This window comes from Paractinoplanes deccanensis (genome assembly GCF_016862115.1).
Taxonomy (GTDB): Bacteria; Actinomycetota; Actinomycetes; order Mycobacteriales; family Micromonosporaceae; genus Actinoplanes; species Actinoplanes deccanensis.
Genome location: NZ_BOMI01000186.1, coordinates 1 through 109557 on the forward strand (window position 1 = coordinate 1; position 109557 = coordinate 109557).

General features: G+C 72.6%; 82 protein-coding genes and 3 pseudogenes. 46 read left to right on the forward strand and 39 right to left on the reverse strand.

Annotated features, from left to right (window positions below; all coding sequences use genetic code 11):
• The 5 genes and pseudogenes from Ade02nite_RS43720 to Ade02nite_RS43740 all read left to right on the forward strand — a co-directional run.
• Window positions 1–360, forward strand: a pseudogene (locus Ade02nite_RS43720) (2-oxoacid:ferredoxin oxidoreductase subunit beta); the annotation flags it as partial.
• Window positions 357–1688, forward strand: a complete 1332-nt coding sequence (locus Ade02nite_RS43725; protein WP_203777067.1) for a methylmalonyl-CoA mutase family protein — start codon at window positions 357–359, stop codon at window positions 1686–1688. The pseudogene Ade02nite_RS43720 and the gene Ade02nite_RS43725, both read left to right, overlap by 4 nt.
• Window positions 1685–3829 carry a methylmalonyl-CoA mutase gene (scpA, locus tag Ade02nite_RS43730; protein ID WP_203777069.1) on the forward strand — a complete coding sequence of 715 codons (2145 nt, stop codon included), beginning with the start codon at window positions 1685–1687 and terminating at the stop codon, window positions 3827–3829. Before Ade02nite_RS43725 ends, scpA begins: the two co-directional genes overlap by 4 nt.
• Window positions 3826–4824 (forward strand): methylmalonyl Co-A mutase-associated GTPase MeaB, encoded by a 999-nt coding sequence (gene meaB / locus Ade02nite_RS43735; protein ID WP_203777071.1) that lies wholly within the window; start codon window positions 3826–3828, stop codon window positions 4822–4824. The genes scpA and meaB overlap by 4 nt, the downstream gene beginning before the upstream one ends.
• 45 nt (window positions 4825–4869) lie before the next feature.
• Window positions 4870–6201 (forward strand): cation:proton antiporter, encoded by a 1332-nt coding sequence (locus tag Ade02nite_RS43740; RefSeq protein WP_203777073.1) that lies wholly within the window; start codon window positions 4870–4872, stop codon window positions 6199–6201.
• Window positions 6202–6665: 464 nt separating this feature from the next.
• Here Ade02nite_RS43740 and Ade02nite_RS43745 read toward each other — a convergent pair whose 3' ends face one another.
• From Ade02nite_RS43745 to Ade02nite_RS43755, 3 genes are read right to left on the reverse strand one after another with little or no spacing between them, the layout of a single operon-like run.
• The gene (locus Ade02nite_RS43745) at window positions 6666–8057 is read right to left on the reverse strand and encodes a glycosyltransferase (RefSeq protein ID WP_203777075.1); all 1392 of its coding nucleotides are present in this window, start codon (window positions 8055–8057) and stop codon (window positions 6666–6668) included.
• On the reverse strand, window positions 8054–9055 hold the full coding sequence (locus tag Ade02nite_RS43750) for a GDP-mannose 4,6-dehydratase (protein ID WP_203777076.1): 1002 nt from the start codon (window positions 9053–9055) through the stop codon (window positions 8054–8056). Before Ade02nite_RS43750 ends, Ade02nite_RS43745 begins: the two co-directional genes overlap by 4 nt.
• Before the next feature lie 26 nt (window positions 9056–9081).
• Window positions 9082–10296 (reverse strand): class I SAM-dependent methyltransferase, encoded by a 1215-nt coding sequence (locus tag Ade02nite_RS43755; protein ID WP_203777078.1) that lies wholly within the window; start codon window positions 10294–10296, stop codon window positions 9082–9084.
• Window positions 10297–10706: 410 nt separating this feature from the next.
• Here Ade02nite_RS43755 and Ade02nite_RS43760 point away from each other — a divergent pair, with 410 nt between their 5' ends.
• Window positions 10707–11777 (forward strand): thiamine pyrophosphate-dependent enzyme, encoded by a 1071-nt coding sequence (locus Ade02nite_RS43760; RefSeq protein WP_203777080.1) that lies wholly within the window; start codon window positions 10707–10709, stop codon window positions 11775–11777.
• Entirely contained in the window at window positions 11774–12751 is a 978-nt protein-coding gene (locus tag Ade02nite_RS43765; RefSeq protein WP_203777082.1) for an alpha-ketoacid dehydrogenase subunit beta, read from the forward strand. The genes Ade02nite_RS43760 and Ade02nite_RS43765 overlap by 4 nt, the downstream gene beginning before the upstream one ends.
• A gap of 5 nt (window positions 12752–12756) precedes the next feature.
• Here the strand turns inward: Ade02nite_RS43765 and Ade02nite_RS43770 are convergent, their stop codons facing one another.
• On the reverse strand, window positions 12757–13503 hold the full coding sequence (locus tag Ade02nite_RS43770; protein ID WP_203777084.1) for a thioesterase II family protein: 747 nt from the start codon (window positions 13501–13503) through the stop codon (window positions 12757–12759).
• Between the two features lie 184 nt (window positions 13504–13687).
• On the opposite strand from Ade02nite_RS43770, the gene Ade02nite_RS43775 reads away from it, so the two are divergent.
• From Ade02nite_RS43775 to Ade02nite_RS43790, 4 genes are read left to right on the forward strand one after another with little or no spacing between them, the layout of a single operon-like run.
• Window positions 13688–14719: a ketoacyl-ACP synthase III family protein gene (locus Ade02nite_RS43775; protein ID WP_203777086.1), complete on the forward strand. Its 1032-nt coding sequence runs from the start codon at window positions 13688–13690 to the stop codon at window positions 14717–14719.
• Complete coding sequence (locus Ade02nite_RS43780) at window positions 14719–19866, forward strand: type I polyketide synthase (RefSeq protein WP_203777088.1); 5148 nt, start codon at window positions 14719–14721, stop codon at window positions 19864–19866. The genes Ade02nite_RS43775 and Ade02nite_RS43780 overlap by 1 nt, the downstream gene beginning before the upstream one ends.
• A 1-nt stretch (window position 19867) precedes the next feature.
• On the forward strand, window positions 19868–21283 hold the full coding sequence (locus tag Ade02nite_RS43785; RefSeq protein WP_203777090.1) for a glycosyltransferase: 1416 nt from the start codon (window positions 19868–19870) through the stop codon (window positions 21281–21283).
• Window positions 21284–21298: 15 nt separating this feature from the next.
• Window positions 21299–22333, forward strand: a complete 1035-nt coding sequence (locus Ade02nite_RS43790; RefSeq protein WP_203777092.1) for a GDP-mannose 4,6-dehydratase — start codon at window positions 21299–21301, stop codon at window positions 22331–22333.
• Window positions 22334–22393: 60 nt separating this feature from the next.
• Here the strand turns inward: Ade02nite_RS43790 and Ade02nite_RS43795 are convergent, their stop codons facing one another.
• From Ade02nite_RS43795 to Ade02nite_RS43805, 3 genes are all read right to left on the reverse strand, one after another.
• Window positions 22394–23980, reverse strand: coding sequence for an MFS transporter (locus tag Ade02nite_RS43795; RefSeq protein ID WP_239169488.1), 1587 nt, complete (start codon window positions 23978–23980; stop codon window positions 22394–22396).
• Window positions 23977–26328 carry a HelD family protein gene (locus Ade02nite_RS43800; RefSeq protein ID WP_203777094.1) on the reverse strand — a complete coding sequence of 784 codons (2352 nt, stop codon included), beginning with the start codon at window positions 26326–26328 and terminating at the stop codon, window positions 23977–23979. The genes Ade02nite_RS43795 and Ade02nite_RS43800 overlap by 4 nt, the downstream gene beginning before the upstream one ends.
• A gap of 148 nt (window positions 26329–26476) precedes the next feature.
• Complete coding sequence (locus tag Ade02nite_RS43805) at window positions 26477–26737, reverse strand: hypothetical protein (RefSeq protein ID WP_203777096.1); 261 nt, start codon at window positions 26735–26737, stop codon at window positions 26477–26479.
• Between the two features lie 387 nt (window positions 26738–27124).
• On the opposite strand from Ade02nite_RS43805, the gene Ade02nite_RS43810 reads away from it, so the two are divergent.
• Together Ade02nite_RS43810 and Ade02nite_RS43815 are read left to right on the forward strand one after the other, a co-directional pair.
• The gene (locus Ade02nite_RS43810) at window positions 27125–27925 is read left to right on the forward strand and encodes an SAM-dependent methyltransferase (RefSeq protein ID WP_203777098.1); all 801 of its coding nucleotides are present in this window, start codon (window positions 27125–27127) and stop codon (window positions 27923–27925) included.
• 110 nt (window positions 27926–28035) lie between these two features.
• On the forward strand, window positions 28036–28614 hold the full coding sequence (locus Ade02nite_RS43815) for a hypothetical protein (protein WP_203777100.1): 579 nt from the start codon (window positions 28036–28038) through the stop codon (window positions 28612–28614).
• A 1-nt stretch (window position 28615) separates the two neighbouring features.
• Here Ade02nite_RS43815 and Ade02nite_RS43820 read toward each other — a convergent pair whose 3' ends face one another.
• From Ade02nite_RS43820 to Ade02nite_RS43830, 3 genes are read right to left on the reverse strand one after another with little or no spacing between them, the layout of a single operon-like run.
• The gene (locus Ade02nite_RS43820; protein WP_203777102.1) at window positions 28616–29779 is read right to left on the reverse strand and encodes an ABC transporter permease; all 1164 of its coding nucleotides are present in this window, start codon (window positions 29777–29779) and stop codon (window positions 28616–28618) included.
• Entirely contained in the window at window positions 29776–30447 is a 672-nt protein-coding gene (locus Ade02nite_RS43825) for an ABC transporter ATP-binding protein (protein WP_203777104.1), read from the reverse strand. Before Ade02nite_RS43825 ends, Ade02nite_RS43820 begins: the two co-directional genes overlap by 4 nt.
• Complete coding sequence (locus tag Ade02nite_RS43830) at window positions 30444–31553, reverse strand: efflux RND transporter periplasmic adaptor subunit (RefSeq protein WP_203777106.1); 1110 nt, start codon at window positions 31551–31553, stop codon at window positions 30444–30446. The genes Ade02nite_RS43825 and Ade02nite_RS43830 overlap by 4 nt, the downstream gene beginning before the upstream one ends.
• Window positions 31554–31643: 90 nt before the next feature.
• Between Ade02nite_RS43830 and Ade02nite_RS43835 the strand changes: the two genes are divergently transcribed.
• The 3 genes from Ade02nite_RS43835 to Ade02nite_RS43845 all read left to right on the forward strand — a co-directional run bounded on the left by Ade02nite_RS43835 (window position 31644) and on the right by Ade02nite_RS43845 (window position 34509).
• Window positions 31644–32339 carry a response regulator transcription factor gene (locus tag Ade02nite_RS43835; protein ID WP_203777108.1) on the forward strand — a complete coding sequence of 232 codons (696 nt, stop codon included), beginning with the start codon at window positions 31644–31646 and terminating at the stop codon, window positions 32337–32339.
• The gene (locus tag Ade02nite_RS43840; RefSeq protein ID WP_203777110.1) at window positions 32336–34099 is read left to right on the forward strand and encodes a sensor histidine kinase; all 1764 of its coding nucleotides are present in this window, start codon (window positions 32336–32338) and stop codon (window positions 34097–34099) included. Before Ade02nite_RS43835 ends, Ade02nite_RS43840 begins: the two co-directional genes overlap by 4 nt.
• Window positions 34100–34200: 101 nt before the next feature.
• Window positions 34201–34509, forward strand: a complete 309-nt coding sequence (locus tag Ade02nite_RS43845; protein WP_203777112.1) for an STAS domain-containing protein — start codon at window positions 34201–34203, stop codon at window positions 34507–34509.
• A gap of 17 nt (window positions 34510–34526) precedes the next feature.
• Here Ade02nite_RS43845 and Ade02nite_RS43850 read toward each other — a convergent pair whose 3' ends face one another.
• The 3 genes from Ade02nite_RS43850 to Ade02nite_RS43860 all read right to left on the reverse strand — a co-directional run bounded on the left by Ade02nite_RS43850 (window position 34527) and on the right by Ade02nite_RS43860 (window position 38967).
• Entirely contained in the window at window positions 34527–35528 is a 1002-nt protein-coding gene (locus Ade02nite_RS43850) for a sensor histidine kinase (RefSeq protein WP_203777114.1), read from the reverse strand.
• A 218-nt stretch (window positions 35529–35746) separates the two neighbouring features.
• Window positions 35747–38206 carry an ABC transporter permease gene (locus Ade02nite_RS43855; RefSeq protein WP_203777116.1) on the reverse strand — a complete coding sequence of 820 codons (2460 nt, stop codon included), beginning with the start codon at window positions 38204–38206 and terminating at the stop codon, window positions 35747–35749.
• Complete coding sequence (locus Ade02nite_RS43860) at window positions 38206–38967, reverse strand: ABC transporter ATP-binding protein (RefSeq protein ID WP_203777118.1); 762 nt, start codon at window positions 38965–38967, stop codon at window positions 38206–38208. Before Ade02nite_RS43860 ends, Ade02nite_RS43855 begins: the two co-directional genes overlap by 1 nt.
• Window positions 38968–39099: 132 nt before the next feature.
• Here Ade02nite_RS43860 and Ade02nite_RS43865 point away from each other — a divergent pair, with 132 nt between their 5' ends.
• The gene (locus Ade02nite_RS43865) at window positions 39100–40224 is read left to right on the forward strand and encodes an acyltransferase family protein (protein ID WP_275409993.1); all 1125 of its coding nucleotides are present in this window, start codon (window positions 39100–39102) and stop codon (window positions 40222–40224) included.
• Here Ade02nite_RS43865 and Ade02nite_RS43870 read toward each other — a convergent pair.
• Both Ade02nite_RS43870 and Ade02nite_RS43875 read right to left on the reverse strand, forming a co-directional pair.
• Window positions 40187–40876: a response regulator gene (locus Ade02nite_RS43870; protein ID WP_203777122.1), complete on the reverse strand. Its 690-nt coding sequence runs from the start codon at window positions 40874–40876 to the stop codon at window positions 40187–40189. The genes Ade02nite_RS43865 and Ade02nite_RS43870 overlap by 38 nt on opposite strands.
• Complete coding sequence (locus Ade02nite_RS43875) at window positions 40873–42087, reverse strand: sensor histidine kinase (RefSeq protein WP_203777124.1); 1215 nt, start codon at window positions 42085–42087, stop codon at window positions 40873–40875. Before Ade02nite_RS43875 ends, Ade02nite_RS43870 begins: the two co-directional genes overlap by 4 nt.
• A 151-nt stretch (window positions 42088–42238) precedes the next feature.
• Between Ade02nite_RS43875 and Ade02nite_RS49990 the strand changes: the two are divergent.
• Window positions 42239–42649: pseudogene (locus tag Ade02nite_RS49990) on the forward strand (DedA family protein); the annotation flags it as partial.
• A gap of 121 nt (window positions 42650–42770) precedes the next feature.
• Here Ade02nite_RS49990 and Ade02nite_RS49995 read toward each other — a convergent pair.
• Both Ade02nite_RS49995 and Ade02nite_RS43890 read right to left on the reverse strand, forming a co-directional pair.
• Entirely contained in the window at window positions 42771–44327 is a 1557-nt protein-coding gene (locus Ade02nite_RS49995) for a serine/threonine-protein kinase (protein ID WP_239169489.1), read from the reverse strand.
• 119 nt (window positions 44328–44446) lie between these two features.
• Window positions 44447–47302, reverse strand: coding sequence for a M4 family metallopeptidase (locus tag Ade02nite_RS43890; protein ID WP_203777128.1), 2856 nt, complete (start codon window positions 47300–47302; stop codon window positions 44447–44449).
• A 189-nt stretch (window positions 47303–47491) separates the two neighbouring features.
• Here Ade02nite_RS43890 and Ade02nite_RS50525 point away from each other — a divergent pair, with 189 nt between their 5' ends.
• Window positions 47492–48535, forward strand: coding sequence for a helix-turn-helix domain-containing protein (locus Ade02nite_RS50525; RefSeq protein WP_203777130.1), 1044 nt, complete (start codon window positions 47492–47494; stop codon window positions 48533–48535).
• A gap of 74 nt (window positions 48536–48609) precedes the next feature.
• Here the strand turns inward: Ade02nite_RS50525 and Ade02nite_RS43900 are convergent, their stop codons facing one another.
• From Ade02nite_RS43900 to Ade02nite_RS43910, 3 genes are all read right to left on the reverse strand, one after another.
• Window positions 48610–52293, reverse strand: a complete 3684-nt coding sequence (locus Ade02nite_RS43900) for a SpoIIE family protein phosphatase (protein WP_239169490.1) — start codon at window positions 52291–52293, stop codon at window positions 48610–48612.
• 156 nt (window positions 52294–52449) lie between these two features.
• A complete protein-coding gene (locus tag Ade02nite_RS43905) occupies window positions 52450–52845 on the reverse strand; it encodes a hypothetical protein (protein ID WP_203777132.1) in 396 nt (131 codons plus the stop codon).
• 29 nt (window positions 52846–52874) lie between these two features.
• A complete protein-coding gene (locus Ade02nite_RS43910) occupies window positions 52875–53321 on the reverse strand; it encodes a MarR family winged helix-turn-helix transcriptional regulator (protein ID WP_203777134.1) in 447 nt (148 codons plus the stop codon).
• Between the two features lie 86 nt (window positions 53322–53407).
• Here Ade02nite_RS43910 and Ade02nite_RS43915 point away from each other — a divergent pair, with 86 nt between their 5' ends.
• On the forward strand, window positions 53408–54124 hold the full coding sequence (locus tag Ade02nite_RS43915) for an SDR family NAD(P)-dependent oxidoreductase (protein WP_203777136.1): 717 nt from the start codon (window positions 53408–53410) through the stop codon (window positions 54122–54124).
• A 48-nt stretch (window positions 54125–54172) separates the two neighbouring features.
• Here Ade02nite_RS43915 and Ade02nite_RS43920 read toward each other — a convergent pair whose 3' ends face one another.
• A complete protein-coding gene (locus Ade02nite_RS43920) occupies window positions 54173–55051 on the reverse strand; it encodes an aldo/keto reductase family oxidoreductase (protein ID WP_203777138.1) in 879 nt (292 codons plus the stop codon).
• A 115-nt stretch (window positions 55052–55166) separates the two neighbouring features.
• On the opposite strand from Ade02nite_RS43920, the gene Ade02nite_RS43925 reads away from it, so the two are divergent.
• Entirely contained in the window at window positions 55167–55616 is a 450-nt protein-coding gene (locus tag Ade02nite_RS43925; protein WP_203777140.1) for a winged helix-turn-helix transcriptional regulator, read from the forward strand.
• Here Ade02nite_RS43925 and Ade02nite_RS43930 read toward each other — a convergent pair.
• The gene (locus Ade02nite_RS43930) at window positions 55537–57192 is read right to left on the reverse strand and encodes an MFS transporter (protein WP_239169491.1); all 1656 of its coding nucleotides are present in this window, start codon (window positions 57190–57192) and stop codon (window positions 55537–55539) included. The genes Ade02nite_RS43925 and Ade02nite_RS43930 overlap by 80 nt on opposite strands.
• Window positions 57193–57285: 93 nt before the next feature.
• On the opposite strand from Ade02nite_RS43930, the gene Ade02nite_RS43935 reads away from it, so the two are divergent.
• The gene (locus Ade02nite_RS43935; RefSeq protein WP_239169492.1) at window positions 57286–57915 is read left to right on the forward strand and encodes a helix-turn-helix domain-containing protein; all 630 of its coding nucleotides are present in this window, start codon (window positions 57286–57288) and stop codon (window positions 57913–57915) included.
• An 8-nt stretch (window positions 57916–57923) separates the two neighbouring features.
• Here Ade02nite_RS43935 and Ade02nite_RS43940 read toward each other — a convergent pair whose 3' ends face one another.
• Window positions 57924–58871 carry an aldo/keto reductase gene (locus Ade02nite_RS43940; RefSeq protein ID WP_203777144.1) on the reverse strand — a complete coding sequence of 316 codons (948 nt, stop codon included), beginning with the start codon at window positions 58869–58871 and terminating at the stop codon, window positions 57924–57926.
• On the reverse strand, window positions 58868–59920 hold the full coding sequence (locus Ade02nite_RS43945) for an NAD-dependent epimerase/dehydratase family protein (protein WP_239169493.1): 1053 nt from the start codon (window positions 59918–59920) through the stop codon (window positions 58868–58870). The genes Ade02nite_RS43940 and Ade02nite_RS43945 overlap by 4 nt, the downstream gene beginning before the upstream one ends.
• A 123-nt stretch (window positions 59921–60043) precedes the next feature.
• Here Ade02nite_RS43945 and Ade02nite_RS43950 point away from each other — a divergent pair, with 123 nt between their 5' ends.
• Window positions 60044–61303, forward strand: a complete 1260-nt coding sequence (locus tag Ade02nite_RS43950) for an endo-1,4-beta-xylanase (RefSeq protein WP_203777148.1) — start codon at window positions 60044–60046, stop codon at window positions 61301–61303.
• Window positions 61304–61307: 4 nt separating this feature from the next.
• Here Ade02nite_RS43950 and Ade02nite_RS43955 read toward each other — a convergent pair whose 3' ends face one another.
• The 3 genes from Ade02nite_RS43955 to Ade02nite_RS43965 form a co-directional block, all read right to left on the reverse strand.
• The gene (locus Ade02nite_RS43955; RefSeq protein WP_203777150.1) at window positions 61308–61646 is read right to left on the reverse strand and encodes a hypothetical protein; all 339 of its coding nucleotides are present in this window, start codon (window positions 61644–61646) and stop codon (window positions 61308–61310) included.
• Complete coding sequence (locus Ade02nite_RS43960; RefSeq protein ID WP_203777152.1) at window positions 61643–67546, reverse strand: polymorphic toxin-type HINT domain-containing protein; 5904 nt, start codon at window positions 67544–67546, stop codon at window positions 61643–61645. The genes Ade02nite_RS43955 and Ade02nite_RS43960 overlap by 4 nt, the downstream gene beginning before the upstream one ends.
• 179 nt (window positions 67547–67725) lie before the next feature.
• Entirely contained in the window at window positions 67726–68436 is a 711-nt protein-coding gene (locus Ade02nite_RS43965; RefSeq protein WP_239169494.1) for a polysaccharide deacetylase family protein, read from the reverse strand.
• Between the two features lie 121 nt (window positions 68437–68557).
• Here Ade02nite_RS43965 and Ade02nite_RS43970 point away from each other — a divergent pair, with 121 nt between their 5' ends.
• The 11 genes from Ade02nite_RS43970 (at window position 68558) to Ade02nite_RS44020 (ending at window position 78275) form a co-directional block, all read left to right on the forward strand.
• On the forward strand, window positions 68558–68761 hold the full coding sequence (locus Ade02nite_RS43970) for a hypothetical protein (RefSeq protein ID WP_203777154.1): 204 nt from the start codon (window positions 68558–68560) through the stop codon (window positions 68759–68761).
• Window positions 68762–68857: 96 nt separating this feature from the next.
• Entirely contained in the window at window positions 68858–69271 is a 414-nt protein-coding gene (locus Ade02nite_RS43975; protein WP_203777156.1) for a hypothetical protein, read from the forward strand.
• 20 nt (window positions 69272–69291) lie between these two features.
• Window positions 69292–70407: a sensor histidine kinase gene (locus tag Ade02nite_RS43980; protein ID WP_203777158.1), complete on the forward strand. Its 1116-nt coding sequence runs from the start codon at window positions 69292–69294 to the stop codon at window positions 70405–70407.
• Complete coding sequence (locus Ade02nite_RS43985; protein ID WP_203777160.1) at window positions 70404–71063, forward strand: response regulator transcription factor; 660 nt, start codon at window positions 70404–70406, stop codon at window positions 71061–71063. The genes Ade02nite_RS43980 and Ade02nite_RS43985 overlap by 4 nt, the downstream gene beginning before the upstream one ends.
• 10 nt (window positions 71064–71073) lie before the next feature.
• The gene (locus Ade02nite_RS50875; protein ID WP_369076685.1) at window positions 71074–71373 is read left to right on the forward strand and encodes an AfsR/SARP family transcriptional regulator; all 300 of its coding nucleotides are present in this window, start codon (window positions 71074–71076) and stop codon (window positions 71371–71373) included.
• Window positions 71374–71500: 127 nt separating this feature from the next.
• The gene (locus Ade02nite_RS43995) at window positions 71501–71944 is read left to right on the forward strand and encodes a formate dehydrogenase subunit gamma (protein WP_203777164.1); all 444 of its coding nucleotides are present in this window, start codon (window positions 71501–71503) and stop codon (window positions 71942–71944) included.
• The gene (locus Ade02nite_RS44000) at window positions 71941–73563 is read left to right on the forward strand and encodes a formate dehydrogenase beta subunit (RefSeq protein WP_203777166.1); all 1623 of its coding nucleotides are present in this window, start codon (window positions 71941–71943) and stop codon (window positions 73561–73563) included. The genes Ade02nite_RS43995 and Ade02nite_RS44000 overlap by 4 nt, the downstream gene beginning before the upstream one ends.
• Entirely contained in the window at window positions 73560–76361 is a 2802-nt protein-coding gene (fdhF, locus tag Ade02nite_RS44005; protein ID WP_203777167.1) for a formate dehydrogenase subunit alpha, read from the forward strand. Before Ade02nite_RS44000 ends, fdhF begins: the two co-directional genes overlap by 4 nt.
• Complete coding sequence (locus tag Ade02nite_RS44010; RefSeq protein ID WP_203777168.1) at window positions 76361–76564, forward strand: formate dehydrogenase subunit delta; 204 nt, start codon at window positions 76361–76363, stop codon at window positions 76562–76564. Before fdhF ends, Ade02nite_RS44010 begins: the two co-directional genes overlap by 1 nt.
• Before the next feature lie 15 nt (window positions 76565–76579).
• Window positions 76580–77389 carry a hydroxypyruvate isomerase family protein gene (locus Ade02nite_RS44015; RefSeq protein ID WP_203777170.1) on the forward strand — a complete coding sequence of 270 codons (810 nt, stop codon included), beginning with the start codon at window positions 76580–76582 and terminating at the stop codon, window positions 77387–77389.
• A 1-nt stretch (window position 77390) separates the two neighbouring features.
• The gene (locus Ade02nite_RS44020) at window positions 77391–78275 is read left to right on the forward strand and encodes a 2-hydroxy-3-oxopropionate reductase (RefSeq protein ID WP_203777172.1); all 885 of its coding nucleotides are present in this window, start codon (window positions 77391–77393) and stop codon (window positions 78273–78275) included.
• Here Ade02nite_RS44020 and Ade02nite_RS44025 read toward each other — a convergent pair.
• A complete protein-coding gene (locus tag Ade02nite_RS44025) occupies window positions 78267–79424 on the reverse strand; it encodes a molybdopterin molybdotransferase MoeA (RefSeq protein WP_203777174.1) in 1158 nt (385 codons plus the stop codon). The two genes, Ade02nite_RS44020 and Ade02nite_RS44025, sit on opposite strands and share 9 nt — an antisense overlap.
• 43 nt (window positions 79425–79467) lie before the next feature.
• On the opposite strand from Ade02nite_RS44025, the gene Ade02nite_RS44030 reads away from it, so the two are divergent.
• Window positions 79468–80859, forward strand: a complete 1392-nt coding sequence (locus Ade02nite_RS44030; protein ID WP_203777176.1) for an MFS transporter — start codon at window positions 79468–79470, stop codon at window positions 80857–80859.
• A complete protein-coding gene (gene fdhD, locus Ade02nite_RS44035) occupies window positions 80847–81692 on the forward strand; it encodes a formate dehydrogenase accessory sulfurtransferase FdhD (protein WP_203777178.1) in 846 nt (281 codons plus the stop codon). Before Ade02nite_RS44030 ends, fdhD begins: the two co-directional genes overlap by 13 nt.
• A gap of 102 nt (window positions 81693–81794) precedes the next feature.
• Here the strand turns inward: fdhD and sucD are convergent, their stop codons facing one another.
• Together sucD and sucC are read right to left on the reverse strand one after the other, a co-directional pair.
• Entirely contained in the window at window positions 81795–82670 is an 876-nt protein-coding gene (gene sucD / locus Ade02nite_RS44040) for a succinate--CoA ligase subunit alpha (RefSeq protein WP_203777180.1), read from the reverse strand.
• 2 nt (window positions 82671–82672) lie between these two features.
• A complete protein-coding gene (gene sucC / locus Ade02nite_RS44045; protein ID WP_203777182.1) occupies window positions 82673–83851 on the reverse strand; it encodes an ADP-forming succinate--CoA ligase subunit beta in 1179 nt (392 codons plus the stop codon).
• 264 nt (window positions 83852–84115) lie between these two features.
• Between sucC and frc the strand changes: the two genes are divergently transcribed.
• The 5 genes from frc (at window position 84116) to Ade02nite_RS44070 (ending at window position 90766) form a co-directional block, all read left to right on the forward strand.
• Window positions 84116–85345 (forward strand): formyl-CoA transferase, encoded by a 1230-nt coding sequence (gene frc / locus Ade02nite_RS44050; protein WP_275409994.1) that lies wholly within the window; start codon window positions 84116–84118, stop codon window positions 85343–85345.
• A gap of 27 nt (window positions 85346–85372) precedes the next feature.
• Window positions 85373–87526 (forward strand): acetate--CoA ligase family protein, encoded by a 2154-nt coding sequence (locus tag Ade02nite_RS44055; RefSeq protein ID WP_203777186.1) that lies wholly within the window; start codon window positions 85373–85375, stop codon window positions 87524–87526.
• Between the two features lie 263 nt (window positions 87527–87789).
• The gene (locus Ade02nite_RS44060) at window positions 87790–89193 is read left to right on the forward strand and encodes an Nramp family divalent metal transporter (protein WP_203777188.1); all 1404 of its coding nucleotides are present in this window, start codon (window positions 87790–87792) and stop codon (window positions 89191–89193) included.
• Between the two features lie 20 nt (window positions 89194–89213).
• Window positions 89214–89765 (forward strand): hypothetical protein, encoded by a 552-nt coding sequence (locus Ade02nite_RS44065; protein WP_203777190.1) that lies wholly within the window; start codon window positions 89214–89216, stop codon window positions 89763–89765.
• The gene (locus tag Ade02nite_RS44070; protein WP_203777192.1) at window positions 89762–90766 is read left to right on the forward strand and encodes a TerC family protein; all 1005 of its coding nucleotides are present in this window, start codon (window positions 89762–89764) and stop codon (window positions 90764–90766) included. The genes Ade02nite_RS44065 and Ade02nite_RS44070 overlap by 4 nt, the downstream gene beginning before the upstream one ends.
• 7 nt (window positions 90767–90773) lie before the next feature.
• On the opposite strand, the gene Ade02nite_RS44075 is transcribed toward Ade02nite_RS44070, so the two are convergent.
• On the reverse strand, window positions 90774–90983 hold the full coding sequence (locus tag Ade02nite_RS44075) for a hypothetical protein (protein ID WP_203777194.1): 210 nt from the start codon (window positions 90981–90983) through the stop codon (window positions 90774–90776).
• Window positions 90984–91460: 477 nt separating this feature from the next.
• Between Ade02nite_RS44075 and oxc the strand changes: the two genes are divergently transcribed.
• Window positions 91461–93197, forward strand: a complete 1737-nt coding sequence (oxc, locus tag Ade02nite_RS44080; protein ID WP_203777195.1) for an oxalyl-CoA decarboxylase — start codon at window positions 91461–91463, stop codon at window positions 93195–93197.
• A 44-nt stretch (window positions 93198–93241) separates the two neighbouring features.
• Window positions 93242–94603, forward strand: coding sequence for an NAD-dependent succinate-semialdehyde dehydrogenase (locus Ade02nite_RS44085; protein ID WP_203777197.1), 1362 nt, complete (start codon window positions 93242–93244; stop codon window positions 94601–94603).
• A 2-nt stretch (window positions 94604–94605) separates the two neighbouring features.
• Here Ade02nite_RS44085 and Ade02nite_RS44090 read toward each other — a convergent pair whose 3' ends face one another.
• The 5 genes from Ade02nite_RS44090 to Ade02nite_RS44110 form a co-directional block, all read right to left on the reverse strand.
• The gene (locus tag Ade02nite_RS44090; protein WP_203777199.1) at window positions 94606–95364 is read right to left on the reverse strand and encodes a GntR family transcriptional regulator; all 759 of its coding nucleotides are present in this window, start codon (window positions 95362–95364) and stop codon (window positions 94606–94608) included.
• 108 nt (window positions 95365–95472) lie between these two features.
• Entirely contained in the window at window positions 95473–97197 is a 1725-nt protein-coding gene (gcl, locus tag Ade02nite_RS44095; protein WP_203777201.1) for a glyoxylate carboligase, read from the reverse strand.
• A 4-nt stretch (window positions 97198–97201) separates the two neighbouring features.
• Window positions 97202–98173: a 2-dehydropantoate 2-reductase gene (locus tag Ade02nite_RS44100; protein WP_203777203.1), complete on the reverse strand. Its 972-nt coding sequence runs from the start codon at window positions 98171–98173 to the stop codon at window positions 97202–97204.
• 98 nt (window positions 98174–98271) lie between these two features.
• Window positions 98272–98973, reverse strand: coding sequence for a TetR/AcrR family transcriptional regulator (locus Ade02nite_RS44105; protein ID WP_203777205.1), 702 nt, complete (start codon window positions 98971–98973; stop codon window positions 98272–98274).
• An 86-nt stretch (window positions 98974–99059) separates the two neighbouring features.
• On the reverse strand, window positions 99060–101561 hold the full coding sequence (locus Ade02nite_RS44110; RefSeq protein ID WP_203777207.1) for an AAA family ATPase: 2502 nt from the start codon (window positions 101559–101561) through the stop codon (window positions 99060–99062).
• Window positions 101562–101672: 111 nt separating this feature from the next.
• Here Ade02nite_RS44110 and Ade02nite_RS44115 point away from each other — a divergent pair, with 111 nt between their 5' ends.
• Window positions 101673–102908 (forward strand): MFS transporter, encoded by a 1236-nt coding sequence (locus Ade02nite_RS44115; RefSeq protein ID WP_239169495.1) that lies wholly within the window; start codon window positions 101673–101675, stop codon window positions 102906–102908.
• On the opposite strand, the gene Ade02nite_RS44120 is transcribed toward Ade02nite_RS44115, so the two are convergent.
• From Ade02nite_RS44120 to ilvC, 3 genes and pseudogenes are all read right to left on the reverse strand, one after another.
• Window positions 102863–104374 (reverse strand): GMC family oxidoreductase, encoded by a 1512-nt coding sequence (locus Ade02nite_RS44120; protein ID WP_203777209.1) that lies wholly within the window; start codon window positions 104372–104374, stop codon window positions 102863–102865. The genes Ade02nite_RS44115 and Ade02nite_RS44120 overlap by 46 nt on opposite strands.
• Window positions 104371–104874 carry a nitroreductase family deazaflavin-dependent oxidoreductase gene (locus tag Ade02nite_RS50005; protein ID WP_307871256.1) on the reverse strand — a complete coding sequence of 168 codons (504 nt, stop codon included), beginning with the start codon at window positions 104872–104874 and terminating at the stop codon, window positions 104371–104373. The genes Ade02nite_RS44120 and Ade02nite_RS50005 overlap by 4 nt, the downstream gene beginning before the upstream one ends.
• Window positions 104854–105846 (reverse strand): annotated as a pseudogene (gene ilvC, locus Ade02nite_RS44125) (ketol-acid reductoisomerase); the annotation flags it as partial. The pseudogene ilvC and the gene Ade02nite_RS50005, both read right to left, overlap by 21 nt.
• Before the next feature lie 190 nt (window positions 105847–106036).
• Between ilvC and Ade02nite_RS44130 the strand changes: the two are divergent.
• Window positions 106037–106792 (forward strand): SDR family oxidoreductase, encoded by a 756-nt coding sequence (locus Ade02nite_RS44130; RefSeq protein ID WP_203777213.1) that lies wholly within the window; start codon window positions 106037–106039, stop codon window positions 106790–106792.
• A gap of 66 nt (window positions 106793–106858) precedes the next feature.
• The coding region (locus Ade02nite_RS44135; RefSeq protein WP_203777215.1) for an AAA family ATPase at window positions 106859–109557 on the forward strand (2699 nt) is incomplete at its 3' end.

Consider the following 109557-nt stretch of genomic DNA (forward strand, 5'->3'; position numbering starts at 1 on the left):
AAAGACGCGAGCAGCCGCGACGACCACCTGATCCGCCTGGAACACGGCCAGCCGGTGACCTTCGGCACGCGAGGCCAGTTCGCGGTGACTCACCCCGAGGGCGCTTTCGGCCTCGCGGTCGAGGAAGGCGGAAAGCCCATCATCCACGACGCCACCAGGGAAGACCCCGCGTACGCGTTCGCCCTGACCCGCCTCTCCGGCTCCGACCTGGGCACCACGCCGATCGGCGTGTTCCGTGACGTGCGCCGGCCCACCTACGACGAACTGCTGCCCCAGCAGCCGGCCGGCGGCACCCCCGACGAGATGCTCGCCGACCTCCTGACCAACGCGGACACCTGGATGATCCGGAGCATGCCATGACAGTCGAAGAACGCTCCGGCGACCTGCACGCCTGGCGTGCCCTGGCGCTCGCCGCGCTCCGCAAGGCGGGACGTGCCGGGCCGGACAGCACGGAAGCCGACGCCGAGCGGCTCCTGACGACCACCACGGACGACGGTATCGAGATCGCGCCGCTGCACGTCTGCGGCCCGCCGGCGCCGGAGCTCGCCGCGCGCGACGGCCGGGACTGGGACGTCCGCCAGCAGCACGACGGCTCGGACCCGGAGGAGCTGCGCGACGCCGTCGCGGACGACCTGGCCGGCGGCGCCGGATCGATCTGGCTCACCGGTACGGAGCCCGCCGCCCTGCCGGAGATCCTGGCGACCTTTCCGTACGACCGGGCGGCGCTCGTCCTGGACGCCGGCCGGCACACCGAGGAAGCCGCCGCCGCGCTGTTCGCCGCGGAGGTGCCCGCGCCGCGCGGCAATCTCGGCGCCGACCCGCTGGGGATCAGCGCCCGCACCGGATCCACACCGGACCTGACGGCGCCGGCCCTGCTCGCCGTGCGATGCGCCGCCGGCCACCCCGGCCGCCTCCGCGCGATGACCGTGGACGCCACCGCCTACCACGAGGCGGGCGGTGGTGACGCCGAGGAGCTGGCCTGCGCCCTGGCCACGGCGGTCGCCTACCTGCGCGCGCTCACCGGCGCGGGCCTGTCCGTCGGGGCGGCCTTCGACCAGATCGAGTTCCGGTACGCCGTCGGGCCCGACCAATTCCTGTCGCTGGCCAAGCTCCGCGCCGCCCGCCTCCTGTGGGCCCGGGTCGCCGAGACGTGCGGCGTGCCGTCGGCCCGCCAGCGTCAGCACGCGGTCACCTCGTGGGCGGCGATGACCGTGCGGGCGCCGCTGAACAACGTCGCCCGGGCGACCTCGGCCGCGTTCGCCGCGGTGGCCGGCGGCGCCGACGCGGTGACCGTCCTGCCCTACGACGCGGCGCTCGGCCGGCCGTCCCCCGAGGCGCGCCGCCTGGCCCGCAACACCCACGCCATCCTGCGGGTCGAGGCGCACGCCGCGCGCGTGCACGATCCGGCAGCCGGCTCCTGGTACGCGGAGCGGCTGACCCGCGATCTGGCCGTGTCGGCGTGGGAGTGGTTCCAGAAGATCGAGGTCAACGGCGGCATGGCCGCGTCGCTGGCCGACGGCATGATCGGTGAACGGCTCGCGGCGACCGCCCGGCGACGCCGGGCGGACCTGCGCCACCAGCGGCGCACGGTGGTCGGCGTGACCGAGCTCGCCGGTGCCGGCCTGCCACGGCGGCGCTACGCCGAGGAGCTCGGCGACCTGCCCGGCCAGGTGGGAGCCGCGCGATGATCCCCGACTTCGCCCGGGTCGACCTCGGCACGCCCGCGCCGGCCCGCGCCTCGGCCGGGGAACCGCTGCCCACCCCGGAGGGCATCGACGTGGCGCCGTACTACACCGCCGCCGACGTGGCCGGCCTCGACCTCGGCGGCCTGCCGGGCGTGCCGCCGTACCGCCGGGGACCGTATCCGACCATGTACACCACGCAACCGTGGACCGTCCGGCAATATGCGGGGTTCTCCACCGCCGAGGAGTCGAACGCCTTCTACCGGCGCAACCTCGCGGCCGGGCAGACCGGTCTCTCGATCGCCTTCGATCTGCCCACCCACCGCGGCTACGACTCCGACCACCCCCGGGCCGCCGCGGACGTGGGTATGGCCGGGGTGGCGATCGACTCCCTGCTCGACATGCGGGTGCTGTTCGACGGCATCCCGCTCGACCGGACCAGCGTCTCGATGACGATGAACGGCGCGGTGCTGCCGGTGCTCGCGCTCTACATCGTCGCCGCGGAGGAGCAGGGCGTGCCGCCGGAGAAGCTCACCGGCACGATCCAGAACGACATCCTCAAAGAGTTCATGGTGCGCAACACCTACATCTATCCGCCCGGCCCGTCGATGCGGATCGTCGCCGACATCTTCGCCTACACCTCGGCGCGGATGCCCCGGTTCAACTCCATCTCCATCTCCGGCTACCACATGCACGAGGCCGGCGCACCCGCCGATCTCGAGCTGGCGTACACCATCGCCGACGGCATCGAATACCTGCGCGCCGCCCGCGCCGCCGGGCTCGGCATCGACCGCGTGGCGCCCCGGCTCTCGTTCTTCTGGGCCGCCGGCATGGACTTCTTCATGGAGGTCGCCAAGCAGCGGGCGGCGCGGCTGCTCTGGGCCGAGACGGTCCGCGGGCTCGGCGCCGAGGACGCACGCTCGATGAGCCTCCGCGCGCACACCCAGACCTCCGGATGGTCGCTCACCGCGCAGGACGTGCTCAACAACGTGGTGCGCACCTGCGTCGAGGCGATGGCCGCCACCCAGGGACACACCCAGTCGCTGCACACGAACGCCTTCGACGAGGCGCTCGCCCTGCCGACCGACGACTCCGCGCGCATTGCCAGGGACACGCAGCTGGTGCTGCGTCACGAGACCGGGATCCAGCGGGTCGTGGACCCGTGGGGCGGCAGCGCCTACGTCGAGCGGCTCACCGCCGACCTGTGCGCGCGGGCGCGCGTCCACCTCGCCGAGATCGAGGAGGCGGGCGGGATGGCCCGGGCCATCGCCCAGGGCCTGCCGAAGGCGCGCATCGAGGAGGCGGCGGCGCTCACCCAGGCGCGCATCGACTCCGGCCGGCGGCCGGTCGTCGGCCTCAACCTTCACCGGGCCGGCGGCGAACGGCCGGTCGACGTCCTCAAGATCGACAATCGGGCGGTACGCCGCGCGCAGCGGGAGCGGCTGCGCCGGTTGCGGGCCGAGCGCGACGAGGCGGCCTGCTCCGCCGCGCTGGCCGGGCTCACGGCGGCGGCCGGAGAGCCGACCGGCGCCGGCAACCTCCTCGACCGCGCCGTGGCCGCGGCCCGGGCCGGCGCGACGGTGGGGGAGATGTCGGCCGCCGTCGAGCGGGTCTTCGGCCGGTACGCGGCCACCCCACGCATCGTCGGCGGGGTCTACCACCGCGAGGCCGGCGACGACGACGCCGTCCGGAGGGCGCGCGCCGAGGTGACCGCGTTCGCGGCCCGCAACGGCCGGCAACCCCGCATCCTCGTCGCGAAGGCCGGGCAGGACGGACACGACCGGGGCCAGAAGGTGGTCGCCACCGCCCTCGCCGACCTGGGCTTCGACGTCGACGTGGGCGCCCTGTTCCAGACACCGGCCGAGGTCGCGCTGCAGGCGGTCGATGCGGACGTCCACGTGGTCGGGCTGAGCTCGCTGGCCGGCGGCCACCTCACGCTCGTGCCCGAGCTGCGCCGCGAACTGGCATCCCTCGGCCGTGCCGACATCCGGATCGTCGTCGGCGGCGTCGTGCCGCCCGGCGACCACGCGGCCCTGCGCGAGTCCGGGGCGGCGGAGGTCTTCGGACCCGGCACGGCCATCGCCGCGATGGCCGTGCGGCTCCTGTCGCTGCTCGGCGAGGCCACGCCCGCGGAGCCCGCCGGATGAACCTCGACGACTGCGCGGCCGGGGTGACCGCCGGGTCGCGGGCCGACCTCGGCCGGGCGATCACCCTGGTCGAGTCGACCGCTCCGGCCGACCGTGCGGCGGCCCGGGCGCTGCTGGCGAGGCTGGCGCCGTACGCCGGGAACGCCCACCGCATCGGCATCTCGGGGGTGCCCGGAGCCGGCAAGTCCACCCTCATCGACGCCCTCGGCTCGCTGCTGACCGACCGCAAGCACCGGGTCGCCGTGCTGGCCGTCGACCCGTCCTCGGAGCGCACCGGCGGCAGCATCCTCGGCGACGCGACCCGGATGAGCCGGCTGGCCGGCCGGCCCGGCGCGTACGTGCGCGCCTCGCCCTCGGCCGGCGCCCGCGGCGGGACCGGCCCGGCCACCCGCGCGGCCATCACCGTGGTGGAGGCGGCCGGATACGACGTGGTCCTGGTCGAGACCGTCGGGGTGGGACAGACCGAGGCCGCCGTGGCCACGATGGTCGACACCTTCGTCCTGCTCGCCCTGATCGGCGCGGGCGACCAGCTGCAGGGCATCAAGATGGGAACGCTGGAGTTCGCCGACGTCGTGGTCGTCAACAAGGCGGACGGCCCGCGCGTCACGGCGGGCAGGAACACCGCGCGTGAGCTGTCGGCCGCCCTGCACCTGCTGCCGGCCGGCGCGGACCGCCCGGCCCCACGGGTGATGACGTGCAGCGCCGCCGAGGGCACCGGCGTCGCCGAACTGTGGGAGCACATCGCCGACCGGTTCCGCGACCGCACCGCCTCCGGGGAGCTGACCCGCCGTCGCGGTGAGCAGGACGTCCAGGCGATGTGGTCGAGCGCCCACGCCATGCTCGCGGACGCCTTCACCACCGATGCGCGCACCGCCGCCCGCGCCGCGGCGCTCGGCGCGCGGGTGGCCGACGGCTCGGCGACCGCGTCGGACGCCGCCCGCCGGCTCGTGCGGGCCTTCCTCAGCGACAGCCACGACAACCGGGAGGAACAATGAACCGCATCGATCCTGACGTCCGCCGGCGGAAGGGCTGAGGCGTCGATGGGGTCACCGGCAAGCCACTCCGAACTGCTGATCGCCACGGTGCTGCTCGACATCGCGCTGGTGCTGGTGGCCGGCACCCTGCTGGGCCGATGGGTGAGGCGGCTACGCCAGCCGGCGGTGATCGGGGAGATCCTCGCGGGGGTCGCGCTCGGGCCCAGCCTGCTCGGGCTGCTGCCCGGCAACCCGACAGCGTGGCTCTTCCCGGCCGAGGCCCGGCCGTTCCTGTCCACCGTCGCCCAGATCGGCCTGGCGCTGTTCATGTTCCTGATCGGCTGGGAGTTCAACCCCGCCCAGCTGCGCAGCCACCGCGGCACCGCCGCCGCCGTGTCGATCGGCTCGATCGCGGTCTCGTTCGGCCTGGGCGTCGCGCTGGCGACGCTGCTGTACCACCGCCACGACACGGTCGGCGCCGACCGGGTCGGCTTCACGGAGTTCGCGCTCTTCCTCGGCGTCGCCATGTCGATCACCGCCTTCCCGGTCCTGGCGCGCATCCTCGCCGAGCGGCGCCTCACCGGCACGCGGGTGGGCAGCATCGCCCTGATCAGCGCGGCGATCGACGACGTGCTGGCCTGGTGCCTGCTGGCGGTGGTGACGGCGATCGTCACCGCGAGCGGACCGTTCGACCTGATCCGCATGCTGATCCTGCTGGCGGTCTTCCTCGTGGTGCTGCGGACCGTCGTACGCCCGTTCCTGGTCTTCCTGACCCGGCGCCACGCCACGACGTACCTGCTGGTGGCGGTGGTCGCCCTGGTGTTCCTGGCGGCGTACGTCACCACCTGGATCGGGTTGCACGCCATCTTCGGCGCGTTCTGCGTCGGCCTCGTCATGCCCCGCGACCCAGCGCCCGAGCTCGGCGAACGGGTGCGCCGGCCGTTGGAGCACGTGAGCGTGGTGCTGCTCCCGGTGTTCTTCATCGTCACCGGCCTCGGCGTCGACATCGGCGGGCTGACCGGCGCGAACCTCCTCGAGCTCGCCGCGATCGTCCTGATCGCCACCTGCGGCAAGCTGATCGGCGCGATCGTGCCCGCGGTGTCCTTCGGCATGTCCTGGCGCGACGCCGGCACCCTCGGCATCCTCGTCAACACGCGCGGCCTGACCGAGCTCGTGGTGCTGAGCGTCGGCCTCCAGCTCGGCGTGCTCGACGGCCAGATGTTCACGATGATGGTGCTCATGGCCCTGATCACCACCGCGCTGGCCGGCCCGCTGATCCGCTCGGGCCGCACACAGAGCACGTCGCCCACCGACCAGGACCCCGCGGCCCACAGCTCCGGCCATTCCGTTCCCTCGATGAGAACGGGCCGGACGACAACCCCACCATGGTCTCGTTAATGCCGCCTACTGAGGTGATCTCAGCGAGCTTCGCGCAGGTATCGATATTCGAAGTGGCTGAGATGGAGCGCTGCGGCGACGATGTCGCCGATCCGGCGTGGGCTTATGGTGGTGTGTCGCAGCGTTTTCCAGCGGCCGGCGAGGAGGGCGAAGCCGCGTTCGCCTTGCCGGCGCGGCGCTTCGTGCGAATCCGGGGCGTGGGCGGTGAGGACGCTGATGCCTTCGGCGAAGATAGCGGTAGGCAGTGGCTCGTGAGATCCCGAACCCGGCGCCCCAGCAGCGTGACGTCGTCGGCCCCGGCATGAATGTGGTCCGGATGAAGCGTGCCGTGCGACGACGGCAGCCTGCCCGGCGGCGACGGGCAAGGCGTTCACGGCACTGACGAGGACGCCGTTCGTGCCGCGACCGAGGCATGGGCCGTGCGCGAGGGGCTGTCCACCGACCGGTGACAACCCAGCGCGACCTCAGCGGTGGAGCGGCGCGACCGTTTCCGGGCTTGGCGCGCAGGACAGCAGCACGTCCGCCGCTCGTGACACGCCGCCGGCTTCCTTCAGGGAGCGGCCCAACTGTTCCGCCCGTTCGCGGAAACCGTCCTCGTCGAGCAGCCGGCGCAGCTTGCCGACGATCTGGTCCGCGTCCGGTGCGGAGATCGACAGGCCGACGCCGGCCTCGACGACGCGGGCCGCCAGGTCGTGGCAGTCCATCCAGAAGGGCAGGATCAGCAGCGGTTTGCCGAACACCAGGCCCTCGTTCACCGCGTTGCCGCCGCCGTGGCCGAAGAACACGCGCACCCGGGGATGCGCCAGCAGGCCCAGCTGCGAGGGCACCCAGCTCACGACCTTCAGGTTGCCGGGGAGGGGGTCGGGAAACAGGTCCGGAAGGACAGCGCCGGCCGCCCGGGACACCTTCCACAGCACACCGACGTCCGGGCCGAGGCGGGCGCACGCCGCCACGACGGCGTCCACCAGCTCCTGGGTGGGGCGCATGACCGTGCCGAAACCGATGTAGACGACCGAGGCGTACGACTCGAGCCAGGCGTCGATCTCGGGGTCGCCGGATCCCGGCGTGGTGGTCTCCGGCATCAGGGTGCCCACCATGTGCAGGTGATCCGGGGCCGACGGGAACGGGTATTCGAGCCCGAAGACGGAGAAGACCAGGACGGCGGCGGCGGCATCGGCGTACCGGGACGGCACGGCCGCGGCGTTGGCGATGCCGGCCTTCCTGCGCCGGCGCGTCGCGGCCAGCGTGGGCAGCAGGTTCCGGGGGCGGGCGTACGCCGCCATCGCCCCCAGCCGGAACAGCACGTTCGACAGCTGCTGGCGGCGGCTCATGCGCAGCGGGAGCCCCGAGAACGGCGTGGGGAAGCTCCACGGCAGCCGGTCCAGGTACACGCCGCTGATCGGCGCCGGCACGCTCAGCACGTACGGCACGCCGAGTTTGATGGCGGCGTCGATCGCCCAGGGGGTGCACAGGTCGATGAGGGCCACGTCGGGCCGGACGCGAGCGAACTCCTGGAGGGCTCGCTCGTACTGCTGCGCGGTGTACTCGTGATCGATGTTCTTGTCGATGAAGGCCGCGATGTTGCGCAGCCGCGACGGGGAGCTCATCGACGCGAGCGTCGCGTCGTCCCATCGGCTCGGGTCCAGCTCGGCCTTGTAGTGGCCGAGCGACACGAAGCGCACCGTGTTCCGCCCCGGGATCCGCTCGACGTGGCCGCGCCCCTCCTCGGTGGAGGCGAACCACAGATCGGCGGCGCCACGCTCGTTCAGCTCTCCCGCGATCTCCAGCAACGGGTTGATCAGCCCGGTGCTCGGCAGCGATGCCAGCAGGATCCGGGGAACCCGCTCCCGTGTCACCGAGGGAGCCCGGTGTACGAGCCGGCCATCGGCCCCACGGTGACCGACTCCCAGTGCTCGATCATCTCGTCGAGCAGCGCCTCGAAGGTGTATTCCGGCTCCCATCCGAACGTCTCGCGGAACAGCGACGAGTCGCCTCGGAGATAGGTGAGCTCGGAGGGGCGCATGAACTTCGGGTCCTGCACGACATATTCCCGGTAGTCCATCCCGAGCTTGCCGAAGACGTACTCGCAAAGCTCTCGTACGGAGTGAGTCTGCCCGGTGGCGATCACGAAGTCGCCCGGCGAGTCGTGATTGACGATCATGTGCATGCCGCGCACGTAGTCCTTCGAGTGGCCCCAGTCCCGATACGAGTCGAGATTGCCGAGCACCAGTTGCTTGGCGATCTTGTGCTTGATCTGAACGGCCGTCTTCACCACCTTGTTGGTGACGAAGTTCGACCCGCGTCTCGGGCTCTCGTGGTTGAACAGGATTCCGTTGACCGCGAAGAGGTCGAAGCTCTCGCGATAGTTGCGGACCATGTTGTAGCCGAACACCTTGGAGCACCCGTACGGGCTGACCGGGTTCAGGGGCGTCGTCTCGCGCTGGAAACCGTCCGGGTCCACCGAGTTGCCGAACATCTCCGACGAGCTCGCCTGGTAGAAGCGCGCCTCCGGGGCGACCTTCCGATAGACCTCGAGCAGGTTCAGCAGGCCCATGGCGTTCGCCTGGACCGTGAACTGCGGGATGTCGAAGCTGATCCGGACGTGGCTCTGGGACGCGAGGTTGTAGATCTCGTCCGGCGCCGCCAGCCGCATGCAGCGTTCCAGCGACGCGCTGTCGAGCAGGTCCCCGTATTCGAGGTGCAGTCCGCCGAGCGAGCCGATCCTGGAGCTTTGATGCTCCGGAACGGAGTTGCGGCGGACGATGCCCCAGACCTCGTAACCCTTGGAGAGCAGGAGTTCCGACAGGTAGCTGCCGTCCTGCCCGGCGACCCCGGTGATGAGAGCCCTCTTCATGATGATCCCTTCAGGACTTTCGCCTCTTACTCGACAGAGGGCACGTCGCCGGTGACGATGAACTTGCCCTGGTATCCCTTGCCCCGCAATTTCCGGATGATGATGTCCTTCAGGTTCGAGGTCAGCACGAGCGCGTATTCCGGCTGCCGGTCGAGCAATTCCTGATCGGCGGTCACCGGGATCAGTGAGCCGGGGGCGAGTTTCCCCTGCTTCAGCTCGGACCCATCGGTGATGTAATCGAGCACGTCCGGCCGGATTCCGCAGTAGTTGACGATGGTGTTGCCCTTGGCGGACGCCCCGATCCCGGCGATGCTCGCGCCTTGCGATTTGAGCTCGTACAGCAGGGACATGAGCCGCTGCTTCGACTGGACCAGCCGGGCCGCCCACGCCTCGTACGTGTCGATCGCATAGAGCCCGGCGGCGGTTTCCTGCGCGAGCAGCCTCCCGACGTTCGCGGAGACCGGGCGGACGCCGGCCCGGCCCGCATAGACCAGGATGGAGCCGCCCTGGGTCTCGGTCTCCTCCACGTCGAAGATCTCGAGGCCGTAGCGGTCGAAGAGCACCATCAGCGGCTTCAGGGAGTAGAACCGCAGATGCTCATGGTGGATGAGGTCGTACTGCATCTTGGCGATGACGTTCTGAAGATGGTGGGACTCGGTCACGAAGACGCCGTCCTCGGCCAGCAGCGTCACGACCCCGTCCATGAAGGCGTCGAGTTCCTTGATGTGCGCGAACGCGTTCATCGTGGTGATCACCTTGGCCGGCTGATAGGTCGCCAGGATCTGCTTGGCGGTGGCCTCGGTGAAGAAGTCGACGATGGTGGGCAGTCCCTTGGCGATCGCCCGGCTGGTGGTCGACGAGGGGTCCACGCCGAGGACTCGCACGTCTTCGCCGTACTGCTCGAGCAGAGTCCCGTCATTGCTCGCGAGATCGACCGCGAGATCCTGCCGGCCGAGCTGGAAACGCTCGACGAGGGACTTGACGAGCCTCTCGAAGTGCGGCTTCGAGGCCGGGTTCGATTCCGTTGTGTAGACGAAGTCCCGGAAGAGCAGCGCGGGATCGACGCGGTAGCCGATCTGGGCCAGCCAGCATTTCCCGCAGACGTAGAAGTCGAGCGGGTAGACGGTGAACGGCTCGGCCGCCTCGTCCGGTGTCACAAAGACGTCCGGCAGGGCATGATGCCCGAGAGAGGCGACGTGTATGAGCTCCTCGCTGGAGCAGATCTGACAGTTCATGGTCATGCCGCCCATATTCATCGGGCACGAGCGGCCACCGGAACCCCTAAATGAGTCCGGAGCCTAGGGGCGGGCCGTTGAAGTAAGGGTCCCTTTAGGGGTTATGCGCGCCGGGCCGCGCAGTATCGTCGTTCGGGGTAAGCCCATATGTGGATATCCATTCTGCCCATTTCCGTTCCGCCGCCGCGCCATTCGGCGACACCCGGTCCGCTGTGCGGACGGCGGGCTCCGGTCACACGCCGGGCCGCCGCCGATGACGAATCGCCGGTCATCGCCGGCGGGCCGTCATCGCCGCGAGGTCGAGAGCCATGAGCTCCGCTTCGCGGTACGGGTACGCCGGCCGTCCACCCCCGGGGCGACCGGCGTACCGCGACCGTGGGCGTTCACTCGAGAAACGTGAGGCGAATGTGATCCAGATGCTGGCTCCCGACGGGACACTGCGGGCGGATCCTCGGTTCCCCCTCGACGTCACCCCGGCGCTCTGCCGCGACCTGTTCCGGGACATGGTCCTCGCCCGCCGGTTCGACGAGGAGGCGCTCGCGTTGCAGCGGCAGGGCGAGCTCGGCCTCTGGCTGATGGCGCTCGGCCAGGAGGCGGCGCAGGTCGGCTCGATCCGGGCGATCGCCGCGCACGACCACGTGTTCCCCAGCTATCGCGAGCACGCGGCGGCGCTGTGCCGTGGCATCAGCCCCGCGGAGCTCCTGGCGCAGTGGCGGGGAATCGCCCACAGTGGATGGGACCCGGCCCGATACCGCTTCCACATCTACAGCCTCGTCCTCGGCGCGCAGACGCTGCACGCCACCGGCTACGCGCTCGGGGTGCGGCTCGACGGCGCGCCCGAGATGGTGCTCGCCTACTTCGGCGACGGCGCCAGCAGCCAGGGTGACGTGAACGAGGCGCTGAACTGGGCGGTGGTCACCAACGCGCCGATCGTGTTCTTCTGCCAGAACAACCAGTGGGCCATCTCCACCGCCACGGCGCAGCAGATGGGCGCGCCCCTGCACCTGCGGGCCGCCGGTTTCGGCCTGGACACCTACTTCGTGGACGGCAACGACGCGCTGGCCGTGCACGCCGTGACCGCGAAGGCCTCCGACCGGGTGCGCGCGGGAGGCCCGCCGGCCCTGATCGAGGCGCTCACCTATCGCGTCGCCGGCCACAGCACCTCGGACGACCCACGGATCTACCGGTCGGAGGCCGAGGTGGACCTCTGGCGCGAGCGGGACCCCGTCAGCCGCCTGGACACCCTGCTGCGCACGCGGGGCTGGGCCGGCGAGCAGTATTTCCAGCAGCTGGACGAGGAGGCGCGCAAGCTGGCGGAACAGACGCGGGCCGCGTGCCTCGCGCTGCCCGACCCGGCGCTGGAGGAGACGTTCCGGCACACCTTCGCTCAGGAGCCGCCGCTGTTGCGCCGGGAACGTGAGGCCATGAGCGCCTACCGGGCGAGCTTCGCCGACGGTCCCGGACCGGTCGCGGCGGCGGGCCGATGATCACGCTGGGGCAGGCACTGAACCGGGGCCTGCGGGCCGCGATGACCAGCGATCCCCGGGTCGTGGTGATGGGCGAGGACGTCGGCCGGCTCGGCGGCGTCTTCCGGGTGACCAGCGGCCTGCAGAAGGACTTCGGGGCGGACCGCGTCATGGACACTCCGCTCGCCGAGTCCGGCATCGTGGGCACCGCCGTCGGCCTGGCGCTGCGCGGATACCGGCCGGTCTGCGAGATCCAGTTCGACGGGTTCGTCTATCCGGCGTTCGACCAGATCGTCAGCCAGCTCGCCAAGATGCGGGCACGGTCCGCGGGCCGGCTCGCTCTTCCGGTGGTGATCCGGATCCCGGGCAGCGGCGGCATCGGCGCGGTGGAGCACCACAGCGAGTCGAACGAGTCGTATTTCGTGCACACCGCCGGGCTGCGCGTCGTCACCTGCGCCACGCCGTCCGACGGGTACACGATGATCCAGCAGGCGGTGGCCGGCGACGACCCCGTGATCTTCTATGAGCCCAAGTGCCGCTACTGGGACAAGGCGGAGGTCGACGAACAGGCCCCGCTGTCCGCCGCTCCCGCGTTGCACTCCGCCCGGACCGTCCGCGGCGGCAGCGATCTCACGCTGGTGACGTACGGCTCCATGGTCCGTCCCGCGCTCGCCGCCGCGCAGATCGCCGAGGAGGAGGGCAGGTCGATCGAGGTCGTGGACCTCCGGTCGCTGGCACCGCTCGACCTGCCCGCGGTGCTCGCCTCGGTCCGCCGCACACGCCGGGCGGTCGTCGTGCACGAGGCACCGACGACGCTCGGCCTGGGTGCGGAGATCTCGGCGTTGCTCACCGAGCACTGCTACTTCGAGATGGAGGCCCCGGTGCTGCGCGTCGGCGGGTACAACATCCCGTACCCGCCGGCGCGGGCGGAGGAGATCTATCTTCCGGACGCCGACCGGATCCTGGAGGCGATCGACGCGTCGCTCGCGTACTGACGCGGTCAGGACTCGGCGAGGATGCGGGCCACGATGCCGTTCACATCGTTGCGGCAGTCGTTGAGATAGAAGTGCCCGCCCGGAAAGACCAGGACCTCCGACGTGCCGGTCGTGTGCGAGCGCCACTCGTGTGCCTCGGCGAGCGACACCCGTGGGTCGGTGTCGCCGGTGAGCACGGTGATCGGCGCCTGGACCGCGTCGTCCGGCCGGCCTTGGTACGTCTCGATCGCCCGGTAGTCGGCCCGGATGGCGGGCAGGATCATGCGCAGGATGTCGGTGTCGCCGAGCATGTCGTCCGCGGTGCCGCTGAGATCGCGCAGCTCCGCCACGATGCCGCTGTCGTCGCGCAGGTGCACCTGTTCGACGCGGGACGTCGACGGCGCCCGGCGGCCGGAGACGATGAGGTGCCGGGGGCTGACGCCGAGCTTCGCCTCCATCCGAAGGGAGACCTCGAAGGCCAGCGCCGCTCCCATGCTGTGCCCGAAGAACGCGACGGGCCGGTCGGCGAGGCCGCGGATCGCCTCGAACACGAGGTCGGCCAGCTCGTGCAAATTATCGACGCAGCGCTCGAACCGGCGGTCCTGACGGCCGGGATACTGCACCGGCAGCACCTCCACGGCCGGCGTCAGCCTTCGCGACATCGGGAAGAAATAGCTGGCCGAGCCGCCGGCATGGGGTAGGCAGAAAAGCCGGATCTTCGCCTCGGGAGACTGGTGGAACCGGCGAATCCAGAGACTCTCTTCCTCGGTCATTAGGCGCGCTTTCCGCTCGGCTTCTTGTTTGCCGTACCATTCCTATCCGCTCGTCGCGGCGGTGGCCACCCCTAGAAGGCCGGTGGTTCGTGAGCTTAGGGGTGTTGCGCCGATCGGCCCTGCTCGTACGTTTCCTCCCAGCGGCTTATTCCCGTCGAATTGCATTGCCCGAGGAGGCGTATTCGTGCGCACACCAGACGTTTATATCGGCGGGATAGGCGCTTTCCTGCCGCCGACGGTGACCGTGCAGGAGGCGGTCGGCGACGGCCTCTACCCGGCGGAGGACGTGGAGATCCACCAGCTCGGCGGCGCCGCGGTCGCCGGCGACCTGCCCGCGCCGGAGATGGCCCTGCGTGCGGCCCAGGAGGCGGTCAAGCAGTTCGGCCGGCCGGCGAGCGAGCTGAGTCTGATGATCTATGCCAGCACCTGGCATCAGGGGCCGGACGGGTGGCTGCCGCACGCGTACCTGCAACGCCATCTGACCGGGGGAGAGGTTCCCGCGGTGGAGATCCGCCAAGGGTGCAACGGCATGTTCAGCGCCATGCTGCTCGCGGTCAGCCACCTGCGGGCGGAGGAGCACCGCCGCCATGCCCTGCTGGTCGCGGCGGACAACTACGGCACGCCCATGATGGACCGCTGGCGGATGAACCCGGGCACCGTGGCCGGCGACGCCGGCTCCGCTCTCGTCCTGACCAAGGACCCCGGCTACGCCCAGCTGCTCGCAATGTCGTCGGTGACCGTGCCCGAGGCCGAGGAGCTGCACCGGGGCGGCGAGCCGCTGTTCCCGCCGACCGCCACCGTCGGCCGGTCACTCAGCTTCGCCGGCCGCTTCCAGCAGCAGGTGGTGGCCCGCAGCGCCGGGATGGCCGCGCTCGCCAGGGCGCAGGAGCTCATGATCAGCACGGTGGCGGACACGGTCGCCGAGTGCGGCCTCGAGTTCGCCGACCTCGACCGGGTGGCGTTCATGAACTACTCCCGCGAGGTGGTCGAGCAGCGGTGCATGGCGCCGCTCGGCCTGCCGATGTCCAAGTCGTCGTGGGAGTACGGCCGGACCATCGGCCACTGCGGGGCCAGCGACCACGTCCTGTCGCTCAAGCACTTCGTGGACAGCGGGCAGCTGCGGCCGGGCCAGCACATGCTGCTGCTCGGCACCGGGCCGGGGATCAACCTGGCCTGCGCCGTGATCAAGATCCTGGGTACGCCGGAGGGGGCCTGATGACGAACGCAGCCGACCTTCGCACGGCCGAACCGATCGCCGTTGTCGGTCTCGGCTGTCGCCTGCCCGGTGACGTCTACGGGCCGGAACAGTTCTGGGACCTGCTCGTCGAGCAGCGCAGCACCGTCGGCGACGTCCCGTGGGAGCGGTGGGCGCCGTACGCGGCCCACGGCGCCGAGTTCACCTCGGCCATGAGGCGGGCCATCGCGCGCGGCAACTTCATCTCCGGCATCGAGGAGTTCGACACCGAGTTCTTCGGCATCACCCCGCGCGAGGCCGAGCTCATGGACCCCCAGCAGCGGATCCTGCTCGAGGTCACCTGGGAGGCGCTGGAGCACGCCGGCATCGTGCCCGGCACCCTCGCCGGGACCGACGCCGGTGTCTTCGTCGGGCTGTGCAGCGGCGACTACGGCAGCCGGTTGCTGGAGGACCTGCCCGGCATCGAGGCGTGGACCGGCATCGGCGCGGCCAGCTGCGGAACCGCCAACCGGATCTCGCACGTGCTCGACCTGCGGGGCCCGAGCATCGCGGTGGACACCGCCTGCTCCGCCTCGCTGGTGGCCGTGCATCTCGCCTGCCAGAGCCTGCGCCTCGCCGAGAGCACGGTGGCGATCGCGGCCGGGGTCAACCTGATCGCCTCGCCGGGCCAGTCGCTGACCCTCGGCGCCGCCGGCGCGCTCGCGCCCGACGGCCGCTCGAAGCCGTTCGACGCGAGCGCGGACGGATACGGCCGCGGCGAAGGATGCGGCGTCGTCGTTCTGAAGCTGCTCTCGGACGCCGAGCGCGACGGCGACCGGGTGCTCGCGGTGATCCGGGGCAGCGCCGTGAACCAGGACGGCCACACCAACGGCATCATGGCCCCGTGCGGGGCGGCGCAGGAGCACGTCATGATCCGCGCCTGCGAGCAGGCCGGCGTCGACCCGGCCACCGTCGACTACGTCGAGGCGCACGGCACCGGCACGCGCCTCGGCGACCCGATGGAGGCGAGCGCGATCAGCGCCGTCTACGGCGCGCGGCGCGCCGGCGGCGACCCCTGCCTCGTCGGCTCGGTGAAGTCCAACATCGGTCACCTGGAGGGCGCCGCGGGCGTCGCCAGCGTCATCAAGACCACGCTCGCCCTGCAGAACGCGGTCGTGCCGGCCAGCCTGCTGCACACCGAGCTCAACCCGGAGATCCCGTGGGCCGACTCGGGGCTGCGTCTCGCGGAGTCGGCCGCGCAGTGGCCGCGCCGGGCGCATCCGCGCCGGGCCGGTGTCTCCGGCTTCGGCTACGGCGGCACGGTCGCGCACCTCGTCATGGAGCAGGCACCGCAGCGCGCCGCCGGCCCCGCCCCGCGGGACGACGACGAGGTCCGGCTCTATCCGCTGTCGGCCGCCGGCGGCGCGGCGTTGCGCCAGGCCGCGGCCGAGCTGGCCGAGCACGTCGGCGGCCGCACGGAGGTGCCGCTCGCCGCGGTCGGCCGCACGCTGGCCCACCACCGCACCCACCAGTCGCACCGGGCCGGCATCGTCGCCGGTGGGCGCGAGGAGCTGGTCGCCGGCCTGCGCCTGCTGGCCGCGGACCGGCCGGCCGACGGCGTCGTCACGGACGTCGTGCGGCCCCGCCAGGGCCGGGGGCTCGTCTGGGTCTTCTCCGGCCACGGCTCGCACTGGAGCGGCATGGGCCGGGAGCTGCTGGAGGCCGAGCCCGAGTTCGCCAAGGTGATCGACGTGCTCGATCCGGTGTTCGCCGCCGAGAGCGGGTTCACCGCCCGCGAGCTCATCCGCAGCGGCACGTTCGAGACGGTCGACCGCATCCAGCCGATGATCTTCGCGATGCAGGTGGGCCTCGCCGCCATGTGGCGCGGCCGTGGGGTCACCCCCGACGCCGTCATCGGGCACTCGATGGGCGAGGTCGCCGCCGCCGTGACCTGCGGCCTGCTGACTCTCGAGGAGGGCGCCCGAGTGTCGTGCTGGCGCTCCCGCCTGCTCACCCGGGCCGAGGGCAAGGGCGACATGGTGATGGTCTCGCTCTCGTTCGACCAGGCGGCGCAGCGGCTCGCCGGCCGGGCCGACCTGTCGCCGGCGATCGCCGCCTCGCCCGTGTCCACCGTGCTCGCCGGTGACCTGCGGGCGGTGCAGGAGGTGCTGGACACCTGGCCGGACGAGGGCATCCAGGCCCGCCGGGTCTCGGCCCGCATCGCCTTCCACAGCCCGCACATGGACCCCCTGCTGGCGGAGCTGACCGAGCTGTGCGCCGGGTTGCGCCCCGGCACGCCGGCGATCCCGATGTACTCCACGGCGCTGACCGACCCGCGCGCCGTCCCGTCCGGCGACGGCCACTACTGGGCGACCAACCTGCGTCAGCCGGTCCGGCTCGCGGCCGCGGTCGGCGCCGCCGCCGAGGACGGCTTCGACGCCTTCCTCGAGGTGTCCGCGCACCCACTGATCGCTCACTCGGTGGGCGAGACACTGGCCGAGAAGGGACTGGACGAGGCGTTCACCGGGATCTCGCTGCGCCGTAACCGCCCGGAGGTGCGGACCTATCTCGCGGCGGTGGCGGCGGCCCACTGCGCAGGCGTCGGCGTCGACTGGTCCAGCCTGCAACCCGGCGGCTCTCTGACCGCCCTGCCCACCACCGCGTGGCAGCGCCGGCGGCTGTGGCGCGAGACCAGCGACGGCACGCAGACCCGGCAGCGTGGCCACGACGTCGAGAGCTACACCCTGCTGGGCACCAGGCAGAGCATCGCGGGCAGCCCGATGGTGGTGTGGCGCACCGGGCTCGACGACGGCAACCGGCCGTACCCGGGCAGCCACGCGCTCAACGGCGTGGAGATCGTCCCCGCCTCGGTGCTGGTGAGCACGTTCATGGCGGCCGGCGCCGGCGCCGACGGGCGGCCCGCACACCTCGACGGCCTGGTGATGCGCCAGCCCCTGATCACCAACGACTACCGGGAGATCCAGGTGGTCCGCGACGGCGGCGCCCTGCGGCTCGCGTCGAGGTCGCCGGCCGGCGACACCTGGCTGATCAACGCACAGGCCGAGATCGGTACGGACGTCGACGTGCACGGGGGCCCGATCGCCCCCGGCACCGGCGACGACGCCGAGTTCGCCGATCCGGGCCTGATCCGCGAGCGCCTGGCGACCGTGGGTGTGCCGGCCACCGGCTTCGAGTGGACCGTGGAGCGGCTGCGGCGCGGCGCCGGAGTGATCGTCGCGGAGGTGAAGGCCCCGCACGGCCGGACGGGCGCGCAAAGCTGGGCGGTCGCCTTCGACGCGGTCATGTCGATCGCGCCGGCGGTGTTCCCCGGCACCCCCCTGCTGCGCATGGCCGTCGACGCGGACCTAATCGCGGTCGGCGGCGACGCACCGGAGACCGTGACGGTCACCGTCGTGCTCGCGGACGAGCGCCTCGGTCTCACCCACGCGGTCGTGGCCGACCCGGCCGGCCGGCGCATCGCGCGGGTCGACGGCCTGCGCTACACCGAGCTCGGCGACGCGGCGCCGGCGACGGACGCGCGCCGGGCGCTGCACACGACCGCCTGGCGGCCGGCGGACGCTGCCGACGGCCGCCCGGCGACCCGTACGGTCGTGCTGGTCGGTTCTGCCCTGGCGTCGCTGGCGGGCGGGCTGTCGGCCGCCGGGGTCACCTGTCACGCGGTGCCCGACGCTGCGAGTCTCGGCGCGCTCGCCGCCGGCCTCGACGCGTCGGCCGAGGTGCTCGTGAGCCCGGTCGACCATGTCCGGCCGGTGAGCGTGGCCACGCGTCGCGCGCGGGAGGAGCTCGACGCCGTGGCCGAGGCCGTCTGCCGGCTGCCGGAGGAGCGCCGGCCGCGGCTGTGGTGCCTCACCTCCGGCGTCCGCGACAGCAGCCACGCCGCGCACACCCGGCAGGCGCCCCTCTGGGGCCTGATCCGTGCCCTGCGAGCCGGGCATCCCGGCTTGCGCGTGGGCACCGTCGACCTCGGGCCGGCCTGGGACGGGTCCGCGGCGGAGGCGTTCCTGGAGGCGCTGGACCGGGCCGCGGACGAGGACGTGGTGGCGCTCGACGCCGACGGGCCGGCGGTGCCCCGGCTCACCCGGGTGGACCTCGACGGCACCGGCTCACCGCCCCCGGTGCGCGCCGACAGCACGTACGCCGTCGTCGGGGCCTTCACCCCGGCCGGGGTCGCCGCCGCGCACTGGCTGGCCGAGCTCGGCGCCGGGCGGCTGGTCCTGCTCGACGACGTGGCGCTTCCGCACCGGGCGGAATGGGATCACACCGAGGGTCTCCGCCCGGAGATCGCCGCCGTCCGGGCGCTGGAGGCGCGCGGCGTCGCTGTCTTCACCGCGACGGCCGACGTGGCCGCGTGGGCCCGCCGCGGCAGCCTCGTCCCGGAGACGTGGGATCTGCCGCCCGTGCGCGGTGTGGTGTACGCGGCGCCGGACAAGCCCGGCGGGGACCTCGGCTCCTGCCTCGCGGTGATCGACGCGCTGCACGCCACGTATCCGCCGCAGGCCCTGGACCTCCTGCTCTTCGCGGTGCCGCTGGAGGCGCGGGTGTCGCCCGAGCCCGGTGACGCGCGGGCGGCCGTCGCCTCGTACGCCGACTCGCTCACCGCGCATCGGGTGGCGAGCGGCTGCCGGGGGACGTGGAGCATCGGCTGGCCGGCCGGCGAGCTGCCCGGGACCGCGGCGGTGGATCCGAGCCTGCTGTTCGAGGCGGCCGGGCATGCGCTCGGCCACGGCCCCGGCGCGTACGCGGTCGTGAGCCCGGCCTCCGACGACGCGCCGCGGCCACCGCTGCTCGCGGCCCTGACCGTCGAGGAGGTCTCCGCCGCCGACGGCACGGCCAACGCGGGCGGCGCCGGAGCCGTCCCCCTCGACAGCCTGGCGCCGGACGAGCTGCGCCGGATCGTCGCCGAGGAGGCCGACCGGCTCATCGCCGGCGAGATGCGGCTGTCGGCCGGCGAGCTCGACCGGCGACGGCCCCTCGTCGAGCAGGGCATGGACTCGGTCATGACGGTGGTCGTCCGGCGGCGGCTCCAGCAGCGCTTCGGGCACGACCTGCCCACGACGCTGCTCTGGCAGCAGCCCACGGTCGACGCGATCGCGGGGTTCATCACCGAGTTGCTGCTCGCCGCGCGCGCCGGGTCCGAGGACGGCGAGATCCTGGCGAAGGGAGCCTGACGTGAGCGACGGCATTCGGGGCAGGCTGCTGTTCGCCAGCCTGCCCAGCGCGGGCCTGATCAATCCGCTGCTGGCGATCGCCCAGGAGCTGGTGCGGCGCGACGCGGACCTCTGGTTCGCCTGCACCGACGAACGGGCGGACGAGATCCGCCGGATCGGCGGGGGAGCGGCCGGCGGCTCCGTGCGGTTCGTGTCGCTCGGCCGGTACCGGCCTCACCTGTGGCCGGCCAACTGGGACCAGGCGACGCTGCGGGCGATGACCACCGGCCGGCGGGTGCGCGACTTCGCGGCCTTCATGGACACCAACGTCGACCGCGAGTACACCGAGGAGCTGTACCAGCGGACGCTGGCCGCCATCGACGAGGTGCAACCCGACCTGATCGTGGCCGACTCGTGCACCGGCTGGGCCATCGACGCCGCGATGAAGCGGGGCATCCCGTACGTCCTGACGATCGCCGTGCCGGTCAGCAGCTTCTACGTGGACACGCTGCCGTGGAGCTATCCGACACCGGGGTCGGGCCTGCCGGCCCGGATGTCCGCCCGGCAGCGGGTCGAGAACGTGCTCTTCCGCCTGGGCACCCGCGCGGTCATGGCCAGCCCTCGCCGCATGCGGCCCGCCCTGGCCGATCTGCGTCGCCGCAAGGCCGAGGGGATCCCGAACGCGGAGGGCATCCCGTCGCGCTACGCCCGGGCCGCGGCCGACATTCTCGGCTGCTCGGTGTTCGGCCTGGAATACCCGTTCCCGGCCGCGTCGCCGAACCTGCACATGGTCGGTGCCGTGCTTCCCGGCGACTCCGGGGAGATCGTGCCGAATCCCTCCTTGGACACCTGGCTGGACGAGCACCCGTCGATCGTCTACATCGGCTTCGGCACGTTCATGCGCCCCTCCGCGGGCCAGGTGGCCGCGCTGGCCGAGGTGGCCCGCCGGCTCGCACCGCGGCACCACGTGCTGTGGAAGCTCGACGAGACCCGGCAGAAGATGTTGCCGGCCGACCTGCCCGCGAACCTGCGGGTCGAGGCATGGCTGCCGTCCCAGCTGGAGGTCCTGGCACATCCGAACGTGCGGGTGTTCTTCAACCACGGCGGCGGCAACGCGTTCCACGAGGGGCTGGTGCACGGCAAGCCGCTGCTGGTCATGCCGTTCTGGATGGACTGCAACGACTTCGCGGCCCGCGCTGCCGACAGCGGTGCCGGGCTCGTGGTGCGCAACGTCGACAGACCGGACGTCGACGACATCGTCAACAAGATCACCACGCTGGTGACGGATCCCGCCTACCGGCAACGAGCCGAGCACTGGGCCGGCAGGCTGCGCTCCGCCGGCGGCAGCGTGGCCGCGGCCGACCTCATCCAACGCCGGCTGGGCCTGCTCGGCACGGCGTCCGGCGCCGCGTCCGCAGACCGAACCGCACCGAGCTGACCACCAGGAGGAACCGTGTCGCGCCGAGCATTGATCACCGGCATCACCGGCCAGGACGGGTCGTACCTGGCCGAGCATCTGCTGGAGAAAGGGTACGAGGTGTGGGGCCTGGTACGCGGCCAGGCGAATCCGCGCCGGTCACGGGTCAGCCGCCTCGTGCACGACCTGCGTTTCGTCGAGGGGGACCTGCTCGACCAGAGCAGCCTGATCGCCGCCATCGACCGGGTCCAGCCCGACGAGGTGTACAACCTCGGCGCGATCTCGTACGTGCCGCTCTCCTGGCAACAGGCGGAGCTGACCGGTGAGGTCACCGGGCTCGGCGTGCTGCGCATGCTGGAGGCGCTGCGGGTGGTCTCCGGCGTCAGCTCGTCGTCGTCGAGCACGCCGTCTCGTCAGGTCCGCTTCTATCAGGCGTCGTCGTCGGAGATGTTCGGCAAGGTCGCGGAGACGCCCCAGTCCGAGACCACCGTCTTCCACCCGAGGAGCCCGTACGGCGTCGCCAAGGCCTACGGGCACTTCATCACCCGCAACTACCGGGAGTCCTTCGGGATGTACGCCGTCTCGGGCATCCTGTTCAACCACGAGTCGCCGCGCCGGGGCCTGGAGTTCGTCACCCGGAAGATCTCGCACACCGTCGCCAAGATCAAGCTTGGCCTGGCCGGCGAGCTCAAGCTCGGCAATCTCGATGCCCGGCGCGACTGGGGCTTCGCCGGCGACTACGTGAGCGCCATGCACCTGATGCTGGTCCAGGACGAGCCGCGCGACTACGTGGTCGGCACCGGCATCATGCACTCGGTGCGCGACGCGGTCCGGATAGCCTTCGGCGCCGTCGGCCTGGACTGGACGCGGTACGTGGTGGTCGACGACGAGTTCGTCCGCCCGGCCGAGGTCGAGACCCTCTGCGCCGATCCCACCCGCGCCCGCGAGGACCTCGGCTGGGAGCCGCGCCTGAAGTTCGAGGAGCTGATGACGATGATGGTCGAGGCGGACCTGGCGCAGCTGACCCACGCCCAGAAGTACGACGAGTACTCCGCGCACGTCGATTGGTGACGATCTCCCCGTACGGTGACGGCCGGTCCGCGCGGACCGGCCGTCACCGTGTCTCGCGGGTCAGCTCGCGGGCGGCCCGCTCCGCTCGGCGGCCGGGCGCCGCGGCCCCGGCGGCGTGCCGAACTGCGACGCCAGCGGACGGTTCTTGAGCAAGGCCACCGTCACCAGGGTGAGCACGGCGATCGGCACCGTGACGGTGAAGATGTCGCCGGTCGCGACCGCGTAGGCCTGTTCGACGACGGCCCGGACCGGCTCCGGCAGGTCGCCCAGGTCCGGAAGCGTCCCGCCGACGTCGCCGTGGCCGGCATCGGCGCCGGCCGCCCCGGAGGCGATCACCGACTGGACGCGATGGGCGAACACGGCGCCGAGGACGGTGACCCCGACCGAGCCGCCCAGGCTCCGGAAGAACGACAGCGTCGACGTCGCCACGCCGAGCTGCCGCATGTCGACCGAGCTCTGCGCCACCAGGACCAGGTTCTGCATCAGGCATCCGACGCCGAGGCCGAGCAGCGTGATGGCCACCGTGAACCACACGAGCCCGGTGCCCGCGTCGACCAGGGCGAGCATGACCGTGCCGGCGCCGGCCAGCACGCCGCCGGTCACGAGGACCGCCTTCCACCGGCCGGTCGCGGTGATGAAGCGGCCCGCCGCCGTGGACGCGACGACGATGCCCAGCGCCATCGGCAGGCTCAGCAGGCCGGTCTGGCCGGGCGACAGTCCCTGTGCCAGCTGGAGGTAGGGCGGGACGAAGACGGAGCCACCGAACATCATGACGCCGACGAGCAGGCTGGCCAGGGTGGTGAGGGCGACCGTCCGGTTGCGGAACAGGCTCAGCGGCAGCACGGGCTCGGGGCTGCGAGCCTCGACCCAGATGGCCAGCCCCAAGGCCACCAAGCCACCGGTCACCAGCACGGTGCTCCACGCCGAGCGCCAGGCGAAGACGTCGCCGGCCAGCGAGCACCAGATGAGCAGCGAGCTGGCGGCGACGACGATCAGCGCGGCGCCGAGGTAGTCGATGTGCACCTCACGGCGCATCGCGGGCAGGTGGAAGGTCCGCTGGAGCACGACCATGGACAGCACCGCGAAGGGCGCGCCGAAGAAGAAGCACAACCGCCAGCCGATGCCGGGCACCTCGGCCAGAGCGCCGCCCAGCGGCGGGCCGATGATGGTGCCGACGGTGAAGACCGCGCCGAACAGGCCCATGTACTTGCCGCGCTCGCGCGGCGGGACGATCACCGCCATCACGACGGGCACCATCGCGGTGAGCCCGCCGGCGCCGATGCCCTGCGCGACCCGGCTCACGATGAGCACCCCGATCGAGCCGGCGAAACCGGCGACGAGCGACCCGAGCACGAAGAGCGCCAGGGACGCCTGCAACAGCCACTTCTTGTCGTACAGGTCGGCGAACTTGCCCCAGAGCGGTACCGAGACGGTCATGGCGAGCAGCTCCGCCGTGACGATCCAGGTGTACGCCGACTGCGAGCCGCCGAGCTCGGTCACGATGCCCGGCAGGGCCACCGTGACCACGGTCGGCGCCAGGACCGCGACGAACATCCCCAGCAGCAGTCCGTAGACGGTCATCATGACGCCCTTGGCCGGGGCGGGCTGCGGTGCCGCCGCCGTGGGCGATTCCGGCCTGGTGCTCATCGCGCTCCCTCGTCCGCTCGGTTCTGCTCTGCCTCGACGGTGAATGGCGTGGTGTCGCGGGCGCTCAGGCGCCGCAGCACGGCCGGCAGGTCGCCGCGGTGCAGCACTCCCAGCCGCTTGGTGGTGCGGGTCAGCGCGACGTACAGGTCGCTGAGGCCGCGCCGGGACTCGCCGGCGATGCCGCCGGGGTCGACGACGAGCACCGAGTCGAACTCGAGGCCCTTGGCCTGGCGGACGTCGAGCACCACGATGCCCGCGCCGAGCGAGATGCCGTCGCCGACGACCACCTCCGCCGTCGTCGCGCGCCTGATGGCGTCGCCGAGCGGATGCACCAGCTCGGTGGGCGCGACCACGGCCACCTGGCCGCCGCCGACCGCCGCGCGTTCCACGCGGACCGCCTCCGGCACGGCCCGCAGGTAGTCGCCGACCTGCCCGCTCCACGGATCGATGCCGGACGTCCGGGCCGAGCGGGGCGGCTTGAGCCCGGGGCTGATCGCGGCGAGCACGTCGGCGGCGACGGCCATGACCTCGGCCGGCGTGCGGTAGTTGACGGTCAGCTCGGTCAGCCGCCACCGGTCGGCGACGTACGGCGCGAAGACGTCGCCCCAGGTCGTGGTGCCGCTGGGGTCGCTGGTCTGCGCGACGTCGCCGACCACGGTCATCGAGCGGCTGGGGCTGCGGCGCATGAGCAGCCGCCACACCATCGGGGACAGCTCCTGCGCCTCGTCCACCACGATGTGGCCGAACGCCCAGGTCCGGTCGGCGGCGGCCCGCTCCGAGACGGACAGGTAATCGTCGTCGTCGTGCCGGTCGGCCAGGGCCGACGCGTCGATCACATCGGTGGCCTGCAGCACCTCCTCGTCGATCTCGTCCTCGTCGTAGTTGAGGATCTGCAGGACGCCCTGGGCGTACTCGAGGTCGGCCCGCCACTGCGCCGCCTCCCGGGCCCGCTCGGCCCGGTCGTCCCAGCCGAGCAGCTCCGCGGCCTCGTCGAGCAGCGGTACGTCGCCCGGGGTCCACGGCGCCGACGGGTCGCGCCGCAGCAGCTCCCGCTCGGCCGCGGGGAGATCGGGCGTGGCCGCCGCGATCCGTTCCGGCGAGGCGTAGAGGTCGGCCAGCAGCTGCTGCGGCGTGAGGATCGGCCAGAGTTCGTGCAGCGCCTGGCGTACCTCGGGGGATTTGGTGAGGTCGTACCGGATCTGCTCGATGTCCTCGTCCACCAGCAGGTGCCGCCCGATGTTCGAGGCGACCTGGTTGGTCAGCGCCTCGATGATCTCGCGGACGAAGTACGGCCGTGCCTCGTTGTGCGGGCGCAGCGTGTCGCGCGCCAGCCGCTTGGCGTTGGCGGTGATCTTCTGGGTGAGCCGGAGCCGGTCGCCCTCGAAGAGCACCTCCTTGACCGGCGGGGTCTCCTGGCGGTCGTAGACGGCGTTCGCCATGACCTGCACCATCGAGGCGCGGCCCTTGATCTCCGCGACGTCGTCCGGCTCGCTGCCGGTGGCGACGACGCCGGGATAGAGGTCGCCCACCGTGCACAGCAGCGCACCGGTCTCGCCCAGCGACGGCAGCACCTGGCTGATGTAGCGCAGGAACGTCGCGTTGGGACCGAGGATCAGCGCCCCGCGCTTCTCCAGCCGGTCGCGGTGCGCGTAGAGCAGGTAGGCCACCCGGTGCAGCGCCACCGCCGTCTTGCCCGTGCCGGGCCCGCCCTGCACGACCAGCACGCCGTTGATGTCGGCACGGATGATCTCGTCCTGCTCGGCCTGGATGGTGGCGACGATGTCCTGCATCTGGCCGGTGCGGTTGGCGGTGAGCGCGGCCATCAGCGCGGCCTCGTTGGTCAGCGAGGTCGCGCCGTCCGCCGGCGCGGCCTCGACATCGAGGAACTCGTCGTCGAGGCCGGTGACCGTGCGGCCCTTCATCCGCAGCTGCCTGCGCCGGCGCACCCCCTCCCGGGTGATGGCGTTGGCCAGGTAGTACGGGCGTGCGGCGGGCGCACGCCAGTCCATGAGCAGCGAGGACTGGTCGTCCTCGTCGACCAGCCCCAGCCGGCCGACGTAACGGATCTCGCCGTCGTCCATGTCGAGCCGGCCGAAGCAGAGCCGCTCGTCGACGCCCTCGAGCTGCCGGATGCGCTCGCGGTACATCGTGCTGGCGGCGTCGCGTTCGGCGCGGGCGGACGGGTTGCTCGTGCTGTGGAGCTGGGTCCGGGCCAACCGCTGCGCGGCGACGTCGCGCAGCTTGTCGACGTTGCGGTAGAGCATTGCCACGTAGCGGCGTTCGTCCTCCAGCGTGTCGTTGGCGAAAGCGGCGGAAGCTTCTGAGGAAAGTCTTGACAACAGCGCCACCCCATGGTAAATTTAACTGAGGGCTATAAAGTGCTGGGCAACTACGATCGTATCGTGTTGCCCGTTTTTTGTCTTGTCGTGCCTATGCGGCGATGACGAAGTGGCCGCCAAAAGAGGTTTCCCACGAGGGCGGCTGCGGCGGCGATTGTCAGACGGGAAAGACTGCCCTCGGGGTCAGAGCATGCTTGGTCTCGGTCGGCGAAGCGCTGATGACGGCGGTGTAGCCGGCGAAGCGATGACGGGCCATCTTCCGCCCGGTCTTGACGTCGTCCGCGAGGGTCGCCTGCTTGGCCCAGGCGGTAACGTCGATGAGCAGGGTCTTGCTGACCGTCCCGCGGAGGCAGTAGTGCTTGGTCTTCCATCGGGTGGCCGAGGCCCTGGTGACCTGCGTTGCTCGGGCGCCGGGCAACGCCGACGATGTCGCCGAAGGGCGCGCGCCGGTAGAGGTGGCTGCTGAGACTGCCGGCGGGGTGGCGGACAGAGGGGCGCCGGTGGTGGGATCCGCGTCGTTGCCGTGGGTGGCCAGCGGGTCAGCGTGGCGGCGATCAGGACCGGCCGATCCCCCGCGGGCGGCGATCCCGCCGACCGTCGTCGCCGCAAGCGCCGCGAGGACGGCCCGCCGGATCCGGCGCCGCGGGCTCGTCCTGCCGTGCCCGGAGCCGGCTTCCCGATCGATGGTGCGGGGCGGGACACAGGTGGATCATAACGACTGCCCATGACCGGCGCCGGTCTCGTATGATCTAGCGCCTGACGTCACGGATGACAGGGGATCTTGGTGAGCGCCGACAGCCCGGACATGTCTGAACGCCTCGACGTGACCAAGCCGCACCCGGCGCGACGGTACGACTACTGGCTGGGTGGCAAGGACAACTTCCAGGCCGACCGGGACGCCGCCGAGGCGATCGCCGCCGTCTTCCCGCACATCCGCACCGCCGCCCGCGAGAACCGCGCCTTCATGCAGCGGGCGGTGCGGTTCCTGACGGCCGAGGCGAGCGTACGGCAGTTCCTGGACATCGGCACCGGGCTGCCGACCAACGAGAACGTGCACGATGTCGCGCAGGGCATCGCCCCCGAGTCGCGGATCGTCTATGTGGACAACGATCCGCTGGTGCTCGTGCACGCGCGGGCGCTGCTGACCAGTTCGCCCGAGGGCGCGACCGCGTACATCGACGCCGATGCCCGGAACCCGGAGAAGATCCTCGCCGATCCGGCGCTGCGCGACACGCTGGACTTCTCGCAGCCGATCGCGCTGCTGCTGGTGGCGCTGCTGCACTTCGTCGAGGACCACGAAAATCCGTGGGAGATCGTGAAGCACCTGGTCGCGGCGCTGCCCGCCGGCAGCTACCTCGTGCTGTCGCACGCGACGTTCGACCCGCTCGACGAGCAGACGATCGCCGCGATGAACGCGGTGAACAAGAACATCAAGCCGGTGTTCTCCCCGCGATCGCTGGCCGAGGTCACCCGTTTCTTCGAGGGTCTCGACGTGCTGGAGCCGGGGATCGTGTCGGTCTCCGACTGGCGGCCGGCGCCCGGCCCCCGGCCCACTCCCGCCGAGGCCACCGGCTACGGGGCTGTCGCCCGGACCAGATCACGGTGAGACGGCGGGCCGGCACTGTCGCCGCCCGAACCTGATCACTTCCTGACGTCCGCTCGTCAGGCTGGCTCCCGGCCGGGAGCGGCCCGGCCGCGGAGACAGGGAGTGACATCATGCGGAGACTGCTGGTGGTGGCCGTGGCGCTGAGCGCGCTGACCGCCTGCGCCCAGCCGGCCGACAAGGCGAGCACGGCGAAGGTGGCGACTCTGGTCAGCCCGTCGGCGCCGGCCTCGGCGACCGTCTCGCCGAAGGCTCAGCGGCCACGGGAGCGGCTGGACACGACGCCGGAGGAGTTCGAGGCGCTGCTCGGGCCGTACAACAAATGCATGTCCGACCACGGCGGCATCGCCAAGGGCAGCACGATCCAGCAGGAGCGGAAGAAGGCCGAGGCGGGGCCGGCGGGCGTGCCGGGGCGGCAGACCGAGAAGTTCGACGAGGCGAACAAGATCTGCGAGCCGCAGTACTACCCGCTGCCGCCGTGGGAGAAGGACCCGGCCAACCCGGAGGCCAAGGACTTCGCCCGCGAGACGGTCAAGTGCCTCAAGGAGAAGGGCGTCCAGTACGTCGAGATCGGCGAGGACGGGCTCAGCATCGCGCTCGGCGGCGACCAGAACGACCCGAAGTCGATCTCGATGGGTCTCGACCTGATCCCCGGCTGCGAGCGCGACATCGCCGCCCGGCGCCAGAAGTAGCTCAGGAGAGGGCCGCTCGCGGGGCGAGGCGGGCGGCCCGGACGCACGGGTAGACGCCGGCCAGAACCCCGATGACCACCGCGCCGCCCGCGCCGAAGCCGGCCGGCCCGGCGGGGATGACGACGGGCCAGCCCTGCCAGGCGGCGTAGCCGACGGTGGCGGCCAGGCCCAGGCCGGTGCCGGCCAGACCGCCGGCGCCGGCCAGGACCACCGCCTCGGTGAGGAACTGCCCGCGGATCTGGCCCCGGGTGGCGCCCAGCGCCCGGCGGAGGCCGATCTCGGAGCGGCGTTCGAGCACCGAGACGACCATCGTGTTGGCCACGCCGATGCCGCCGATGACCAGGGCCACCCCGGCGAGGGCCAGGAACAGCACCGAGAAGCTGCTCTCGGTGGCCCGCTTGGCGGCGAGCGCGTCCGACGGGCGGGTGACGGTCACCGCGCCCGGGCGCTCGGGGGAGATGGTCTCGGCGAGGACGTCGCGCACCGCCTCCAGCTGGGCCTCGTCGCTGCGCACGTACAGGACCGTGGGGTGACCGTCGAAGCCGAGCTCGGACTTCGCGGCGGGCCAGCCGACCAGCACGGACCGGTCGATGTCGGGCGTCAGCGGAGTGGGGCCGAGGATCCCGACGACGGTGAAGCGGCGGTCGCCGATCACCACCTGGGGTGCGGCGGCGCCCCGGGGCAGGTCGGTGACGCCCAGCCGGGCGGCCGCCACCGAGCCGAGGACGACGGCGGGGAAGTTCGCTGTCGCCGCGTTCAGCCAGGCTCCCGAACGCACGCGGGCCTGGATCGCGGCGGGCAGGTCGAGCCGCGCGGCCAGCGCGGTGAGGCCGCTGGGCTCGGTGCGGTCGTTACGGCGTACGGCCGCATGGGTGTTGGCCACGGCGGACGCGCCGGTCACCGGGCCGATGCGCCGGACCATCTCGACGGCCGACTCGGGCAGCGGCGCGGGCGGCTGGACATCCGGCTGGGCCGTGGCCTGAAGAGTGTTCGTGCCCAGCGCGCTGAGCCGCTCGACGAGGGCGGCCTGACCCGACGCGGGCAGGCCGGTCACGACGATCATCGTGGCGATGCCGATCGCGATGCCGAGCCCGGAGAGCGCGGCCCGGCCCGGGCGTGTGCGCAGGCCGAGCAGGCCGAGCCCGAGCAGGTCGACGGGGTTCATCGGCGCACGTCCGAGACGATCCGGCCGTCGCGGATCTCGACCTGCCGGGGCAGCGCGGCGGCGATGTCACGGTCGTGGGTGATCAGGACGATGGTGGTGCCCTCCTCGTTGAGCCGGCGCATCAGGTCGAGGACCGTGCGGCCGGTGGCGGTGTCCAGGGCGCCGGTCGGCTCGTCGGCCAGCACCAGCGACGGCCCGTTGGCCAGCGCGCGGGCGATCGCCACCCGCTGCTTCTCGCCGCCGGACAGCTCGCGCGGCCGGTGCCGGGCGCGATCGGCGAGACCGACGCGCTCCAGGGCGTGCAGGGCACGTTCCCGGCGGTGCCGGCGGGGCACCCCGGCGTAGAGCAGGCCGGTGGCGACGTTCTCGGCCGCGCTCAGCCCGTCGGCCAGGTGGAACTGCTGGAAGACGAAGCCGATCTCGCGGGCCCGCAGCGCGGCCAGGCGGCGGTCGCGCAGGGTCGCCACGTCCTGGCCTCCGATGCGGACGGTGCCGCTGGTCGGGCGGTCCAGGGTGCCGATGACGGTGAGCAGCGTCGACTTGCCGGAACCGGACGGGCCCACGATGGCGGTCAGCTCGCCGCGGTCGATGTCGAGGCTCACGTCGTCGAGGGCGGTCACCCCGCCGGGATAGCGCACGCTCGCGTGGCCGACCGAGACGAGCGTCACGAGGCGACCACCACGTCCATGCCCTCGGTCAGGCCCTGGCCGCTGACCTGCACCCAGCCGTCGGCGAACATGCCGGTCGTGACGGCGACGAGGCCGTGCGGGCCCTGCACGGCGTAGCCACCCTCGCTCAGCGCGACCAGCGCCTCGACGGGTGCGGCGAGCACGTTCTCGGCGACCTTTCCGGCGACGTTGACCTGCACGCCGGCCGAGTCCAGCTCGGCCAGGTCGGCGGGCTTGTCGGCGGTGACCAGCACGGTCAGCTTCGGGGCGCCGTCGGCCACGCCGCCCGCGGGCGCGGTGAGGGTGCGGCCGACCGAGAGGATCCGGGCCTTGACCGTACGGTCGTCCGGCAGCGTGACGGTCACGTGCTCGCCCCGGCTGAGCCCGGCGGCCGCGTCCAGCTCGGCCGAGACGGTGATGACCTTGCGGGTGGCGGTGACCGTCATGAGCTCGGTGTTGGCGGGGGAGCCGGGCTGGACGGCTACCGAGTCGACCCGGACGGCGCCGGACTGGACCTCGACGTCGCCGACGGCGATCGTGCCGGTGGGCGGGAGGCCGTTGTCCTCCTGCCAGCGTTTGACGGCCTTGAGGAGATCGGCGGTGAGCACGCCGTCCCCGTCCCGGACGGTCGCGCCCTTCTTGCCGGCCGGGGCCGGCGCCTTCTCGCCCGCCTCGGGCCGGCGGCCGATCCGGTAGCCGAGCGCGCGCAGGTTGTCGGCGACGATCCGCACGTCGCGGCCCACCAGGCCGAGGCCGGCGATCGGGCGGTAGAGCGGCATGCCGCCGTAGAACAGGATCACCGGCTTGTCGTCGGCCCGGAACAGCTGCTTTCCCCGGACGATCGTCGCGCCCGCGGCCGGCAACCAGGTCACGGTGGCGGCGGTGTGGCCGGAGAGCGGCCGGGCCGAGCCGAAGCCGACGCTGCCGTCGAGCTTCCTCGTCGTGGACAGGGTGCGGCGCTCCAGTTTCGCGGTCGCGGCCGCGACGGTCTCCCGTGGCGCGGGTGGCCCGGCCGGCCGGTGCCGGTGGACGGCGACCGCGCCGCCGGCGCCCAGCGCCACGACGAGCACGATGCCGCTCAGCCGGGCCACGATCTTCGATTGCATGGCGACGAGCGTCTCGGGAGATCGTTAGAAAGCTGTCAGGTCTCCCGCGAGAATCTCCGGCGGTCGCGGCGCGGACCTATCATCGCCGCCATGTGTGCTCAGGTCATGGTCGCCGAGGACGATCCCCGCCAGGCCGAGGTGGTCCGGCGCTACCTGGTCGCCGAGGGGCACGAGGTCGTCGTCGTGCACGACGGCCGCACGGCCCTCGGCGAGGCCCGCCGGTGGCGGCCGGGCCTGGTGGTGCTCGACGTGATGATGCCCGGCCTCGACGGCCTGCACGTGTGCCGCACGCTGCGGGCCGAGTCCGACGTGCTGGTGCTGATGCTGACCGCCCGGGCGACCGAGGAGGACCTGCTGCTCGGGCTGGAGCTGGGCGCCGACGACTACCTGACGAAGCCGTACAGCCCGAGGGAGCTCATGGCCCGGGTCCGGACGCTGCTGCGGCGCTCGGGCCGGGGAGCGCCGCCGGCCGACGGCGAGCCGCGGCGCGTCGGGCGGATCGGCATCGACCCCGTGCGCCACCACGTCACCGTCGGTGACGAGCCGGTCGAGTGCACCCGCGGCGAGTTCGCCATCCTGGCCGCCCTGTCCGAGCGGCCGGGGCACGTCCTGACCCGGGCCCAGCTGCTGCACCACACGCGCGGCATCGACCGCAGCTCCACCGAGCGGACCATCGACGTGCACGTGATGAACCTGCGCCGCAAGATCGAGGCGGATCCGCAGAAGCCGGCGCACCTGCTCACCGTCTACGGCGTCGGTTACAAGCTGGCCGCGGAGACGCCGTGAGCCGCGTTCCGCTGCGGCACAGCCTGGTCACCCGCCTGCTGGTCACGTCGGTGCTGATCGCGGTCGCCGCCATCGCGGCGACCGCCTGGCTCGCCACCGCCACCGCCACCCGGGCGCTGCGCCAGGAGCAGGGCCGCTCGCTGACCGAGGACAAGGGCGTCTACGACCTGCTGGTCGGCTACGCCGCCGGTCACCCCGACTGGTCCGGCGCCGCCGGGCTGATCCGCGAGCGGGCGGCCAAGCTCGGCCGCCGCATCACGCTGACCACCACCGACCGCGTGGTGATCGCCGACTCGGGGCCCGGCCCGTCGCTGGCCGGCGCCCGCGCCTCGGCCACTGTCGACCCGCTCAACCTCGACCTCGCGCTCAGCGGCGGCACCGAACGCATCGACGCGCGCGCGACCGGACCGTTCCTGGTGCCACCGGCCCAGCGCGGCGAGCTCGACAAGCTCGCGGCCGACGCGCTGACCTGCATCCGCGAGGGCGGCGGGGACGGCGAGATCGTGCGCCTGCCGAACGGGCGCCCGTCGGTCGTCCTCACCGGATCGGGCACCGACGGCAACGCCGCGAGCTGCAACGACCGGCTGCCCACCACGACGACGAAGGCCGAGGACGGCCCGCTGCGCGAGCTCGGGCGGCTGGCCACCACCTGCGCCCGGCTGCCCCGCGAGCTCAGGCTCGGCGTACGGCCGGACTTCTCGACGTACTTCCTGGTCGCCGACCGTCCCGAACCGGTGGCGCTGCCCGGCAGCACGAGCGCGGCCGCGCCGCCGGCCCGGGTCCGCGGGTGCGTGGAGAAAACACGACGGGCCATGCTTCAGTCGTACGTCGCGCCGCCCGCCCTGCTGTTCGTCACCGACCCGGGCGCCGGCGCCGACCAGACCCGGTTCACGCTCTCGGGGCAGAACACCGTCCGGATCGTCGCCACCACCGGCGGCGTCCTGCTCGCCACCATCGGCGTCACCGTGCTGGTCGGCCGCCGCCTGGTCCGCCCCTTGCGCGCGCTCACCGAGGCCGCCGGCCACGGCCCGGTGCCGGTCTCGACCCGCGACGAGATCGGCCGGCTCGCCCGCGCCCTCAACGACTCCACCGAGCGCCGCGACCGCGCCGAGGCGCAGCGCCGCGCCATGGTCAGCGACGTCGCGCACGAGCTGCGCACCCCGCTCACGAACATCCGGAGCTGGCTCGAGGCCGCCCAGGACGACCTGGCGCCGACCGACGCGCAGCTCGTCGACCTCCTGCACGAGGAGGCCCTGCTGCTCCAGCACATCATCGACGACCTGAGCGACCTGGCCGGGCCGTTGCGCCTCGACCTGCGCCCGGCGGCCCTGCGCGACGTGCTGACCCAGGTGGTCGACGGCCACCTCGCCGAGGCGCACGCGGCCGGCGTGCGCCTGACCATGGAGGTGACGGGCGATCCGGTGGTCCAGGCCGATGCCGTACGGCTGCGCCAGCTGCTCGGCAACCTGGTCTCCAACGGCATCCGCTACACCCCGCGCGGCGGCTCGGTCTCGGTGAGCGCGCAAGGCTCGGCCATCACGGTGCGGGACACCGGCGTCGGCATCGCCCCCGAGAACCTGCCCAAGATCTTCGACCGCTTCTGGCGCGCCGACGAGTCCCGCAGCCGGGCCACCGGCGGCAGCGGCCTGGGCCTCGCCATCGCCCGCAAGCTGGCCCGGGCCCACGGCGGCGAGATCGAGGTCCGGAGTGCTCCAGGGGAGGGGACCACGTTCACCGTCCGGCTCCCACCTGCGCGCTGACCGCCGGCCCGCGCCGCGCGAGCAAGGGCGCCGTGTGATCGGCGTGGTTCTGGGTAGTTGTCCGGCTCAGCCCTCGGATCGTGGGCGTGGAAGGGGCCAGCATGATCGTCTCTACGTGTGGCACCTCCGCCGGCACGATTCACCTCGCGGCGGCCGGGGAGGTGGACCTCGGCACCGTCGACGACCTGACGATGGCTCTGGCGCGCGCCATCTCCACCGAGGGCGCCGTGGCGATCGTGATCGACTTCAGCGAGGTCACCTTCTGTGATTCCTCGGGCCTGCACGCGCTCGACCGCGCCTATCACGAGGCGCACGTGCGCGGTCTCGTCTTCCGGCTGACGAATCCCCAGCACAACGTGCGGCGTCTGCTCGAAGTGACGGGGCTGGCGGAGCAGCTCACCGGCTCCTGACGGCCCGGTGGCCGTGGTCAGGAGGGGTTACGGTTGGTGATCTCGATCGGGAAGTGCATCCGGACGGAGGTGTGACCCGGGCTGGTGTGGGTGCTGACGGTGTCGGCGAGTTGCCGGGCGAGCCACAGGCCGCGCCCGCCCGGGCCGGCGCTGGGCCCGGGCGGGCGATAACCGGCGTCGGGTGGCACGGGGTAACCGCCCCTGTCGTCGGCCTGAACGACGAACGTGTCGCCGTGACGCCAGAACCGGACGCGGACGGGCGCGGCGCCGTGCACCAGGCCGTTCGCGGCGACCTCGGTGGCCGCCACGACGATGTCGTCGACCGCCTGATCGGTGAACGGGCCACGGCCGGCCGACGAGCGCAGGACGGCGCGGAGCCGGCCCAGCTCGGCGGCGTCGCCGAGCCGCAGATCCCGGGCGCTGTCCGGCACGTCGTCCAGGGGTGCTGCGTCGCGGCCCGCCAGGTAGTCGCCCGGCGGCACGTACGCCGGGCTCGGGATCGGCCCGTCCTCGGTCAGCTCGTGGTCGTGGACCTTGCGGACCTGGTCGATGAGCTCCGGCGGGTGCCGGCGGCTGTCCCAGAGACAGGTCACCGGGCACCCGTACGGGGCATAGGTGTCGTTGCAGATCGACTCGTAGGCCAGGTACTCGACGGCTCGGCTCGGCGTGGTGTCGTCGCCGCCGGCGGTGAGGTCCGGTTCGGCGATGACATGGACGCGCCGGCCGTCCGCGTGCTCCGCGGCCAGATGGCGGCGGAAGCCCTCGTAGGTGAACCCGAGCCGCTGGTACATGCCGGCGGAGTCACCCCACTGGAGCGCGCCGCCGGCCGCGCCGAGCGACCGGCGTACGACGGCAGCGGTGTGGTCGCTGACCACCATGAAGACCGGCTCGCCGGCGTCGAGCAGCCGGCGCAGTTGCGGAAGCAGCACGGTCTCCACGGTGCGAGCGGCGTCGAGGACCAGGGCGGTATGGAAGAACGTGTCCGCGCCAGGAGCGGCTCTCGGCTCGTGTCGGCTCATGGGTCCATGTCCTTCTTCCGGATGAAGCTCCCGAAGACGTACCCCTGGGGTGGCGTCGCACACCGCCTCCCGCCGCGCGATCCCGGACTCGCGCGGCAGGAGGGAACGCTCGACGGCGCTGAGGGCATTGGACATGTATGCCCGGTATGGCCGCATGTATGCCGGTGCCGATCAGCTCATGTGGCGCTCGAACCCGTCCAGGATGCCGGCCCGACCGGTCATGAGCGCCGGCGCAGGAGCGCTCGTGCCGGCACGGTGACCGCGAGCAGGGCCAGGCCGATCGCGGCTGCCGCGAAGGAGCCGTACACCAGGGGAGGGATGTAGGGTGCCTCGCCGGTGGTTCCGCGCATCATCGGGATCAGCGTGGCCGCCGCGATCGCGGAGCCGAGGATGACACCCGCGAGGGAGACGAGCAGGCTCTCCCAATGGAGCATCGTGAGGACCTGGCGCCGGGTGGAGCCGACCAGGCGCAGCATGCCCAGCTCCCGGCGGCGGTCGAGGACCGTCATCACCAGGGTGTTGACGGCGGCGATGGCGGCGAAGCCACCCAGGACCGCGGCCATCACGTTGTTGGTCCACGCTCCCAGCTTCGCGTCGAGGCTCTGCCGGGTGGCGTAGCCGGCGGCGTCGCTGACCGTTCCGAGGGCGGTGAGCGGCTGCGCCGAGCCGCCCCGTACCAGGAGGGTGTCGTCGAAGCCGGAGGTGACGTGGCCGGCCAGCGCCGCCCGGTCCATGGTCACGGTGCCGAGCCCGAGGCCGCGGCCGTACACCGCGATGATCTCGGGGCTGATCGGGGTGCCGTCGGGCAGGTAGAGCGGGAGCCGGTCGCCGACACCCCGGCCGGCCGCGGTCGCCAGGGTGGTGTCGACGGCGATCCGGCCGGCGCCGAGGGAGTCGAGGCTGCCTTCGCGGACGTCCAGGTCCTGCACCTTGGCGAGCTCGGCGCCGGAGCCGGTGATGCCCTGGACCGCCGCGCCCTGCAACGACTGGAACTCGCCGGCGCCGATCGGCACCAGCACCTGGGTGTTGAGCACGCCCACAGCGGCTTCCACACCCGGCGCCCGGGCCGCGTCGGCCACCGCGTCCACGGGTAGCCCGGCCGGGTTCGTGACGACGTGGTCGGCGGTGAGACCCGCACGCAGTTGCTTGCCGGCGGCGTGGTTCTCGCTCGTGTGCATGAAGACGAGGGTCGAGGCGAAGGCCATGGCGAGCACGATCGGGGTGAAGGCCGAGGCGAGCCGGCGGGCGTTGGTGCGGGAGTTGGCGGCCGCGAGCCCGGCGGCCGGCCCTCCGCCGCGCAGGGGCATGCCGAACAGGCCGGCGCTCAGCCGGGCGAGCAGCGGGCCGAGCAGCCCGACCGCCAGCATGAACAGCATGACCACGCCGAGCGCGGCGCCGGCCGCGTCGTTGCCGGCGGAGCCAGCCGAGACGCCGGTGAGCACGATGCCGCCGACGAGAGCGGCGAGGCCGAGGGCGGTGCGGACGCCGCCCGGCCGCAGCCGTTGCATCGACGCGTCGGTGAGCGCCTGACCCGGCCTGGTCCGCGCCGGGCGGCGGCCCGCCGCCCAGCCGGCTGCCAGCGCCGTGAGGAGCCCGACGGCGACCGCGACGAGCAGCGGCATCGCCGAGACGTGCAGCTGCACCGCCGCCGGGACGGCGCCGCGGTCCTGCAACTGCTCGAACCACCACGTCGCGAGCCCGAGGCCGGGCAGGAGGCCGGCGATCCCGGCGAGCGGTGCGATCAGCAGCGCCTCGGCGGCGACCGCGCGGCGGATCTGCCGCGGGGTGGCCCCGACGGCCCGCAGCAGGGCGAACTCCCGGGCCCGCTGGGACACGGAGAGCGCCACCGTCGCGGCGGCGGTGAAGATCGCCACGATGGCGGCGATGCCGCCGAAGGAGCCGCCGATGCCGAGGAGCATGTCCTTGGCGTAGCCGAGGCCGGGATCCTCCACGGCGCCGCGGTCGTCGCCCGCGTGCACCTGGACTCCGGAGCCGGCCAGGGTCGCGGTCACCGAGGCGGCGAGCGCGGTGGCGTCGGTGCCCGGCGCCGCCAGCACGGCAATGGCGTCGGCTCGGCCGGGATGCCCGGCGAGGGCGGCGGCCTGGCTGTCGGCGAACCAGGCGAGCGCGCCGCCGGCACGGGCCACGCCGGAGACGCGGAAGTCCTGCCGCCCGGAGGCGGTTTCGAGGGTGACGGTGTCGCCGACGGCGGCCGCGTCCGTTCCGAGCACGACCTCGCCGCCCCGGGGTGCGGCGCCGGCCGTCAACGTGGTGCCGGTGAACAGGTGCGAGCCCCACCCGTGCCCGGTGAGCACCCCGCCGGGCAGTTCCGCCGTACGCACCGGAAAGGTGTAATCCGCGATCGCCGCGGCCGCACCCGGTGCCGTGGCCGCCTTCGCCGCGAGCCCGGCGTCGAGCCGTGCCGTGTCCGGCAGCGGCACACCTTCTCTCTCCACATCCTCGCCGCTGCCGGTGACGACGTACTCGTATTGATCGGCGGCCACGACGACCGGCGCGTTCGCGTAACGCTCGGGTGGCACCGAGGCGCGCGTGCCGGTCTCGAGGAGGACGCCGCAGGCCGAGACGATCAGGGCGGACATCAGCAGGGCGAGGAAGGTTCCCGCGAACGACGCGGGCTTGAACCGGATGGCCGCGCGGGCGAGTCCGTTGGGCCGCATCAGGCCGCCGCCCCCGCCAGCGTGCCCATCCGGGCCGCGATCCGGGACGGCGAACCGCGCTCCAGGCTGTCGGCGAACGCGCCGTCGGCGAGGAACAGCACCCGATCCGCCCCCGCGGCCGCGACCGGGTCATGGGTGACCATGACGACGGTGGCGCCGAGGGCGTCCACCGCGTGCCGGAGCAGGCCGAGGACCTCGGCGGCGGTGCCGGTGTCGAGGGCGCCGGTGGGCTCGTCCGCGAAGATCACGTCCGGGTCGGTGATCAGGGCACGGGCGACGGCCACCCGCTGCTGTTGGCCGCCGGACAGCTCGCCGGGCCGGCGCCGCGCCTTGTCGGCGAGCCCGACCCGGCCGAGCACGCCGGCCGCCCGCCGGTGGTCCGGGCGTTGCCCGGCCAGCCGCAGGGGCAGCAGGACGTTCTGCTCCACCGTCAGCGACGGCAACAGGTTGAACGCCTGGAACACGAAGCCGAGCCGGCTGCGGCGCAGCTCGGTCAGCTCGTTCTCGTTCATGCCCGTGATCTCCGTACCGCCGAGGCGCACGGAACCCTCCGAGGGCCGGTCGAGCCCCGCGGCGCACTGCAGGAACGTGGACTTGCCCGACCCCGACGGGCCCATGACGGCAGTGAACGTGCCGCGCGGCAGGGCCAGATCGATCCCCGCGAGCGCGTTCACCGCGCCGGAGCCGCGGCCGTACCGTCGCCGGACACCGCGGAGCTCGACGGCAAGGGCGGTGTCATCGGAAGCGTTCGTCTGTCTCATGGGAGAAGCGTGGGCGTCGGGTGGCGCGCGCGGCGTCAGCCCGCAGGACCATGCCGCATACATCTCGCGTCCGACGCGGACGTGCCCTGGTGGTTCCTAGCTTCGGTGCCTCGGAACAGCGGGAGGGGCATCATGCTTCAACGGGACAGATTCATCGACGGGCTCCGGGCTCTGGCCATCCTGGGGGTCGTGAGTGGACACTGGCTGGTCGGCGCTCTGGTCGCGACCCCGGCCGGCGGCCTGCGGATCGACAGCCCGATGCGCTCCCTGCAGTGGCTGCACCCGGCCACCTGGTTGCTGCAGATGCTGGGGCTGTTCTTCCTCGTCGGCGGCTACACGGCGGCGCAGGGGCTGCGCCGTGCCCGGGGGCGCGGCGAGACCGACACGCAATGGGTGCGCCGCCGGCTGTGGCGCATCGGGCGGCCGGTCGTCGCCGCGGCGGTGATCCTGGCCGTGGCGCTGGCGGTGCTGAGCCTGTCCGGGCTGGAGGCCGGAACCGTCCGGACGACCGTGGTGCTGTTTCTGCAGCCGTTGTGGTTCATGGGCGTGTACGCGGTGATCACCGCGCTCACCCCGTACGCCCTCGTGCTCGACCGGATCGGCGGCCTGCGAGTCGTCCTGGCCTGCGCCGCGGCCGTGGCCGTGGTGGACCTGATGCGCTTCGGCCCGGACGCCGAGCCGGCCGCCGTGGGTTATCTGAGCGTGCTGCCGGCCTGGTTCTTCGCCTACCAGCTGGGGGTGTCATGGTCGGCGGGACGGGTCGGCCCCCGCGTGGCGGCCGGCCTGCTGGCCGGTGGCGTGGCCACGTTCGTGGTCCTGCTCGCCGTGCTGGACTATCCGGTGAGCATCGTCAGCGTGCCCGGCTCCGTGCGGTCCAACTCGAACCCGCCGTCGCTGATGGTGCCGGCCCTCGCCGCGATCCAGGCCGGCGCCGCGCTGCTGCTGCGTCACCGGATCGAGCGGCTCCTGCGCCGTCCCCGTGTCTGGGCCGTGGTGACCGTGCTCAACCTGAGCGCGATGAGCGTGTTCTGCTGGCACCAGGTGGCGCTCGTCGGCGTCTCGGAGGTCGCGCGCCGGCTCGGCACGCTGCCCGGCCTCGGTGACGCGCCCGTGAGCGGGGGCTGGGTCGCCGCCCGCCTCGCCTGGTATCCGGTGCTCGGGCTCGTGCTGGCCGGCATCGTCGTGCTGGTGCGCCGCTTCGAACACCCGGCGCCCGTGCCTATCGAGTCTCGGGCCGGCCGGGCCGCCCGGGTGTGACCAGGCCGGTCTCGTAGCCGAACACCACGGCCTGGACCCGGTCGCGCAGGCCGAGCTTCTGCAGGATCCGGCTGACGTGGGTCTTGGTGGTCGGCTCCGAGATGAACAGCGAGGCGGCGATCTCGGTGTTGGACAGCCCCTGGGCGAGCAGGCGCAGGACCTCCCGCTCGCGGTCGGTCAGGGCGTTCAGCGCGACCGCGCCGGCCGGCCGGCGCGGTCGCGCCTCGACGAAGCTCTCGATGAGCCGGCGGGTGATGCTCGGCGCCAGCAGCGCCTCGCCGCCGGCCACCACCCGCACGGCCTGGACCAGGTCGTCCGGTTCGCTGTCCTTGAGCAGGAACCCGCTGGCGCCGGCCTGCAGGGCCTCGTAGATGTAGTCGTCGAGGTCGAACGTGGTGAGCATCAGCACCCGCGGCGTGTGACCCGGCGGGCGCTCCGGGCCGAGCAGGGCGCGGGTGGCGGCGAGCCCGTCGAGCACCGGCATCCGTACGTCCATCAGCACGACGTCGGGCCGCAGCCGGCGGCTGCTGTCCACGCCGGCCTGGCCGTTCTCCGCCTCGCCGACGACCTCGATGTCGGGTTGCGCCTGGAGGATGGCCCGGATACCCATCCGGATCATCGGCTGGTCGTCGACGATGAGGGCGCGGATCACTGCTCGGCGCCGATCGGCAGGCGTGCCGCCACCCGGTAGCCGCCTCCGGCGCGGGCGCCGGTCTCGAGCGTCCCGCCGACCTGCCGGACCCGCTCGCGCATGCCGGTCAGCCCGTGGCCGGTCAGCTCGGACGTCTCCATCGGCTCGGCCGGCCGCGGCGCGGCATCGTTCACAACGGACAGCACCAGGTCACTTCCTTCAAGATCAAGCTCAATGAGGGTACGCGCACCGGGCGCGTGCCGGACGACGTTGCTCAGGGACTCCTGGATGATGCGGTACGCGGCCAGGGCCACCCGCTCGGGCACGGCGGCCGTCCGTACGGCGTCGGCGTGCCGGACCTCGATCGGCAGGCCCGCGCGTTCCGCCGACGCCACCAGGTCCGGCAGCCCGCCGAGGCCGGGCACCGGAGACAACTCCGCATCGGCGCCCTCCGCCCGCAGCACGGACAGCAGCTGCCGCATCTCGCGCATGGCCTCCCGCGCGCCGGTGGCTATGCGCTTGAACTCCGCCTCCGCCCGCGGATCCAGGTTCTCGATCCGGTACGACGCGGAGGTGGCCTGCATGTGGATCACCGACATGCCGTGCGCCACGACATCGTGCAGCTCCCGCGCGATCCGGGTGCGCTCCTCGGCGACCGCCCGCTGGTTCTGCTCGATCTCGATGTCGCGGCGCGCGTCGGCGAGCTCACGGCGCACCTCCCGCCAGCGGCGGACCATCATGACGACGCCGACGACGAGCGCCGCCAGCGCCGGATAGAGGATCTCCATCAGCAGCCCGTCGCCGACCGAACGGCCGCGCGGATCGACCAGCGCCACGACCGGGACGAGCACCGAGATCACGCACCAGGTCAGCGCCGCGGCGCCCCAGCCGCGGCGGGCCGCGACCAGGCCGGTGTGCGCGATCACCGTCAGCAGGCCCGGCACGGTGAGCGGCCACGTCGACACCGAGTCGGGCGGCAGGGTCACCGCGACAACGACCACGGCCAGCAGTTGCAGCACGGTCGCCTCGCGCGGCCGGACGAGGATCAGTGGCAGCGCGGCGGCCTGTGCGATGCCGGTGAGCACCGCGACCAGCGGGGTTATCCCGAACTGCAGCGCGGACAGCGCCGCGTTCACGGGCAGGGCGACGAGCGCGAGCCCGCCGGCGACCAGCCACCACCGCAGCCACGACAGATTCGGCCGGCGTTGCCGGGGATCAATCGTCGCTGTCACGCGCAAACCGTATCCGGAAGATCCGTGTCCGGCGTCCGACCGGCGATGGATACGACCCCCTTCCCGGGGATGACGTCTCCGCCGGTGCCGCGGAATCAGGCTTGCCGGCATGGACCTGATGAGCCTGCTCGGCCCGATGATGACCTCGCCGATGCTCTATCCGCTGCTGGTCGCGCTCGTCGGCGTGGACGGCGTCGTGCCGGTCGTCCCGTCCGAGGCGGCGGTTCTGACCGCCGGCGCGTTCGCCCGCGCCGGCACGCCGAACCTGCTGCTGGTCGTCCTGGCGGCCGCCGTCGGCGTGTTCATCAGCGATCACCTCGTGTACGGCCTGGGCCGCACCGCCGCCGGGCCGCGCCTGCTCGGCCGTTTCCCGCGGGTCGGCCGGGCCGTCGCCGCGGCGGGGCGGCGGATCGAGCGCAGGCCAGGCCCGCTGATCGTGATCTCCCGGTTCCTGCCGGGTGGCCGCCTGACGACGAACCTCGCCTGCGGCACGGCTCGGGTGCCGCTGTCCCGGTTCAGCCCGGCCTCGGCGATCGCCGCGGTGGCGTGGGCGGCCTACCACGCCGGGCTGGGCGTGCTGGGCGGCGCCACCTTCGCCGGCAACCCGCTGCTCGGCATCGCGATCGGGCTGGGGTTGTCGTTCGTGGTGGGCGGCATCCTCGCCCGCGCCGGCCGCCTTCGCGTCAGCCCCTGGTGGCCCGGATGTCGACGTCCGAGAAGCGGACGAAGCCGTCGTCCCCGTCCGCCAGCTGGACCAGGCCGAGGGTCGTCATGCCCTTGGCGAGCGCCGGATCGTCCAGGACGGCGGTGAGCAGCTTCTCGCCGTCCAGCCGCACCGTGGCGATGTCGTCGGCGATGTCGATGACGAGCCGGCGGCGTGCGGCGTGCTTGTCGTTCAGCTGCGCGCTGCTGATGGTGTGCACGTCCCCGGAGGGAGGGTAGGCGGCGACGGCGATCTCGTCGGCGCAGGCGGTCAGCTCGTACCCCGCTCGGCCGGTGTGCCGGAACCTGACGAGCGCGCAGGCGTCGTCGCTCAGCTCGTCGTAATGCACCTTGATCGACTGGTTGCCGGCGAGGACGGTGGCCGGCCCGGGGCAGGTGACGCCGTCGTTGCCGGGCCCGGTGACGACGGCCAGCCCGTCCTGGCCGAGCTCGCAGCTGTAGTCGCCGGTCCGCGTGTCGCGCCACTGCCCGGCGCTGGTGAGGGAGTCGGCGATGTGCACCTCGGCCGGCGTGGCCGGGTTCCCGGACGGCGGCGGGGTGGCTTCGCTGCCGTCGCCGGCGGTCAAGGCCGGCACCAGGGCGCCGGCGGCGACCACGCCGGCCGCGACGGCGCCGGCGGCGATCAGGCCCACGAGGGCCCGGCGGCGCGCCGGAGCGGGCGCGGCGGGCCTGGCGGGCAGGCGTGGCGGCAGGTGCGGCGGCGTGGCACCGGGGCGGCCGGTGATCAGCGCGTCGAGCACGTCCTGGGCGGACGGGCGGCCGGCCGGATCCTTGGCCAGCGCCCGCCCGACCACCTCGCGGAGATCGTCCGGGAGCCCGGTCAGGTCCGGCTCGGCCGTCAGGATGCGCACGGCGGTGGCGGTCGGCGTGTCCGCGGCGAACGGCGTACGGCCGGTGGCGGCGTAGGCCACCAGCACGCCCCAGGCGAACACGTCGACCGCGGGCGTGACGGCGCCTCCGTCCAGGCGTTCCGGCGCCATGTAGGAAAGCGTCCCGACCATCTGATCGGTACGGGTGTGCTCGCTCGTCGACTCGAGCGCCCGCGCGATGCCGAAGTCGATCACCTTGGGGAAGCCCGGTGCGAGAAGGACGTTGCGGGGCTTGAGGTCACGGTGGATGACGCCGGCGCCGTGGATGGCGACGAGGGCGGTGGCCACCCCGACCGCGACGCTGTAGAGAGCACCATCGGTGAGCGGGCCGTCGCGGGTGACGCGTTCGGCGAGGTCCGGACCGTCGATGTACTCGACGACCAGGTAGGGCGTCTCGTGGTCCGGGTCGGCGTCGAGCACCGCGGCCGTGCAGAACGGAGGGACCTGCCGGGCCCGGTTGACCTCACTGCGGAAGCGCCCGCGGAACTCGGCCTGCGCGGCGAACTCCGGCCGGATGATCTTGATGGCGACGTTTCTCCCGGCGCGGTCCTGTGCCAGGTGGACGGCGCCCATGCCGCCCTCGCCGAGAAGGCCGAGCAGCTCGTAGTCGCCGAGGGCGCGTGGGTCGTGGGGCCGGAGGGGCTTCATCTGCACGCGGTGGTCTCGCTCCCACGATCGACGCATCGGTGGCGAGGCGCAATGTAGCAGGAGCGGCGCGCCGGGACCGTCGGGGGAGAGGTCCCAGCGCGCCGCTCCGTCTCACTGACTCACTTGCAGGACTTGGCTCCCGTCGCGTGCGCCAGGCCGAAACCGGACGCCGACGAGTCCATGTAGACGACCTCGCGGCCCTTCGCCGCCGTCGCGTACATCTGGGCGCCCGGGCTGCACGACGCCGGGCCGACGTACCTGCCCTGGAACGTGTACTGCTTCAGCTTCGGGTTGAGCGCGTTGCCGGGGTAGCCGCCGGTCTCGATCCAGTCCTTCACCGGCGCCTCCTCGGTGACGGTGAGGGTCGTGTCGGACACCGCGACGGTGACCGCGCGGATCGCCTGCGGCGAGGTCTCGTCGAACAGCAGGCGGCTGGTGCGCGTGGCGAGGTCGAAGAGCCGCACGGAGTCGTAGTACGCCCCCTGCGTCCACTCGCCGTCGACGATGGTGCCGTAGTCGCGGTCGGTCATCCAGGCGACCCCGGTGGTGGACAGGTCGGGGTAGCTCATCCGCTCGGCGCCCGCGTCGCCGCCGGCGTAGACCGTCCGGCCGGTCGCCACGTCGTGGACCTCCACACCCAGCGACCAATAGACGCCGTTGGCGTCGGGCTGGGCGTAGTTCTCGTAGCGTACGTACGAGATCTTGCCGTTCTTGACGCTCGGTGCCGTCGCGCTACCGCGCCAGTCCGGGTGGGCCAGGGTGTGGACGGTTCGCGAGCTGCCCTTCAGGTAACGCACCACGTCCAGGTAGCCCTGCTCCGGGTCGTACTGGCTCCACGCGACGACATCGCCGTCGAAGCCCAGGCCGTCGACGCGGTACGGGGAGCTGTAGAGCTCCTTCACCGGGCCGCCGCCGATGGGTGCCGACAGGATGCGGTTGGTCTCGTACGTCGGCGAGTCCGGGTCCAGCGCGAGCGACAGCCACACCACCCGCTTGCCGTCGGTGTGCGGGAAGCTGTGCACGCTGCCGTCGTCCGGTGAGATGCGGTACGGCGTGCCCTTGCCGTTCGTCCGCCCGACCCAGATCGACGTCGGCTCGGTGCGGTTCGCGTCCGAACGCGGCACGGCGAACCAGCCGCCCGCCACGCTCGCCCTCATGTCGGCGTACATGCCGGTGTTGAGCCGGTCGATCAGGACGTCGGTGCCCTTGCCGTACAGGTTCTCCTCCCACTTCTCGGTGATCCCGCGGGAGTCGAACGCCTTCTGCACCACCTTGAGGTCGTTCTTGCCGAGGCGGAACGACTTGGCGGAGGCGATGACCGCGTCGCGCGCGTCGACGAAGTCGGACATGGGCGTCAGGTAGTCGGTGAGCGCGCGGTAGACCACCTTGTCGGCGACCGTCTTGCCGAGCGCCTGGCGCAGGTCCCACAGCGCACCGGAGACGATCGTCGAGTTGAGGTGCACGCCGCCGTCGTCCATCGACGGAGTGTCGATGAGGTGCTGGAAGTCGGCCGTGGTGGCGCCGTCGTCGAGGTCGCGCAGGGCGCACTGGGCGGGAGCCAGCGTACGGCAGAGGTCGCCGCCCAGCAGGCCGGCCCGCGGGTCGGACATCGGCGTGCCCGACACGTCGACGTCGATCGCGTTGCCGAAGTAGTCGGCGATCGCCTCGTTGAGCGCGCCCGGCTGCCCGGCGTAGACGAGGCTCGCGGTGTGCTCCACCACGCCGTGGGTCATCTCGTGGCCCACGACGTCCGGGTCCGCGGACAGCGGCAGATACTCCGTGTCGCCACTGCCGTACACCATGCGGGTGCCGTCCCAGTACGCGTTCACCCAGGGCGAGCCGCCGTACGTGATCCCGACGATCGAGTCGATCGGCATGCCCTCGTCGTCCAGGCTGTTGCGCCCGAGCTTCGTCTGGTACCAGTCGAACACCTGCGCGGCGTCCCAGGCGGCGTCCACCGCGCCGGCGTCGGTCAGGTCGGCGCCGAGCGTGGTCGTCGGCGACGCGAACGGCGCCAGGCCCTCGGGCCACTGGCCGCCCATCAGCTCGTAGTAGTCCCGGCCCCGGGCGTCCCAGGTGGTGATCGGCACGCTGCGGGTCAGGTCCTTCAGGAGGTACGAGCCGGCGTCCGACCGGACGAGCGGGAGCGACACGGTGGCGCCGTGCAGGGTGGTGCCCTGCCCGGCGACCGACGCTGTCCCGGTGCCCGCCGTGCCCGATGTCTTCGTGGCCTGCGGCGCGGTGGCGACCTTCTGATCGGCGACGAACGACTTGATCCGGCTCACGCTGAGAAGCGGCACCCCGTTCGTGGCGCCCACGTACACGTCGCGGAGCACGGGCCGGCCGGTGACGGTGTCCTTGCCCTTGACGAGCACCCGCCGTGCGAGCACACCGGTGCCGGTCGGCATGACCAGCAGCCCCTGATCGGTGCCGGCGAGCTCGGCGGCGGAGGCCACCACCGCCGCGCCGGGGTGCAGGCTCCTGCGTACCTCGTCGACCGCCCGGGAAACGGCGACCTTCGCGGGGATCGGGGTGACGGTCGTGTCGACGTCGAGGTTGGTGAAGTAGGTGCCCGACGTTCCGGTGACCGTGCGCTTGCCGGCCGTCTTCTCCGTCCGCACCACGTATTGGGCGCCGAACACGGGCAGGCCCTTGTACTTCTGGTTCAGCCGGACGGTCTCCCGCTCGCCTTCCGTCTCGACGCTCGCCGTGGTGAGCGTGCCGGCCGGATCGCCGATCTTGTAGCGGTCCCGGTGGCTCGCGAGGTGAGCCTTGGCGGCCTTGTCCGGCGCGACCGTGGCGTCGACCGGGTCGGCCACGTCGTCCACCAGGGCGGGCGTGTCCGTCTCGGGGGCCACGGTGGCGGGAAGGGTGGCCTCCGGCGGGGTCGCCGCGTTCGCGGCCTGAGCGGTGGTTCCGAGGATGGCGGCCGCCGCCAGGACGGCCAGCGTGGGCAATGCCTTGGCTCTACGCAATTGGTGCTCCTGCGAGGTTGTGGGTGCGCCCAGCTCACCCCGGTGCCGGATGCCGCCACAAGATCGACCTTGTGCAGTTGCGCAAACCAGCAGATCCGCCACGCCCGTCTATGCCGGGGACTCTTACACATCCGTAATCTCCGATTCATCGACGTCGGCCATCCTCGGGTCGGAGGGATGCCAGGACGCATGGAAGAAACGGACACACCGTGGTCGGCGACGGGTCTCGATCCGCTGGCCGGCCGCGTGCTGGAACACCTGGTGGCCGTGCGATCGGCGGACCGCGACGAGGTGGCCTCCGCGGCCGGGGTGTCACCGGCTGAGGCGGAACGAGCGCTGCGGCTCCTGGTGGACTCCGCGCTCGCGTCGCGGATCGGCGGTGCGGTGCCGCGCTGGGCGGCCGCGCCGCCGCGACCGTCGCTCGGCGCCCTGCTGGCCCGGCGGCGCGCCGAACTGGCCCGTGTCGAGGCCGTCGTGGAGCGGCTCTCCGAGGCGCACGAGGCGGTGTCCGGGCCGAGCGCCACGGACATGGTGGAGGTGCTGAGGAGCGAGGACGAGGTGCCCGCGCGCTACCGGCAGTTGCTGCTGGGAAGCTCGTTCGAGGTGCTGCATCTGGCGAAGCCGCCGTACGTGACCGGGGGATCGGCGTCCGCCGAGGCCGCGGGAATGACACCCGGCGTGCGGATGCGCTCGGTGTACGAGACCGACGGCTTCACCGACGCGGTGTCCCTCATGACGGCCCTGCGCGGGTCGACCCGGGGCGGAGAACTGCGGCTGACCTCGCAGATCCCGGTGAAGCTGGTGGTTTTCGACCGGGCGGCCGCCCTGCTGCCGATCCGCGGAGAGCACCCGTCGGCGGGCTCCCTGGTGGTGCACTCGCCGGCATTGGTGACGGCGCTCGCGGCGCTGTTCGAGAGCGTGTGGGAGCGCGCCGAGCCGGTGTCGCTGGCGCGGCGGCACACCGTGTCCGACGTGGATGACGGCCTGCCGCTGTCGGGGCGAGACCTGCGAACACGGGAGATCCTGCGCATGATGGCGGTCGGCATGAAGGACGAGACGATCGCCCGGATCCTCGACGTGAGCCGCCGCACGGTTCAGCAGCACATCAGCGACGCGGGTGCCCTGCTCGGCGCCCGGACCCGCTTCCAGATCGCCGTGCTGGCCGCGAAGCGGGGCTGGCTGAGCGACCACGACGACAGCACACCCCAGCCGGAGCCGGCGCCGTCCCGGTGATCCAGCTCGCTCCGCGGCGGATGCTCGGCCACGAGTACCTGTCTGTCAGGCTTGCCGGTTCCCGGGGCGGGGCGTCATCGGCCCGGGGCGCGCCAGCGGCGTTCGATCGTGACGGTGGTGCCGGTGGCGGTCGGGACGACCCGGACGTCGCCGTAGGCGCTCATCAGCAAGGCTCCCCGGCCTCGGTCGCGGACGGCCGGGCGGGCTCGCCATCCGCCGAAGTCGCGCACCACGATGCGGACCGTGCCGTCGAGGACCCGCAACTCGGCCTCCACCTCGCGGCGGCTGGGCCGCTGGGCGTGCTCCACCGCGTTGTTGACCGCCTCGGTGGCGGCCACCTGGAGGTCGTACAGCAGATCCGAGTCGATGTCGTGGTCGCTCAGGGCGGTGCGCAGGTCCTGGCGCATCATGCCCGCCGCCGACGGCTCCAGCGGATACACCCACGTGACATGCAGGTCGGGCACGTGGGCGGCGGCCCGCTCGCCGGTCACCGGGTGCCGGCGCAGGACGACTGCCGCGATGTCGTCGCGCTGCGGCTGGGGCACGCCGGCCAGCACGGTGTCGAGGACGGCGGTCGTGGACCCGTCGGCGGCGTACACCTCCTGACTGCGCCGCCGCACCCGGTCCAGCCCGTCGTCGATCGAGGCGGGGAAGTTCTCGACCAGGCCGTCGGTGTAGAGCAGCAGCTGCGCGCCGGGTGGCAGGCATCCGTCGTTCTGCCGGTACGACGCGCGGCGCAGCCCGAGCGGCGGCCCGACCGCCCCCTCGACCAGGTGGGTGTCTCGCTCGGGGCCGGAGTGCACCGGGGTGGGATGCCCGGCGCTGCACCAGGAGAAGTCGCCGGTGTCCGGGCGCAGGTGGAGCACGAACAGGGTGGCGAGCAACGGCGTACCGAGGCGATCGAGCAGCGCGGCCACCCGCGTGACGACGGCGGCCGGCGCGGCGTCCTCCACCGCGTAGGCCCGGACCGCGTTGCGGACCTGGCCGGTCATCACCGCGGCGCCCAGCCCGTGACCGGCCACGTCCCCGATGCTGATCACGGCGTCGCCGTCCGGCAGCACCACGACGTCGTACCAGTCCCCGCCGACGCGCCCGGCGGCCGGCCGGTAGGCCGCTTGCAGGTCCCAGCCGTCCAGCGTGGGCAGGTTCTCCGGCAGGGTGCTCTGCTGGAGGGTCAGGACGAGCTGACGGTCGTGCTCGAGCTGCCAGCCGGTCTGCGCCAGCGCGGCGAGCATGTTCGCCATCGGCGCGAGCAGGCCCCGCTCCTGATCGCTGGGCCGGCGCGCCGCGCCGACCAGCACGGTGAGGGCGCCGATCTCCTCGCCCTCCCGGCCGCGGATCGCCGCACGCACGATGCCGGGCCCGTCGGCGGGGACGTCCGGGGCGCCCGAGGTGAACCGCAGCGCCGGGCGCTCGTCGCCGCCGGTGACCACGACCTCGGCCGCGACGCCTTCGAGCAGCGCCCGCGCCTGCTCGGTGACGGCCTGGAACGCCTCCTCGAGGGCGCGGCCGGACGCGATCACCGCGGCGGTGTCGGCGAGCGCGGACAGCTGCCGGGTGTGTGCGGCGCGGACCCGGGCCAGCCGCAGGGTGTTGCGGACCCGCGCCACCAGTTCCGCCGCCGTGAACGGCTTGACCACGTAGTCGTCGGCGCCCGCCTCCAGGCCCTCCACGCCGGACTCGTTGCCGGCCCGGGCGGACAGCATGATCACCGGCAGCGCCCGGGTGGCCTCGTCGGCACGTACGGCCCGGACCAGGGCGAAGCCGTCCATGCGCGGCATCATGACGTCGGTGAGCAGGAGGTCCGGCGCGAATCGGCGGATCGCCTCCAGCGCCGCCCGCCCGTCCGGCACCAGGTCCACCTGCCAGCGCTCCCCGGTGAGCAGCCGCTTCAGGTAGGCACGCATGTCGCTGTTGTCGTCCGCGACGAGGATCCGGGCGCCCGGTTCGGCCGGGGCGGTGGGGGCGGCGGGAGGGACGTCGAGCCAACCGGCCGCCTCGCCGGCTGCCGCGCGCGCCGCCGACATGGTCGAGATCTCCGGCGAATCGGGCGGGGACTCGGGGCTGGCGGCCACGACCAGCGGCACGGTGACCGTGAACGTGGAGCCGGCGCCGGGTGTGCTGCGGACCGTCGCGTCGCCCCCCTGGAGCCGGGCCAGCTCGCGGACCAGCGCCAGGCCGATCCCGCTGCCCTCGTGACTGCGGGACTGCGCACCCCGTACGCGATGGAAGCGGTCGAACAGGTGCGGCAGATCCTCCGCGGCGATGCCGATGCCGGTGTCCGACACGGTCAGCCAGGCCGTGCCGGCGTCCGCCTCCAGCCGCACCCGGATCTCACCCACGAAGGTGAACTTCAGCGCGTTCGACAGCAGATTGGTGACGATCTTCTCCCAGTTCAGCGGGTCGACGGCCACCGTGTACGGCAGCGGCGGGCAGTCCACCACCAGGCGCAGGCCGGCGCGCTCGACCGCCGCGCGGAAGACGCCGGCGAGCTCGGCGGTGTAGCGGGCGAGGTCGACAGGCCGAAGCTGTGGCTGCGCCCGGCCCGCCTCGACGCTGGAGAACGCGAGCAGGTTGTTGACCAGCGAGAGCAGCCGGTCGGCGCTGCGCAGGGCGATCTCCACCCGATCCCGCTGGGCCGGCCCGAGCGGTTCGCCGGCGTCGGCGAGGGCGTCCGTCAACGGGCCCATCATCAAAGTCAGCGGCGTACGGAACTCGTGGCTCACGTTGGTGAAGAAGTCGGTCTTGACCCGGTTCAGCTCGGCGAGCGCCGCGGCGCGGTCGCGTTCCTCCTGGTACGCCTGCGCGTTGCGCACGGCGACCGCCACCTGCTGCGCGAGCAGGTCGAAGAACGACCGGTACGTCTCGTCCAGCCCCCGGCTCGGGCTGACGCCGGCCAGCAGCACACCCAGCGGCTGGGACCGCTCGGCCGACGGCAGCGGGAGCACCACCGCGGTGCGTACCGGATCGTCCCAGGCGCCGCCGGTGACCGTCAGCCGGTCGGCGACGTCCGCGACGTCGACGGTCTCGCCGGCGGCCGCGACATGCAGCTTCCAGCCGTCCTCGGCCGGGCCGGCGAGGCGCGGCAGGACCGCGTCGACACCCTCCGGCCCGGTGGCCGCGGCCCGGCGCAGCAGGGTGCCCTCGCGGAGGTAGATGGCGGCGAACGGCACGTCGATCAGGTGCTCGCCGATCACCGCGCAGAGCTGCGCGCAGACCCGCTCGACGTCGGCCGCCCGGCCGCCGGCCGGCACGGCGAGGTCGCGCAGCAGCCGGAGCCGGCGCTCGCCGACCACCTGCTCGGTGACCTCGCTGCACACGGTGAGGATGCCCGCGGTGGTTCCGTCGTCGTCGCGGGCGGGCGCGTGCGAGACGCTGAAGTACGCCTCCTCGCGGTAGCCCGACCGGTCCAGCGCCAGCTGCAACGCCGGCACCCAGCTGGCCACGCCGGTCGCCTTGGCCTCGGCGATCAACGGCTCCAGGACGTCCCAGCCCTCGGCCAGGGTGACCCGGACGTCGCCGCCGAGCGCGTCCGGATGCTTGTCGCCGATCAACGCGGAGTAGGCGTCGTTGTAGAGCTGGGTGTAGTTCGGCCCCCACAGCAGCAACATGGGGTAGCGGGACGACAGCACGATGCGGACGGCCGCCCGCAGGCTCTGCGACCAGGTCTCCACCGGGCCCACGTCGGTGGCCGGCCAGTCGAGCCGGCTCATCAGCCGGCCCGCGGCGCCGCCGCCGGCGAAGAGGTCATTTGTCACGGAGCAACGCTACCCACGCGAAGCCCGAAGAATTCATCGTGGCCGGACGGCGGTCGTCTCAGGGACGACGGAGCCCGGCGAGGGCCGCGTCGACGGCGGCGATGGCGGTCTCGGGGTCTGTCGCCGTGCGGGCCAGCAGGGCGGTCCCCTCGGCGATCACGAGCAGGGAGAGCCGGGGCCGGCCGCGGTGGCGCCGAGCCGAGCCGGCATCACCAGGATCTCGCGCAGGGCGGGGAGCAACGGGACGCCGGCGAGCGCCGACGATACGCGGTCGTCACCGGCGCCTCCTCCGGCATCGGCGAACAGTTCGCCCGGGAGCTGGCCGCGGCCGGCATCGGCGTCGGCATCGTCGTGGCCAATGCCGGCTTCTACTTCGGCGGCCCGTTGGTGGCGAACTCGCTGGCCGATGCGCTCGACGTCCTCACCCTGCACGGCGCGGTGCCGCTGCAACTGGCGCACCGCTTCGGCGGCCGGTTCGCGCGGCGCGTCCAGCGAGCCGGCGGAGCCATCTATGTGCGCGAGCGGGACGGTGCCGAACCGGAGCGGCTCCATCTTCTCTGAGCAGCCGCGGGGCCGTCACCTCAGGCGGGCTGGGCCGGATGGCTGGCGAGGACCTTCTCCAGCAACGCTTGCAGCTGCTGACGTTCCCCGGGGTCAAGGGCGATGAGCAATTCATCCTGTACGTCGAGAGCGCGCGCGTTCAGGTCGTCCAGGTATCGCAAGCCGGCGTCGGTGGCGTCGACGATGTTGCGCCGCCGGTCGGCCGGGTCGACGCGCCGTTCGACGTGCCCGTTGTTCTCCAGGCGCGTGACGATGCCGTTGACGTTGTTGCGGTCCAGCCCCAGCCGGCGGCCCAGCTCGGCCTGGCTGAGCTCGCCGTACTCCTGGAGGGCGGCGAGCACCGCGAAGTCGGAGCGCGCTTCGAGCGGCATCCGGGCGGCGGTGAGGCGGGCGCCCAGCGTCGAGACCCGGCCGGTCTGCCAGCTGACCAGGGTGCGGAGCAGGGCCGGCGGCCCGGGTTCGGTCATGACGTCATCCTAATCACTTTGTTGGTGGAACCAACGGAAGTCAGATACGTTGGTTCCACCAACATTGGTATGACCAAGGAGTAGTCATGGCGGAGGAAGCGACCCGGCGGGTCCTCGTTCCCGGTGGAAGCGGCGCTGTCGGCGAGGGGGTGGTGCGCGCCTATCTCGCGGCCGGCGCGATCGTCGTGGTGCCGACCCGCACCGAGCAGCGGGCGGACGAGTTCCGCGAGTTGCTCGGCGACGCGGCGAGTGATCGTCTGCACCTGTTCGCGCACGACTATGCGACCTTCGAGGGCGCCGAGACGCTCGCCGCCACGATGCGGGAGCGGTTCGGCGGCATCGACGATGTGGTGGCGCCGATCGGCGGCTGGTGGGCGGGCAAGCGGCTCTGGGAGATCGGCGCCGCGGACTGGGACGCCGCCTTCACCGGGCTGGCCACGACCCACATGGCGGTCGCCCGGGCCGTCCTGCCGCGGCTGAGCGGTCGCGGCTCGTACGCGATCGTCGTCGGCGAATCGGCTCTCCACCCCGTCCCCGGCAGCGGGCTGGTCAGCATGGAGCAGGCCGCCGTCCTGATGATGCGGCGCGTCCTCGCCGCCGAGGCCGGCGACGAGCAGCGGATCCACGCGCTCGTGCTCGGCCCCGTCCGGACCCGCGTGTTGCCGGGCGAGCCGTCCTGGGTCAGCGCCGAGCAGATCGGCACCGTCGCGGTCGCGCTGTCCCGTTCGCCGGGAGAAGCGAGCCGCGAGGTGTCTCTGCGCACCAGCGCCGAAGCCGAGCAGATCCTGGCGCGGCTCGCCTGAGCCTCGTGGCGGCACGGCTCCGGCCTGACGGACGCGACGGCCTTGCGGTCAACCGGCGGAAGGGCCGGCCGGGGCGATATCGTTCAGCTCGGCCATGTCCTGCTCGGAGAGCGTGAGGCCCGCGCCCGCGATGTTCTCCCGCAGGTGGGCCACCGACGACGTGCCCGGGATCAGCAGGATGTTCGGCGATCGCCGCAGCAGCCACGCGAGCGCGACGGCGATCGGCGTGGCGTTCAGCCGTTCCGAGACCTTCGTGAGCGCGGCGGACTGCAGCGGGCTGAACCCGCCGAGCGGGAAGAAGGGCACGTAGGCGATGCCCTCGGCGGCGAGCCGGTCGATCAGCTCGTCGTCCTGACGGTGGGCGAGGTTGTAGCCGTTCTGCACGCAGACGATCGTGCCGAGCGACTGGGCCTCGGCCACCTGCTCCTCGGTCACGTTGCTCACGCCGAGGTGCCGGATCAGGCCCTGCTGCTGGAGCTCGAGCAGCGTCTCGAAGGGCTTGGCCAGGGGCTCGGGCTGGGGGCCCTGTGCGTTGCCGAGCCGGAGGTTGACCAGGTCGAGCCGCTCCAGGCCCAGGTTCTCGAGATTCTCGTGTACGGAGCGGCGCAGGCTCTCGGGGTCGCGGGCCGGCGGCCAGCCGCCCTTGTCGTCCCGGGTCGCGCCGACCTTGGTCACGATGTGCAGCGACTCGGGATAGGGATGCAACGCCTCGCGGATCAGCAGGTTGGTGACCTCGGGGCCGTACGCGTTGCTGGTGTCGATGTGGGTGATGCCGAGGCTGACGGCCTCGCGCAGGACGGCGAGCGCGCCGTCGTGGTCGGCGGGTGGCCCCATGACCCAGGGGCCGGCCAGCTGCATGGCGCCGTAGCCGAAGCGGGTGACCGTCAAGTCGCCCAGGGTCCAGGTGCCGCCGGGAAGGGAAGCCATGGTCGTACCTTCGCTTTCGTTCGTACGTGAGGACGGCCTTTACTTTGGTGCGGTAACGTACTGACGGGAAGTACGTACCTGAAAGTTCGTTAGTCACCTCCGGAAGAGGCAGGCGATGGCCACGACGACAGCGGCGCAGAGGAAGCTCCAAGCCAAGATCGAGTACGACGCTTTCCTGGCTGGCTGCCCCAGCCGCAAGCTGCTCGACCGGCTCTCCGACAAGTGGGTGACGCTGGTGGTGGCCGCGCTCGGCAGCGACGGCTCGCACGACCTGGACACCGGCTGCGCCGGCACGCCCCGGGCGATGCGCTACTCCGAGCTGTCCCGCCTGCTGGCCGGCATCAGCCAGAAGATGCTCACCCAGACCCTGCGATCCCTGGAGCGCGACGGGTTGGTCAGCCGCACCGTCACGCCGACGGTGCCGGTGACGGTGAGCTACGAGCTCACCGAGCTCGGCCTCTCCCTGCACGAGCTGATGCGCGGCCTCAAGATCTGGGCCCAGGCGAACATGGACGAGGTGCTGGCCCACCGCGAGAAGTACGACGGCGCGACCGTGCGGGCCTGATCCTTCGGCCTGGCCCGCCGGGGAACGGCACCCCGGTCAGAGCGGGACCTCCACGTCGGTCTTCGTTCGCTCGCCGGCCGGCACGCCGGGTTGCGGGCCCCGGGCGAGGACGTAGAGCAGGAGGAGGGCCATGACGGCGGCCCCGGCCCACATGGCGTGTTGCCAGCCGTCGACGAACGATTCCTTGGCCGCCGACAGCAGGGCCTCGGTGTGTGGTCCGCGGGGGGGCGGCGATGGCGTTGGCGACGCCCTCGCGGGCGGTGCCGGCCACGTCGGCCGGGATGCCGGCGAGCCGGGCGTCGACGGCGGTGCGGTAGCCGGCGGAGAGCACCGCGCCGAGCAGGGCCACGCCGAGGGCGGTGCCGAACTCCCGGGTGACGTCGTTGAGGGCGGAGGCGACGCCCTGGCGCTCGGCCGGCAGGGAACCGGTGATCGCCTCGGTGGAGGGCGTCATGGACAGGCCCATGCCCAGGCCCATGGCGAGCATGCCGGGCAGCACCGACCGGTAGCCGCCGTCGACGGAGACGAGCAGCGCCATCAGGGCGAGCCCGGCGCCGCCGGCGAGGATGCCCAGGGCCATGGTCGGGCGGCTCCCGAGGCGGGCGCTCACCCTGGGGGCGAGCCCGGAGGCGAGCATCATCAGCAGCGCCATCGGCATCATCGCCAGGGTCGCTCGAAGCGCGGACCAGCCGAGCACGGCTTGCAGGAACGGGAACAGCACCACGAAGATGCCCGCCTGCACGCCGAAGACCGCCAACAGGACGAGCGACCCGCCGGCCAGTCCCCGGTCGCGGAACAGCCGGACGTCGAGCAGCGGCGCCGGCCGGCGCCGCTCCCACGCGACGAAGCCGACCGCGGCCAGCAGGCCGCCGCCGAGGGCGATCACCGTCGACGGCTCGGTCCACCCGTTCACGGGACCCTCGTGGAGGACGAAGATGAGGGAGAGCACGGCGATGATCGAGGCCGCCGACCCGACGGTGTCGAACCGGTGCGCGGTCTGCTCGCGCGAGTCGGGAACGGACCGGACGACCATCAGCAGCGACGCCACGACGAGCACGACCGGCAGGACGAACAGCCACCGCCAGGAGGCGACGTCCACCAACAGGGCGGACAGGTACATCCCGAGGATGCCGCCACCGCCGGCCACCGCGGTCCAGACCCCGATGCCTTTGGCGCGCTCCCTCTCGGGGAAGGTCGAGGTGATCACGGCGAGCGTGACCGGCATGATCATCGCGGCTCCGGCGCCGGCGACGATCCGGGACCCGAGCATGATCTCCGCCGAGGTCGCCAGGCCGGCGACCACGTTCGCGGCGCCGAACAGGCTCAGGCCGAGCAACAGCATCGGCTTGCGCCCGCGCCGGTCGCCGAGCGCGCCGAGCGGCAGCAGCAGCGCGGCCAGGGTCATGGTGTAGGCGTTGATGATCCACAGCACCTCGCTCTGCGAGGCGCCGAACTCGACGGCGAGCTCGGGCTGGGCGACGTTCAGGCCGGTCACCGAAGCGATGACGGCCATCAGGGCCACGCACACCGCGATCAGCACGGTGCGGCGCCGGCGGGGGTCGTCAATGGTGGTCATAGGTGTTCCTTCACGAGGTGGGGGCAGCCCGGCCAGCATGAGCAACCCGCCCACGAGATGGCAAAGAAGTTTGCCGAATGGCAAAATGCCTGCGTGGACGACTCGACGAAACGCACCCTCGGCGCCGTGGGGCCACGGCTCAAGGAGCTCCGCCAGCGACGCGACATCACCCTGACCGACCTCGCCGAGCGGACCGGCATCTCGATCAGCACGCTGTCCCGGCTCGAGGCCGGCCTCCGGCTGCCGACGCTCGAGCAACTACTGCCGCTGGCCCGCGCGTACGGCGTGACCCTCGACGAGCTCGTCGACGCGCCACCGACCGGCGACCCGCGCGTCAACATGCGCCCGCTCGCCACCACGGACGGCACGACGATCGTGCCGTTGACCCGGCGGCCCGGCGGCATCCAGGCGTACAAGTTCATCCTGCCCGCCGGGCGCGACGACGACCGGCCACGCCTGCGCACGCACGAGGGCTACGACTGGGCCTTCGTCCTCAACGGCAGGCTCCGGCTGGTCCTGGGCCGGCACGATCTCATCCTCGAACCGGGCGAGGCCGCGGAGTTCGACACCCGGACCCCGCACTGGTTCGGCGCCACCAGCTCGGGCCCGGTGGAGTTCCTCAGCCTCGTCGGCAAGCAGGGCGAACGCGCGCACGTGCGCACCGCCGCCACGTCGCGCTCGACCGGGGAACCGTCATCGGACGTCCGGGACGACGATGACTGAGGGAGTCCTCACGCCGGCGGGTCGAGCCAGAGCCCGGGGGAGGGCAGGTGGGACTCCAGCTCGGCCCACAGGTCGCCGGGGATCGGGATCTCGGCCAGGGCCAGGGTCTCCGTCACGCGCTGCGGCGAGGAGACGCCGACCACCGTCGAGTCGATGAACGGCGCGCGCAGGGAGAACTGCAGGGCCGCCGCGGCCAGGGGGATGCCGGCGCGCTCGGACGCGGCCGCCATGGCCCGGGCCGCGCGGGCTATGCGGGCGTCGCGCTCGCCGTACGCGTACCTCGTCTGGCGTTCGGGGCCCTTGGCCAGCATGCCGCCGCCGTAGGGTGCGGCGTTGAGGACGCCGATGCCCTGCGCGTGGGCGGTGCGGAAGAGCTCCTCGGCCGAGCGGTCGAGCAGCGTGTAGCGGTTGTGGGTGAGCACCACCTCGAAGACGCCGGTGTCCAGGTATTGCCGCATCAGGGCGACCGGGCCGCCGGCCACCCCGAGGTGGGAGACCAGGCCCTCGCGTTGGAGGTCGGCCAGGGCCTCGACGGCGCCGCCGGGCGCGGTGGCCTCGGCGAAGGTGATGCGCTCGGGGTCGTGCAGGTGCAGCAGGTCGATGTGGTCGAGGCCGAGTCGTTCCATGCTCTCGGCCAGCGACTGCCGCACGCGGGCGCCGGAGAAGTCGCCGGTACGGGGATCGGGGTCGACCTTGGTGGCCAGCACCGTGCCGGGCGGGAGGCCGCCGCGGGCCTGCAGGGCGGCGCCGATCCTGCGTTCGGCCGCGCCGTCCGCCCCGTACCCGTTGGAGGTGTCGATGAAGGTGATTACCGGGTTCTGAAGGACGGCGTCGACAGTGGCGACGGCGCGGTCCTCGGACACCGCATAGCCGTAGAGGAAGGGCATGTCGGCCAGCGGGCTGGTGCCGACGCAGATCTCGCTGACGCGCAGGCCGGTGCGGCCGAGCTCGGTCATGCCGCCGCCTCGAAGATCGCGCGGGCGCGGTGGTAGGCGCCGACGATGCGGGACAGCACGGCGTCGGTGCCGGCGTCGCCGCGGGTCGACTCGGGGTGCTCCCGGCGCCAGGCGACCATCCGGGAGGCGGCCCGGTGGAACGTCAGCCGCGGCGCGTAGCCGGGCACGAAGGTGCGGATCTTCGTGGTGTCGAAGACGGCGCTGTGCCCGATGTCGCCCACCATCTCGCCCGACCAGAACCAGTCGGGCGCGACCAGCGGGTACATCTCCGAGGCGACGTGCACGAGCCGCGGGGTGACACCGAGCGCGTCCGCGACGATCGTGTAGATCTGGTCCCAGGCGTGGACGTCGTCGCCGGTGATGGTGAACGTCTCGCCGATGGCCCGGGGGTTGCCGAGCAGACCGACCAGCCCCTGCGCGAAGTCCTCGGCGTGGGTGAGCGTCCAGAGCGAGGTGCCGTCGCCGTGCACCGGGATCTCCTCGCCGCGGGCGATCCGGTCCACCACCGTCCAGCCGCCCGGCAGCGGCGGGTTCGCGTCGTCGTAGGTGTGCGACGGGCGCACGATCGTGATCGGGAAACCCTCGCCGAGGTACGCGTCCTGCAGCGCGCGTTCGGCGCGCCACTTCGCGGTCGCGTAGTCGAGGTGCGGGTTCGGGCCGACCGGCGTCGACTCGGTGATCGGCACCTGGCGCACCGGCTTGGCGTAGATCGAGGCGGAGCTGATGTGGACGTACTGCCGGGTGCGGCCGCCGAAGAGGCCGGCCATGCGGCGGGCGTCGTCCGCGTCGTACGACAGGAAGTTGACCACCGCGTCGAAGCCGCGGCCGGCGAGCGGGGCCTCCAGCGCGGCGACGTCCGCGACCAGCGACTCCACCCCGTCCGGCAGGACCCGTTCCTGGCTGTTGCGGCCGCGGTTGACCACGGTGACCCGCATGCCGGTGGCCACCGCGAGCCGCACGCAGGACGCGCTGATCGTGCCGGTGCCGCCGAGGAAGAGCACGCTCAGATCCGTACGATCGAGGCCGGGGTGCACCTGGGTGAGTGGCACAGGCGTTGTCCTTACTCGATCGCGCCGGCCGAGAGGCCGGATGACGCTGACCAGCGTACGCAGGCTGCCGGCGCCGTCCATCCGTCCCGACGGCGAAGAAGACCACCTTTCTCAGGAGTGCCGATGAACGACACGTACGCACACCGGATCGGGGAGACGTCCGTCGTCGTCCGCGGGCCCGACGGCCGGCCGCTCGCCGACCGGGTCGTCACCGTCCAGCAACGGCGGCACGCGTTCTCGTTCGGCAACATCGGGTTCGACTTCGTCTCCCTCGTCGGCGGCCCCGGCGACGAGGCGAGCGCCGGGGTCTTCGGCGGCGCGGCCGGGCTCGGCCTGGAAACGCTGGCGGCCGAGTTCACCCACCTGTTCAACACCGCGACCCTGCCGTTCTACTGGGGCGGGTACGAGCCGGTGCGCGGCCGCACCGACCGGCAGCGGCTGGAAGCCACCGCGCGCTGGCTCGTCGGCCGCGGCGTCACGGTCAAGGGGCATCCGCTGGTGTGGCACACGGTGCAGCCGTCCTGGCTGCTCGGTCTGCCCGCCGGCGAGGTCGAGCGGTTGCTGCGCGCCCGCGTCCGCGAGCTGGTGTCCGGCTTCGCCGGCCTGATCGGCACCTGGGACGCGATCAACGAAGCGGTCATCATGCCGGTCTTCGCCAACGGCGACAACGCGATCACCCCGCTGGCCCGGAGCAAGGGCCGGATCGCGATGGTGCGGCTCGCCTTCGAGGAGGCGCGGGCGGCCGACCCCGGCGCCACCCTGCTGATCAACGACTTCGACCTGTCGTCCGCGTACGAGTGCCTGATCGAGGGGGTGCTCGAGGCGGGCGTACGGATCGACGCCATCGGTTTGCAGACCCACATGCACCAGGGTTACCGCGGCGAGGAGTACATGGGCCGGATGCTCGACCGCTTCGCCCGCTACGGCCTGCCGTTGCACCTGACCGAGAGCACGCTGGTCTCCGGCCACCTGATGCCGTCCGAGATCGAGGACCTCAACGACTACCGGATCCCGTCCTGGCCCAGCACCGAGGAGGGCGAGGCCCGGCAGGCCGACGAGATCGTGCGCCACTACCGGTCGCTGGTCGCCCATCCGGCCGTCGCCGCGATCAACTACTGGGGCATCACCGACAACGGCTCCTGGCTGGGCGCGCCGGTCGGCCTCCTGCGCTCGGACGGCAGCCGCAAGCCCTCGTACGAAGCCCTCGAATCCCTGATCAAGGGCGAGTGGTGGCTGCCACCGACCGAGATGCGCACCGACGCGTCCGGCGCGATCCGGGTGCGGGGTTTCCACGGCGAGTACGAGGTGGACGGCATGCCGTTCACCATCGGCGCGAGCGGCGCCCCGGTCTCCAGCGGGACCGGGGCGCCGTCGGTGCGGTGAGCCGTCAGGCGATGTCGCCGTCGCGTTTCAGGGCTATCGCCGTTTCCAGGGCGCGGAAGTCCTTCGCCAAGGGCTTCGCGTCGCGGACCTCCTCCCAGCGGGTCACCTTGTCGTCGCCTGTGGTCTCGAAGACGATGCACTTGTCACCGGGGGTCAGGAAGACTCCGTAGCGGCTGTTGTCCTCGCCGTTGATCAGGCCCGCGAGGATCGTCTCCGAGGGGGAGAGTCCCTTCGCGGCGAGCAGGTCGCGCAGGTCGGCGAAGTCCTCGTCGTCACGCAGCCACTCGGTCCACTCGGTGACCTCTTCCCGCAGGACCTTCTCGCTGTGTTGTCTCTTGGTCATTTGAGCTCCGTCACGATCACGATGTCATCCGGCAGTCTCGACTGGCACCAGCCGCACACCGGCCGCGTGGCGCCGATGGCGTTGATGGTGGCACCCCGGGCCTGCGCGGCGCGGTACAGGTGCATCTCGGCGTCGTTGATGTGCGGCAGGTGGGCCTGGTCCGGCGGCGCGGGCGACTTCACGTTGATCGCCTTGCCGTTGCCCCGGACGGCTCGTGGCACCCGGCCGTCGCGGCCGGCGCCGGCCACCCACAGCTCCGGCTTGCCGCCCGCCGTCGTCACGTGCGCCGCCGCGTACGTGGTGCGCCCGGCCTCGCCCTGGCTCATGGCCGACTTCATCTGGGCGACCTTCGCCCGCACCGACCGGATCGCGGTCGAGCAGTTGTGCACCAGCACCGGGGTCTTGCCGGCGAGCACATGGTACGTGTGCAGCCCGTCGACGCTGAGGTTGTAGACCCTTTCCCGTTCGGTGTACGGGCGCAGCGCCACGATGGTCACCGCGGCGCCGGTGTCGGTGCGCACCCGCTGGCCCGTGCGCAGGTCCTTCGCCGCCGTCCAGCGCCGGGTGTCCTCGACCCAGAACGGATGGCCGTCGGTGGCGGTCACCGTCGCGTCCGCGCCGTCCGCCTCGACCGTGACGTCCACCAGGTGCTTCTCGCCCTCGCCGGCGATCAGCGCGGTGACCGTGCGCCCGCCGGCCGTGGCCGTGGCCGGGTCGGCCGCCGCCACCTTGTCGCCGATGCGGATCTCGGAGATCGGCTTGGTGCTGCCGTCGGCCAGCTTCACCTCGGTGCCGCCGGTGAAACTGTTGCCCAGGCACGCCGTGCCGAGCGACCGGCTGGATCCGGCGGCCGACTCGCGCACCGCCATCGCGGCGTCGCGCCCGGCCACCGCCTCGGCCCGGCCGGCCGTCGCCGTGTTGCGGGCACCGGCCCGGGCGGCCGTGCTCTCCCCGCCGATCAGCAGGCTGGCGATGTCGAGCGTGGCGCGGGTGCCCTGCCGGATCGGGTTGCCCTCGTCCTCGGCGTACTCGGCCTCGATGGCGCTCTTGAGCTTCTCGTCGTCGAGCAGCGTGGTGGCGCGCTCCTTGAGCCGGTTGCGGGCCGCGGACCGCCGGCCCGGGTCGCGGTCGGCCTTGTCGAAGCTGGTGCCGGCCGCCGTGTCGAGGTCGTGCGCCGTGTCCTCGATGCCCTGGAGGGTCTCCTCGCCCCACTCCTTGGCCTCCGACGCGACGTCCTCGGTCGCCGACGCGGCCTTGTCCACGGCGCCGGAGATGGCGTCGCCGATGTCGGACGCCTTCTCCTCGACCGTGTCCAGCAGGTCGTCGAGCAGCAGCCCGGACGGGTCGACGGCCACGGTCGGCCGGTTCGCGACGTAGGCGTACGGCGACACCGACGGCTCACCGACCCCGCTGCGCACCGGGTCCACGCCGGTGAACCGGCCGGTCGACGGCGAGTAGACGCGGGCCCGCTGGTAGTAGTCCCCGCCGAGCGTCGGGTCCGAGTACTGCCCGGTGAACCGCAGCGGGTTGGCCGTGGCGGCCGCGTCCGGCGTGACCGTGACCCCGGCCCGGGTGGGCGACGTGCGCTCCACGCCGAACGGGTCGTAGTCGAGCACCGACTCGACGGCCCCGGAGCCGGCGACCATCGCGCTGGTGCCGCCCAGCCAGTCGTGCACGTAGTAGTGGTGCGCCCCACCGGCGGTCAGCGCCGCCGACGCGCCGTCGGGCAGATAGGTGAAGGTACGGCTGTCCGCGCCGGACCGGTCGATCGCGATCTGCGGCAGCGGGCCGACCGGGTCCCACTCGAACGTGCGGGTCGCCGCGCCGGTGGCCGAGGTGAGCCGCAGGCCGTTGGCGTCGTAGTCGTACGTGGTGGTGGTCCCGCCGACGGTCGCGGACAGCAGGGTGTGGTCGAGGTGGTAGCTGAACCGGTCGGCGCCGGCGTCGAGCTGATTGCCCTCGAGGTCGTACTTGTACGTCTTGGTCGCGCTGCCGGTGGTCTCGCTGAGCAGCTGGTCCACGACGTCGTACCGGTAGGTGGTGGTGCCGGAGCCGGCCGAGCCGGACCTGGCCTGGGAGGTGCGGTTGCCGACCGGGTCGTAGCGGTAGTCGATGCGGCCGGTGCCGCCGGACGAGCACGACGGCGTGGCGTAGCAGGCCGACGTGAGCCGGTCCGCCGCGTCGTACGCGTACGCCACCTGCTCGCTCACCCCGCCGCGGGTGGTGGTGATGGAGTTGGTGTTGCCGACGGCGTCGAGGGCGAGGGCGAAGGCGCCGATCGTGCCGGACGGCCCGCCGGCGGCGGTCGTGGTGGACACGCCGGTCAGCCGGCCCGAGCGGTCGTAGTCGCGGTTCTCCCGCAGATCGCCGGCGGGCAGGTCCGTCCGGACGCGGCGCCCGGCCGGGTCGTAGTGGAACGCCCACGTGCCGGCCGGGCCGGCCAGCTCGGTGACGCGGTTGTCGTCGTCGTACGCGGCGGTCAGCGCGGTGCCGTCCGGGTAGCGGCGGCTGGTGACGTTGCCCGCCGCGTCGTAGCCGTAGCCGAAGGCCCGGTCGCCGCGCGCGATGCGGGTGGGCCGGCCGGCGTCGTCGTAGTCCGCGGTGTATCCGCCCGACGGGTCGTTCGCCGCGGTGAGCCGGTCCTTGGCGTCGTAGCCGTAGGTGTAGGCGGGCCCGGAGGTGCCGAGCTTGCGCTGGGTCAGCCGGGACAGCGAGTCGAACGTGTCGGTGATGGTGCGCTGCGCCCGGTCGGGGTCGCGGCCGGGGTTGCGGGGGTCGGCCACGGTCCGGGCGGTCACCGTCTCGGTGAGGTTGCCGTCGGGGTCGTAGGCGTACTCCCGGAACCGGCCCAGGTCGTCGGTGGTGGCCACGAGCCGGCCGGCCACGTCGTACAGCATCGAGCGGGTGTGCCGGTTGGCGTCGTGCACCGCCGTCACCAGGCTGTCCGCGTCGTAGTCGTACGTGGTGGCCTGCTGGTCGGAGGTGGCGTCCGGGCCGCGGACGGCGACCGTGCGGTCGGCGTCGTCGTACCGCCAGGTGGTGACGTGCCCCTTGGCGTCGGTCATCGTGGTGGTGCGGTTCGTCGCGTCGTAGGCGAACTTGGTGACGTGGCCGAGCGGGTCGGTGACCGTGCTGAGGTTGCCGGCGAGGTCGTAGGCGTACCGGGTGCGGTACGCGTCGGCGTCGGCACCGGCCACGTTGCCGCGCGGCTCCACCGAGCTGAGCAGGCGGCCGTCGTCGTCGTACGTGAAGGTGGTGACCCCGCCGGTCGCGGTGGTCTGCTTGACGACGTTGCCGGCTTCGTCGTGCTCGACCCGGGTGACGTTGCCGCGCGGGTCGATCGAGGTGGTGGGGCGGTTGGCCTTGTCGTAGGTGAGCGAGACCGCCGAGCTCACCGGGTCGGTCACCGACGTGACGTTGTCGGCGTTGTCGAACCCGCTGGTGGTCTGCTTGCCCAGCTCGTCGATGTCACCGATGGCCCGGTTGAGCTCGTCCCAGCTGGTGTCGCGGGTGACCGTGCCGCCGCCCGGGTTCGGGTGGGTGCGCCGGACCGGGTTGTCGTTCGCGTCGTAGTGGAACGTCCACGTGTACGCGGCCGCGTCGGCGCCGGCCACGTTGCCCCGCGGGGTGACGAGCTTCTCCAGCAGGCCCTTGGTGCTGTAGGCGTACGTGGTCTTGTTGCCCACCCCGTCGGTGACCGAGGCCAGCCGGCCGGCGGCGGTGTAGCCGTACGTGGTGAGCCGGCCCACCGGGGACTTGACGGTGGTCAGCCGGCCCGCGGCGTCGTAGTCGAAGCGGGTGTTGTGCGACAGCGGATCGGTCTGCACGGCGAGGTGGCCGACCTCGTCGTAGTCGGTGCGCCAGGGCTGGCCCTTGTCCGGGTCCTGCTGGGTCTTCGGCCGGTCCAGCTGGTCGGAGGTGTACTTGGTGAGGTAGCCGCGCGGGTCGGTCATCGACGTGCGGCGCCCGGTGCCGTCGTAGCCGTACTGGGTGCGGCGCCCGGTGGGCGCGACGATCGCCGTGTGGTTGCCGGCGGCGTCGTACTCGTACCGCGTGACCTTGCCGCGCGGGTCGGTCTGTGACCGCAGCAGGCCGCGGTCGTCGTACGCGTAGGAATGCGAGTGGTTCTCCGCGTCGGTGCGCTTGGTGACCTCGTGGAACTCGTTGTACTCGACGTTCCAGGTGTTGCCGCGCCCGTCGGTGTACCGGGTGGGCCGGTTGCCCGCCTGGTAGGCGGCCGCCGTGCCGAAGCCGAGCGGCTCGGGTGCCTGCTGCGAGGTCGGGTTGCCGGCCGTGTCGAAGCCGGTGGCGTGCTGGTTGCCGTTGCCGTCGACGTTGAGCACCGGGTTCGCCCGCTCGTCGTACCGCTGGCTGGCGCTGTCGCCGTTGCCGTTCTGGCTGTACTGCAGCAGGTTGCCGGCGTAGCCGTCGGTGTCCACCACGCCGTCCGGGTCGGTGACCTTGGCCTCCTGCCGCGCCTCGTCCCAGGCGACGGTGGTGACCTTGCCGAACACGTCGCGCTGCTGCTCGACCCGGCCCGTCGTGCCGTTGTAGGTGTTGGTCAGCTGCACCTGGCCGCGCGCGTCGACGACCTGCGACAGCCGGCCGTTGTCGTAGCGGTACTGCGAGGTCTGCCCGGTCGCGGCCTGCACCGACCGCAGCCGCCCGCCCTCGTAGTCGAACTGGGTGGCCCGCCCGTCGGGCAGCGACACCTTGCGGATCAGGCCCAGGTCGGTGCGCGTCTCGACGGTCACCTTGCGGCCGGCCGCGTCGGTCACCGACGTCAGCGCGGAGCCGTAGTACGACAGCGTCAGCCCGAGGCCGCGCGCGTTGCGCACGGCGGTGAGCCGCCCGCCGCCGTCGAAGCGGTAGTGCACCTGCTCCGGGGTGGTGAGCTCCCAGCCGTCCGCGGTCTTCTTCAGGTCGGAGCGGACCCCGGCCGGCTTGCCGAACGAGCCGTCGTCCGCGGCGGTGTAATCGGCCTGGGCGCCGTCCTCGGCCCGCACGGTCGCGCCCGCCGGCGTGGCAGTGACCCGCAGGTCGAGGGTGGAGGCCCAGCCGGTGCCGAACAGCCCGGCGGTGGTGTTGGCCGAGGAGTAGACGCGGTTGAGCGCGAACGGCACGGCGAACGACGACATCGCCAGGTCGGACTCGGTCCGGGTGTAGGCGCCGGTGCCGGTGTTGACGCCGCTGCCGCGCAGCTTCTGCCCCGACGTGGTGCGGCCCAGCGCGTTCGGGCACGCGCATCCGACGGCTTGCGCGGCGGGAACCGCGGGGGAGTCGGCGAGCGTCCGGGGGCTCGCGGTGTTCGACGGCGGCGAGGTGACCGTCGAGCCGTCCGGGTAGGTCGCGGTGATCTGGGCGAAGTAGTCGTGGCCGGCGTCCAGCGCCCAGCCCTCGGCCCCGCCGAAGCCGCGGCAGTTCCGGCGCGGGGTGCCGCACCCGGCGAGATCGCCCGGGCCGAGCGTGACCGACTGCTGGGCGGCGCGCGTGCCGGCGTCGAAGACGGTCGCGGTCCACGACGTCACGGCCGTGTCGGCGAGGTCGAAGTAGAGCACCAGCGAGGTGTCGCCGGCGGCGTAGCCGGAGCGCAGCAGCAACTCGCCCGCCTTGGCCTTGGCGGCGGGCTTCGGCACCGCGGCGAAGTCTTTCGCCGAGAGGGTACGGGCCGGGCCGCTCGCGCGGGTGCCGGGCGGCTCGACGGGAACCCGTTGGCCGGCCGGCAGACCGTGGTTGGGCTGGGCGCTCAGCGGCAGCGGCCGGGCGGGCGAGCCGGGCCCGGAGGGTGCCGGCGCGGTGGACGGTGCCGCCTTCGCCGTGATCGGCGGCGCGGCGGCCGCCGCTGGTGGTGCGACGGTCGCGGCCAGCAGGGCCGCGAGCGCCGCGCTTCGGATGCGCATGATGTCCCCCGTTCAACGACGTCCGTGAATCGAACGCGCCTGTCGGGGACGCTATAGCGCATGGATGATCGTTAATGTCCGGAAACGGGCTCCGGGCTAGTACTAGCGTACGAATTCCGCGGGCTTACGACGCTGTTGGGAGCGCTTCCATCGGCGTACACTCGCGCGCGGCCCCGGCGTCAGGGCCGCACCGCCTTGGCGTGGAACACCTGGTCGCCGTACGGAATCGCCTCCGGGGTCCAGGCGATCCGCCCGGCGCACAGGCCGCGGGCCGCGAGGTCGCGGGCGATCAGCGGGACGGCCTCGATCGTCGCCGGCGGCCAGTCGTGCATCAGGATGATCCCGCCGGGCTGCAGCGTGCGCGCGGCGGCGGCGATCTCCTCGGCGCTCACGCCCGCCCAGTCGCGCGAGTCCACCGTCCACAGCACCTCGAGCAGGCCGATCCGCTCGGCGGCGGCGCGGACCTGGTCGTTGGTCTCGCCGTAGGGCGGCCGGAACAGCGCCGGCTCGCGGCCGGTGACGTCGCGCAGCACCCACTGCGTGCCGGCGATCTCCTGGAAGACGGCCGCCTCGCTCAGCTGCGGCAGATGCGGGTGGGTGAAGGTGTGGTTGGCGATCCACATGCCGGCCCGCTGCTCGGCGCGCACCATCTCGGGCCGTGCCAGCGAGTTGTCGCCCTGGTTGAAGAACGTCGCCCGCAACTTGTGGGCCCGCAGGGCCGCCAGCAGCTGCGGCGCGGTCGCGCTGGGCCCGTCGTCGAACGTCAGCCCGACATACCCCGCTCGGCACGGTCCACCACCTTGCGCCGAGGCGGGTGCCGCATTCGTGAGCCCGAACGCCGCCATCGCGGACGCCGCGAGCAAGGCCATGACCCGAGAGCGTCCCGTCATGGCTCCCCCTTCGAAAGTATCGATAATTGTCGTTCTATGCACGCTAGGTTCGCCGACTGGACCGGTCAAGAGCGCGCGAAACTTCCGGCGGCTCCCGGACCCAGGACAGCGGGTTGTCAGTTTGCGGATCGATCCCACCTTCCGCCGTTCCGTCTATCAGGTCGCGGAGCAGCGGTACGACCCGCTGGGCGAGTGGCTGACCACCGATCTCGGCACGTTCTTCCTGGTGTCCTGGCGACCTTGGACGCGCTGGCGATGGCCGACGACGTGGTCGCCGGACGCGATATACGCGTGCGCCGCGCTCGCCTCTGATGCCCGCGCGTGATCGGGACAGGAGCGATGCGCTGATCACCCGATGTTGACTGCGGCCGTCGACTTCGGCTCGATGTGGGTGGGGTTTCGCGGGCCTAGCGTCGCGGTCATGAATCTTCGGCTCGCCATCGTTCTGGGCGTTCTCGGGCTGGCGCGCCCGGTGCTGAGCATCGCCGGGGCGTACGACTCCGGTCCGCTCGCCAAGCCGGTCGGGCCGCTGGTGATCACCGCGCTGATCGCCGTGGTGTGGGTGGTGGTCGCGGTGGTGCGCCGGGTGCCGAATCCGGTGGTGACGCTCGCCGTGGCCGGCTTGGCCTACGGCGTGGCCGCGATCCTGCTGAACTGGTCACTCCAGCCGTTCCTCGCGTCGGCCGAGACGATTCCGCTGCCCGGGTATGCCGGGATCCTCGTCTTCAACACGCTTCAGGGTGCCGTGCTCGGCGGTCTGGCGTGGCTGGTGCGGCGGGCCATGCCCGGCCGGGCGCGCGGTCCGGCATCCGGCGGTGCTCGGGCGAAGGGGTGAGCCGCAACTATCCTGCGGTCATGGTCCCGGACGCGCGTTGGGTCGATGCCCTGCTGGGCGCCGCCACGGCGGCGATCGTGGCCACGGCGGTCACCGCGAACGTGCGCGGCGACGGCGTTCCGCCGATCGCGTACGTGTTCGCCGTGGGGTTCGGCGCGCTCATGCTTCTTCGCCGCCCGTACCCGGTGCTCACCCTGGCCGCGTCCGGGCTCGGCCTGCTCGGCTACTACGCCCTCGGGCTCCCGCCGATCGGTCTCGCGCTGCCGGTCGGCGCGGCGCTGTACTCGGCCGCCGAGGCCGGGAAGCTGCGCTGGGCGATCGCCTCGGCGGCCACCCTGGTCGCGGTCTCCTCCGTGGCGCGCAGCCTCGGCGGGGAGGATCCCGGCTATCTGTACGCCTACGAGCTGCCGACCACCGTCGCGGTGATGGCCGCGGCGATCCTGCTGGGCGAGGTGGTCCGTACCCGCCGGTTGTGGCGCGCCGAGGTGGCCGCCGGCCTCGCCCGCGAGGCCGGCGGGCGGATACAGGAGGAAAGGCTGGCCCTGGCACGCGACCTGCACGACGTCCTGGCGCACACGATCTCGGTGGTGACGCTGCACGCCGACGTCGCCGACGAGGCGCTCGACGACGACCGCACGGAGGCCGCCCGGCGGGCGATCCGGCGGATCCGGCAGGCGAGCGCCGGCGCGGGCCGGGAGCTGCGCGGCACGCTGGAAGCCCTCCGCGGCCGGCGGGCGACCGCGGAGGCGGCGGCACATGACGCACCGATCGGTGCGCTGTCACGACTGGACGAGCTCCTCGCCGGCGCTCCGGTCGAGGTGGTGGTGGAGGGTGACGCCCGGCCGCTTCCGCAGGTGGTGGACGCCACGGCGTACCGCATCGTCCAGGAGGCCCTGACCAACGCCCGCCGCCACGCGGCGGGCCGATCCGTGCGGCTCACGATCTCCTACACGCCCGGCAAGGTGGCCCTGCGCATCGTCAACGAGGGTGCCGCCACGACCGCGCCGGGCAACGGACACGGACTGAACGGCATGCGGGAACGGGCCACCCTGCTCGGCGGCACCCTGCACGCCGGAGCGGCCCCGGACGGCACGTTCGCGGTGACGGCCACCCTGCCCGCGGAGCCCGCCGCATGACCGTCCGCGTGCTGCTCGCCGACGACCAGGAGCTGGTCCGGGCCGGTCTGCGCGCGCTGATCGAACGTGACCCGGAGCTGAGCGTCGTGGGGGAGGCCGCCGACGGCGCCGAGGCGGTGGCGCTGGCCGCCGCCGAGCGGCCGGACGTGGTGCTCATGGACCTGCGGATGCCGCGGGTCGACGGCATCGAGGCGACCCGCCGCATCGTCGCCGACCCGGCGCTGGCGGCGGTGCGGGTGGTGGCGCTGACCACCTACGGCACCGACGAGTACGTGTTCGCTGCCATCCGGGCGGGCGCGGCCGGATTCCTGCTCAAGGACTGCGGCCCGGAGGAGCTGCGCCGTGCGGTGCGCCTGGTCGCCGCCGGCGAGGCCCTGCTGTCGCCCGCGGTGACCCGGCGGGTGATGGACGCGGCGGTCGGCGCGGGCCCGGCCGCAGTGGACACCGCCCCGCTGGCGGCCCTGACGGACCGCGAACGTGACGTGCTGGTCGAGGTGGCACACGGGCTGGCCAACAACGAGATCGCGGAACTGCTGCACCTGAGCCACGCGACCGTGCGCACCTACGTCAGCCGCCTGCTCACCAAGCTCGCCGCCCGCGATCGTGCCCAGCTGGTCGTGGTCGCCTACCGCACCGGCCTGGTGAGGCCACGCTGACGCGGCGGAGATTCCCTTTCGGCCGCCGCAGGCCAGGGCTCTGCTGGCGGTGTTGCTGACGCGGGTCGGCCGGCCGGTGAGCATCGCCGAGATCGTCGACATCCTCTGGGGTCCGTCCGCGCCGGACACCGCCCCGAACGCCGTCCACGGGCACGTCAGCACCTTGCGCAGACTGCTGGAGCCGGGTCTGCCCGCGCGGGAGCGGGGCCGATCGGGGAGGAGAAGCTGTGGGAGGCGCTCTTGCCGCTGTCCGCGTCCAGGCGCAAGACGTCGCCGCCGGAGCCGCAGCCGGCGCTGCAACCGACGCTGAAGAGCCTGAACGAGCCCGACGGTGTTGCATACAGTATTCAGATGCCAGTATGGTGGATGTCACTCGATCGATGTCGATGGGAGGCGGGATCGCCGTGGTCAGTCCTGGCACTTCGGTAACGGATCGGGTGCGTGCGCTGGTCGCGGCGCATCGTGGCGATCGGGGGGCACTTCTGCCGATCCTGCATCGGATACAGGCCGAGTTCGGCTACGTCGACTCCGACGTGGTGCCGGTGCTGGCGGCCGAGCTGAACATCTCCCGGGCCGACGTGCACGGGGTGGTGACCTTCTACTCCGACTTCCGGTCCGAGCCCGCCGGCCGGACCGTGCTGAAGCTCTGCCGGGCCGAGGCCTGCCAGTCGGTGGGTGCGGAGCAACTGGTCGCGCACGCCGAGCGGGTGCTGGGCATCAAGACCGGCCAGACCACACCGGACGGCTCGGTGACGCTGGAGCAGGTGTTCTGCCTGGGCAACTGCGCGCTCGGCCCGGCCGGTCAGGTCAACGACCGCGTCCGGGGACGGCTCAGCCCGGCCCGGCTGGAGAGCCTGCTCAAAGGGGCGGCGAGCCGATGACGACGACGGTTTACGTGCCCCGGGACTCGGCCGCGCTGTCCCTCGGCGCCGACGAGGTCGCCGCCAACCTCGCGCAAGAGGCAGACCGGCCGATCCGCATCGTCCGGAACGGCTCGCACGGCATGCTCTGGCTGGAGCCGCTGGTCGAGGTGGTCACCGAGCGCGGCCGGATCGGGTACGGCCCGGTCGAGCCGGACGCGGTTGCCGGCCTCGTCGCGGCCGGCATGCTCGACGGCGCCGGCCACGAGCTGTGCCAGGGCGTGGTGGCGGAGCTTCCGTGGCTGCGCGACCAGACCCGGCTCTGCTTCGCCCGGGTCGGCGTGACCGATCCGCTGTCGCCCGAGGACTACGTGGCGCACGGCGGGCTCGCCGGGTTGCGCCGGGCGCTGCGACTGCCGCCGGCGGACGTGGTCGCCGAGGTCACCGAGTCGGGGCTGCGCGGGCGCGGCGGCGCGGGCTTCCCGGCCGGCATCAAGTGGAAGACCGTGGCCGGCACCCCGGGCCCGCTGAAGTTCGTCTGCTGCAACGCCGACGAGGGCGACAGCGGCACGTTCGCCGACCGGATGCTGATGGAGGGCGACCCGTTCACCCTCATCGAGGGGATGACGATCGCCGCGTACGCGGTCGGCGCCACCGAGGGCTACGTCTACATCCGCTCCGAGTACCCGGACGCCGTGCGCACGATGCGCGAGGCCATCGCGGTGGCCCGCGAGCAGGGCTGGCTGGGCGAGAACGTCCTCGGCGCCGGGCACACGTTCGACCTGTTCGTCCGGGTCGGCGCGGGCGCGTACATCTGCGGTGAGGAAACCGCGATGCTGGAGAGCCTGGAGGGCAAGCGGGGCATGGTGCGGGCGAAGCCGCCCATCCCGGCGATCACCGGGCTGTTCGGCAAGCCGACGGTGGTGAACAACGTGCTGACGCTGGCCTCGGTCCCGGCGATCCTGGCCGGCGGCGCGGCGGCGTACCAGGCGCTCGGCGTCGAGCGGTCGCGCGGCACCCAGGTGTTCCAGCTGGCCGGCAACGTCGCCCGCGGCGGCATCTTCGAGACCGCGTTCGGCATGACGCTGCACGAGCTCGTGCACACCTACGGCGGCGGTACCCGCACCGGCCGCCCGGTCCGCGCGGTGCAGGTCGGCGGGCCGCTCGGGGCGTACCTGCCGGCGACCGGCCTCGACCTGCCGATGGAGTACGAGGCGTTCGCCGCCGCCGGCGCGATGCTCGGGCACGGCGGCGTCGTGGTCTTCGACGACACCGTGGACATGGCGTCGATGGCGCGCTTCGCGATGGAGTTCTGCGCCGAGGAGTCCTGCGGCAAGTGCACGCCCTGCCGGGTCGGCGCGGTGCGCGGCGTGGAGGTGATCGACAAGATCGTCGCGGGGCAGGACCCGGACGGCAACCTCGCCCTGCTGGGCGATCTCTGCGAGCTGATGACCGAGGGGTCGCTGTGCGCGATGGGCGGCCTCACCCCGATGCCCGTACGCAGCGCCCTGCTGCATTTCGCCGACGACTTCGGCCCGAAACGAGCCGGCGACTTCGGCCCGAAACGAGCCGGCGACTTCGGCCCGAAACGAGCCGGCGACTTCGGCCCCGCGAGCCCGAATGGAGGAGGCCACCGATGAGCCTGCTGAAGGAACCCGACCTCGGCACCCCGGCCAAGCCCGGCCCGGCGACGGTGTCGCTCGAGGTGGACGGCCTGCCGGTGACCGTGCCCGAGGGCACCTCGGTGATGCGGGCGGCGGGGCTGTGCGGGATCGACGTCCCGAAGCTCTGCGCCACCGACAGCCTGGAGGCGTTCGGCTCGTGCCGGCTCTGCCTCGTCGAGATCGACGGCCGGCGCGGCACCCCGGCCTCCTGCACCACGCCGGTCGCCGAGGGCATGCGGGTCAGCACCCAGACGCCGAAGCTCGCCAAGCTCCGGCAGGGCGTGATGGAGCTGTACATCTCCGACCATCCGCTGGACTGCCTCACCTGTTCCGCCAACGGCGACTGCGAGTTGCAGGACATGTCCGGCGCGGTCGGCCTGCGGCAGGTCCGCTACGGCTACGACGGCGCCAACCATCTCGACGAGAAGACCGACTCCAGCAACCCGTACTTCGACTTCGACGCCTCCAAGTGCATCTCCTGCTCCCGGTGCGTGCGGGCCTGCGGCGAGGTGCAGGGGACGTTCGCGCTGACCATCGAGGGCCGCGGCTTCGGCTCGAAGGTCTCGGCCGGCGGCACCGACTTCATGAGCTCCGAGTGCGTCTCCTGCGGCGCCTGCGTGCAGGCCTGCCCGACGGCGACGTTGCAGGAGAAGTCGGTGATCCAGCTCGGGATGCCGAGCCGGAGCGTCATCACCACCTGCGCGTACTGCGGGGTCGGCTGCTCGTTCAAGGCCGAGCTGCGCGGGGCCGAGCTGGTCCGGATGGTGCCCTACAAGGACGGCGGCGCCAACGAGGGGCACTCCTGCGTCAAGGGGCGTTTCGCCTTCGGCTACGCCACCCATCCCGACCGGGTGCTCACGCCGATGGTCCGCGAGAAGATCACCGACGAGTGGCAGCCGGTCGACTGGGACACCGCCATCGCGTTCACGGCGGCCCGGCTGCGCGACATCCAGTCCCGGCACGGCGTCGGCGCGATCGGCGGCATCACCTCCTCACGCACCACCAACGAGGAGGTGTACGTGGTGCAGAAGATGATCCGCGCCGCGTTCGGCAACAACAACGTGGACACCTGTGCCCGGGTCTGCCACTCGCCGACCGGGTACGGCCTGAAGCAGACCTTCGGCACCTCGGCCGGAACCCAGGACTTCCGGTCGGTCGCCCAGTCCGACGTGATCATGGTGATCGGCGCGAACCCCACCGACGGGCACCCGGTGTTCGCGTCCCGGATGAAGCGCCGGCTCCGCGAGGGCGCCAAGCTGATCGTGATCGACCCGCGCCGGATCGACCTGGTCCGCTCGCCGCACATCGAAGCCGCGCACCACCTCCAGCTCGCGCCCGGCACCAACGTGGCCGTGGTGAACGCGCTGGCCCACGTCGTGCTGACCGAGGGGCTGGTGGACCGGTCGTTCGTCGGCGAGCGCTGCGAGGACTTCGACGACTGGGCCGAGTTCATCGCCCGGCCGGAGAACAGCCCGGAGGCGGTCGAGGAGCTCACCGGGGTGCCGGCCGAGGAGGTCCGGGCGGCGGCACGGCTCTTCGCCACCGGCGGCAACGGCGCGATCTACTACGGGCTCGGCGTCACCGAGCACAGCCAGGGCTCCACCATGGTGATGGGCATGGCGAACCTCGCGATGGCGACCGGCAACATCGGCCGGGAGGGCGTCGGGGTCAACCCGCTGCGCGGCCAGAACAACGTGCAGGGCTCCTGCGACATGGGCTCGTTCCCGCACGAGCTGCCCGGCTACCGGCACATCTCCGACGACGTCGTCCGCGGCGTGTTCGAGAACATGTGGGGCAGCACCCTCCAGGCCGAGCCGGGCCTGCGGATCCCGAACATGTTCGACGCCGCCATCGAGGGCAGCTTCCGGGCGCTCTACGTGCAGGGCGAGGACATCGCGCAGTCCGACCCGAACATCAACCACGTGCACGCCGCGCTGCGGGCGCTCGACCTGGTCGTCGTCCAGGACCTGTTCCTCAACGAGACGGCCAAGTTCGCCCACGTCTTCCTGCCCGGCACCTCCTTCCTGGAGAAGGACGGCACGTTCACCAACGCCGAGCGCCGGATCAACCGGGTCCGCCCGGTGATGGCGCCCAAGACCGGCAAGCACGAGTGGCAGATCGTCGCGGAGATCGCCGAGGCGATGGGCTACCCGATGCGCTACGACCACCCGAGCCAGATCATGGACGAGATCGCCGCGCTCACGCCGACCTTCGCCGGGGTTTCCTTCGACAAGCTCGACAAGCTCGGCAGCGTGCAGTGGCCGTGCAACGACAACGCGCCCGAGGGCACGCCGATCATGCACAGGGACGGCTTCGTCCGGGGCAAGGGCCGCTTCGTGCGTACGCCGTTCGTGCCGACCCGCGAGCGCAGCACCCGCAAGTACCCGCTGATCCTGACGACCGGCCGGATCCTCAGCCAGTACAACGTCGGGGCGCAGACCCGGCGTACCGCGAACGTGGCCTGGCACCCCGAGGACGTCCTCGAGATCCATCCGCATGACGCGGAGGTGCGGGGCATCAACGACGGTGACGAGGTCGTGCTGAGCAGCCGGGTCGGTGCCACCACGCTGCGCGCGGTGCTCGCCGACCGGATGCCGGTCGGCGTCGTCTACACCACCTTCCACCATCCGGTGACCGGGGCGAACGTGGTCACCACGGAGAACTCCGACTGGGCGACCAACTGCCCGGAGTACAAGGTGACGGCGGTGCAGGTCGGTCTCAAGGCCGCACCGCGACCGGCCGAGGCACTGCGGTCGGCGATGGCGGCCGAGTGATGTCCCCGCAGGTCCGGATGATCAACGACATCGCCGTCCAGTTCCGGCACCAGGCGCCGGACGCGGCCGCGGCGGCCATCGCGGAGCACGTCCGGGCGTTCTGGGACCCGCGGATGCGCGCCGAGCTGATGCGCCGGGTCGAGTCCGAGCCCCAGGGCCTGGACCCGCTCGCCCTGGCCGCCGCCCGGCTGTTGTCGACCTAGTCCTGAGGAGAGCCCGTGCGCTACGACGTGAACTGCTCGATCCTGTTCACCGAGCTGCCCCTGCTGGAGCGGCCGGCGGCGGCGAAGGCGGCCGGATTCGACGCTGTCGAGTTCTGGTGGCCGTTCGCCGAGGCGGTCCCGCCGGCCTCCGAGGTGGACGCCTTCCTCGACGCCCTCGGCGACGCCGGCGTCCAGCTCGTCGGCCTCAACTTCTTCGCCGGCGACATGCCCGGCGGCGACCGGGGGCTGGTGTCCTGGCCGTCCCGCTCGGCCGAGTTCCGCGACAACGTCGAACTGGTCACCGGGATCGGCGCCGCCACCGGGTGCCGGTCCTTCAACGCCCTGTACGGCAACCGGATCGCCTACATCGACCGCGAGGTCCAGGAGGAGACGGCGGTGGCGAACCTGGCCTTCGCGGCGGCGGCCATCGACCGGATCGGGGGGACGGTGCTGGTCGAGGCGGTGAGCGGGCCGCATCCGTACCCGTTGCGCACCGCCGCCGACGTCGTCTCGGTGCTGGACCGGGTGCGTGCCGAGCGCGGATCCGGCAACCTGGCGTTCCTCGCCGACCTCTATCACCTGACCGTGAACGGCGACGACGTGGCCAAGGTCCTCGAGGAGCACGCCGAGCGGATCGGGCACGTGCAGATCGCCGACGCCCCGGGCCGGCACGAGCCGGGCACCGGCGACATCGGCCTCGACGGCCACCTGAGCCGGCTCGACCAGGCCGGATACCAGGGCTGGGTGGGCCTGGAGTACGTCCCGAGCGGACCGAGCGCCCTGAGCTTCGACTGGCTGCCCCGCGACCTGCGAAGGGAACACTGACATGACGACCGTCGGTTTCATCGGACTCGGCATCATGGGCGGCCCGATGGCCGTCAACCTGGCCAAGGCGGGATACGACGTCCTCGGCTACGACGTCACCGCGGCCCGCACCGAGATGCTGGCCCGGGCCGGTGGCCGGGCCGCCGCCGGGGTCGCGGAGGCGGTGCAGAAGGCGGACGTCGTCGTCACGATGGTGCGCGACTCGGCGGACGTCGAGGCGGTCGCCCTCGGCGAGGACGGCATTCTGGCCAACGCGCGGGCGGGTCAGCTCTACATCGACATGAGCAGCATCTCGCCCACGACCTCCCGCGCCGTCGCCGAGGCGGCGAGACCTCTGGGGGTACGGGTGCTCGACGCCCCGGTCAGCGGCGGCGAGCCGGGCGCGATCGAGGGCAGTCTGTCCATCATGGTCGGCGGCGGCGCCGAGGACTTCGAGGCGGCGCTGCCGGTCCTGGAGGTGCTCGGCGCGACAGTGGTGCACGTCGGCCCGCACGGCGCCGGCCAGACGGTGAAGGCGGCCAACCAGCTCATCGTGGCCGGCACCATCGAGCTCGTCGCCGAGGCGATCGTCTTCCTCGAGGCGTACGGGGTGGACACCGGCGCCGCGGTCCGGGTGCTGGCCGGCGGCCTGGCCGGCAACCGGATCCTGGACCGCAAGGCGGCCGGGATGCTGGCCCGGCGCTTCGAGCCCGGCTTCCGGATCGACCTGCACCACAAGGACATGGGCATCGTCACCTCGGCGGCCCGGGAGGCCGGCGTGGTCATCCCGCTCGGGTCGGCGGTGGCGCAACTGATCGCCGCGCTGAAGGCGCAGGGCGACGGCGGCCTCGACCACAGCGCGCTGCTGAAGCTGGTCGAGCAGCTGTCCGGCCGTGCCTCACGGTGACAGCGGAAGCAGCTCGACCTCGCCGCCGGTCCACCCCGGCGGCACGACCGCGAGCGCGTCCGCCGCGGCGGCGCCCCGCAGCGATCCGGGGCGGTCGTGGCCCACGGGCAGGGCCCGCGATCCGGAGAGGGCCACTGGCACCAGCCGGGTGTCCCGCTCGTGCGGTGCCACCGGCCCGGCTAGCCTGGCGGTCAGCACCGGCGGCTCGCCGCGGCCGGCCAGCCGGCCGAGCAGCGGGCACAGCAGAGTGAGGGCGGCGACCAGAGCCGCGTACGGGTTGCCGGGCAGGCCGACCACGAACCGTCCGTCCGGCAGCACCGCGAGGAGCTGCGGGTGACCCGGCCGGCAGGCGACGCCCCGGACCGGAACCCGCGCGCCGAGGGTGTCGAGGGCGCCCCGCAGGTGGTCGGCCGCGCCGGCCGAGGTGGCCCCGCAGACCACCAGCACCTCGGCATCGGGGCGGTGCAGCGCGTCGACCAGGGCCGCGTGCCGGTCGGTGACCCGGGCCGTCCAGGCCGGGTCGGCGCCGGCGGCCCGGATCAGGCCGGGCAGCATCGGCCCGATGGCGTCGCGGACCTGCCCGGCCGCCGGGATCCCGGACGTGCGCAGCTCGGCGCCAGTGACCACCATCGCGGCCCGTGGCCGCCGGTGCACGGGCAGCGTGTCGTGTCCCAGGCCGGCGGCCAGGCCCAGCACGGCGGAGGTGACGACCGTGCCGGCGGCCAGCACCTCCTGGCCGGCCGGGCAGTCCTCGCCCCGGCGGCGGATGTGCCGGCCGGGGGAGAGCCGGCCGGTCACCGTGCGGCCCGTGCGGGTGGACTGCTCGTAGGGCAGCACCGCGTCGGCGCCGGCCGGCACCAGCGCGCCGGTGCCGATCTCCATCGCCTGCCCGGGCGAGAGCGGCGCGGGCGGGTCCGCGTCGCCGGCGAGGATCCGCCCGGCGAGATGCCACGGGCCGATGCCCGCGACGGCGTACCCGTCCATGGCGGCCGCGTCGTAGGCGGGCAGGGGAGAGAGCGCGACCAGCGGTTTCGCGAGCGCGCAGCCGGCCGCCTCGCCGAGCGGCACCTCCACCGCGGGCAGCGGGCCGCCCGCCTCGCGAGCACACTGCCGGGCCTGGTGCCAGCCGGTGGCGTTCATGGTATGCATCCTCCATACTGTATACGATAGTCGGCTCGGTCGGAGGTGCCAGATGACGGATATCCGCAACGACACGACGATCCGCGAGGTCAGGGACTTCTACGGCCGTCGCTACCGGGTCGGCGAGAGCGACCGGGTCCTGTTGGGACGGTCGCGCTCGTGGATGCTCTGGCTGCCGATGGCGGCGATGCTGGCGATCAGCCTCTTCCAGTACGGCTACGGCGCGGCCCTGCCGGCCCTCGTCGAGGCGACCGGATGGAGCGTGTGGCAGGCGTTCGCCGTGCTCGGGCTCTGGGTGGTCTGCCAGGCGGCCGGCTCGCCGCTCGGCGGGTGGCTCTACCAGCGGATGCGGGTGTGGCTCGCCGTGCCGATGCTCGCCGGCGCGGCCTGCTGCCTGACCGCGCTGGTCACCCTGGCGCACACCGATGACCTGGCCGCCGTCCTGCTGGGCTACTCGGCGCTGGGCGGCCTCGGCGCCGGTCTGGTCTACATGACATGCATCGCCACGGTCACCGAGTGGTTTCCCGAGCGGCTCGCCTCACGGGTGGCCATGGTGGGCGCCGCGTTCGGCTACGGCGCGATCCCGTTCGTCATCGTCGCCGGCTACGCCCTCGGCCCGGCGAACCGCACGGAGCTGCTGGCCGGCGCCGGCGTGATCGTCTTCGGCGTGGTGGGCGCCTGCGGGCTGGCGATGCGCAAGCCGCCGAAGAACTGGTGGCCCGCCGAGATCGACCCGCGGCGCTGGGCCATGGACCGGCGGCTCAACCGGAGCCTCCCGAACAACCGTCCCGCCGCCCGGCCCTATCCACCGCTGGCGGCGCTGCGCAGCGGCATGCTGCCGTTGATGTTCCTGGTCGTGGTGCTCACCGCGGCCATGGCGCTGTTCGACATCGCCTACCTCGCCGGCACCGCGTACACCGTCGGCCTGCCGGCGACGACCCTGGTCGCCGCGATGGCGGCGCTGGCCGCCGGCAACGGGATCGGGCGGGCGGTGACCAGCTCGCTGGCCGACCGGATCGGCCGGCGCGGCGCGCTGGGCCGGTCCCTGCTGGCCGGTGGGGTGGCCCAGTTCGGCCTGCTCGCGGCCGCGACCAACGACAACCACCCGGGCGCGCTGGTGTGCTTCGCCGCGCTGGCCGGCGCCGGCGCCGGAGCGGGCTACTCGCTGCTGGTCAGCCTGGTGCGGGACTGGTTCGGCGACGACGCGACGGTGCCCAACTACGGGATCGTCTACAGCGGAAAGGCGGTCGGCGGCGTGACCGGGATCGTGCTCGCGGGCCTGGTGGTGACCGGGCCGGACTCCGTCGTGCCGTTCGTGGTGGCCGGCTGCCTCGGCCTGCTCGGCGCGGCGCTGACCCGCTGGATGCGCCAACCGGGGCCCGCCTTCGTGCGACTGCCCGGCATGGGACGACGAGAAAGGGCGGTGACGCGATGGGACGGGTGACGATCAGGCGCCGGGTGACGCGGATCGTCGACGGGGCGGACAGCCGGCCGGTCGACACGCTGGCGGCCGAGGAGCCGCTGGAGATCCGGGTGAACGGGCGCTCCCTGGTGGTGACGATGCGGACCCCGGGCGACGACTTCGACCTGGCGGCCGGATTCCTGGTCAGCGAGGGCGTGGTGCGGCGGGCCGGCGAGATCGCCGGCATCCGCTACTGCGCGGGCGCCACGGCGGACGGCGGCAACACGTACAACGTGGTCGACGTGGTCCTGGCCGCCGGGGTGGCGCCACCCGACCCGTCGCTGGAACGCAACTTCTACACCACCTCGTCGTGCGGGCTCTGCGGCAAGGCGAGCCTCGACGCGGTGCGCACCGTCGCGGCCTGGCCGGTGCGCGACGATCCGATCCGGCTCGACCCCGGCGTGGTCAGCACCCTGCCCGGCACGCTGCGCGCCGCGCAGCGGGTCTTCGACCGCACGGGCGGCCTGCACGCCGCGGGGCTGTTCTCGGCCGCCGGCCGGCTGCACTGCCTGCGGGAGGACGTCGGCCGGCACAACGCGGTCGACAAGGTGGTCGGCTGGGCGCTGCGCGACGGCCGGTTGCCGTTGCGCGACACCGTCCTGATGGTCAGCGGGCGGGCCTCGTTCGAGCTGGTGCAGAAGGCGGTGATGGCGGGCATCCCGGCGCTCGCCGCGGTCTCCGCGCCGTCCTCGCTCGCCGCCGATCTGGCGGACGACGCGGGGCTCACCCTGATCGGATTCCTGCGCGGCTCGTCGATGAACGTCTACGCCGGCGCACACCGCGTGGTGCGGCGGGAGCGGGCCGGTTCGCGCTGAGCGAGAGGTCCGGGCGGAGGCGGGCGACTCCGCCCGGACCGGCGCCGCCGCCGGCGTGGCCGGCTCGCCGGAGGGGAGCCCCGGCGGGCCGGCCGCCGGCGGTCAGCGTGCCGGTAAGGTCTCGCGCATCAGGGCGGCCGCCTCGGACGGCGTCCGGCCGACCCGCACTCCGGCCGCCTCCAGGGCCTTCTGTTTGGCGGCCGCGGTGCCGGACGATCCCGAGACGATCGCGCCGGCGTGGCCCATCGTCTTGCCCTCGGGCGCGGTGAAGCCGGCCACGTAGCCGACCACCGGCTTGCTGACGTGGTCCCTGATGTACTCCGCGGCGCGTTCCTCCGCGTCCCCGCCGATCTCGCCGATCATCACGATCGCGTCGGTCTCGGGGTCGTCCTCGAACGCCCGCAGGCAGTCGATGTGGGTGGTGCCGACGATCGGGTCGCCGCCGATGCCGACGCAGGTGGAGAAGCCCAGGTCGCGCAGCTCGTACATCATCTGGTAGGTCAGGGTGCCGCTCTTGCTGACCAGGCCGATCCGCCCCCGCCGGGTGATGTCGGCGGGGATGATGCCGGCGTTGGAGAGGCCGGGGCTGATCAGGCCCGGGCAGTTCGGCCCGATGATCCGGGTCGCGTCGCCGGCGGCCTGGGCGTACGCCCAGAACGCGGCCGTGTCGTGCACCGGGATGCCCTCGGTCAGGACCACGGCCAGGCCCAGCTCGGCGTCGATCGCCTCGATCACCGCGGCCTTGGCGAAGCGGGGCGGCACGAAGACCACCGAGGTGTCGGCGCCGGTCGCCTCGGCCGCCGCGGCCACGCTGTCGAAGACCGGGATGCCGTCGACCTCCTGGCCGCCCTTGCCGGGCGTGACCCCGGCGACGACGGCCGTACCGGCGGCGACCATCCGCCGGGTGTGCTTGGTGCCCTCGGTGCCGGTGATGCCCTGGATCAGCACCCGGCTCTTGTCGGTGAGGAAGATGGCCATGGTCACGCCCCCTTGCCGGCGAGCTCGGCGGCGAGCCGCGCCGCGCCGTCCATCGTGTCCGAGCTGATCACGCCGGGCAGCGCCGCCTCGGCGAGGATCTTCCGCCCCTGCGGGGCGTTGTTGCCGTCCAGCCGGACGACCACCGGCTTGCCGATCGTCTCGCCGGGTGCGGTCAGCATGCCGATCGCCTGGACGATGCCGTCGGCGACCGCGTCGCACGCGGTGATGCCGCCGAACACGTTGACGAGGACGCAGCGCACGTCCGGATCGCCCAGGATGATCTCGAGGCCGTCCGCCATCACCTGGGCCGAGGCGCCGCCGCCGATGTCGAGGAAGTTCGCCGGGCGCACCCCGCCGAACCGCTCGCCCGCGTAGGCGACCACGTCCAGGGTGCTCATCACCAGGCCGGCGCCGTTGCCGATGACGCCGACGGAGCCGTCGAGCTTGACGTAGTTCAGGTTCTTCGCGGCCGCCCGCGCCTCGAGCGGGTCGGTGGCGCCGGCGTCGGCGTACCGCGGGTGGCCGGGTTGCCGGAACCGGGCGTTGTCGTCCACCGTGACCTTGCCGTCCAGCGCGCGCACGCTGCCGTCGGCGAGCCGGGCCAGCGGGTTGATCTCGACCAGGGTGGCGTCCTCGGCGCGGAACACGTCCCAGAGGCGGACCAGGATCTCGGCGACCTGGTCGCGCACCTCCTCCGGCAGGCCGGCGTCCGCGGCCAGCCGGAGCGCCTCCGGCCGGCCGAGCCCGGCGCCCGGGTCCACCTGGAGCCGGGCCAGCGCGTCCGGGTTCTCGGCCGCCACCTGCTCGATCTCGACGCCGCCCTCCCGGGAGGCGAGCGCGAGGAACGACCGGTGGGACCGGTCGAGCAACAGCGACACGTAGTACTCCTCGGCGATCTCGCTCGCCTCGGTGACCAGCACCTTGCGCACGGTGTGGCCCTTGATGTCCATGCCGAGGATCGCGGCCGCCACGTCGTGCGCCGCGTCCGGGCCGTCGGCCGGTCTGACCCCGCCGGCCTTGCCCCGGCCGCCGGTCTTCACCTGGGCCTTGACCACGACGCGCCCGCCGATCTCGGCGGCCGCCGCGCGGGCCTCGCCGGGGGTGGTGGCGACGCGGCCGCGGCTGACCGGTACGCCGTGCTTGGCGAAGAGTTCCTGTGCCTGGTGCTCCAGCAGATCCACCGGGCCTCCCTTCTGTTGACCTTCGGTGGGTTCGCTCCGTCGCCGGGACGGCCGGCGGCTCTCAGCGGGGTGAGCGGGCCGGTGGGAAAACGTTCCGCGACCCTCTAGACACCTGGCTGTTACATGCGCCACGATATTGCCTACCCCATACGGTATGCAATCCCTGAAGCTGGCGGAGGGTCAGACCCCAGCGGCGGTGGCACCAGCGGAAGTTCAGCTCCACGGTCCGAAGTGCACGGCGTGGCGCACACAGGAGGTTCGCTCATGGGTAAGGCACTGGAGGGCGTTCGAGTCCTCGACATGACGCATGTACAGTCCGGTCCCTCGTCCACGCAGATCCTCGCATGGCTGGGCGCGGACGTCATCAAGCTGGAGGCTCCGGGCCAGGGCGACATCACCCGCTCCCAGCTGCGGGACATCCCCGATGTGGACAGTCTCTACTTCACGATGCTGAACGCGAACAAGCGCAGCATCACCCTCAACATGAAGCATCCGCAGGGCAAGGAGGTCTTCACCAAGCTGGTGTCCGGGGTGGACATCCTGGTGGAGAACTTCGGGCCGGGCGTCGTCGAGCGCTTCGGCTTCCCCTGGGAGAAGCTCCAGGAGATCAACCCCCGTCTGGTCTACGCCTCCATCAAGGGTTTCGGGCCGGGTCGCTACGCCGACTTCAAGGCGTACGAGGTGATCGCCCAGGCGATGGGCGGGGCGATGAGCACCACCGGCTTCGAGGACGGGCCTCCCACCGCGACCGGGGCCCAGATCGGCGACTCGGGCACCGGCATCCACCTGGTCGCCGGCATCCTGGCCGCCCTCTACCAGCGCACCCACACCGGGCGCGGCCAGCGGGTCCAGGTCGCCATGCAGGACGCGGTGCTCAACCTGTGCCGGGTCAAGCTGCGCGACCAGCAGCGGCTGGCGCACGGGCCGCTGGGGGAGTACCCCAACGAGACCTTCGGCGACGAGGTGCCCCGCTCCGGCAACGCCTCCGGCGGCGGACAACCCGGCTGGGCCGTGCGCTGTGCGCCGGGCGGGCCGAACGACTACATCTACGTGATCATCCAGCCGGTCGGCTGGAAGCCGATCTGCGAGCTGATCGGCCGGCCCGAGCTGGCCGACGATCCCGCCTGGAGCACCCCGCAGGCCCGCCTCAGCAAGCTCGACAAGGCGTTCGCGCTGATCGAGGAGTGGACCGAGCGGCACACCAAGCAGGAGGTCATGGGGCTGCTCAACGCGCACAACGTTCCGTGCGGGCCGGTGCTGTCGACCCGGGAGCTGATCGAGGACGAGACCCTGGCCGCGCTGGGCTCGGTGGTCGAGGTCGACCACCCCGAGCGGGGCCCGTTCAAGACGGTCGGCAACCCGATCAAGTTGTCCGACTCGCAGGTCGCCATCGAGCGGTCGCCGCTGCTCGGCGAGCACACCGAGCAGGTGCTGGGCGAGCTCGGCTACACCGAGCAGGGCATCGGCGAGCTGCGCGCCGCCGGCGCCGTCTGACGCGTGCCCTTCACTCAAGGAGACGAGATGTCGAATTACGACCGCGAAGCCGTGCGCCGGGTGCTCGAGCGGGCCGGTGCCGAGGGACGCAGTGCGCTGACCGCTCCGGAGGGGCGGCTGGTGGTCGAGGCGTACGGGATCGCCACACCGGGCGAGGGGCTGGCGACCAGCGCCGACGAGGCGGTGGCGCTGGCCGAGAAGATCGGCCTGCCGGTGGTCCTGAAGATCGTCTCGCCGGACATCCTGCACAAGACCGAGGCCGGCGGCGTGCTCATCGGGCTGGGCACGGCCGCGGAGGTCGCCGCCGGCTACGACACCGTCATCGCGAACGCGAAGGCGTACCAGGCCGGCGCCGACATCGTCGGCGTGCAGGTGCAGCAGCAGCTCACCGCCGGCCACGAGGTCATCGTCGGCACGGTGACGGACGAGACGTTCGGCAAGGTCGTCGCCTTCGGCCTCGGCGGCGTCCTGGTCGAGGTGCTCAAGGACGTCACCTTCCGGCTCGCCCCCACCGACCGGGAGACCGCGCTGTCGATGATCGACGGCATCGCCTCGGCCGAGATCCTGCGCGGCGTGCGCGGCGCCGAGCCGGCCGACCGGGAGATCCTGGCCGACCTGATCGTCCGGCTCTCGGACCTGGTCACCGACTTCCCGGAGCTGGCCGAGGTCGACCTCAACCCGGTGCTGGCGACCGCTGCCGGGGCCACCGCGGTGGACGTCCGCATCCTGGTCGACCCCAAGGCGGCCGAGCGCCCCGAGCAGTTCACCGACGAGGAGATCCTGGCCAGCATGAACCGGATCATGCGGCCCGCGTCGATCGCCGTGATCGGCGCGTCGGCCGAGTCCGGCAAGATCGGCAACTCGGTGATGAAGAACCTGGTGAACGGCGGCTACCAGGGCGAGATCTACCCGATCAACCCGAAGGCCACCGAGATCCTGGACCGCAAGGCGTTCAAGAGTATCGCCGACGTGCCCGGCCCGGTCGATGTCGCGATCTTCGCGATCCCGGCCACGTTCGTGCCGGCCGTGCTGGAGGAGGTGGGCGCCAAGGGAGCCGCCGGAGCCATCATGATCCCGTCCGGCTTCGGCGAGATCGGCAACCACGAGCTCCAGGCCGAGGTGCTCGGGATCGCGCGCCGGCACGGCGTACGGATCCTCGGGCCGAACATCTACGGCTACTACTACACGCCGGAGAGCATGTCCGCGACGTTCTGCACCCCGTACGACGTCAAGGGCGGGGTGGCGCTCTCCTCGCAGAGCGGCGGCATCGGGATGGCCATCCTCGGGTTCAGCCGCTCGGCCCGGATGGGGGTCTCGGCGATCGTCGGGGTGGGCAACAAGGCCGACATCGACGAGGACGACCTGCTGACGTTCTTCGAGAGCGACCCGAACACCCAGCTCATCGCCATGCACCTGGAGGACCTGAAGGACGGCCGGTCGTTCGCCCGGGCCGCCAAGCGGGTGTCGGCGAGCAAGCCCGTGCTGGTGCTCAAGGCCGGGCGCACCGACCAGGGCGCCAAGGCGGCGAGCTCGCACACCGGCGCGCTGGCCGGCAACGACAAGGTCTACGACGACATCCTGCGGCAGAGCGGCGTGATCCGCGCCCCCGGCCTCAACGACCTGCTGGAGTACGCCCGCGGCATCCCGCTGCTGCCCACCCCGCAGGGCGAGAACGTCGTCATCATCACCGGCGCCGGCGGCTCCGGGGTGTTGCTCTCGGACGCCTGCGTGGACAACCAGCTCACGCTGATGGAGATCCCGGCGGACCTCGACGAGGCGTTCCGCACGTTCATCCCGCCGTTCGGGGCCGCCGGCAACCCGATCGACATCACCGGCGGCGAACCGCCGTCCACTTATCGCAACACCATCGCGCTCGGCCTCTCCGACCCGCGCATCCACGCCCTGATCCTCGGTTACTGGCACACCATCGTCACCCCGCCGATGGTGTTCGCCGAGTTGGTGGTGGACGTGGTCGAGGAGTTCCGGGCGAAGGGCGTCAACAAGCCCGTGGTCGCCTCGCTCGCCGGGGACGTCGAGGTCGAGGAGGCCAGCGAACACCTGTACCGGCATGGCATCGTCGCCTATCCGTACACCACGGAGAAGCCCGTCGCCGTGCTGGGTGCCAAGTACCGGTGGGCTCGCTCCGCCGGTCTGCTCGGCGGCCACCAGGACGGCCGCTGAGTCGTGCACCGTTCCACCACACCGGGCAGTTGGAGGGGCCACTAGCGACACAGCGACCGCTCCGCGGCCAGGGTCAGAGGTCAGAGACGCCGTGCCGGGCCGGCCACCGGGCCGGACGGCGTCGCGAACCCAGGAGGTCCAACGTGGACGCTTCGAGCAACCCCTCGCCCCACGAACCCACGACTGGCACGACACCACCTACCGCCACCGCCACCGCGCCCGCCCGCGACGAGCGAGTATGGCGGGCCGGCAAGCTCGAACCGATGCCGATCAGGGAGCTGCCGAAGGCGCCGCCCTCGGTCCACCTGCTCGGCCCGACCGTCTTCCTCGTCGCCCTCGGCGTCGGCATGGGCGAGTCGTACATGTGGCCCCGGCTGGTCCTGATCTTCGGGCCGGAGATCCGGTGGCTGTTCCTGATCGGCGTCACCCTCCAGGCGTTCGTCATGCTGGAGATGGCCCGCTACGCGATGGCGACCGGAGAGAGCATCTTCTTCGGCGCCGCCCGGGTCTTCAAACCGCTGATGTGGTTCTTCTTCAGCGTGGCGATCCTGGTCTACATCTGGCCCGGGCACCTGTCCACCGGCGCCGCCGCCTTCGAGGAGGTGACCGGCATACCCTGGACGGTCACGGCCTGCGTCGGCCTGATCCTGGTCGGCATCGTGTTCAGCCTGGCCAAGGTGATCTATCCGCTGCTGGAGAGCCTGCTCGGCATCCTGATCGGCGTGCTCGTGGTCGGCACCTCCGTCGTCGCCTCGCTGGTCGGCCGGTGGAGCGACGTCACCTCGACCCTCGGCGGCATGTTCCACTTCGGCTACCTGCCGGACGAGGCGATGTCGGCGGCCTGGTTCCCGGTCATCGTCGGCGCGATCGCCTTCGCCGGCCCGTCCGGCATGCAGCAGATGTGGTACACGCTGCACCTGCGCGACTCGGGCGCCGGCATGGGCGCGCACATCCCGAAGATCCGCGGGCTGCGGCACGCGAGCGAGCAGGAGGAGATGCCGTCGCGGGGCTTCATGTTCGACACCGGCAACCCGGAGGAGATGAAGAAGTGGAAGGGCTGGCGGCGCTGGGTGACCTTCGACGCCCTGCTGCTCTTCTGGGGCATCACCATGCTGGTCACGATCTCGTTCACCGTGCTCGCCCAGACCGCCGTCCGGGAGAGCCCGAACGTCGGTGAGCTGATCCGGGAGGGTGACCGGGAGGTCGCGCTGACCGCCATGGCGGACGCCTTCGCCTCGGCCGGCGCGCCGGTGCTGCACGGCGTGTTCCTCGGGTTCATCGCGCTGATCGGGCTCAACGCCACGCTCGGCCTGTTCGACTCGTTCTCCCGTGGCCAGGCCGACATGACGTACCACTTCATGCCCGGCGCCAAGCGGTTCAGCATGTCCAAGCTCTACGCCGGCTTCCTCTGGGGCGTCATCACGTTCGGCATCCTGATCCTGAACTTCGGTCCCGCCGACGGCCCGGGCGCCATCCTCGACGTGCTGGCCTTCCTGTCGACCTTCGCGATGGGCGCGTACTGCGTCGTCCTGCTGCTGGTGAACAACCGGATGCTGCCCAAACCGATCCGCCCGGGCATCGTGCAGAACCTGGTGATCGGGTTCGGCGCGGTCTTCTACCTGGGCATGCTGGTCTACAGCCTGGTCCGGTTCGGCGTGGTCATCTGATGCGACGCCAGGAGAGTGTCATGACCGGACGCAACCTCGGCCAGCTCGCGTTGCCCGGCGCCGCCATCGGAGCGCTCGCCGGCCTGGCCGCCCTCGGCCTGGCCGTGATCGCGGGTCAGCCCCTCGGCTGGGCGCTGGCCACCGGGTTGGCGCTCGGGCTGCCCCTGACCCTGCTCGGCGGCGGTTTCGGGCTGCTGATGGCGGCCGGGAAAATCTCGCCGGGAGTGTTCGCCCCGACGGCGCTGTACTGGCTCGCGGGGTTCCCGCTCGCCCGGTTGGTCCATGAGATGCTGGCCGGTCTCCTGCTCACCGGCCGGCCCGCCCTGCCGCCGGACGTGCTCGGTTTCCTCGCCTACCAGGCGATCGTCAGCCTCGGCTTCGCGATCGGGTTCAGCTGGTTGTACGAGCGGGTGGCCCCGGGCTGGCTGCGCCGGATCCGGCACGGCAACCCGCGGGCCGAGCGCTTGTACCAGTTCTACCTGCGGCACGCCGAGGCGCAGTGGAAGGCGCGGGAGAGCCGGCGGCGAGCGAGGGCCGCGGCCCGGGCCGTCCGATCCAAGGGAGTCTCATGAATCTACCGCTCTGGGTGTGGGCCGTGACGATCATCGGCTTCGCCGTGATGATCGCCTTCGACTTCTACCTGGTCGCCCGGAACCCCCACGAACCGTCCTTCCGGGAGTGCGTCGCCTGGGTGAGCTTCTACGTCCTGGCGGCCGTCGCCTTCGGGCTCCTGCTGATGGGCACGGCCGGGGTGACCTACGGAGGGCAGTTCTTCGCCGGCTGGCTCACCGAGTACTCGCTCAGCGTCGACAACCTGTTCGTCTTCATCATCATCATGAGCAGGTTCGCGGTGCCGGTGAAGTACCGGCAGAAGGTGCTGCTGATCGGCATCGTGCTGGCGCTGCTGATGCGGGGCGTGTTCATCGCGGCCGGCGCCTCGGCGGTCGCGCGGTTCGACTGGCTGTTCTACCTCTTCGGCGCGTTCCTGATCTACACCGCGATCAAGCTGGTCGGCCCGCAGCAGGAGGACGAGTTCTCGGAGAACTTCGCCCTTCGCACGGCGAAGCGGATCCTGCCCACCACGGAGTCCTATCAGGGCGCCAAGGTGCTGGTCCGGGTGGACGGCCGGCGGATGGTCACGCCGATGCTGATCGTGATGGTGGCGATCGGCACGACCGACCTGCTCTTCGCGCTCGACTCGATCCCGGCGATCTTCGGGCTGACCCAGGAGCCGTACCTGGTCTTCACCGCGAACACCTTCGCGCTGATGGGCCTGCGGCAGCTCTACTTCCTGCTGGGCGGCCTGCTCGACCGGCTGGTCTACCTCAGCAAGGGGCTGGCCTTCATCCTGGCCTTCATCGGGGTCAAGCTCGTGCTGGAGGCGCTGCACCACGACGGGGTGTCCTGGGCGCCGGCGGTGCCGATCACCGTCTCGCTCGGGGTCATCGTCGGCACGTTGGTGGTCACCACCGTGGCCAGCCTGGTGAAGTCCCGCAGGAGCGGGGCGGACCGGCAGCCCGCCGCCACGGAAGGCGATCGCGAGACCGTGACGGCGGACCGGGACGCGGTCTGACCGGTCGTCAGGCCTTGATCAGGTCGTCGTCCGGTGCTGAGCCTCGAAAGAAGCGCTCGATCTCCTCGTCGCTCGGCCGGGCGGCTCGCCGCTGGCTCTCCAGGGCGGCCGCCAGGCCGAGCCCGAGGGAGCGACCGTCGGCCGGCGACCCGGACGGCAGGGCCAGCCGGTCGGAGAGGCGGGTCAGGGAACGGGACAACTTCCGCCAGGTGGTCATGACAACATCACTCCTGCTTGTCGGTCTTCCCGGGAAACGACGCTTCCCGGGACCGTGCGCACCGGACCGGGCGGTTGAGGACCGTCCGGGTCGGTGGTCCGGCAGGACACCCGGGTGGGCCTGGTGGGGCCGGGCACGCCCGGGTCGCCGGAGCTCTCGCCGTCACGCCTCGCGGCATGGCGGCCGGATCCATGTCTGTCGCGGGAGGACGGACGGCGGGGGTCGCCCGCACCGAGTGTGACCCGGTACGCCGCGTCTACCCAACGCCGTACCACCACAAACCCTCGCGTTCGTCCTGTGCGACAGGTGCCTGTTCGACACTTTCAGAATACAGGCTTCGGTATACAAAAAACGATCTAGTGACCAAAGCCACCGTGTCGCGCCCTCTAGACACTCGCCCGTGGCATGGTCCACGATTATTGCCTACCCCATACGGTATGCAATCTCAGCGGGCGACCACGATGGAGGGTACGGATCATGACCATCGCTTCACTGCGGGAATCGGACGCCGGCGACGTCACCGGTGCGAAGGAGCTCACCGACGGGATCCATCTGGTCGTCGATGCGCTCAAGCTCAACGAGGTGGAAGCCATCTACGGTGTCGTCGGCATTCCCATCACCGACCTGGCCCGCCTGGCGCAGGCGTCCGGGATCCGCTTCGTCGGCTTCCGGCACGAGAGCGCCGCCGGGCACGCCGCCGCCGCGGCCGGGTTCCTGACGAGGAAGCCGGGCATCTGCCTGACGGTGTCCGCACCGGGATTCCTCAACGGACTGGTGGCCCTGGCCAACGCGACAGTGAACTGCTTCCCCATGGTGCAGATCTCCGGGTCCAGCGAGCGGCACCTCGTCGACCTCCAGCGCGGTGACTACGAGGAGATGGACCAGCTCGCGGCGGCCCGCCAGTTCGCCAAGGCGGCCTACCGCGTCCACCGGGCCGAGGACATCGGCCGCGGCGTGGCCCGCGCCATCCGCACCGCCGTGTCGGGCCGGCCGGGCGGGGTCTACCTCGACATCCCGGCCGCGGTCCTCGGCGAGGTCATCGACGCGGACCTGGGCGCGGCGTCGCTGTGGCGGGTCGTCGACCCGGCGCCGCGGCAGGTGCCCGAGTCCGCCGCGCTGGACCGCGCGATCGACCTGCTCGCCAACGCCGAGCGGCCGCTCGTCGTGCTCGGCAAGGGCGCCGCGTACGCGCAGGCCGACGAGCAGATCCGCCAGTTCGTCGAGCTCACCGGCGTGCCGTACCTGCCGATGTCGATGGCGAAGGGCCTGCTGCCCGACGACCACCCGCAGTCGGTGGCGAGCACCAGGTCGCTGGCGCTGCGCCGGGCCGACGTCGTGATGCTCGTCGGCGCCCGGCTCAACTGGCTGCTCGGGCACGGCGACGCGCCGCAGTGGAACCCCGACGTCAAGTTCATCCAGGTCGACATCGCGAGCTCCGAGCTGGACAGCAACCAGCCCATCGCGGCGCCGCTCCTCGGCGACGTCGGCTCGGTGATGCAGGCCCTGATCGACCGGACCAAGCCCGGCCAGATCTCGGTGCCGGCGCCGTGGCGGGACGAGCTCGCGGCCCGGTCCGCGGAGAACGTGGGCAAGATGGCCAAGCGCCTCGCGGCCGCCGAGAGCGCCCACCCGATGAAGTTCCTCGGCGCGCTCCAGGCCATTCGCGACGTCCTGCGGGAGAACCCGCAGGCGTACGTGGTGAACGAGGGCGCGAACGCGCTGGACCTGGCGCGCAACACGATCGGGATGCGGGTGCCCCGGCACCGGCTCGACAGCGGCACCTGGGGCGTGATGGGCATCGGCCTGGGGTTCGCGATCGCCGCCGCCGTCGAGAGCGGCGAGCCGGTCGTCGCCATCGAGGGCGACAGCGCGTTCGGGTTCAGCGGCATGGAGCTCGAGACGATCTGCCGCTACGGCCTGCCCATCGTCACCGTCGTGCTCAACAACAGCGGCGTCTACCGCGGCGACGCCGCGGCGTCACCGTCCGGCGACCCCGCCCCGACGGCCCTCCAGGCCCGGCACGACGTCATGATCGCCGCGTTCGGGGGCCGGGGCTATCGGGCGACCACGCCGGAGGAGGTCGCGAGCGCGCTGCGCGAGGCCCTGGCGCTGGGCAAGCCCGCGCTCATCGACTGCGTCATCGACCCCGCCGACGGGACCGAGAGCGGCAACATCGCCCACCTCAACCCGAAGGGCATCACGGTCACGAGATGACGTGAACCGAGGACATCCTGGCAGGAGACGGAGGCCCGAACCCCATGTACACAGTGACCGATCCCGCGACGGGTGAACTGATCGAGAAGATCGAGAACGCGACCGAGGAGGAGATCCGGGAAGCGATCGATCGGGTCCACCGCGGATACCAGTCGTGGCGGCGCCGGACGGTCGCGGAACGGGCCGAGATCGTGGCGCGCGCGGCGGATCTGTTCGCCGCGCGCGCCGGCGAGCTGGCCGCCACGATGACCCAGGAGATGGGCAAGCGGATCAACGAGGGCCGCGGCGAGATCGGCGTGGTCACCGACATCTTCCGGTACTACGCCGACAACGCCGAGGCGCTGCTCGCCGACGAGCCGCTGGAGATCAGAGGCGGCCGGGCCGTCATCACCAAGAACCCCATCGGGCCGCTGCTCGGCGTCATGCCGTGGAACTTCCCCTGCTATCAGGTCGCCAGGTTCGCGGCGCCGAACCTGGTGCTCGGCAACACGATCCTGCTGAAGCACGCCTCGATCTGCCCCCGCTCGGCGGTCGCCATCGAGCGGATCCTGCACGAGGCCGGCGTGCCCGAGGACGCGTACGTGAACATCTTCGCCGCCAGCTCGCAGATCCCCGGGATGCTCGCCGACCCGCGCATCCAGGGCGTCTCCCTGACCGGCAGCGAACGGGCGGGCATCTCGGTCGCCGCCGAGGCCGGCAAGAACCTGAAGAAGGCGGTGCTGGAGCTCGGCGGCTCCGACCCGTTGATCGTGCTGGACACCGACGACCTGGACCAGACGGTGCGGGCCACCGCGACCGCCCGGATGCGCAACTGCGGACAGTCGTGCAACGCCCCGAAGCGGATGATCGTGCTCGCCGGCGTCTACGAGGAGTTCGTCGATCGCCTGACCGAGTATGTGGCCGAGACCTTCGTGCCCGGCGACCCCAGCGATCCCGCGACGAAGCTGCCGCCGCTCGCGTCGGTCGCGGCGGCCGACGAGGTGGCCGGCCAGGTGGCGAAGGCGATCAAGCAGGGCGCGACGCTGCGCACCGGCGGGCGCCGCGTCGACGGGCCCGGTGCCTTCCTCGAGGCCACCGTGCTCACCGACGTGACCCCGGAGATGGACGTCTACTACGAGGAGGTCTTCGGGCCCGTCGTGCTGGTCCTTCGCGCGGAGACCGAGGAGGAGGCGATAGCGATCGCGAACGACTCACCGTTCGGGCTGGGCGCCAGCGTCTGGGGCACGGATCCGGAGCGGCTGCGCCGGGTCGCCGAGCAGATCGAGTCCGGCATGGTCTATCTGAACAGCGCCGGCGGATCGCAGGCCGACCTCCCGTTCGGCGGGATCAAGCGCTCCGGGATGGGCCGGGAGCTCGGCCCGGCCGGCATCGAGGAGTTCATGAACAAGAAGTCCATCCGCCTCTGAATCTAGCTCGCGGCGTCCTGCCCCCCGCCCTCCTTACGGCGCTGGTGGTAGGACTCCCGCGTGCGCTCGGTGTGCTTGCGCATGATCTCGCCGGCGCGCCGGCTGTTGCCGCCGGCGATCACGTCGATCAGCGCCGCGTGCTCGTCCCACGCCTCCCGGCCACGGGAACGGGCGATCGGCGAGTAGTACCACCTGACCCGGCGGTCCACCATCGCGATCAGCTGGGCCAGCACCTTGTTGCCGGACATCTCGACCATGTACGCGTGCAGGGCCGCGTTCGCCTCGACCAGGGCCACTTGGCTGTCCTCGCTGAGCGCCTGCTCGCCGGCGCGCTGGAGCTCGCGCAGCCGCTCGACCTGCTCCGGCGTGGCGTGCTTGGCGGCGAGCCGCGCGGACTCCGTCTCGAGCAGGGTCCGGGTGGCGAGGAGTTGGTCGGCCTCCTCCTCGGTGGGCACGTGCACGAAGGCGCCGAGCGCGGGGCGCAGGTCGACCCATCCCTCGTTGTGCAGCCGCTGGAGGGCCTCGCGGACGGGCTGCCGGCTCACCCCGAGGTGGGCGGCGAGCTCGTTCTCGACGAGGTGCTCGCCGGGCTGGAGCTCGCGGTTGATGATCATCTCGGCGATGACGTCGTAGACCGCCTGGCGCAGGGGAGCGGGCCGCTCCAGCGGCTGCCGCGCTGCCCGGGACCCGCCACGTGCCGCGCCGAGCGACCGTCGTCCGCCGTTGGCGCCGGCCGACGTCGCGCTTGTCCGATCGGTCATGGACCACCTCCGGCTGCGAGAATCTACCTTGGCTATAGCATACAGTCGCCGAGATGCAATGAGGGTGGGCGGTCGAGCCGCCCACCCCTGCCGTGCTCCTCGCGCCGGTCAGCCGGCGATCGCGTCGCGGTACTCGACCTCCGGCACCGGCTCGAACTCGTTGACCTTCGCGATGGAGAGACCGTGTGCGGTGTTCGCCTCCCGCTCGATCATCACCTCGACCAGCACCGGCCGGCTCGTGCGCCGCGCCTCCTTGCTCGCCCAGGCCAGCGCGTCGGCGACCTCGCCCGGCTCGAACACCCGGCGGCCGGAACAGCCGTACGCCTCCATGATCTTGACGTTGTCGGTGCCGTGCTGGTCGTAGTGGATGTCCACCTCGTAGTTCATGTCGTAGCCGATCTCGGCCTGCCGGATCAGGCCGAGATACTCGTTGTTCAACATGATCAGCACGAACGGGATGTCGTACTGCGCGGCGACGGCGAGCTCCTCGACCAGGAACTGGAACGAGTAGTCGCCGACCACGCCCACCACCTCGGCGTCGGGCCGGGCCGACTTGACCCCGATCGCCGCCGGGATCTCCCAGCCCAGCGGGCCGGCCTGACCGCAGACCTGGTAGTGCCGGGGCTTGAACACCTTTTGGAACTGCCCCGACCAGATCTGGTAGAGGCCGATCGCGGTGACGAAGTAGGTGTCCGGGCCGAAGAACTCGTTGATCTCCCTGAACACCCGGGGCGCCTTGATCGGGACGGTGTCGAAGTCGTCCCGGCGCGGCAGGGTCTCGCGCAGCTCGCGGACCCGTTCGATCCAGGGGCGGCGATCGCTGTCGGCGCCCCGCTTCCTCGCCGCGGCCAGCAGCGCCGCGAGGAACGGCCCGGCGTCCGACACCACGCCGAGGTCCGGGCCGAACACCCGGCCCAGCTGGGTCGGCTCGATGTCGACGTGGATGAACTTGCGGCCGTCACGGTAGGTCTCCAGGTCACCGGTGTGCCGGTCGCCGAACCGGGCGCCCAGCGCGAGGACCAGGTCGGACTCCAGGAAGGAGGCGTTGCCCCACCGCTGGGTGGTCTGGATGCCGGTCATCCCGGCGAACAGGTCGTGGTCCTCGGGGAACGCGCCCTTGCCCATCAGGGTCACCTGGACCGGGACGCGCAACGTCTCGGCGACCTCGCGCAGCAGGCCGGCGGCCTCACTGATGATGACCCCGCCGCCGGCCAGGATCAGCGGGCGCTCGGCGGCCAGCAGCATGTCGAGGGCGCGCTCCACCCGGGGCGGGTGCGGCTCGATCAGGGGCACCGGCAGCGGCGCGTCGATCGAGGCGTCCCACTCGATCTCCTGCCGCGCCACGTCGATCGGCAGGTCGATCAGCACCGGCCCCGGCCGCCCGGAGCGGGCGATCCGAAACGCCTCCCGGAAGATCCAGGGCGCTTGGGCGGCCTCCTTCACCTGCACCGCCCACTTCGTCACCGGCTTGGCGATCTCGACGATGTCCACCGCCTGGAACGCCTCCTGGTGCAGCTTGCCGGTCGGCGCCTGGCCGGTGACGCAGACCATCGGGATGGAATCGGCGTGCGCCGTGTACAACCCGGTGATCATGTTGGTGCCGGCCGGCCCGGACGTGCCGATGGCCACGCCGACCCGGCCGTTGGTGCGGGCCCAGCCGTCCGCCATGTGGGTGGCGCCCTCCTCGTGCCGGACGATCAGGTGCCTGATCTCGCTGCGCCGCAGCGCGGCGTAGAGCGGAAGGATGGCGGCGCCGGGGCAGCCGAACGCGATGTCCACGCCCTCCGACGCGAGCACCGAGACGACCGCGTCCATGCAGGGAATCTTGGCCATGGATTCAACCCCTCATCTTCTTGGCCAGCAGGTCGGTCGCGGCATAGACGGTGCGCAGCGTGGGAGCGGGGGCGCCGGTGATGTCGGCCATCTCGACCACGGCCGCGACGACGGCGTCGAGCTCCATCTCCTTGCCGGCCTCGAGATCCTGGAGCATCGAGGTCTTGTGGTGGCCGACCCGCTGGGCGCCGTCGAGCCGCTTCTGGATGGAGATCTCGGGCGTGCTGCCCACCCGGGCGGCGATGTCGAGCGTCTCCTCCATCATCTGCTCGACCACCCGGCGGGTGCCCGCGCTCTCGCAGATCTCGGCCATGGTGGCCCGGGTGAGCGCGCTGATCGGGTTGAACGAGACGTTGCCCATCAACTTGATCCAGATGTCGTCCCGCAGCCGCGGCTCGACCGGGCACTTCAGGCCGCCGGCGACCATCGCCTCGCTGAACTCGAGGCACCGCTTCGACACCGTGCCGTCCGGCTCGCCGATGGAGAACCGGGTGCCCTCCAGATGCTGGATCACCCCCGGTGCGGCGATGACGGTGGCCGGGTAGACCACGCAGCCGATCGCCCGGTCCGGCGCCATCACCGCCGAGGTCGCGCCGTTGGGGTCCACCGCCTCGATGCGGCGGCCCTCGTACGGCCCGGGAAGCTTGTGGAAGTACCACCACGGGATGCCGTTCTGGCCGGCGACGAGCGCGGTGCCGTCGCCGAGCAGGGGAGCGAGAAGGGGGCCCGCGGTGGCGTACGAGTGGGCCTTGAGGCCGAGGAAGACGTAGTCGACCGGGCCGACCTCGGCCGGATCGTCGGTGGCGTGCGGATGGGCCGAGAAATCGCCGCGGGGGCTGAGCACCCGCACCCCGTGGGCCCGCAGCGCGGCGAGGTGCGCCCCGCGGGCGATCAGATGGACGTCCACTCCGGACCGGCACAGCGAGGCGCCGACATAGGCGCCGATGGCGCCGGCTCCGAGCACCGCAACTCGCATGGGCAACCCCTCCTCGCAGCTGATCCTGTATGCATTATGTGGAGTACAGTATGCAATCTGTGAGTGGCTGACAAGCCTGTGGGGACGCCGGGCCGGGCTCAGGGCTTCGTGGGCAGGAGGGCCTTCACGCCGGCGAGGTAGTCGTCGGGGTCGGTGCCCTCGATCAGCAGGCGCTGCACGATGAAGCCCTGCATCACGCCGAGCATGGCGGCGCCGACCTGGTCCGGCACGGCGGCGGCGTCCAGCTGGCCGGCGGCCTGCCATCGGCGGGCGACCTCGGCGAAGTAACCGCGCAGCCGCTTGTAGACGCCGTCGGCCCGGGTGGCGAGCTGAGGGCTGCGGAGCGCCTCCGCCCACACCTGGAGGCCGACCCTGGTCACGTCGATGCCCAGGTCCGGGTGGTGGGCCATCCGGCCGGCGATGACGTGGATCATCGCCGTCATGGCCTCCTCGGGTGAGGGGGTGGCGTCGTCGGCGAGCAGGGAGCCGAAGACCTCGTCCGCGGCCGACAGTGCCGTCTCCGCGACGGCCGTGATCAGGTCTTCCTTGCTGCGGAAGTAGCGGTACACCGCGCCGGCGGAAAGTCCCGTCTCGCCGATGATGTCGGCCATCGAGGTGGAGTGGAAGCCGTTCGTGGCGAAGAGCCGGGCCGCCGCCGCCATGATCTCGGCGCGGCGGTCGGCACGGTACTGCTCGGAGACGCGGGGCATGTGACGAAGAATAAAGGCGCCGCCCTCCTCGTGGCCGACGGTGATCAGGACCGTCGCCCTGCTCACGGTGATCATCAGCGTGATGCTCACCGCCTTCGCCTGGCCGGCGGTGCGGTCCTCGACCCACGACGTGCCGATCGCCGTCGCCGGGCCCGCCGCAGCCGCCGATCGGCAGGTCAGTGACCGGTGTCCGAGAGAGCGTCGCGCAGGGCCGCCCGCGTGCTGATGCCGAGCTTGCGGAAGGCGCCGTGCAGGTGGCTGCCGACCGTGCGTGGCGACACCAGCAGCCGCGCGGCGATCTCCTTGTTGGTCAGCCCGGTCGCGGCGAGCATCGCGATCTCGGCCTCCTTGCCGGTCAGCCGGATGCTCGTGGCGCCCGGCGACCGGCGGTGCGCGCCGGTGGCCCGCAACTCGGCGTCGGCGCGCGCCGCCCACGGCCGCGCGCCCAGCGAGCGGAAGGTCTCCGCGGCCGCCGCCAGCTGCTGCCGGGCCCGCACCGCGTGCCGGTTGCGCCGCAGCCGCTCGCCGTACAGCAGCTGGACCCGGGCCAGGTCGAAGGGGTAGCGATCGGCGGACGGCGTCGCCAGCGCCCTGTCGAACAGGTCGTCCGAGTCGCCGGCGACGGCGGTGGCGGCGGTGACGTGCAGGGCCAGGCGGGGCGAGATGCTTGCGACATCGGTGCCGTTGAGGGCGGCGGCGTGGGCCCTCGCCTCGGCGCGGTGGCCGCTGCGGGCCGCGGCCTCGGCCACGTCCAGCAGCACCCACATGACGTGCGGCGAGGTCCACGGCAGCGTGCCCGGCGGCACGATGGCGCTGAGCTCGGCGTACGCGCGCTGGTAGTCGCCCTGGGCGAGCGCGGCCAGCCCGTCGAGGTGGTGGGCGTGGAGGTGCCCGATCCCGTTGTCGCTCGTTCCCGACCATCCGACGGCTTCGCCGCGGTTGGCGGCGACAACCGTTCGCAGGAAGCGGGCGGGCGCGAGGTAGCGGGTGTAGCCGTACCGGCCGCTCATCTCGGCGATCTCGGCCCCGTTGCGGTCGGCCCGGTCCCACGCGCCGGTCAGCCAGTCCTCGACGGTCAGCGAGATCAGCGCGTGGATGGCCGCCGAGACGGCGCCGCCGCGCCGGCCGTCCTTGACCACGCGCTCCAGCGCGGCGCGGGCGCGGGGGATCCGGTCGACGTAGACGGCGGCTTTGCCGAGGCGCAGCGTGCGCTGAGGATCGGCGGGCTCGTCGAGCAGCGCGTCGAGGCGGGGCATCGCGGCGGCCGCCGTGGCGAGAGGATCCTTCAGGACGGCGACACTGACGCCGAGCACCGGCGAGTCCGGCGGCAGCTGCTCGTCCACGGCGGCCCACAGGTCGGTGCGGGCCGCGCTCCAGCAGGCGAGCATCAGCGTGTGCAGGGCGTCCTCGACGTCGCGTGCGGGCGCGCCGGGATTCGCCGCGAGCGCGTCGGCGACGATCCGGTGGGCGGTCAGGGCCGAGCCGTCCTCGTTGTAGAGCAGCTGGGCGGCGGTGATCGCGGCGCGCAGCGATGCGGCCGGGCCGGTCACCCGGACGGCCCGCGCCGCTTCGAGGCGGCCGCCCAGCTCCATGCCGACGTAGGCGGCGTGCATCAGCCGGTCGGCCCGGGCCGTCTCGGTGCCGCTGAGCTCGGCGGCCCGGCCGATCAGGTGGACGCTGCCGACCACGTCGCCACGGCCCAGAAGCAGCCGGCCGGCGTCCTCGAGCTCGGCGGCGACCGCCTCGTCCGGGTCGACGGTGGCCTCGGCCAGATGCCAGGCCCGCCGGACCGGATCGGCGCCGTGCCGGGCGGCCAGCACGGCGTGCGCCCGCTGCCGGGCGGCCGCGGTGGACGACTCGATGACCGCGACCCGGGTGAGCGGATGGATGAGGCTGACCCCCGCCGCCTCCAGCTGGGCCGGCTCCGCGTCGTCGCCGGTGCCGCCGAGCGCGACGCGCAGCAGCAGGTCCTGGGTGCTCGCGGGCAGGGCGGCGACCTCCCGCCGCAGCGTCTCGACCAGGCGGGAGGTCAGCGGAGTCCAGCTCGACGTGCTGCCGTGCGCCGGCAGCAGGGTCAGCGCCAGCGGGTTGCCGTGCGCCTCGGCCAGCACCCTGCGCCGGGCCTCGTAGGGCAGGCCGGGCCGGCGCAGGTCCAGCAGCCGGGCGCTGGCGTCGTCGTCCAGGGCGCCGAGCGGCAGGCGCCGGTCGAAGGGCAGCCCCGTGGCCTCGCCGGTGCGGTGCGCGCCCAGCAGCCGGAACCCCGCGCCGGGCAGGCGCCCGGCCACCGCGGCGAGGACCTCGCCGCTCATCCGGTCCAGCCACGGCAGGTCGTCCACCACGAGCAGGCCCGGGCCCGCCCTGCGCAGCACGGACAGTACCGCCTCGGCGATGTCCGGGATGCTCGGCTGCGGCCCGGTGTCCAGGCCGAGGCAGACCGCCAGCGCGGGCTCCGCCTCCGGTCCGGCGCCGAGCAGCAGCTGGTTGAGGGCGGCGAAGCTGATCCCCGACTCGAACTCGGCGCCGGCGCAGCGCAGCACCGTCAGCCCCGAGTCCTCGGCCCGGCGGGCGGCCGCCTCCAGCAGGGCGGTCTTGCCGATGCCGGGGTCACCGACGACGAGCAGCGCCCCGCCGTCCTCGATCTGCCGCAGTTCCCGCTCGCGTCCCACCAATGTCGTCATCGGCGTTCACGCTAGGAGAGGCGGCGGCCGGTCCGCACTATGTCGTGTGCCGCAGGCGGCGTAGGTCGGATGACCGGTGCCGCCGGCGGCCCGATGGCCCAGAGTGGCCCGATGCGAGTCAAGGTTGCCAGCTGCGTGGGCACGACCATCGAGTTCTACGACTTCTTCCTCTACGGCACCGCGGCGGCATTGGTCTTCCCGCAGGTGTTCTTCCCCGCTCTGGGTGGCGCCGCGGGCACGGTCGCCTCGTTCGCGACGTACGCCGTGGCCTTCGTCGCCCGGCCGCTCGGCTCCGTCGTCTTCGGCCACGTCGGCGACCGTTTCGGCGCCCGGCCGGCGCTCATCGCGACGCTGCTGACGATGGGCATCGCCACCGCCGCCATCGGGGCGCTGCCGGGAGCGGCCGTCCTCGGCGTCGCCGCCCCGATCATCCTGGTCCTCCTGCGGCTTGTGCAGGGCCTGGCCGTGGGTGGTGAGTGGGCCGGGGCGGTGCTGCTCGCCACCGAGTCGGCCCCGCCCGGGTCGCGAGGGTGGGCGGCGGTGTTCCCGCAGCTCGGCCCGCCGCTGGCGTTCGGGCTCGCCAACCTCACCTTCCTGGGACTCCTTGAGGTCAGCTGGCGGCTCCCGTTCCTGCTGTCGCTCGTGCTGGTCGCCGTCGGCCTCTGCGTGCGGCACGGCATCGCCGTCCCGCCGGTCCCGCCCGTCCCGTCCGGGGAACGGCGACGATCCCCGCTGCGGGAGGTCCTCGCACGCCAGCCCCGCGAGGTGATCCTCGGCGGCCTGGCGCAGACCATGCCGTTCGCCTTCTTCTTCACCGGTACGGCGTACCTGACCGGCTACGGGACACGGGCCGGTCTCGACCGCTCGGTGGTGCTCGGCATCGGCGCCGCCGCGGCGGTGCTCTTCGGCGCCGTGGTCGCGCTGGCCGGCGCCTGGTCGGACCGCGCCGGCCGCCGGCGGCCGATCATCGTGGCGTGCGTGCTGGCGGTGCTGTGGGCACCCGCGCTGTTCCCGGTGATCGACCTCGGCGGCCCGGTGGCGTTCGCGGCCGGGCTCGGCGTGACCCTTTCGATCTTCGCGCTGGCGTACGGGCCGGTCGGCTCCTACCTGCCCGAGCTGTTCCGGCGCGGCCACCGCTGCACCGGGGCCGGGGTGGCGTACAACCTCGGCTCGGTCGTGGGCGGCGCGATCCCGCCGCTGGTGGCGCCGGCGCTCGCCGCCGCCCACGGCGGCGTTGCCGTGGGCGGAATGCTCGCGCTGACTGCCCTGATCTCGCTGGCGTGCCTGCTGGCCCTGCCCTCCTACGCGCCGGCCATCAGGTCCGCGGCGCGCTCGGCGATCGCGTAGACGGTCGCGTTGGTGTTGGCCGACGGCAGGACCGGCATCACCGACGCGTCCACGATCCGCAGTCCGGTCACCCCGCGGACCCGCAGCTCGCCGTCGACCACGCAGTCGTGGCCGTCGCCCATGCGGCAGGTGCCGGCGAAGTGGTTGTACGGCCGGACGTTGTCGCGCGCGTAGTCGTGCAGGTCCCGGTCTCCCGGCAGCGCTTCCCGGCTCCGCCAGTCCTTCAGGGCGTCGGCGGCGCCGAGCTCGCGCGCGATCCGCAGTCCCCGCACCATCGTGTCGAGATCCTCCGGCGCCGTGTAGTAGGCGGGGTCGATGAGCGGCGTGGAACCGGGCCTGGCGTCCGCCAGGCGCACGGTGCCGCGGCTGCGCGGGTTCAGGACCGACACCCCGATGGTGAAGCCCCTGTCGAGGTCCGGACCGGCCAGCCCCTCCCGCCGGAGCGGAACGTCGATCATCAGGATCTGCAGGTCCGGGCCGTCCAGCCCGGTCGTGCCGCGGACGGCGCCCTGCACCTCGCCGTGATTGTTGACGGCGGCGGGAACGGTGCGCGACGCCTCGTAGACGATGCCGGACAGCGGATGGTCCTGCAGGCCGGTGCCGACGGCCGGCACGTCGGCGATGACCGGGATGCCGTGGCGCCGCAGGTCCGCGGCCGGTCCGATGCCCGAGAGCATGAGCAGCTGGGGCGAGCCGATCGCGCCGGCGCTGACGACGACCTCCCGGACGGCGGTGGCGGTGACGACCGGCCCGCCGCCGGTGCGGTACTCGACGCCGGTGCAGCGTTCGCCCGTGAACAGCAGGCGGTGCACCAGGGTGCCGGTGCGGATGTCCAGGTTGGACCGGTCCGCCGCCGGGCGGAGATACGCCGTGGCCGCGTCCGAGCGCCGGCCGTCGGCGATGCTCAGGTCGGCCCACCCGAAGCCCTCGTCGAGGCCCGCGGAGAAGTCCCGGACCAGCGGCCGGCCCGTCTCGGCGACGGCGGCGAGGAAGGCCGTCGACAGCGGATGCCGGGTCACGGCCGGGCCGACCCGCAGCGGGCCGTGCATGCCACGCACCGCCGGGTCACGGTCGGCGACCCCGCTGAGGTTCTCGTTGCGGCGGAAGTAGGGCAGCAGATCGGCGTACGTCCAGCCTTTCGTCGCCCAGCGGTCGTAGCTGCTCGGATGGCCGCGGGTGAAGGACATGGCATTGATCGTGGAGCTGCCGCCCAGGGCGCGGCCGTGGGGTACGGAGACCCGCCGGCCCTGCGCGGCGGCCTGGGGCACCGACTCGCCGCCCCAGTTCGCGGTGGTCGCCTCCAGGGCCGGCCACGCGGGAGGGACCGCCATCAGCGGCAACGGCTCGGCGTCGCCCGCCTCCAGCAGCAGCACCCGGGCCGCGGCGTCCTCGGACAGGCGGGCGGCGAGAACCGAACCGGCCGAGCCGGCCCCGACGACGATGTAATCAAACTCGGCGGAAGTCACGCGGTCGCCTCCGGGGTCAGGATCAGGACGGGGATGTGGCGGTCGGTCTTGGCGCGGTAGCCGGTGAAGGAGGGCCACACCGCGGCGGCGCGGTCCCACCACAGGTCGCGCTCGGCGCCCTCGGCCGGGCGGGCGGTGAACCGGCCGTGTGCCGTGCCGTCCCAGAGCTCCACCTCGGGATGGGCCACGGCGTTGTGGTACCAGGCGGGGTTGCGGGTGTTGCCGCCCTTGGACGCGATGACGGCGTACCGCCCGTCGTGCTCCACGCGGATGAGCGGGGTGCGGACCTCGCGGCCGGTGCGGGCGCCGCGGGTGGTCAGCACCACCAGCGGCGCGGCGACGTCGCCCAGCACGGCCTTGATGGCGTCGGTGGTGCCGGCCTCGTCCGCGGTGGCCAGCAGGCGGGCCTGGTCGTGACGCCAGCCGTCGTCCGGCACCGCGGCCAGGTCCATGTCGGCGGTCGGCTGCTCGGGCTCGGCCCGGCGGGTCCACGGCATCATGCCGCGCAGCCGGGCGCCGACCTCCTCCAGGGGATGCGTGGCCGCGGCCTGGCGCAGCTTGCCCAGGCGCGAGCCGCCGTGCTCCACGTCGTCGATCAGCTCGGCGGCGAACGTGCCGTTGCGGATCTCGGTGAGGATCCAGCGCATCTCGTCGCGGACGTGGCCGTCGATGATGCGCGGGCCCCGGGTGTAGTCGCCGAACTCGGCGGTGTCGGAGATGCTGTGCCGCATCGCCGCCAGGCCGCCCTCGTACATCAGGTCCACGACGAGTTTCAGCTCGTGCAGGCACTCGAAGTAGGCGATCTCCGGTGCGTACCCGGCCTCGGTGAGCACCTCGAACCCGGCCGTGACCAGGGCGGTCAGGCCGCCCGCGAGGACCGCCTGCTCGCCGAAGAGGTCGGTCTCGGTCTCGTCGGCGAAGGTGGTGCGCAGGGCGCCGGCCCGGGTGCCGCCGATCGCCTTCGCGTACGACAGGGCGAGCGGCCAGGCCCCGCCGGTGGCGTCCTGCTCGACGGCGACGAGCACCGGCACCCCGCGCCCGGTGCTGTACTCACGGCGTACGAGATGACCTGGGGCCTTGGGCGCGACAAGCGCGACGTCCACGCCGGCCGGAGGCGCGACCAGCCCGAAGCGGACGGCGAAGCCGTGGGCGAACAGCAGCGCCTTGCCGGGCGTCAGATGCGGCTCGATCGACTCGGTGTAGAGGGCCCGCTGCGCCGTGTCCGGCACGAGCACCACGATCACGTCGGCCCAGGCGCAGGCCTCGGCCGGGGTGCGGACGGGCAGGCCCTGCTCCTCGGCGGCGGCACGGCCGGCCGAGCCGGGGCGCAGCCCGACGGTGACGTCCACCCCGGAGTCGCGCAGGGACAGGGCGTGCGCGTGGCCCTGGCTGCCGTACCCGAGGACCGCGACCCTTCGGCCCTGGATGATCGACAGGTCGGCATCGTCGTCGTAATAGACCTCGACGGTCATTGTCTTCCTCACGCTGTGCGGTGAAACATCGGCGGGGCCAAGTGAAGATCCGGGCGGGCCGCGCGTGCAGGGAGAGTTCCTCCACTGTGTGCGCCCGGCGGGTGGGGGACTTCGACGTTTGGCCGCGGTCGGTAGCGCGACTGCGGGAACTACCGATGCCGCCGGGCCCGGGCCGGGCGACGGTCGGGGCATGACTACTCAATCTCTGCGGGGCAAGGTCGTGTTCGTCGCCGGTGGCGCCAAGAACCTCGGGGGCCTGATCTCCCGGACGGTGGCCCGGCACGGTGCCCGGGTCGCGGTGCACTACAACAGCGACAGCACCGAGGCGGCGGCCAAGGAGACCGTGGCAGCGTGCGAGCAGGTGGGCGGCGAGGCCTTCGCCCTGCAGGCCGACCTCACGAAGGTTCCCGAGATCAGGCGGGTCTTCGACACCGTCGTCGACCGCTACGGGTCGCTGTACGCCAGCGTCAACACGGCCGGGCTGGCCATCGGGCACGTCATGACCGACGTGACCGAGGAGGAGTTCGACCGGCACTTCGCGATCAACGCCAAGGGGGCGTTCTTCGTCATGGCCGAGGCGGCGAAGCGCATGGAGGACCACGGAAAGATCATCACTTTCGTGTCGTCGCTGCTCGCCGCGTACACGGGCCGCTATTCGGTCTACGCCGGCAGCAAGGCGCCGGTGGAGCACTTCACGCGGGCGCTGTCGAAGGAGCTGTTCGACCGGCACATCTCGGTCAACAACATCGCGCCGGGCCCGATGGACACGCCGTTCTTCTGGAACGCGGCCGCGCCGGGAGAGGCGGACTTCAGCAAGTCGATGAGCAACACCGGCGACCTCACCAAGATCGAGGACATCGCGCCGTGGGTGGAGTTCCTGCTGACCGGCGGCTCGTTCGCCAACGGGCAGACCCTGTTCGTCAACGGCGGCTTCTCGACCCGGTGAGACGAGTCGCCGGGTAGGTCATGTGACCGACGCGGAGCGCCCCACCGGTCGCTAGCTTTTCGAGGCATGCGGCTGGTGGGGCGGGAACACGAGATCGACGGCCTGGCCGGCTTCGTCCGGCAGGCCGCCGCGGACGGCGCCGTGCGCCTGCTCTACGGCGACCCGGGGGTGGGCAAGAGCGCGCTGCTCGACGCCGCCGCGGCGCTCGCCGAGAAGGCGGGGACGCGGGTCCTGCGCGTCACGGGCGTGCAGTTCGAGGCGGAGGTCAGCTACACGGCGCTGACCGCGCTGCTGGCGCCGCTGCCGGACCACGCCGGGCGCCTGCCGGCCCTCTACGCCGGCGCGCTGGCCGTGGCGCTGGGGGAGGGGCAGGGTCCCGCACCGTCCCGCCTGGTCGTGGGGAACGCGACCCTGGCGCTGCTGCGCGCGGCCGCGGCCGAACGGCCGCTGCTGATCATCGTGGACGACCTGCCCTGGATCGACCGGGCCAGCGCGACCATCCTCGGCTTCGTCGCCCGCCGGCTCGCCGGCACGCGCCTGGGCCTGCTGGCCGCCTCGCGCACCGGTGAGGCCGGCCACTTCGAGGGGGCCGGGCTGCCCGAGGAGGGCATCGCGCCGCTGCCGCCCGCGGCGGCGCGGCAGCTCGTCGACGTCCGGCACCCGCACCTGCCCGCCCCGATCCGGCGCCGGCTGATGGCCGAGGCCGACGGCAACCCGCTCGCTCTGCTCGAACTGGCGGGCACGCTGAGCGGGGCGGAACGGGCACCGGACGTCCTTCCGCTCGGCGAGCGGTTGCAGGCGGTCTTCGCCGTCCGGCTCGGCGGCCTCCCGGCCCGCACCCGCGAACTGCTGCTGCTCGCGGCGCTCGACCAGGCCGTCGATCTGCTCGTCCTGCGCCACGCCACCGGGGGCGGCCTGCACGAGCTCGGGCCCGCCGAGCGGGAACGACTCGTCGAGGTGAGCCCGCCCGCCAACCGGATCCGGTTCCGGCACCCGCTCATGCGGTCCGCGGTGGTCGACCTGGCCACCTCCGCCGAGCGGCGCGACGCGCATCGCGCCCTGGCCGGCCTGCTCGCCTCCGATCCGGAACGCAGCGCCTGGCATCTGGCCGCGGCGACCGAGCAGCCGGACGAGAAGGTCGCCGCCTTGCTGGAGGGGGTGGCCCGCGGCGTGCTGCGCCGCGGCGACGCGCCCGGCGCGGTCACCGCGCTCCGCCGCTCCGCGGACCTCAGCCCGGAGCCGGCCGATCGCAGCCGGCGGCTGGCCGAGGCCGCCTATCTGGGCGCCGACATCACCGGCGAGCTCGGCAGTGCCTCCCGCCTGCTGGCCGACGCCCGGCGCCTGGACCCGGCGCTCGGCGGGTCGTTGCACGCCGCCGCGGCCGCCGCCTACATGCTGGTCAACGGGGACGGCGACGTCGACACCGCGCACGCCGTGCTGGTCGGCGCGATCGACGCCGGCGGGCCCGAGCTGGACGCGGGCAACGACGATCTGATCGAGGCGCTGCACACGTTGCTGCTCGTCTGCTGGTGGGCGGGGCGCCCGGAGCTGTGGGAGCCGTTCCATCGCTTCCTCGGCCGGCTCAGGCCGGCCGTGCCCGGCCAGCTCGACCTGCAGAGCCGGACCTTCCCCGACACCGCGCGGGCCACCGCGCGCGACCGTGCCGCCCTGGTCGCCGCCATCGCCCGGCAGGACGGCGAGTTCGAGCCCAACCGGATCATCCGGACCAACACCTCCTCGGTCTATCTCGACCTGCTCGACGGCTGCCGGGCCGGTGCGTGGCGGCTCGTCGAGGACGGCCGGGCCGGCGGCGCCGTCCGCAGCAGCCTGGGCGCGCTCATGCACCTGTGCCTCGACGACTTCGTCACCGGCCGGTGGGCCGAGGGCCAGCGGCTCGCCGACGAGGGGCTCGCGTTGTGCCGCCGCCACCATTACGACTTCATCGTCTGGTACTTCCTCTACCACCAGAGCGTCCTGGCCGCCGTCCGCGGCGAGCACGACGCGGCGGCCCGCTGGGCCGGCGAGCTGACCGACGTCGCCCTGCGGCGCAACGCCCAGGGCGCCGCCCGCTTCGCCTGCCAGGCACGGGCGCTGTCGGCGATCGGCCGGGGCGACTACGACGACGCGTTCCGCCACGCGAGCGGCCTGAGCCCGGCCGGCGAGCTGGCCCCGTACACCCCGCATGCCCTGTGGGTCGTCCTCGACCTGGTCGAGGCGGCCTGGCACACCGGCCGCCGGGCCGAGGCCCGCGCCCACGTCGAGGCGATGCGCGGCGCTCGGCTCCCGGAGCTCTCGCCGCGGCTCGCCCTGCTCACGGCCGGCTGCGAGGCCATCGTGGGCCACGAGGAGCTGTTCGCCGCGGCGGTGGCGACGCCGGGCGCGCAGCGGTGGCCGTTCGACCTGGCCCGGATCCGGCTGCTGCACGGGGAGCGGTTGCTCGGCCGGCGTGCCGTCGTCGCGGCGCGCCCGATCCTGCGGGAGGCCCGCGCGGCGTTCGACGACCTCGGGGCCGCGCCGTGGGCCGAACGGGCCCGGCGAGCGCTGCGAGCGGCCGGCGGCGATCGGCGCGAGACCGGGCCGGAAAGCCTTACCCCTCAGGAGAAGCAGATCGCGCTGATGGCCGCCGCCGGCCTCACCAACAAGGAGATCGCGACCCGGTTGCGGCTGTCGCCGCGATCCGTCGGCACCCACCTCTACCGGATCTTTCCGAAGCTCGGCATCGGCAAGCGTGCCGCGCTGCGCGACGCCCTAGTACTGCAACGGCA

Excerpts from the sequence above, each read along its gene's own strand:
- Ade02nite_RS43725 (WP_203777067.1), top strand. The coding sequence starts at position 357 with ATGACAGTCGAAGAACGCTCCGGCGACCTGCACGCCTGGCGTGCCCTG.
- scpA (WP_203777069.1), top strand. The coding sequence starts at position 1,685 with ATGATCCCCGACTTCGCCCGGGTCGACCTCGGCACGCCCGCGCCGGCC.
- meaB (WP_203777071.1), top strand. The coding sequence starts at position 3,826 with ATGAACCTCGACGACTGCGCGGCCGGGGTGACCGCCGGGTCGCGGGCC.
- Ade02nite_RS43740 (WP_203777073.1), top strand. The coding sequence starts at position 4,870 with ATGGGGTCACCGGCAAGCCACTCCGAACTGCTGATCGCCACGGTGCTG.
- Ade02nite_RS43750 (WP_203777076.1), bottom strand. The coding sequence starts at position 9,055 with ATGAAGAGGGCTCTCATCACCGGGGTCGCCGGGCAGGACGGCAGCTAC.
- Ade02nite_RS43755 (WP_203777078.1), bottom strand. The coding sequence starts at position 10,296 with ATGACCATGAACTGTCAGATCTGCTCCAGCGAGGAGCTCATACACGTC.
- Ade02nite_RS43760 (WP_203777080.1), top strand. The coding sequence starts at position 10,707 with ATGCTGGCTCCCGACGGGACACTGCGGGCGGATCCTCGGTTCCCCCTC.
- Ade02nite_RS43765 (WP_203777082.1), top strand. The coding sequence starts at position 11,774 with ATGATCACGCTGGGGCAGGCACTGAACCGGGGCCTGCGGGCCGCGATG.
- Ade02nite_RS43770 (WP_203777084.1), bottom strand. The coding sequence starts at position 13,503 with ATGACCGAGGAAGAGAGTCTCTGGATTCGCCGGTTCCACCAGTCTCCC.
- Ade02nite_RS43780 (WP_203777088.1), top strand. The coding sequence starts at position 14,719 with ATGACGAACGCAGCCGACCTTCGCACGGCCGAACCGATCGCCGTTGTC.
- Ade02nite_RS43795 (WP_239169488.1), bottom strand. The coding sequence starts at position 23,980 with ATGAGCACCAGGCCGGAATCGCCCACGGCGGCGGCACCGCAGCCCGCC.
- Ade02nite_RS43810 (WP_203777098.1), top strand. The coding sequence starts at position 27,125 with ATGTCTGAACGCCTCGACGTGACCAAGCCGCACCCGGCGCGACGGTAC.
- Ade02nite_RS43815 (WP_203777100.1), top strand. The coding sequence starts at position 28,036 with ATGCGGAGACTGCTGGTGGTGGCCGTGGCGCTGAGCGCGCTGACCGCC.
- Ade02nite_RS43820 (WP_203777102.1), bottom strand. The coding sequence starts at position 29,779 with ATGAACCCCGTCGACCTGCTCGGGCTCGGCCTGCTCGGCCTGCGCACA.
- Ade02nite_RS43830 (WP_203777106.1), bottom strand. The coding sequence starts at position 31,553 with ATGCAATCGAAGATCGTGGCCCGGCTGAGCGGCATCGTGCTCGTCGTG.
- Ade02nite_RS43835 (WP_203777108.1), top strand. The coding sequence starts at position 31,644 with ATGTGTGCTCAGGTCATGGTCGCCGAGGACGATCCCCGCCAGGCCGAG.
- Ade02nite_RS43845 (WP_203777112.1), top strand. The coding sequence starts at position 34,201 with ATGATCGTCTCTACGTGTGGCACCTCCGCCGGCACGATTCACCTCGCG.
- Ade02nite_RS43850 (WP_203777114.1), bottom strand. The coding sequence starts at position 35,528 with ATGAGCCGACACGAGCCGAGAGCCGCTCCTGGCGCGGACACGTTCTTC.
- Ade02nite_RS43855 (WP_203777116.1), bottom strand. The coding sequence starts at position 38,206 with ATGCGGCCCAACGGACTCGCCCGCGCGGCCATCCGGTTCAAGCCCGCG.
- Ade02nite_RS43860 (WP_203777118.1), bottom strand. The coding sequence starts at position 38,967 with ATGAGACAGACGAACGCTTCCGATGACACCGCCCTTGCCGTCGAGCTC.
- Ade02nite_RS43865 (WP_275409993.1), top strand. The coding sequence starts at position 39,100 with ATGCTTCAACGGGACAGATTCATCGACGGGCTCCGGGCTCTGGCCATC.
- Ade02nite_RS49995 (WP_239169489.1), bottom strand. The coding sequence starts at position 44,327 with ATGAAGCCCCTCCGGCCCCACGACCCACGCGCCCTCGGCGACTACGAG.
- Ade02nite_RS50525 (WP_203777130.1), top strand. The coding sequence starts at position 47,492 with ATGGAAGAAACGGACACACCGTGGTCGGCGACGGGTCTCGATCCGCTG.
- Ade02nite_RS43905 (WP_203777132.1), bottom strand. The coding sequence starts at position 52,845 with ATGGAGCCGCTCCGGTTCGGCACCGTCCCGCTCGCGCACATAGATGGC.
- Ade02nite_RS43910 (WP_203777134.1), bottom strand. The coding sequence starts at position 53,321 with ATGACCGAACCCGGGCCGCCGGCCCTGCTCCGCACCCTGGTCAGCTGG.
- Ade02nite_RS43915 (WP_203777136.1), top strand. The coding sequence starts at position 53,408 with ATGGCGGAGGAAGCGACCCGGCGGGTCCTCGTTCCCGGTGGAAGCGGC.
- Ade02nite_RS43920 (WP_203777138.1), bottom strand. The coding sequence starts at position 55,051 with ATGGCTTCCCTTCCCGGCGGCACCTGGACCCTGGGCGACTTGACGGTC.
- Ade02nite_RS43925 (WP_203777140.1), top strand. The coding sequence starts at position 55,167 with ATGGCCACGACGACAGCGGCGCAGAGGAAGCTCCAAGCCAAGATCGAG.
- Ade02nite_RS43930 (WP_239169491.1), bottom strand. The coding sequence starts at position 57,192 with ATGACCACCATTGACGACCCCCGCCGGCGCCGCACCGTGCTGATCGCG.
- Ade02nite_RS43940 (WP_203777144.1), bottom strand. The coding sequence starts at position 58,871 with ATGACCGAGCTCGGCCGCACCGGCCTGCGCGTCAGCGAGATCTGCGTC.
- Ade02nite_RS43950 (WP_203777148.1), top strand. The coding sequence starts at position 60,044 with ATGAACGACACGTACGCACACCGGATCGGGGAGACGTCCGTCGTCGTC.
- Ade02nite_RS43955 (WP_203777150.1), bottom strand. The coding sequence starts at position 61,646 with ATGACCAAGAGACAACACAGCGAGAAGGTCCTGCGGGAAGAGGTCACC.
- Ade02nite_RS43960 (WP_203777152.1), bottom strand. The coding sequence starts at position 67,546 with ATGCGCATCCGAAGCGCGGCGCTCGCGGCCCTGCTGGCCGCGACCGTC.
- Ade02nite_RS43965 (WP_239169494.1), bottom strand. The coding sequence starts at position 68,436 with ATGACGGGACGCTCTCGGGTCATGGCCTTGCTCGCGGCGTCCGCGATG.
- Ade02nite_RS43975 (WP_203777156.1), top strand. The coding sequence starts at position 68,858 with ATGAATCTTCGGCTCGCCATCGTTCTGGGCGTTCTCGGGCTGGCGCGC.
- Ade02nite_RS43980 (WP_203777158.1), top strand. The coding sequence starts at position 69,292 with ATGGTCCCGGACGCGCGTTGGGTCGATGCCCTGCTGGGCGCCGCCACG.
- Ade02nite_RS43985 (WP_203777160.1), top strand. The coding sequence starts at position 70,404 with ATGACCGTCCGCGTGCTGCTCGCCGACGACCAGGAGCTGGTCCGGGCC.
- Ade02nite_RS44000 (WP_203777166.1), top strand. The coding sequence starts at position 71,941 with ATGACGACGACGGTTTACGTGCCCCGGGACTCGGCCGCGCTGTCCCTC.
- fdhF (WP_203777167.1), top strand. The coding sequence starts at position 73,560 with ATGAGCCTGCTGAAGGAACCCGACCTCGGCACCCCGGCCAAGCCCGGC.
- Ade02nite_RS44010 (WP_203777168.1), top strand. The coding sequence starts at position 76,361 with ATGTCCCCGCAGGTCCGGATGATCAACGACATCGCCGTCCAGTTCCGG.
- Ade02nite_RS44020 (WP_203777172.1), top strand. The coding sequence starts at position 77,391 with ATGACGACCGTCGGTTTCATCGGACTCGGCATCATGGGCGGCCCGATG.
- Ade02nite_RS44025 (WP_203777174.1), bottom strand. The coding sequence starts at position 79,424 with ATGCATACCATGAACGCCACCGGCTGGCACCAGGCCCGGCAGTGTGCT.
- Ade02nite_RS44030 (WP_203777176.1), top strand. The coding sequence starts at position 79,468 with ATGACGGATATCCGCAACGACACGACGATCCGCGAGGTCAGGGACTTC.
- fdhD (WP_203777178.1), top strand. The coding sequence starts at position 80,847 with ATGGGACGGGTGACGATCAGGCGCCGGGTGACGCGGATCGTCGACGGG.
- sucD (WP_203777180.1), bottom strand. The coding sequence starts at position 82,670 with ATGGCCATCTTCCTCACCGACAAGAGCCGGGTGCTGATCCAGGGCATC.
- frc (WP_275409994.1), top strand. The coding sequence starts at position 84,116 with ATGGGTAAGGCACTGGAGGGCGTTCGAGTCCTCGACATGACGCATGTA.
- Ade02nite_RS44055 (WP_203777186.1), top strand. The coding sequence starts at position 85,373 with ATGTCGAATTACGACCGCGAAGCCGTGCGCCGGGTGCTCGAGCGGGCC.
- Ade02nite_RS44060 (WP_203777188.1), top strand. The coding sequence starts at position 87,790 with ATGCCGATCAGGGAGCTGCCGAAGGCGCCGCCCTCGGTCCACCTGCTC.
- Ade02nite_RS44065 (WP_203777190.1), top strand. The coding sequence starts at position 89,214 with ATGACCGGACGCAACCTCGGCCAGCTCGCGTTGCCCGGCGCCGCCATC.
- Ade02nite_RS44070 (WP_203777192.1), top strand. The coding sequence starts at position 89,762 with ATGAATCTACCGCTCTGGGTGTGGGCCGTGACGATCATCGGCTTCGCC.
- Ade02nite_RS44075 (WP_203777194.1), bottom strand. The coding sequence starts at position 90,983 with ATGACCACCTGGCGGAAGTTGTCCCGTTCCCTGACCCGCCTCTCCGAC.
- oxc (WP_203777195.1), top strand. The coding sequence starts at position 91,461 with ATGACCATCGCTTCACTGCGGGAATCGGACGCCGGCGACGTCACCGGT.
- Ade02nite_RS44085 (WP_203777197.1), top strand. The coding sequence starts at position 93,242 with ATGTACACAGTGACCGATCCCGCGACGGGTGAACTGATCGAGAAGATC.
- Ade02nite_RS44090 (WP_203777199.1), bottom strand. The coding sequence starts at position 95,364 with ATGACCGATCGGACAAGCGCGACGTCGGCCGGCGCCAACGGCGGACGA.
- gcl (WP_203777201.1), bottom strand. The coding sequence starts at position 97,197 with ATGGCCAAGATTCCCTGCATGGACGCGGTCGTCTCGGTGCTCGCGTCG.
- Ade02nite_RS44100 (WP_203777203.1), bottom strand. The coding sequence starts at position 98,173 with ATGCGAGTTGCGGTGCTCGGAGCCGGCGCCATCGGCGCCTATGTCGGC.
- Ade02nite_RS44110 (WP_203777207.1), bottom strand. The coding sequence starts at position 101,561 with ATGACGACATTGGTGGGACGCGAGCGGGAACTGCGGCAGATCGAGGAC.
- Ade02nite_RS44115 (WP_239169495.1), top strand. The coding sequence starts at position 101,673 with ATGCGAGTCAAGGTTGCCAGCTGCGTGGGCACGACCATCGAGTTCTAC.
- Ade02nite_RS50005 (WP_307871256.1), bottom strand. The coding sequence starts at position 104,874 with ATGATGCCGTGGACCCGCCGGGCCGAGCCCGAGCAGCCGACCGCCGAC.
- Ade02nite_RS44130 (WP_203777213.1), top strand. The coding sequence starts at position 106,037 with ATGACTACTCAATCTCTGCGGGGCAAGGTCGTGTTCGTCGCCGGTGGC.